Source organism: Vibrio sp. 1F279, assembly GCF_041439815.1.
Lineage (GTDB): Bacteria > Pseudomonadota > Gammaproteobacteria > Enterobacterales > Vibrionaceae > Vibrio > Vibrio tasmaniensis_A.
Map to the genome: position 1 here is coordinate 1 of NZ_JBGOOU010000012.1, position 115,343 is coordinate 115,343.

97 protein-coding genes and 4 pseudogenes (1 of these 101 running past the window's edge) are annotated in these 115,343 nt (G+C 43.9%); 50 read left to right on the plus strand and 51 right to left on the minus strand.

What is annotated here, in order from left to right:
- Positions 1-103 precede the first annotated feature (103 nt).
- The 5 genes and pseudogenes from ACED60_RS10870 to ACED60_RS10890 all read right to left on the minus strand — a co-directional run bounded on the left by ACED60_RS10870 (position 104) and on the right by ACED60_RS10890 (position 4,527).
- Positions 104-1,228 (minus strand): hypothetical protein, encoded by a 1,125-nt coding sequence (locus ACED60_RS10870; RefSeq protein WP_371727511.1) that lies wholly within the window; start codon positions 1,226-1,228, stop codon positions 104-106.
- A 410-nt stretch (positions 1,229-1,638) separates the two neighbouring features.
- Positions 1,639-1,737: pseudogene (locus tag ACED60_RS10875) on the minus strand (antitoxin Xre/MbcA/ParS toxin-binding domain-containing protein); the annotation flags it as partial.
- 494 nt (positions 1,738-2,231) lie between these two features.
- A complete protein-coding gene (locus ACED60_RS10880) occupies positions 2,232-2,519 on the minus strand; it encodes a hypothetical protein (protein WP_102549240.1) in 288 nt (95 codons plus the stop codon).
- Positions 2,520-2,623: 104 nt separating this feature from the next.
- Positions 2,624-4,003, minus strand: a complete 1,380-nt coding sequence (locus ACED60_RS10885) for a DEAD/DEAH box helicase (protein WP_371727512.1) — start codon at positions 4,001-4,003, stop codon at positions 2,624-2,626.
- Positions 3,997-4,527: a hypothetical protein gene (locus ACED60_RS10890; RefSeq protein ID WP_371727547.1), complete on the minus strand. Its 531-nt coding sequence runs from the start codon at positions 4,525-4,527 to the stop codon at positions 3,997-3,999. Before ACED60_RS10890 ends, ACED60_RS10885 begins: the two co-directional genes overlap by 7 nt.
- Before the next feature lie 103 nt (positions 4,528-4,630).
- Between ACED60_RS10890 and ACED60_RS10895 the strand changes: the two genes are divergently transcribed.
- Entirely contained in the window at positions 4,631-4,975 is a 345-nt protein-coding gene (locus ACED60_RS10895) for a helix-turn-helix domain-containing protein (RefSeq protein ID WP_016800146.1), read from the plus strand.
- Between the two features lie 47 nt (positions 4,976-5,022).
- Here ACED60_RS10895 and bcp (ACED60_RS10900) read toward each other — a convergent pair whose 3' ends face one another.
- The 7 genes and pseudogenes from bcp (ACED60_RS10900) to ACED60_RS10930 form a co-directional block, all read right to left on the minus strand.
- The gene (gene bcp, locus ACED60_RS10900) at positions 5,023-5,487 is read right to left on the minus strand and encodes a thioredoxin-dependent thiol peroxidase (protein WP_102336672.1); all 465 of its coding nucleotides are present in this window, start codon (positions 5,485-5,487) and stop codon (positions 5,023-5,025) included.
- Positions 5,488-5,601: 114 nt separating this feature from the next.
- Positions 5,602-6,090 (minus strand): bacterioferritin comigratory protein, encoded by a 489-nt coding sequence (locus tag ACED60_RS10905; protein ID WP_371727513.1) that lies wholly within the window; start codon positions 6,088-6,090, stop codon positions 5,602-5,604.
- Positions 6,087-8,291, minus strand: a complete 2,205-nt coding sequence (locus ACED60_RS10910) for a site-specific integrase (protein ID WP_371727514.1) — start codon at positions 8,289-8,291, stop codon at positions 6,087-6,089. The genes ACED60_RS10905 and ACED60_RS10910 overlap by 4 nt, the downstream gene beginning before the upstream one ends.
- A 13-nt stretch (positions 8,292-8,304) precedes the next feature.
- On the minus strand, positions 8,305-10,662 hold the full coding sequence (locus ACED60_RS10915; protein WP_371727515.1) for a hypothetical protein: 2,358 nt from the start codon (positions 10,660-10,662) through the stop codon (positions 8,305-8,307).
- A gap of 1 nt (position 10,663) precedes the next feature.
- Positions 10,664-12,061 (minus strand): tyrosine-type recombinase/integrase, encoded by a 1,398-nt coding sequence (locus ACED60_RS10920; protein ID WP_371727516.1) that lies wholly within the window; start codon positions 12,059-12,061, stop codon positions 10,664-10,666.
- A gap of 89 nt (positions 12,062-12,150) precedes the next feature.
- Positions 12,151-12,483 (minus strand): annotated as a pseudogene (gene bcp, locus ACED60_RS10925) (thioredoxin-dependent thiol peroxidase); the annotation flags it as partial.
- Between the two features lie 12 nt (positions 12,484-12,495).
- Positions 12,496-13,038 (minus strand): glycine cleavage system protein R, encoded by a 543-nt coding sequence (locus ACED60_RS10930; RefSeq protein ID WP_009847377.1) that lies wholly within the window; start codon positions 13,036-13,038, stop codon positions 12,496-12,498.
- Positions 13,039-13,410: 372 nt separating this feature from the next.
- Here ACED60_RS10930 and dapA point away from each other — a divergent pair, with 372 nt between their 5' ends.
- The gene (dapA, locus tag ACED60_RS10935) at positions 13,411-14,289 is read left to right on the plus strand and encodes a 4-hydroxy-tetrahydrodipicolinate synthase (RefSeq protein WP_135384109.1); all 879 of its coding nucleotides are present in this window, start codon (positions 13,411-13,413) and stop codon (positions 14,287-14,289) included.
- A gap of 49 nt (positions 14,290-14,338) precedes the next feature.
- The gene (bamC, locus tag ACED60_RS10940; RefSeq protein ID WP_371696098.1) at positions 14,339-15,385 is read left to right on the plus strand and encodes an outer membrane protein assembly factor BamC; all 1,047 of its coding nucleotides are present in this window, start codon (positions 14,339-14,341) and stop codon (positions 15,383-15,385) included.
- A 178-nt stretch (positions 15,386-15,563) separates the two neighbouring features.
- Here the strand turns inward: bamC and ACED60_RS10945 are convergent, their stop codons facing one another.
- The 4 genes from ACED60_RS10945 to ACED60_RS10960 form a co-directional block, all read right to left on the minus strand.
- On the minus strand, positions 15,564-15,773 hold the full coding sequence (locus ACED60_RS10945) for a DUF2897 family protein (RefSeq protein ID WP_135384107.1): 210 nt from the start codon (positions 15,771-15,773) through the stop codon (positions 15,564-15,566).
- 8 nt (positions 15,774-15,781) lie between these two features.
- Positions 15,782-16,456, minus strand: coding sequence for a M15 family metallopeptidase (locus tag ACED60_RS10950; RefSeq protein WP_371727517.1), 675 nt, complete (start codon positions 16,454-16,456; stop codon positions 15,782-15,784).
- Between the two features lie 46 nt (positions 16,457-16,502).
- A complete protein-coding gene (gene dapE, locus ACED60_RS10955; protein ID WP_017096838.1) occupies positions 16,503-17,639 on the minus strand; it encodes a succinyl-diaminopimelate desuccinylase in 1,137 nt (378 codons plus the stop codon).
- Between the two features lie 96 nt (positions 17,640-17,735).
- Positions 17,736-18,083: an ArsC family reductase gene (locus ACED60_RS10960; protein WP_371727518.1), complete on the minus strand. Its 348-nt coding sequence runs from the start codon at positions 18,081-18,083 to the stop codon at positions 17,736-17,738.
- Between the two features lie 205 nt (positions 18,084-18,288).
- Here ACED60_RS10960 and ACED60_RS10965 point away from each other — a divergent pair, with 205 nt between their 5' ends.
- Entirely contained in the window at positions 18,289-18,576 is a 288-nt protein-coding gene (locus ACED60_RS10965; RefSeq protein ID WP_004734273.1) for a helix-turn-helix domain-containing protein, read from the plus strand.
- A 56-nt stretch (positions 18,577-18,632) separates the two neighbouring features.
- Here ACED60_RS10965 and ACED60_RS10970 read toward each other — a convergent pair whose 3' ends face one another.
- Both ACED60_RS10970 and ACED60_RS10975 read right to left on the minus strand, forming a co-directional pair.
- Positions 18,633-18,965 carry a DUF4156 domain-containing protein gene (locus tag ACED60_RS10970; protein WP_371727519.1) on the minus strand — a complete coding sequence of 111 codons (333 nt, stop codon included), beginning with the start codon at positions 18,963-18,965 and terminating at the stop codon, positions 18,633-18,635.
- A gap of 12 nt (positions 18,966-18,977) precedes the next feature.
- Positions 18,978-19,322, minus strand: coding sequence for a DUF2956 domain-containing protein (locus tag ACED60_RS10975; protein WP_135381670.1), 345 nt, complete (start codon positions 19,320-19,322; stop codon positions 18,978-18,980).
- Between the two features lie 109 nt (positions 19,323-19,431).
- Here ACED60_RS10975 and ACED60_RS10980 point away from each other — a divergent pair, with 109 nt between their 5' ends.
- From ACED60_RS10980 to ACED60_RS10995, 4 genes are all read left to right on the plus strand, one after another.
- The gene (locus ACED60_RS10980) at positions 19,432-19,893 is read left to right on the plus strand and encodes a DUF2919 domain-containing protein (RefSeq protein WP_032499208.1); all 462 of its coding nucleotides are present in this window, start codon (positions 19,432-19,434) and stop codon (positions 19,891-19,893) included.
- A gap of 65 nt (positions 19,894-19,958) precedes the next feature.
- A complete protein-coding gene (locus tag ACED60_RS10985) occupies positions 19,959-20,882 on the plus strand; it encodes a Dyp-type peroxidase (protein ID WP_371727520.1) in 924 nt (307 codons plus the stop codon).
- Positions 20,883-20,999: 117 nt separating this feature from the next.
- The gene (locus tag ACED60_RS10990; RefSeq protein WP_371727521.1) at positions 21,000-22,133 is read left to right on the plus strand and encodes a flagellin; all 1,134 of its coding nucleotides are present in this window, start codon (positions 21,000-21,002) and stop codon (positions 22,131-22,133) included.
- A gap of 297 nt (positions 22,134-22,430) precedes the next feature.
- Positions 22,431-23,597 (plus strand): flagellin, encoded by a 1,167-nt coding sequence (locus tag ACED60_RS10995; RefSeq protein WP_009847365.1) that lies wholly within the window; start codon positions 22,431-22,433, stop codon positions 23,595-23,597.
- 573 nt (positions 23,598-24,170) lie between these two features.
- On the opposite strand, the gene crr is transcribed toward ACED60_RS10995, so the two are convergent.
- The 5 genes from crr to cysZ all read right to left on the minus strand — a co-directional run bounded on the left by crr (position 24,171) and on the right by cysZ (position 29,189).
- Positions 24,171-24,680, minus strand: coding sequence for a PTS glucose transporter subunit IIA (crr, locus tag ACED60_RS11000; RefSeq protein WP_009847364.1), 510 nt, complete (start codon positions 24,678-24,680; stop codon positions 24,171-24,173).
- A gap of 106 nt (positions 24,681-24,786) precedes the next feature.
- Positions 24,787-26,511: a phosphoenolpyruvate-protein phosphotransferase PtsI gene (gene ptsI, locus ACED60_RS11005; RefSeq protein ID WP_371727522.1), complete on the minus strand. Its 1,725-nt coding sequence runs from the start codon at positions 26,509-26,511 to the stop codon at positions 24,787-24,789.
- A gap of 153 nt (positions 26,512-26,664) precedes the next feature.
- Positions 26,665-26,922, minus strand: a complete 258-nt coding sequence (locus tag ACED60_RS11010; protein WP_004734263.1) for an HPr family phosphocarrier protein — start codon at positions 26,920-26,922, stop codon at positions 26,665-26,667.
- 303 nt (positions 26,923-27,225) lie between these two features.
- Entirely contained in the window at positions 27,226-28,194 is a 969-nt protein-coding gene (gene cysK, locus ACED60_RS11015; RefSeq protein ID WP_012604562.1) for a cysteine synthase A, read from the minus strand.
- 236 nt (positions 28,195-28,430) lie between these two features.
- A complete protein-coding gene (gene cysZ / locus ACED60_RS11020) occupies positions 28,431-29,189 on the minus strand; it encodes a sulfate transporter CysZ (RefSeq protein ID WP_012604561.1) in 759 nt (252 codons plus the stop codon).
- Between the two features lie 229 nt (positions 29,190-29,418).
- Between cysZ and zipA the strand changes: the two genes are divergently transcribed.
- From zipA to cueR, 5 genes are all read left to right on the plus strand, one after another.
- Positions 29,419-30,555: a cell division protein ZipA gene (zipA, locus tag ACED60_RS11025; RefSeq protein WP_065679051.1), complete on the plus strand. Its 1,137-nt coding sequence runs from the start codon at positions 29,419-29,421 to the stop codon at positions 30,553-30,555.
- 92 nt (positions 30,556-30,647) lie between these two features.
- Positions 30,648-32,660, plus strand: coding sequence for an NAD-dependent DNA ligase LigA (ligA, locus tag ACED60_RS11030; protein WP_371727523.1), 2,013 nt, complete (start codon positions 30,648-30,650; stop codon positions 32,658-32,660).
- Between the two features lie 524 nt (positions 32,661-33,184).
- Entirely contained in the window at positions 33,185-34,339 is a 1,155-nt protein-coding gene (locus ACED60_RS11035) for a porin (protein ID WP_009847358.1), read from the plus strand.
- A 125-nt stretch (positions 34,340-34,464) separates the two neighbouring features.
- Positions 34,465-35,289: a DUF2057 domain-containing protein gene (locus tag ACED60_RS11040; protein WP_065679049.1), complete on the plus strand. Its 825-nt coding sequence runs from the start codon at positions 34,465-34,467 to the stop codon at positions 35,287-35,289.
- 538 nt (positions 35,290-35,827) lie between these two features.
- Positions 35,828-36,223 carry a Cu(I)-responsive transcriptional regulator gene (gene cueR / locus ACED60_RS11045; protein WP_009847356.1) on the plus strand — a complete coding sequence of 132 codons (396 nt, stop codon included), beginning with the start codon at positions 35,828-35,830 and terminating at the stop codon, positions 36,221-36,223.
- A 37-nt stretch (positions 36,224-36,260) separates the two neighbouring features.
- Here cueR and ACED60_RS11050 read toward each other — a convergent pair whose 3' ends face one another.
- The 5 genes from ACED60_RS11050 to ACED60_RS11070 form a co-directional block, all read right to left on the minus strand.
- Entirely contained in the window at positions 36,261-36,716 is a 456-nt protein-coding gene (locus ACED60_RS11050; RefSeq protein WP_371727524.1) for an NfeD family protein, read from the minus strand.
- A 3-nt stretch (positions 36,717-36,719) separates the two neighbouring features.
- Complete coding sequence (locus ACED60_RS11055) at positions 36,720-37,649, minus strand: SPFH domain-containing protein (RefSeq protein ID WP_009847354.1); 930 nt, start codon at positions 37,647-37,649, stop codon at positions 36,720-36,722.
- Positions 37,650-37,859: 210 nt separating this feature from the next.
- Positions 37,860-38,714, minus strand: a complete 855-nt coding sequence (locus tag ACED60_RS11060; protein WP_135445381.1) for a co-chaperone YbbN — start codon at positions 38,712-38,714, stop codon at positions 37,860-37,862.
- Positions 38,715-39,109: 395 nt separating this feature from the next.
- A complete protein-coding gene (locus tag ACED60_RS11065) occupies positions 39,110-39,937 on the minus strand; it encodes an SDR family oxidoreductase (protein WP_371727525.1) in 828 nt (275 codons plus the stop codon).
- Between the two features lie 43 nt (positions 39,938-39,980).
- Positions 39,981-40,895 carry a TIGR01777 family oxidoreductase gene (locus ACED60_RS11070; protein WP_371727526.1) on the minus strand — a complete coding sequence of 305 codons (915 nt, stop codon included), beginning with the start codon at positions 40,893-40,895 and terminating at the stop codon, positions 39,981-39,983.
- Between the two features lie 300 nt (positions 40,896-41,195).
- Between ACED60_RS11070 and ACED60_RS11075 the strand changes: the two genes are divergently transcribed.
- Genes ACED60_RS11075 through yfcE form a run of 5 tightly spaced genes read left to right on the plus strand, consistent with a single transcriptional unit; the run spans position 41,196 to position 44,058 of the window.
- Positions 41,196-41,930 carry a DUF1538 domain-containing protein gene (locus ACED60_RS11075; RefSeq protein ID WP_009847350.1) on the plus strand — a complete coding sequence of 245 codons (735 nt, stop codon included), beginning with the start codon at positions 41,196-41,198 and terminating at the stop codon, positions 41,928-41,930.
- Positions 41,927-42,721, plus strand: coding sequence for a DUF1538 domain-containing protein (locus tag ACED60_RS11080; RefSeq protein WP_009847349.1), 795 nt, complete (start codon positions 41,927-41,929; stop codon positions 42,719-42,721). The genes ACED60_RS11075 and ACED60_RS11080 overlap by 4 nt, the downstream gene beginning before the upstream one ends.
- Complete coding sequence (locus ACED60_RS11085; RefSeq protein ID WP_009847348.1) at positions 42,711-43,061, plus strand: P-II family nitrogen regulator; 351 nt, start codon at positions 42,711-42,713, stop codon at positions 43,059-43,061. Before ACED60_RS11080 ends, ACED60_RS11085 begins: the two co-directional genes overlap by 11 nt.
- Positions 43,058-43,465, plus strand: a complete 408-nt coding sequence (locus ACED60_RS11090) for a CBS domain-containing protein (protein WP_009847347.1) — start codon at positions 43,058-43,060, stop codon at positions 43,463-43,465. The genes ACED60_RS11085 and ACED60_RS11090 overlap by 4 nt, the downstream gene beginning before the upstream one ends.
- A gap of 47 nt (positions 43,466-43,512) precedes the next feature.
- Positions 43,513-44,058: a phosphodiesterase gene (gene yfcE / locus ACED60_RS11095; RefSeq protein ID WP_371727527.1), complete on the plus strand. Its 546-nt coding sequence runs from the start codon at positions 43,513-43,515 to the stop codon at positions 44,056-44,058.
- Between the two features lie 30 nt (positions 44,059-44,088).
- Here the strand turns inward: yfcE and ACED60_RS11100 are convergent.
- The 3 genes and pseudogenes from ACED60_RS11100 to ACED60_RS11110 all read right to left on the minus strand — a co-directional run bounded on the left by ACED60_RS11100 (position 44,089) and on the right by ACED60_RS11110 (position 45,980).
- Positions 44,089-44,368: pseudogene (locus ACED60_RS11100) on the minus strand (SelT/SelW/SelH family protein).
- A 183-nt stretch (positions 44,369-44,551) separates the two neighbouring features.
- Positions 44,552-45,067 carry a regulatory protein ToxS gene (locus ACED60_RS11105; RefSeq protein WP_371727528.1) on the minus strand — a complete coding sequence of 172 codons (516 nt, stop codon included), beginning with the start codon at positions 45,065-45,067 and terminating at the stop codon, positions 44,552-44,554.
- Position 45,068: 1 nt separating this feature from the next.
- Positions 45,069-45,980: a transcriptional regulator gene (locus tag ACED60_RS11110; protein WP_009847343.1), complete on the minus strand. Its 912-nt coding sequence runs from the start codon at positions 45,978-45,980 to the stop codon at positions 45,069-45,071.
- A 270-nt stretch (positions 45,981-46,250) separates the two neighbouring features.
- Between ACED60_RS11110 and htpG the strand changes: the two genes are divergently transcribed.
- From htpG to hemH, 3 genes are all read left to right on the plus strand, one after another.
- A complete protein-coding gene (gene htpG / locus ACED60_RS11115; RefSeq protein ID WP_371727529.1) occupies positions 46,251-48,155 on the plus strand; it encodes a molecular chaperone HtpG in 1,905 nt (634 codons plus the stop codon).
- Between the two features lie 388 nt (positions 48,156-48,543).
- Positions 48,544-49,188, plus strand: a complete 645-nt coding sequence (gene adk, locus ACED60_RS11120; protein WP_009847341.1) for an adenylate kinase — start codon at positions 48,544-48,546, stop codon at positions 49,186-49,188.
- A gap of 276 nt (positions 49,189-49,464) precedes the next feature.
- Positions 49,465-50,427, plus strand: a complete 963-nt coding sequence (hemH, locus tag ACED60_RS11125; protein ID WP_009847340.1) for a ferrochelatase — start codon at positions 49,465-49,467, stop codon at positions 50,425-50,427.
- 106 nt (positions 50,428-50,533) lie between these two features.
- Here hemH and ACED60_RS11130 read toward each other — a convergent pair whose 3' ends face one another.
- Positions 50,534-51,919: a peptide MFS transporter gene (locus ACED60_RS11130; RefSeq protein ID WP_012604544.1), complete on the minus strand. Its 1,386-nt coding sequence runs from the start codon at positions 51,917-51,919 to the stop codon at positions 50,534-50,536.
- A gap of 501 nt (positions 51,920-52,420) precedes the next feature.
- Between ACED60_RS11130 and rfaH the strand changes: the two genes are divergently transcribed.
- Positions 52,421-52,927: a transcription/translation regulatory transformer protein RfaH gene (gene rfaH / locus ACED60_RS11135; protein ID WP_012604543.1), complete on the plus strand. Its 507-nt coding sequence runs from the start codon at positions 52,421-52,423 to the stop codon at positions 52,925-52,927.
- Between the two features lie 82 nt (positions 52,928-53,009).
- Here rfaH and asnB read toward each other — a convergent pair whose 3' ends face one another.
- From asnB to nagA, 4 genes are all read right to left on the minus strand, one after another.
- Positions 53,010-54,680 (minus strand): asparagine synthase B, encoded by a 1,671-nt coding sequence (gene asnB / locus ACED60_RS11140; RefSeq protein WP_012604542.1) that lies wholly within the window; start codon positions 54,678-54,680, stop codon positions 53,010-53,012.
- Between the two features lie 233 nt (positions 54,681-54,913).
- Positions 54,914-56,500 carry a cation:proton antiporter family protein gene (locus ACED60_RS11145; protein WP_009847336.1) on the minus strand — a complete coding sequence of 529 codons (1,587 nt, stop codon included), beginning with the start codon at positions 56,498-56,500 and terminating at the stop codon, positions 54,914-54,916.
- A gap of 83 nt (positions 56,501-56,583) precedes the next feature.
- Positions 56,584-57,798: an ROK family protein gene (locus tag ACED60_RS11150; protein ID WP_371727530.1), complete on the minus strand. Its 1,215-nt coding sequence runs from the start codon at positions 57,796-57,798 to the stop codon at positions 56,584-56,586.
- A gap of 2 nt (positions 57,799-57,800) precedes the next feature.
- The gene (gene nagA, locus ACED60_RS11155; protein ID WP_371727531.1) at positions 57,801-58,937 is read right to left on the minus strand and encodes an N-acetylglucosamine-6-phosphate deacetylase; all 1,137 of its coding nucleotides are present in this window, start codon (positions 58,935-58,937) and stop codon (positions 57,801-57,803) included.
- Positions 58,938-59,412: 475 nt separating this feature from the next.
- Here nagA and nagE point away from each other — a divergent pair, with 475 nt between their 5' ends.
- Together nagE and glnS are read left to right on the plus strand one after the other, a co-directional pair.
- Positions 59,413-60,972 (plus strand): N-acetylglucosamine-specific PTS transporter subunit IIBC, encoded by a 1,560-nt coding sequence (gene nagE, locus ACED60_RS11160; RefSeq protein ID WP_029222967.1) that lies wholly within the window; start codon positions 59,413-59,415, stop codon positions 60,970-60,972.
- A gap of 302 nt (positions 60,973-61,274) precedes the next feature.
- Complete coding sequence (glnS, locus tag ACED60_RS11165) at positions 61,275-62,942, plus strand: glutamine--tRNA ligase (protein ID WP_371727532.1); 1,668 nt, start codon at positions 61,275-61,277, stop codon at positions 62,940-62,942.
- A 198-nt stretch (positions 62,943-63,140) separates the two neighbouring features.
- Here the strand turns inward: glnS and fcrX are convergent, their stop codons facing one another.
- Positions 63,141-63,590 (minus strand): ferric iron uptake transcriptional regulator FcrX, encoded by a 450-nt coding sequence (gene fcrX, locus ACED60_RS11170; protein ID WP_004734226.1) that lies wholly within the window; start codon positions 63,588-63,590, stop codon positions 63,141-63,143.
- Between the two features lie 207 nt (positions 63,591-63,797).
- On the opposite strand from fcrX, the gene ACED60_RS11175 reads away from it, so the two are divergent.
- Complete coding sequence (locus ACED60_RS11175; protein ID WP_009847330.1) at positions 63,798-64,304, plus strand: DUF4442 domain-containing protein; 507 nt, start codon at positions 63,798-63,800, stop codon at positions 64,302-64,304.
- Between the two features lie 96 nt (positions 64,305-64,400).
- On the opposite strand, the gene fldA is transcribed toward ACED60_RS11175, so the two are convergent.
- The 3 genes from fldA to ACED60_RS11190 all read right to left on the minus strand — a co-directional run bounded on the left by fldA (position 64,401) and on the right by ACED60_RS11190 (position 66,080).
- A complete protein-coding gene (gene fldA / locus ACED60_RS11180) occupies positions 64,401-64,934 on the minus strand; it encodes a flavodoxin FldA (RefSeq protein ID WP_009847329.1) in 534 nt (177 codons plus the stop codon).
- Between the two features lie 57 nt (positions 64,935-64,991).
- On the minus strand, positions 64,992-65,210 hold the full coding sequence (locus tag ACED60_RS11185; RefSeq protein ID WP_009847328.1) for a DUF2788 domain-containing protein: 219 nt from the start codon (positions 65,208-65,210) through the stop codon (positions 64,992-64,994).
- A gap of 108 nt (positions 65,211-65,318) precedes the next feature.
- Positions 65,319-66,080, minus strand: coding sequence for an alpha/beta fold hydrolase (locus ACED60_RS11190; protein ID WP_371727548.1), 762 nt, complete (start codon positions 66,078-66,080; stop codon positions 65,319-65,321).
- A 93-nt stretch (positions 66,081-66,173) separates the two neighbouring features.
- Here ACED60_RS11190 and seqA point away from each other — a divergent pair, with 93 nt between their 5' ends.
- Together seqA and pgm are read left to right on the plus strand one after the other, a co-directional pair.
- Positions 66,174-66,713 carry a replication initiation negative regulator SeqA gene (gene seqA, locus ACED60_RS11195; protein WP_371727533.1) on the plus strand — a complete coding sequence of 180 codons (540 nt, stop codon included), beginning with the start codon at positions 66,174-66,176 and terminating at the stop codon, positions 66,711-66,713.
- Positions 66,714-66,802: 89 nt separating this feature from the next.
- Complete coding sequence (pgm, locus tag ACED60_RS11200; protein WP_371727534.1) at positions 66,803-68,449, plus strand: phosphoglucomutase (alpha-D-glucose-1,6-bisphosphate-dependent); 1,647 nt, start codon at positions 66,803-66,805, stop codon at positions 68,447-68,449.
- Positions 68,450-68,571: 122 nt separating this feature from the next.
- On the opposite strand, the gene ACED60_RS11205 is transcribed toward pgm, so the two are convergent.
- The gene (locus ACED60_RS11205; protein WP_371727535.1) at positions 68,572-69,330 is read right to left on the minus strand and encodes a DUF1853 family protein; all 759 of its coding nucleotides are present in this window, start codon (positions 69,328-69,330) and stop codon (positions 68,572-68,574) included.
- Positions 69,331-69,420: 90 nt separating this feature from the next.
- Here ACED60_RS11205 and ACED60_RS11210 point away from each other — a divergent pair, with 90 nt between their 5' ends.
- Positions 69,421-70,179: a Nif3-like dinuclear metal center hexameric protein gene (locus ACED60_RS11210; RefSeq protein WP_371727536.1), complete on the plus strand. Its 759-nt coding sequence runs from the start codon at positions 69,421-69,423 to the stop codon at positions 70,177-70,179.
- Between the two features lie 299 nt (positions 70,180-70,478).
- Here ACED60_RS11210 and ACED60_RS11215 read toward each other — a convergent pair whose 3' ends face one another.
- Positions 70,479-71,768: a citrate synthase gene (locus tag ACED60_RS11215; RefSeq protein WP_004734217.1), complete on the minus strand. Its 1,290-nt coding sequence runs from the start codon at positions 71,766-71,768 to the stop codon at positions 70,479-70,481.
- A 414-nt stretch (positions 71,769-72,182) separates the two neighbouring features.
- On the opposite strand from ACED60_RS11215, the gene sdhC reads away from it, so the two are divergent.
- The 8 genes from sdhC (at position 72,183) to sucD (ending at position 81,801) form a co-directional block, all read left to right on the plus strand.
- A complete protein-coding gene (gene sdhC, locus ACED60_RS11220; RefSeq protein WP_371727537.1) occupies positions 72,183-72,575 on the plus strand; it encodes a succinate dehydrogenase cytochrome b556 subunit in 393 nt (130 codons plus the stop codon).
- On the plus strand, positions 72,569-72,916 hold the full coding sequence (sdhD, locus tag ACED60_RS11225; protein ID WP_004734215.1) for a succinate dehydrogenase, hydrophobic membrane anchor protein: 348 nt from the start codon (positions 72,569-72,571) through the stop codon (positions 72,914-72,916). The genes sdhC and sdhD overlap by 7 nt, the downstream gene beginning before the upstream one ends.
- A complete protein-coding gene (gene sdhA, locus ACED60_RS11230; protein ID WP_009847321.1) occupies positions 72,917-74,683 on the plus strand; it encodes a succinate dehydrogenase flavoprotein subunit in 1,767 nt (588 codons plus the stop codon).
- Positions 74,684-74,695: 12 nt separating this feature from the next.
- Positions 74,696-75,409 carry a succinate dehydrogenase iron-sulfur subunit gene (locus ACED60_RS11235; protein WP_009847320.1) on the plus strand — a complete coding sequence of 238 codons (714 nt, stop codon included), beginning with the start codon at positions 74,696-74,698 and terminating at the stop codon, positions 75,407-75,409.
- A 97-nt stretch (positions 75,410-75,506) separates the two neighbouring features.
- On the plus strand, positions 75,507-78,326 hold the full coding sequence (gene sucA, locus ACED60_RS11240) for a 2-oxoglutarate dehydrogenase E1 component (RefSeq protein ID WP_012604529.1): 2,820 nt from the start codon (positions 75,507-75,509) through the stop codon (positions 78,324-78,326).
- A 21-nt stretch (positions 78,327-78,347) separates the two neighbouring features.
- Positions 78,348-79,556 carry a 2-oxoglutarate dehydrogenase complex dihydrolipoyllysine-residue succinyltransferase gene (gene odhB, locus ACED60_RS11245; protein WP_009847318.1) on the plus strand — a complete coding sequence of 403 codons (1,209 nt, stop codon included), beginning with the start codon at positions 78,348-78,350 and terminating at the stop codon, positions 79,554-79,556.
- A 206-nt stretch (positions 79,557-79,762) separates the two neighbouring features.
- On the plus strand, positions 79,763-80,929 hold the full coding sequence (sucC, locus tag ACED60_RS11250; RefSeq protein ID WP_009847317.1) for an ADP-forming succinate--CoA ligase subunit beta: 1,167 nt from the start codon (positions 79,763-79,765) through the stop codon (positions 80,927-80,929).
- Positions 80,929-81,801 (plus strand): succinate--CoA ligase subunit alpha, encoded by an 873-nt coding sequence (sucD, locus tag ACED60_RS11255; RefSeq protein WP_017096870.1) that lies wholly within the window; start codon positions 80,929-80,931, stop codon positions 81,799-81,801. The genes sucC and sucD overlap by 1 nt, the downstream gene beginning before the upstream one ends.
- Before the next feature lie 129 nt (positions 81,802-81,930).
- Here the strand turns inward: sucD and znuB are convergent, their stop codons facing one another.
- Together znuB and znuC are read right to left on the minus strand one after the other, a co-directional pair.
- The gene (znuB, locus tag ACED60_RS11260; protein WP_009847315.1) at positions 81,931-82,716 is read right to left on the minus strand and encodes a zinc ABC transporter permease subunit ZnuB; all 786 of its coding nucleotides are present in this window, start codon (positions 82,714-82,716) and stop codon (positions 81,931-81,933) included.
- A complete protein-coding gene (gene znuC / locus ACED60_RS11265) occupies positions 82,716-83,495 on the minus strand; it encodes a zinc ABC transporter ATP-binding protein ZnuC (protein ID WP_012604527.1) in 780 nt (259 codons plus the stop codon). Before znuC ends, znuB begins: the two co-directional genes overlap by 1 nt.
- An 83-nt stretch (positions 83,496-83,578) precedes the next feature.
- Here znuC and znuA point away from each other — a divergent pair, with 83 nt between their 5' ends.
- The 5 genes from znuA to ACED60_RS11290 all read left to right on the plus strand — a co-directional run bounded on the left by znuA (position 83,579) and on the right by ACED60_RS11290 (position 91,410).
- Entirely contained in the window at positions 83,579-84,463 is an 885-nt protein-coding gene (znuA, locus tag ACED60_RS11270) for a zinc ABC transporter substrate-binding protein ZnuA (protein ID WP_009847313.1), read from the plus strand.
- A 246-nt stretch (positions 84,464-84,709) separates the two neighbouring features.
- Positions 84,710-88,096, plus strand: a complete 3,387-nt coding sequence (locus ACED60_RS11275; protein WP_371727538.1) for a helix-turn-helix domain-containing protein — start codon at positions 84,710-84,712, stop codon at positions 88,094-88,096.
- Positions 88,097-88,687: 591 nt separating this feature from the next.
- Positions 88,688-88,909 carry a FeoA family protein gene (locus ACED60_RS11280; protein WP_004734203.1) on the plus strand — a complete coding sequence of 74 codons (222 nt, stop codon included), beginning with the start codon at positions 88,688-88,690 and terminating at the stop codon, positions 88,907-88,909.
- Entirely contained in the window at positions 88,910-91,183 is a 2,274-nt protein-coding gene (gene feoB / locus ACED60_RS11285) for a Fe(2+) transporter permease subunit FeoB (protein ID WP_371727539.1), read from the plus strand. It abuts the gene before it with no gap.
- Positions 91,180-91,410, plus strand: a complete 231-nt coding sequence (locus ACED60_RS11290; RefSeq protein ID WP_017103228.1) for a FeoC-like transcriptional regulator — start codon at positions 91,180-91,182, stop codon at positions 91,408-91,410. Before feoB ends, ACED60_RS11290 begins: the two co-directional genes overlap by 4 nt.
- Before the next feature lie 138 nt (positions 91,411-91,548).
- On the opposite strand, the gene ACED60_RS11295 is transcribed toward ACED60_RS11290, so the two are convergent.
- Positions 91,549-91,977 (minus strand): HIT family protein, encoded by a 429-nt coding sequence (locus ACED60_RS11295; protein WP_371727540.1) that lies wholly within the window; start codon positions 91,975-91,977, stop codon positions 91,549-91,551.
- A gap of 106 nt (positions 91,978-92,083) precedes the next feature.
- Complete coding sequence (gene argS / locus ACED60_RS11300; RefSeq protein WP_009847308.1) at positions 92,084-93,817, minus strand: arginine--tRNA ligase; 1,734 nt, start codon at positions 93,815-93,817, stop codon at positions 92,084-92,086.
- Between the two features lie 349 nt (positions 93,818-94,166).
- Between argS and ACED60_RS11305 the strand changes: the two genes are divergently transcribed.
- Positions 94,167-94,763, plus strand: a complete 597-nt coding sequence (locus tag ACED60_RS11305) for a VOC family protein (protein ID WP_009847307.1) — start codon at positions 94,167-94,169, stop codon at positions 94,761-94,763.
- A gap of 312 nt (positions 94,764-95,075) precedes the next feature.
- Here the strand turns inward: ACED60_RS11305 and purU are convergent, their stop codons facing one another.
- Positions 95,076-95,909 (minus strand): formyltetrahydrofolate deformylase, encoded by an 834-nt coding sequence (gene purU, locus ACED60_RS11310; RefSeq protein WP_012604522.1) that lies wholly within the window; start codon positions 95,907-95,909, stop codon positions 95,076-95,078.
- A gap of 300 nt (positions 95,910-96,209) precedes the next feature.
- On the opposite strand from purU, the pseudogene ACED60_RS11315 reads away from it, so the two are divergent.
- The 8 genes and pseudogenes from ACED60_RS11315 (at position 96,210) to rnd (ending at position 104,190) form a co-directional block, all read left to right on the plus strand.
- Positions 96,210-96,410 (plus strand): annotated as a pseudogene (locus ACED60_RS11315) (hypothetical protein).
- A 150-nt stretch (positions 96,411-96,560) separates the two neighbouring features.
- On the plus strand, positions 96,561-98,489 hold the full coding sequence (locus ACED60_RS11320) for an ATP-dependent DNA helicase (RefSeq protein WP_371727541.1): 1,929 nt from the start codon (positions 96,561-96,563) through the stop codon (positions 98,487-98,489).
- A 58-nt stretch (positions 98,490-98,547) separates the two neighbouring features.
- Positions 98,548-99,249, plus strand: coding sequence for a tRNA (adenosine(37)-N6)-threonylcarbamoyltransferase complex dimerization subunit type 1 TsaB (gene tsaB, locus ACED60_RS11325; RefSeq protein WP_371709051.1), 702 nt, complete (start codon positions 98,548-98,550; stop codon positions 99,247-99,249).
- A gap of 72 nt (positions 99,250-99,321) precedes the next feature.
- Positions 99,322-99,627, plus strand: a complete 306-nt coding sequence (locus ACED60_RS11330) for a hypothetical protein (RefSeq protein ID WP_009847302.1) — start codon at positions 99,322-99,324, stop codon at positions 99,625-99,627.
- Positions 99,628-99,666: 39 nt separating this feature from the next.
- Entirely contained in the window at positions 99,667-100,227 is a 561-nt protein-coding gene (locus ACED60_RS11335) for a Slp family lipoprotein (protein WP_009847301.1), read from the plus strand.
- A 47-nt stretch (positions 100,228-100,274) separates the two neighbouring features.
- Complete coding sequence (locus ACED60_RS11340) at positions 100,275-101,126, plus strand: alpha/beta fold hydrolase (protein WP_371727542.1); 852 nt, start codon at positions 100,275-100,277, stop codon at positions 101,124-101,126.
- A gap of 106 nt (positions 101,127-101,232) precedes the next feature.
- A complete protein-coding gene (fadD, locus tag ACED60_RS11345) occupies positions 101,233-102,927 on the plus strand; it encodes a long-chain-fatty-acid--CoA ligase FadD (protein ID WP_009847299.1) in 1,695 nt (564 codons plus the stop codon).
- Positions 102,928-103,071: 144 nt separating this feature from the next.
- A complete protein-coding gene (gene rnd, locus ACED60_RS11350; protein ID WP_069591626.1) occupies positions 103,072-104,190 on the plus strand; it encodes a ribonuclease D in 1,119 nt (372 codons plus the stop codon).
- 94 nt (positions 104,191-104,284) lie between these two features.
- Here rnd and pfaD read toward each other — a convergent pair whose 3' ends face one another.
- The 4 genes in view from pfaD to ACED60_RS11370 are tightly spaced (at most 30 nt apart) and all read right to left on the minus strand, a layout consistent with a single transcriptional unit that may run on beyond the window.
- On the minus strand, positions 104,285-105,922 hold the full coding sequence (pfaD, locus tag ACED60_RS11355; RefSeq protein WP_009847297.1) for an eicosapentaenoate synthase subunit PfaD: 1,638 nt from the start codon (positions 105,920-105,922) through the stop codon (positions 104,285-104,287).
- Positions 105,923-105,952: 30 nt separating this feature from the next.
- Positions 105,953-111,925, minus strand: coding sequence for a beta-ketoacyl synthase N-terminal-like domain-containing protein (locus ACED60_RS11360; protein WP_371727544.1), 5,973 nt, complete (start codon positions 111,923-111,925; stop codon positions 105,953-105,955).
- On the minus strand, positions 111,922-113,970 hold the full coding sequence (locus ACED60_RS11365) for a PfaB family protein (protein WP_371727545.1): 2,049 nt from the start codon (positions 113,968-113,970) through the stop codon (positions 111,922-111,924). Before ACED60_RS11365 ends, ACED60_RS11360 begins: the two co-directional genes overlap by 4 nt.
- Positions 113,970-115,343, minus strand: partial view of a phosphopantetheine-binding protein gene (locus tag ACED60_RS11370; RefSeq protein WP_371727546.1) — the 3' end only. It continues 6,465 nt past the right edge of the window; the window shows 1,374 of its 7,839 coding nt (coding positions 6,466-7,839); the start codon falls outside the window, past its right edge; it ends in the stop codon at positions 113,970-113,972. The genes ACED60_RS11365 and ACED60_RS11370 overlap by 1 nt, the downstream gene beginning before the upstream one ends.

Consider the following 115,343-nt stretch of genomic DNA (forward strand, 5'->3'; position numbering starts at 1 on the left):
TGGTTCACACTTGTTGCGGTGAACAGCACTTCATACGACTTCAGGTCGCACGGACAGAAACGTGTCAGCCGATGAGAGGCTACCACGTTGTTGAAAAACTAAGCTACCCTACTCGAGTGTATGTCTTTCCAATAAGAACGCGCTTAATCTGGTCAATGTTTTTTGCACCAATTCGGTCAAAAATTTCTTCAGCAGTATATTCTTTACCTAGCTCCCGTATGGCACGAACTTGCTCAACAGATAATCTATCTTCACGACTACAAATTTGTGCAACAGCCCACTCATTGTCACGCCACTTTTCTGCTACCCAGGGTGCTGGCAGTCCTTTTCTTGGGTGCTCGACAAGCCACTTTCGGATAACTCGAACCCTATCATCTGGCATAGGAATGACAGATTTTTTAAGCAACCCATTCTCCCGAAGATACCTCAATCCTGATTTTCCTCCAGGAATCATATTTAGACGTCGTTCATCACTCCAATGACCTTCAACTAAGAACTCTTCAGCTTCATACAGTTGCTCAAGATCATCAGTAATCCCCATTACTTTATGATGTATGTACGTCACTTTTCCACGCTCGGCTTCCTCTCGAAACTTTCGGTGGAACAGAAGAGGGCTTCCTGTTTCTATTGCGTACTTATGTTCAGTCCACCTCTTCTGCCAACTACGAGTTGTCACCCCAACATAAAAGTATCCATCATTAGGGTATGAGCCACCATTGCCAAAAATATGCTGATACAATACATATGATTTTTTTGGAAAATATTGTGGTGTCAGTAGAAAGTGAGCGGGTATTGAGAAAACAAGGCTAGGTTGTTTTATTTTTGCTTCATCTATAGAAGTTACACCACAACTAGCTGCACTAATAAACAATGGGTCAATGACCAACTCAACTTCAATGATTGGATTAATTACTTTCTCTTCATTTTCAAGTACTTTCCCTGATAAGTAATTAGCATCTCTAGTAACAGTTCGATGACCAGCCTTTAGCTCCTTTAGCGGAGCAACAAATCCAGGCCTGTTTCCCATGAAAGTCATATGGATAACAGGTATTACCTGTCCCACCTTAAGTCTAAACACTCCTTCGGGCTTAAGCGCAACCTTATGCCATTCTTTGCCATAAGGATGAGAGTTTATAAAAGTTATAAGAAGCGATTCAATTTCATTGCGACGAGATATTAGAGGCTTTGGAGCCAAATGTTCCCACCATAACCTGTTTAGCTGGAGCATGTTACGACCTGTTAGAGACTTTCGAGTGGGGAGCAAACCTGCTCCCCTAATCCAGTTCAGTGATAGTTAGAGCGTTAATCAACTAAGCACATAATGAGATATTAGATAAATTAGGTCAACGAACAGGTAATTTGAGCATATAAATAGATTATTCTAACGCGGGAAGGGGCGTTTTCGTGTTTGAAAATGCCGTTTGAGAGGGTTCTAGACGAAGGCGTGTTTCGGAAAATTAAATCTTAGCAACCCATGAATAACTATAAGTATTGGAAATCGCTTATGTAACTGTCTAGTTTTGATGGTGGCCTAATACCCAATGAGTCTTAACGACTGTATTGGAAAAACCTAAAACCGTGGCCAATTCTAGTTGAGCACTACACTTTTGAGCTAGAAAGTGCTTCGGGAAATAAAGTTCACGAAAATGCTCCATGCTCTAAACGGCCGATCAAATTGAGTACAACCTTAGTGTCTTCGGCTGTCGAAAGCATATCAATTGGTCGTTTGTTACCAAGCCCTCGAACTGGGTGTTAGAGCCAGTGATTCGCGGCTTCTTCACTTCCAAGCAGTGTTAACGCAGCCTGAAATACTTTGTCAAAATTCTTTTTGGTTTTTTTATTCACCTTAAACTCCGCCTGAATTTATGTGGTAAGTATTATGCACCATACTTACATCAGGAAAAGTAGGTCAAATAGTGATTAGTGAACTGATAGATAGTAACGGTCTCAATAGGAATGGGGTACTCTTCCCCTTTAGTGTGTTAATCAAAACCATGTGTAACCCTTCTTACAGAAAGCAAGATTCTAGGTGGTTTTAACTTCACATCGCAACCTGCGCATCGCAACTTGCGATGTGGGTGGTCACTTAAGAATTGTCAGCGTGAACGAAAATATTAGCATTTAAAATTAATAGCTTAAATTAAAATAGTAATGATGTTACAGATGGTTAGCCTTCTACTTTTGAGAGTGTCTCGCATAAAAAGCTCTCCATAATAGAGAGCTTTGATGGGTTACCGGTAGTATTGTTTTTGGCGCTTCGAGTTATGCTTCCAACTTTTTGCTAGGCCATACACATACGATGGGTAGTCGTCCCATGGGTTAGCTAATGCTCTTCCTCGTGCAGCGCGCAGCTTAACTGGGTAACCTCTACACTCAACCTTGTGAAGAAAGTAATAGCTCTTCTCCTGCTTGGTAGAAAAGTGCTTATGAGTTCCACTGCGAACGCTTGGATAAAGATCCCAAAGATATTGGCACTGGTATTTTATACGGTTCCGGTACTGCTGTTTTAGCCTTTTCATTTACCCTCCAGGTTTGCATTACCTAGAAGGGGTCCTCTGCAAAGTAATTCATTCCGGCCTCCCCAGTGTGCCTTTAGTGAAATTGTAGCCTAAGTTTTTTTCAACTACATAGAAGAGAAAGCCGAGATCACTCTCTGCTTAAATGCCCCAAGTCGAAGCTCATCAAACGTCCCTAGTGTTCCATAGAGACTATTTGAACTGTCTATACTGCTTTCCCAAGATACTGTTGTTCTCCCGCCTTTTGGGGACTCAAGCGGAAGCGCGACACTTAAGCTATTTCCTCGACCAGAGAACTCTGTTTCGATAGGTTTCCCCATACTTACATAGAGACGAGACTCAGGAATATCCTGTTCAACCCTTTCAGAAAACTCAATCAGACTTTGTTCAGCAAAAGTGAATAACCACGCTTGTTGGTTTATTGTATTATTCACACGAAGTATTCGTCCGAGCACCTGCCTGAAATACAATTCCGTTTTGACCGAACTCATATGGCAACATACTTGAAGGCGCGGAATATCAGTACCCTCACTGATCATACCTACACTAACAATCCATTGTGCGTCGCTTTGTCGATAACGCTCTATTTCTGCTAGCGGTTCTTCATGTCGATAAGTGACGATAGAAACGGTTTGCCCAAACTTTTGAGATAGTATCTCTTTGATTGTTTGCGCATGTTGAACCGACGCTGCAACAATCAGTCCACCGGCATTAGGGGATCTGATACGTACTTGTTCTAACCGCTCACATCCTAAACCGAGTAGATATTCCATCGCCTCTTGGTTGTGAATAACACTCTGGTAGGATGATTTTGTCTGTTTAAGCATCTCTAATATTGATGAAAAGGATTCGACTTTTTCTCGACTACTAACAGACAAGTCTTCATTATCAACCAAGACGATTTTAGGCCTTCTACAAACACCATCAGCTATAGCTTGTTTAAGAGTGTATTGGTAATCGACAAGAAGCTGTCCGTCTGGGTCGCTGTACTCACCCATCACAATGGGTAAAGAATCTGAACGCCACGGTGTACCTGAAAGTGCGAGGGTAAAAGTAGCAAGCCCTTGAATCTTAGTGAGAACTTGCTGCCCCCAAATGTTCGCATTTTCAAGCTCAGAGCCAGAGCAATGGTGTATTTCATCAAAGACAACAAAGACCCTGTGATTCCGCAATGTTTGCCAAAATTCGTCATTGAGGAATTGGATAGATTGGTATGTTAAAGATTGCCCGACAGATCCCATGCCGCCATTAAACGTACACTTAAGTATCGACGAAAAGGTTCTTTTTATACCATCAGAAACCGTCAACGATGGTGAGAAGCACAATACAAGATCTACCATGTCACTTTGTAACAACCTTGACGCAATATTAGCGGCAAGTACTGTCTTACCTGCTCCAGGTGTAGCTTGGCAAAAGAAATGGGAGCAGTTGGATTGATATTTTTCCAACGCTCTGTCAGAGCATTCACTTTGCCACTCCCTTAACACGGTTCATTTCCTTCATAGAGAGTACTAAGAACCTTTGTTAAAACGTTCACTTTACCGAGCAATAAAGCGGCGCGTTCTTTAGCCTCTTGATGCAAAGGAGCCAGTTTATTCTCTAGCTCAGGAAATCGAGATACGATCGACTGATACTCGTCAATCTCCCCAAGTATTATTTCCAATTCACCCTTATATTCGTTACGTTCATTACTCAAAATGGAATAGTTTTGAATAGGTATTTTAGGGTTTATATCCGCTTGGTTGTTCGTGGTTACATTGTTATGTAACTCTTTAAATTGTTCCGTTTGAAAGTAGCGCTTTTTTCGACCTGAGCCCTCACTTCGCAACCAAATTTTCTTTTCAAAGTGAAAAATTGCTCGGTACACCTTTTTGCGAGCTTCGGCAGAATTGGAGTCCACATTATCAAGGGATAGCCACAAATCTCTCGCTTCTAGCACGGTGAATCCATCTAACCCATTTTCTATCAATAACTTGTGCATGACCGCACTAATTCTTCGAGCCCGTTTCATTTCCAAAATTACACCAACCAAAAACTAAGGATTGCTTAGTATACAGAAATCAGTAAAACTAAGAAAATCTTAGTTACCTTGAGATCAGAGACATGAACTATAAGTGTCATTTACTAACCCAATCCCTGAGCGCCTTAAAGAAGCGCGCAAAAAAGCGAAACTCTCCCAAAAAGCTTTGGGAGTGCGTATAGGTATGGATGAAAGCTCCGCAAGCCCGAGAATGAATCAATACGAAAAGGGAAAACATACGCCAGATATCAGTACGTTAAAGTCAATTGCAGATGAACTTGGTGTGCCTTTGAGTTACTTCTTTTGTGAAGATGAGATTTCTGCGGAGTTAGCTGTGAATCTAAATAAGCTCTCTGAAACGGATAAGCAGAAGGTTCTTGAGGTCACAGTGCGGCTTATTGAAGAGTCATTTCAAAATAGTTGTCCTAAAGGGGACTAGCTACGCGAGCCAGCGAAAGGGCACTGGCTCTATTTGTTTTTTAAATACTATTTGCTGTTAAGGTAGTCTAGAACGACTTCATGATGGTCTTTAGTCTTGAACTTATTAAATACATGCTCAAGATTCCCAGATTCATCGATAAGGAAGCTTGTACGAACTACGCCCATATTCTCACGGCCCATGAACTTCTTAAGTTGCCAAACACCGTACTTCTCACAAACTTCGTGCTCTTCATCGGCTAGTAGAGTGAAGTTCAAATCTTGCTTGTTGATAAAGTTGGTCAGCTTTTTCGGGGTGTCTGGGCTTAAACCAAGTACAACAACGTTGTGGGCATCTAGCTCTGCTTTGGTATCGCGTAACCCTTGAGCCTGAACAGTACAGCCTGGCGTTGAAGCGCGAGGGTAGAAGTAGAGTAGTACTTTTTTTCCTTTCAGTTCAGAGAGGGTTACTGGGTTGTTGTCTTGGTCGTTTAATGTGAAATCTGGAGCGATTTGTCCTGCTTCGATAGCCATGGGTTATCCTTACTTTCTTTAATTTACTCTGAATCGAGCTTTCTTATTATTTCAGTGTGTAGTTTTATCTATGCTTGGTGGTGTTGTCTAGTGGTAACTCTAAACTAGGTTTAGTTACTTTCTGAAGTTGCCTTCAACGATGTTATCGGGCCTAGTGTTAACGACTTTATCCATGGATTTCTCACGCTCTGAAGCAGGAAGCATCTCCATTAGTTCTTGAATCATTTTGATGTGATTAGCTGCTTGGGTAGCTAATGCTTTCTCATGGCTCCGTGCGAGGTCGAGGTACTCTTTTTTCTTTTTATTTGCTTGAGTTTTATCTTGCTTTAATTGCTTAATCTCCGCTTGTAAAACATCGGTAGGTGTTTGAGTTGAGTCATCTTGTGTTACCCGAGCTTCGAGAGATTCAGTCTTGATCAGAACTTGAACATCTTCGTGCCTTCGCAGTGCGCCAACAGAGAGACCAGCTTCTCTCTCAACAGTACTATTATTGATTTTTAGTTTACTTTGACGAGCTTTCTTCCTCAGTTCGCGATTTTCGGGTTTTCCTTCTAAGAGCCGCTCTAGGGCTTTTAAAAGCTTGTTTTTAGTCGCTTGTGTCATGATAGAGTTACTCCGAAAGGTATCAAAAGTTCTTTAACTTGTTGTGGTACTTGAACAGGCTCATAGCTGATCTCTAAGTCATTCAGAATGCGCTCAGCAGCCGTAATTTTGATATACGCTTCTGATGCCGTTTGAGGCGTTAGTTCATCATGTTCAATATCCCATAGCATATTGATTTCAGCCTCCTTGCGTTTAGACTCGGCAAAAACAGCATCGACAATGTAGTCATTCTTACAGTCAACACATTCAAGAAGATTTACCTGTGTGCGCATGCTACAGCCTGTTGACGTGCAGTAAACTCCAGGGGCTACGGCATGTATATGACGTTTTTGCTCTCGAATCTGCTTTTTCCAGTAATTGAGCGAAAGCATGTCGTAATCAGTTTTATCCTTAAATAGGTTACGCTCAGTCTTCATCAGATTTTTTGCGAATTCTTTTCCTTTTCCGCCAGCAATACGCTCTTTATTCGCAAGCCTTTTGTAGATATTGAGATAAACTTGGGCTTTTTGAGCAATTCTTTCTTCATCAATTTCGTGGGCTAGGTTTTGTTTTTGCTTTCTGATTTTCTGGAATTTACTGGCATTCTTAGCGTAATGGCGCGTCATTGCCATTGATACATGGCTAAACTGCTGCTTGAGTTGAGGAAACGCGCAAAGCTCATAGCCGATAAGGTAGTAGGCAAACGAACGTCGAAGTTGATGGCCTGTGAATTCATAATTACTACCGATATTAAACGAAAGGGTAGGGTCAGAAACTTTCAAATCAATGACATCATCATTGGTTAGCGCAAGCTTCTCCCCTAATGCACCTTTAAACCAAGCTCTAATATGTTTGCCAGGTTGGTCTTTATTAACCCGATCATTGCCCTTTGTTACTTTATGGAAAAAGGCTTGGCGATCTGGATGGCATTTTCGAAGTGGAGTATGTAGTGCTTGCAGTATCTCATAAGCCTTTTTGCCAATCTCTGTAGTGACAAACTCATCTTGCCTTGACTGAGAGCCTTTGGTTGTTTTTGATAGGTCTGCATGAATAATATAAATGGTTTGTTTGGATATGATTTCTTCTGAGCAGCCATTTGCGGTATGTAGATGAAAAATTTCATCATTCCGCATTCCTGTTCGAGACATTAGCGCCCAAAGGCAGCCACCGTTGAATTCTTTTAACAACGACTGTGCTTCCCTAAGCCCGGTGATTATCTTGGTGCCAATTTTCAATGTCCTATTTGGATAGAATTTGTCAATGTAATCAGTCTTTATTGCAGGTTTATGCTTATGGAGTAACTCAAGGGTCGTGTGTTGTGATGGATTACTGAGTGCGAGAAAAGCAACTTTAAAGGCTATCATTTTTTCTTTATCGCCTTTATTTGAACTCGCTAAATACCAATTAAGTTTGCCATTCTTCCGTTTTGACGCATCGCGAGCAAGGTATTTGGCATATCCTTGATAGGTTTTCTCATCGTAGGTAACAATGTAGTCAGATAGTTTGCTCAGTTCGTCACGAATGGGGTATAGCTTCTTCACTAATACTTCTGACTCTTGAAGTCCTAAGTAAAAGAGTCGCTGCGGAATAACCGTATATTGCTCAGGATTTTTAAAGGTTAAACCAAAATCCGAAGGTGTTAATTTTTTGGTAAGACTTATATTAAACGGTAGGCGTGCTGCTTCAGCATATAGCTTATTGAGAACTGAGTAGGTCCTTTCTCTTTCAAAGTCGATATCGGTGAAATTACTTAACACCCAAGACTCTAGAAGCTCAAAACTTAATAACTCAAGGTTGTTTTGTCCTCCATTCAATAGAGCTGAAGCGAATTTTTTTAACCCAACGATTGTGTTGTAAATGCTCTGAAAAGAATAATCTATAGGTGAGAGCCACATCATGGTCAATACAAGCGCTTTCAATTGATTATTAAGATTGCGCTCCATCACTGTTCCATTAATGGAAAAGTCTAGTGTATACAGTTGGGTGGCTCTAGGCTCAAAGAAAGTGTGAAGTGTTCGCCAAGCGCTGTCGTCCCCAATTTTTCCTAGTGATTGGCCAGTGATACTAAAGCCAATATCTAACGCTTCAAACTTATCCCATGCCCCCGACTCGATGGCTGGTTTTAATATGTCGGTCAAATAATTTGTATAACAGCCAACAGTATTTTGCGCGCTGATAATGGCATCTTGTCGGTTAAGGCTATGCTCCGGTAGCTTTATCATGATTAGCTCCAAATTAACGGTGCAGGGCTAAAATAGCATGCTCCATCGATACTCGAGGATGACGCCCGTTTTGTTTAAATAATGACATAGCCTCGTCGTATACATTCTGGCTCGCGCCATCGAGAGTAAATTCAAAAGCGGTGATTTTCTCATGGACTTCATTATTCGCGTGAGTGTACTGGTCTAAGGCTTCTTTCAGCACATCGATGAAAGAGATAAGTTTGTAGACGGATTGAACCTCATTGACGGCTTTGGCAGACTGGCATTTGTAACATATATCGTATTCAGCACAGGGCAGTGGCAATTTTATTGAGTTATTTGTTTCACGCTGGGTGTTTTTTCCGCCGACGATATATTGCTGTCCATTGCAATGAATGCCATTTGGGTTGGTTTTAGCCCTTTCTTCCTCTTGTTTTTTTTTCCATTCATCATGCGTTAGCATTGGAATACCAAGATTGTTCGCAACCATTGCTTTCACTTGTTCTAGCCCCGTATCTTTATCTAATTGCTCCACGACCTGTATGGCTTGGGAAAGGATGATCTTGTTAAGTCGCGGGTCACCATTTACATAATGCTTGTCAATGGTTGGAAGTAGGTTTTGAAGGAGACTCTGAACACCGCCCGTACCACTATCGGAATACACTTGGTTACTGGTCATTTCTCTCCAGCGGCTTGATTGAAGTGAAATGAAGTATTCGTTGGGTTCAATTGACCAAGTTCTCATTTGATTGGATGAAATAGGGTTAATCCCTTCCCAATCTTTAGGAGCTTGCTTATGGTGACCTCGTTTGAGCAGTAATCGCTCATACTTTTTAGAGTTTTGCTTATCAGCTAATTCTGTGGCGAATTGTTCGATATCTTGAATTAACATCTTATCCGTAGCAGGAATTGAGAAGTGATGCCTCTCACCGTTTCGGTATTTCAGTGAAACACACACGTTGCCATCTTCGTCTTTCTCTGAGTAGGCAAGTGGTAGTAAAACACCTTTTAGTGGAAGGTCTGTGTAACACGATAAAATGCAATAGGCGGCATTTGTTGCGCCATGCGTGGCTCCGGCTTTTGAGCAAGCTCGAATCACTTTACTTACGGTAGCTCTACCAAGTTTATTAGTTCCTTTCTTTAGCTCGATAACATGCTGGTGTCGATAGCTGTAAAATAGCTCTCTGAACCATGGAAGACATGATGATCGGCTGGGGGAGAGTAGATTTAATACTACGCTTAGATTTTTGTTTATTTCTCCTAAATGAAATGAGTTGCTTTTCTCGCCTTGGTTATTGAGAGTGAAAAGTAATTCTGAGTCTGCTTCGCCACCGCCGTATAGTACTGAAAGTTTCTCAAGGGTCTTGATAAATTTTACGCCATCGCGCTTATCTACATTGAAACTTAGGTTGGTAAGAATAGCATCGACCGTTTTGTTTGCCCGCGCTTTAAAGCTCGATACTTTGACCACCTGTAAACTTTTATCCCGTTCATCACTATGAATCGTAAGGGGATGAGCGATGCCTTTTACGTCGCTATCATTCAACGAAGTGAAAAAGCACATTAGGTGGTAAGCAGCCCCCATAATAATGTTAAACGCAGAGGAATACTTTACAGCTGAGTCATTTTTGCTCTGACCATGTGTTTTAGTTTTTAGAGACGTTTGAATTGAAATGGTTTCTTGGTGTCCTCCCAAGTTAATAACAACAGGTAATTCATCAGGCAGTGCGAGGTTTGCTTTTTTTACCGCGATGAACTGTGGGGCTAATATGAAAAATACCTCACTCAATCGAGTGACAAGGATCTTTTCTTCGGTCTCAGAATAACCTTTGTGTGGTGTTTGAACGTAAGAAAAACAGCGATGATGAGTTATCCATGAATCTGTAGGTAATCCGCACCAATAAAGGGCTTTGCGAAGAGATGACGTCTTCATACCGGCAGTACTTTCCTTGATGCCTAATTCATCACCATTACTCATCTCCCATAGTTTTTTTGATGGCTTATACATTTTAATACGATGTCGTAATTCACCGTCATTACCTGCAAACTTTAAATAGCCAACTTTGGAGAAGGGGTTAACGTTTACAGAGTCACAAAATGCAATGAAAGTTCGTAACGCCTCGTAAGTTGATGTGGCAGTTTCTGCTGAATTTCCATTATTAACATAATGATTGGCTTGTTTACAAAAGCTTTTTAAATAGGGAATACGACTTTCCACTTTGGCGTTATCGCTATTTGCACCAAGATGTAATAGGTGTGACACGTCAAACTCAGTAACTGTCCTATGTTTGTTATTCTTATAGGGAATGGTAAGTCGTAACGGAATAATGTTTGTACTATTTCTAACATGCATAACCGTCTTTGAGCTTTTAGCCAGTGGGCTTTTTGCCATGTTACCAACCCCCGTTAATCTTGTTGTTTTTACTCATTGCGACTCTTAACTGGTCATCCTGTTTACTCATGAACTTAATGTACTTTTCCGTCGTTGAGGTGCTTGCATGCCCCATTAGCAAGGCTAACTCGTCCATTAGGTACTCATAAGCAACCTGCCGCCTCCTAGACTCACACCAAAGCCAATGCGTGGCATAAGTTGATCGCAGGTCATGGATTCGATAGTACCAGTCAGGCTCTATTGCCCGGATGTGCTGTCGCAGTTCGCTAAAATGCGCCTCTAGGGTTTTTACTGTGTATGGCCGCCCTTTATTGGAAAGAAAAAGGTAGTCAGTGGTGTCCTGTTCTTCTTTGGACTTAATCAGCTCATTTCGTCGAGTCAGGTTCTTTTGTCGCTGGCTACATTCTTTGTATTGCTCTAATTCCTCATACAGTGCGATAGGAATTTCAACCGTACGGGGCTTTCTACCCTTGGTACGTGTAATGGTCAAGGGCACGACGTCTAGAGCACTGCAATCCTTATCACCAATATCACGAGTAGGAAAGTGGGTGGCTTCATCAATCCTAAGCCCTGCCTCTTCACATAGTCTCAGTATCAGGGAAGCAGCTTTTGGCAATGTATGAATGTGCTGGGAGAACAGTTCTTTATGATCGAACGACATAGGCTTCAATTTTTGATGAGCAGGCGTTTTATCGACTTTGGGGAACTCCTTCATGATGTTTGACATCTCATAGACCCGCTTTGCGCCAGACTTAGTATGGGCAAGCATGTCATGCTGATTAGTGCCGTCTAGGTATGCCTCAAGCTTGGTGAAGTGTGTCAGGACATGCTCATCATTATTTTTGAGATAACCGTGTTTCTGCATCCACTTATAAAACCCAATAACAGCACCCATATAGCTTCTTGCTGAGTTAAGCGAGTACGCTTCGTCACCCGTCGCCTCCTTCCGAGATCGACAGTTTGCCAAAAGGTGCTGTGCAAATTGCCAAGGCGCGCCTTCTTCTTCATGCTTTGTTAGTGTTTTATAGGTTAGGTACTGAGGTGGTATCACATTCCCATCATCATCAACTTGAGGGTAATGGGTAGAGTCTAAATATCGAGTAAAGGCCAATAAGCCTTTGGCCATTGATTTGGTGTCTTGAATTTTTCCTTCACCGCTGAGTTTTGACACGAGGTAAAGAGATTGTGGATAAACAACACGCCCATCTGGTGCAAGGAGAATCTCGGTCTTCTTTAGGCGAGACTGTAAGTTGGATGGGGAAAGGTAGGGTGAGTGGGTCATTTCTCCAGAGTCACTATCGATGATCTCTGAGATTCTCAGTTTAGCTAATGTATCTACCTCTATGGAGAGCAATCGGTAGTCATCATAAACATCGTTTTCTTCATGCTTTTCTATCACAAAACAACCTCAATATGTTACCCACATATTAAAGGTAGACTGTCGTAAAAAATTATCGAAGATTTTTGTCATAAAAAATTTCTAAGGGTGAATTTTTTCTCGCCCCAAACACCAAACTGTTCAGCAACACTGTGGTCTTCATCAGATAGAAGAGTGAAGTTCAGAGATTTCTTCGCAACGAAATTTGGTAGGCGTTTAACTGGGTCAACACTCACACCTAGAACAACCACATTCAGATCATCAAGCTGTGCTTTGATATCACGCAGGCCTTCCGCTTGCACAATACAACCTGGAGTCATTGCTTTTGGGTAAAAATAGAAAAGGACTTTTTTACCTTTGAAGTCACCAAGAGATACGATATTGCCATCTTGATCTGGAAGAGAAAAAGCAGGTGCTGGAACACCAGCCGTTAGCGTATTCATGATATTTCCTTTTTAAAAACTGTTTTTGATAAAGTTGAGCGAGCCTTGTACGGATAGGCTCTGACACAGCGCGTCGAATTCTTCTTGTAGCTGCATCAAATTACATTCTGATTGCACAGAAGCGGTAATAGAGATATGGAATTGGTCGTTGTCGAGCTGAACCTTAGACTTATTGATGGTTCGCGCACTTAACGAATCGAGGCCGATGTTTCGGTCTGCGAAGAACTGGGTAAACTGCTCGGTAAGGCCGATTTTATCGTCTGACTCAACGAACACCTCTACTGTGTAAGAGTTCTCAATAACATCATGAGTTGAGGTTCGCTTCATAATCGTAATCAAGTCGTGCTCTTGTCCAAGCAAGGGCAGGGTGGTTTCAACGCGGGTAATGTTGTTTGCCTTTCCAGACAGTAGCATGATAAGCGTAAATTCTTCGCCAAATTGAGCGATACGGCTATCAATAATGTTACAGCCTGATTGGGTGACTAAATGAACCACTTGGTTGCATACACCTGGGCGATCTGTGCCCACAGCTGTGATTACTAGATGTTGAGTCATAAAATCACGTCTCTTATATTCCATTGATTCATGCATGTTAGCACAGTTAGCTAGAGGAATAAGTGTGTGCTTGGGGCTTTTATGAGGCACTTTGCTTCAAATATGTAACAAGTAATAGGAATATTTAGAGTGTTCAAAATTCAAAGAGTGGTGTGAGAGCATTGCTTACTTGTTACTGACATCGAGTGCTGAGCTATTCGCTAGATTGAGTGTAGGTTACCCAAATTCTAGGTCGAACGCGGTTATAAGTCGTTTTACCTCAAACATACGACAATATTTACTGCAGATGTTGCTGGTAAGCCACTTTAATGTCTTGTGTTTATTGATTGGCTTACAGTAACATGCAAAAAGAATAAATTAAGGGAGATAGACATGTTTTCAGGAAGTATCGTTGCGCTAGTTACACCATTTAATACTGATGGTGAAGTGGATTTCGACAGCCTTAAAAAGTTAGTTGAGCACCATGTTGCAGCAGGTAGTGATGGTCTGGTTGCGGTTGGCACAACTGGTGAGTCTTCAACACTCACTATTGAAGAGCATGTCAAAGTCGTCAATAAGGTCGTTGAATTTGCTGATGGCCGTATTCCTGTTATCGCTGGTACGGGTGCAAACGCAACTCACGAATCTGTACTTTTCAGCCGTTTGCTGAATGGTTCTGGTATTGCTGGTTGCCTGAGCGTAACGCCTTACTACAACAAACCGACTCAAGAAGGTTTGTACCAACATTACAAAGCAATTGCTGAAGTCAGTGACGTTCCACAGATCCTTTACAATGTACCTGGTCGCACTGCGGTAGACTTGTTGCCAGAAACGGTTGCTCGCCTTGCCGAGATCGAAAACATCGTTGCACTTAAAGATGCGACTGGTGATCTCGAAAGAATTGCAATTCACCGTGAACTTTGTGGCGAAGACTTTATCTTACTAAGTGGTGATGACTTAACTGGTCTTGAATTTGTTAAGCGTGGTGGCGATGGCGTGATCTCTGTAACGAACAATGTTGCAGCTGCTGATATGGCGACTATGTTCAAGCTAGCGAAGGAAGGCAAGTTTGAGGAAGCAGAAGCGATCAATGAGCGTTTGATGCCTCTACATAAGAATTTGTTCGTTGAGTCTAACCCTATTCCCGTAAAATGGGCGGTTCACAAAATGGGTCTGATTGCTGAAGGTGGCTTACGTCTACCACTGACTGAACTGTCAAAACCAGCTCAACCTGTTGTTGCTCAAGCAATGACTGAAGCGTGCATTTACTAAAAACGTATAAAGCAATGCCGAAGCGAACCTTCGGCATTTAGGAGTATAAATGAAGTATTCTCACCAGCTAGTGATCGGTTCACTGGCTGTTTTCGTTCTTACAGCATGTTCTGGCAGCCCGACTCAACGTCGCCAAGCCAAAGATGATTTTGAATACTTAGAAACACCTGAGTTTTCACAATGGCAATTGCCTGAAGATGCTCAGCCTCAGTTTTACCCAAACTTTGATATCCCAAGCGGTGAATTCAGTGGTGGTACCGGTCGTCAAGTGGATATTCGTCCTCCTCAACAGGTTCTTGAACTGATCCCAGGTGCTCGTACTGAGCGTCAAAATGGTGAAGTGACGTTATGGCTCCTTCGTGCTGAAGAGGCTGACCGAGTATGGCAAACGGCTGTAGATATGCTGACCCAGCGTAATATCGGCATTCGTGAACAGTCAGAAAATGACATTGAGACTGATTGGGTTACGTGGGTTTCTGAAGATGAAGAAGTCGAGATTGGTAGCCGCTATTCTCTCTCTCGTTTCCAAGCGAACAATCGGCATGGCTTCAAGATTAATCTGATTGATTGGCGTGAAGGTTCTGAAGAGAAACCAGTATCGGCAACCAATAAAGAGCGTTACAACGCGTTCTTAACGAATCTAGTGATGGCGAGATACGATGCAGATCTTCGTGCTGAAGCTGCGTTGAAAGCGCAAGAGTTGGTGAAACGTATTCCTATCTCAATGGGTTCGGACCGCAGTGGTTTCCCTGTGATCATTGCTCGTACGCCATATAACGTATTGTGGCAACGTCTACCTACCTTGCTACCGACGATGGGCTTTGAACTTGAAGAGCGTAATCAGTCTCAAGGTACAGTGAAAGCTAAGTATGCAGCGCCAGATGATGAATTCTGGGAAGAGATTGGCCTACAGCCTATTGACTTAGCGCCAGGTACTTACACTTTCTTGTTTGGTGATCTTGGCAACCGTACATCGATTAACGTAACGGATGCAACAGGTAAGCCTGTAGAAGAAGAGCTACTTAAGTCAATGGTACCGGTATTGGCACACGTTGCAGACCAAACCAAAGACAAGAAAGAAGCAAAATCTGAATAAGCACTGAGCAAATTTAGAAGAAAAAAAAAGAGGACATACAATGTCCTCTTTTTTATGTTTGTTAGTCAGTGTTTTATGTGCGTGTTGTCAATTTATGTTGTCAATTTATGTTGTCATTTCGCTAACAAGAAGTCACACGCGCCTGACTTGTTGGGGCTAGCGCATCAAGGGCGTTAGGCTAAGTATTTTTGCTGTTAGTAGACTCATCTTTTTGAGCTTTCTCTTGGTTCTGTTTATCCAATTGATTGAGCTTGTCTAAGTCTTTTTCTGTTTTGTTACGACCTGTCAGATCCATATTAGCGGTCTGTTTGAGCGCAGCAATATTACCCACCACAACGCTAACTACGATGATGATGATAACCCAAGGGTTTGTAAGCCACTCTAACATAAGCGCTCCTAATGACTGATATTCGCGACGAAGCGCGCATAGATCTCGTCTAGCTGCTCCGCAATAATTTCATACCCTAATATTGGCTTAGATTGGAGTTGCTTGCCAAGTAAAGTGGGAGATAACTGTGATAAACACAACTGTGAAACTTTACGGTGGCTTATATGCCAAGGTTCTATCGCCACGCCACCAAGGTCTTGGCTGTAAGGAAAGAAGAATCCAAACTGAGATGCATTGGCAGAGAGCCATTTGTAAAACACTTGCTGGTGGCCTGTGAGGTATTCCCATGGTTCCAGTTGTAGCTGAGTACCTTCAGGTAAGTGATTACGAGCAAAGACATCAAAGTCACAACCCCAATGGTGACGACTCGCTCCGGGAAGCGCAGACCACCTAAGAATCGCCGACAACTTTTGATGTTCATTGAGTGTTGAAGCATCAAGTGGTTGGCTTTCTGAGTCTAATATCGGTGCTTCACCAGAAAACTTGCGGTTCCAAATCAGAGATTGCCTTTCATAGTCGCGAAAGCCACTGGCAATCTCCATTTTAAAACCAGCGACTTGAGCAGCTTCAATCAAATTGTTTAGGTCATCTTTGACATCACTGTGGACCAAGAAGGTTTTGCTGCCAATGAGGCTAGGTTCTAAATGAGAATCTGATTGTCCGGTTAGCTGCTCTGGTGTCATAACGTGTCTCTCAATAATTAGATGCTATGAATCGCTGATGAAAAAACTACTTAGCGAACAGGTTCACTAATGTTCTTTCGTACATGTCAGTTAGTTTCTCTAAATCAGCCACTTTCACGCACTCGTTAACCTTGTGAATGGTTGCATTAACAGGACCTAGTTCTACCACTTGTCCTTTCATGCGCGCAATAAAGCGTCCGTCAGAAGTACCACCTGTGGTAAGCAGTGCCGGCTTAACATCATTCACGTGACCTACTGCATCGACAATAGCATCAAGCAACGAGCCTGCGTCGGTTAAGAACGGGTCGCCATTGAATGTCCATTTTAAATCGTATTCGAAATCGTACTTGTCGAGTGTATTTGTGATTCTTTCAACGATGATGTCGTTGTTTAACTCTGTGCTAAAGCGAAGGTTAAACTGAACATTAAATTCACCAGGAATCACGTTTGATGCGCCAGTGCCCGCACTTACATTTGGGATCTGGAAGCTGGTTGGTGGGAAATAATCATTACCTTTGTCCCACTCGGTCGTCGCCAATTCATTGATCGCAAGCAGAGAGCTGTGTACCGGGTTGTTCGCAAGGTGAGGGTAGGCAACGTGACCTTGTGTGCCTTTAATCGTTAGGTCGCCAGTGATAGAACCACGACGGCCGTTCTTTACGACATCACCTACGTACTCAGTACTTGATGGTTCGCCAACAATACACATGTCGATGTTCTCACCACGAGCCATCAATGCTTCGACAACGCGCACTGTCCCGTTGATGAACGGGCCTTCTTCATCTGACGTGATAAGGAAACCGATTGAGCCTGTGTGATCAGGGTGCTTAGCAATGAACTGTTCTACAGCCACAACCATTGAAGCCAGAGAACCTTTCATATCTGCCGCGCCGCGACCGTGTAGGAAACCATCTACGATAGTCGGTTCAAATGGCTTAGTGTTCCACTGCTCAATTGGGCCTGCAGGTACAACATCAGTGTGACCAGCAAAAGCAAATAGGGGGGCTTCGGTACCACGGCGAGCCCAGAAGTTCGTCGTATCTTCAAATACCATCACTTCGATTTCAAAACCTAGCGCTTTTAAGCGTTCAATCATCAGGTCTTGGCAGCCTGCATCTTCTGGTGTTACCGATTGACGGCTGATTAGGTCTTTTGCCAGAGCCAAAGTTGGGCTGTCTGTCATCCTTGAGTTCCTTGTTTAAATTAAACGTCTAGTCATTAATTTCAGGCGTTGAACAGGGGAAGTTCAACGCTTTGTTATCTGTTCTAATACAGCTGATTACGCAAAAATAGCAGCGTATTGATCAGCTTTGAAGCCAATATGAAGCTTGCCATCGACTTTCAAGATAGGGCGCTTGATCATTGCTGGTTGTTCAACAAGCAGAATTACGGCTTTTTCTTCCGTTAATGTGTCTTTTTGCTCTTGAGAAAGTTGGCGATAAGTCGTACCACGTTTGTTTAGCACAAGCTCCCCCCCAAGCTCTGAACAGAAGCTTGTTACTAACTCTTCAGTGATGCCTTGTTTGCGATAATCATGAAATTCGAACTCGATACCTTCAGCTTCTAGCCATTTTTTTGCTTTTTTGATGGTGTCGCAATTCGGAATGCCAAACATAGTGATAGTCATTATTCTTCCTTTGGGTGATTTTATTTCGTTGTTATGAGTTGAATCCTATCAGGAAGCGGCAATTCAGACAAAATAGAGTGAGGAATATTTCATAGAGTGAAAAAAAACAGTAAGAAAATGTCACTATTGGAGACTTATTGATCAGCCTCAACATGTTGTCAGCAAAAAAAGAAATAATTGAGTTGCACATATATAGGAGGTGTCAATGGAGTTGAGTCCTGTTTTTGCAAGGCGGCTATATTTAGCATTGTTAGTGGAAAGCCTTGATAGGCCAAATGTGCCTAAACTCATCGAAAAAACGGGGTGGCCTCGTCGTACTATTCAAGATGTACTCAAGGCGTTACCGGGGATCGGTATTGAACTTATGTTTGTTCAAGATGGGCGACGTCATAATGATGGCTATTACCAATTATCCGACTGGGGGCCATTTGACAGTCAATGGGTTATCCAGCGTAAAGGCGATATAGCAACAAGCCTTGGATTTAGTGCATAAGCCAGCGAAAGCTGGCTTTCTTCTTTCTACTCCTTACCGATTAGCGATAAGTCGAATTAGCGACACCGATAAGCGGTGCCCAACATGGTTACGGAAGTCGCAAAATCTTGGGGAAGTGTGAAAATTACGGTGTCCGCACCTAATCCAATAGCATTGGACTTTAGCTCATTCATTGCGCCTTGAATCAGAGTGTCGTTCGGGTAAAACAGATAACTATACCAGTGGCCTTCGCTGCCGGTGACTTCCCCTTTATATTCGCACTCGTTGATATCAATCAGTCCGTGGTAATCCATTTGTACTTGGTCAGATTTGTTATGTGGGACTGTTGTCGGTGTCGTGCACCCGACTAATATGCCTGTCATAGCTAAAGCGACTAATTCCTTTTTCATACATTTATCCTGCTATTTCATCAAATAAATCGCGAAACCTACCCAGCTTGCGATCAATAGTAACCACGGCAATTTGCTGGCGTGATTTGATGTTGTTTCAACAATTGTGTCTACATTGCTCTCTTCGTCTAGATTAGTTTGTTGAGTTTGCTTCTCTTTCTGTACGCGTTTTCTTGCTTTATCGGCTTGGCGGCTGCGTTCTTTTTGCTGTTTCTTGTAAAGTGCGATGCCTTTTTCGATACCTTGAGCAATTAATTTTGTTTGTTCTTTGGTTTGAGCTGGCTTTTGCGTCGCTTTGGCTATCTTCAGTGCTTCTTGTTGAGATTCAACAGACGGTGTATTAGTTTTCTTTTTCATACTGAGTTCGACAATTAAAACGGATTAACCAATAAGATAACGCAAACCTAGTTAAGTATGAATGATTTGCGTTAAAGTGTTGGTTTGAAAACAAGTGAAAGTGAGAGTTGTGCGGTACTCCATAGAACAATACGATAAACACGGCTTTTTGAAAGCCCCAATCTTATTATGGTTAGGTTGGCTGTTTCTTGCGAAAGCTTTGGTCGTTTTCATTGTTGCGGGCGCAAGCCGAGAGTCGGGAACGGATATTCTTGAGACCATCTATCCAGACCACCAGATGTTTTATGTCGGGATTGCGTTGAGTGTCCCTAGTTTGTTATTGATGTGGTTGTTTGGACTAAGATCTCCAGATAGAAAGCGCCTTAACAAAGTCGTGTCATGGGGACGTTGGGTTACCATGATGGCTATCTTGGCACAGGGCTCCCATACAATTTATTTAATCTATTTGGATAACGGATGGTTCCGTTGGTCAAATGCTATCACCCTATTATTGCTCCTCTGGTTAGCGCTTTATTTAACCAATAGCCATGCCGCTAGGGATTGCTTTAAAGTGGTTGAGCACGAAGACTGATTCTCATCAAAACATTTGTACCATTCACAATTATACTTAGAAGCTAAAACTGGAAGGAATAATCTATGCTTAATGTTTCAAATGAGCAGCCTAACGTTCAAAGTGCTATTTTGCCTGAAGCTGGGCCTTTCGCTCTTTACGTTCAACTTAAAGTGAACGCTAATACTGCTAATGTACTAGCAGAAATTAAAAAGCTTCCGACTCTAATCGACGAGCTAAACCAAACTCAACCTGATGCGAACCTAACGGCGTCGGTAGCATTCTCAAAAGCTTTTTGGGATAAGTTTGAGCAAGCTGCTCCCTCTGATCTAATTGATTTTCCTGCGCTTGGTGAAGGTGATATCACAGCACCGAGCACACTGTCTGATGTTCTGATTCACTGTCATTCAAACCGACATGACCTACACTTCTTCATCCTACGTAAATTGCTATCTGAAGTAGCGGCAGACGTTGAAGTCGTAGATGAAACTTACGGTTACCGTTTCCTAGACTCACGTGACATGACTGATTTCGTTGATGGCACTGAAAACCCGAAAGACGCGCAGCGCGCTGAAGTGGCGATTGTGCCTGAAGGTGAATTCGCAGGTGGTAGCTACGTAATGGTGCAACGTTTTGTGCATAACCTGCCAGCTTGGAATAGATTAAACGTATCGGCACAAGAGAAAGTGGTTGGCCGTACCAAGCCAGATTCGATCGAGCTAGACGATGTTCCAGCGGCGTCTCACGTTGGCCGTGTGGATATCAAAGAAGAAGGCAAGGGTCTTAAAATCGTTCGTCATAGCCTGCCTTACGGCACAGCAACGGGCGATCACGGCTTACTGTTCATTGCTTACTGTAACGTTCGTCATAACTTCGATGCGATGTTAGAGAGCATGTACGGCGAAACAGATGGAAAAACAGACCAACTGCTTCGCTTTACTAAAGCCGTTACTGGCGCTTACTACTTTGCTCCTTCAGCTGAGATGTTGAGTGCATTAACGATTAAGTAAGTCGTCTCAAATAGAATAAACAAGGGAGCCTCAAGGCTCCTTTTTTTAAAGTTTTATATAAATAGGTCGATACAAGAGCAATCGTAAGTTTTATCATCTTTTTGTAAGTGTAGGTCTATGGCTATAACTGTTAATACAAATGTTTCAGCATTAGTGGCTCAGAGGAATCTCTCTAATGCCAATAACATGCTGAACCAATCTTTGGAGCGCTTGGCTTCAGGGAGTCGTATTAATAGTGCAAAAGACGATGCTGCTGGCTTACAAATCTCTAATCGATTAGAAACACAGATGAGCGGCATCGATGTTGCGGTTCGAAATGCTAACGACGGTATCTCCATTATGCAGACAGCAGAAGGGGCGATGAATGAAACCACTAATATCATGCAACGCATGCGAGACCTGTCACTGCAAGCGACTAATGGTTCGAATAGCCAATCGGAAAGGACGGCTATTCAAGAAGAAGTAACCGCCTTAAATGATGAGTTAAACCGAATTGCGGAAACCACTTCATTTGGTGGGAAAAAGCTCCTTAACGGCAGTTTTGGTAGTTCGTCATTTCAAATTGGTGGCAGCTCTGGTGAAGCGGTGCAGATAGGTTTGAAAAACATGCGCACCGATGATATCAACATGGGCGGCTTTAGCTATGTTGCCAATGGCATGGCAAGTGACTCGTGGGAAGTTAAATCCAACCAGACAGATATGACGATGGCGTTTACCGATCGTTTTGGTCAGCCTCAAGAGATCAACATTAATGCCAAGGCGGGCGATGACATTGAAGAGCTAGCGACTTATATCAATGGTCAAACGGATCTGGTTTCGGCTTCCGTCAATGATGAAGGGCAGCTTCAGATCTACATGTCAGGCGAAGACACGGCAGGCACGATCTCTTTCTCAGGCTCGTTAGCCAGTGAGCTTTCGATGTCGGCGGGTTATTACGAGTCAGTCGATGATATTAATGTCACTGATGTTGGTGGAGCACAGCGCGCCGTGTCTATTTTGGATACAGCGATGAAGTATGTTGATAGTCACCGTTCTGAACTCGGGGCGATGCAAAACCGCTTTGATCATGCGATTAATAACCTTGAAAATGTTCATGAGAACTTGGGGGCATCAAACAGTCGAATCAAAGATACAGACTACGCCAAAGAAACCACTCAAATGCTCAAACAACAAATACTGCAGCAAGTCAGTACCACTATTTTAGCTCAAGCTAAGCAAGCGCCGAACTTAGCTTTAACGCTGCTAGGCTAATAAATTAGGTCAATTCTTATAAAGGTATTCTCGGTTAACTAAAGTCCTTTGGTTAATTAAAATACAATATTTCCCCCGGCTGACTTTTCGACAACTTTAGCCTTTTTCTCATCTTTTTTTGATAATTTCACTGCCAGTCACGCTTTCTTATCCTTTCTCGCTATTTCTTTAATTTTGTTGCTTTTTTTCTAAAGGTTTCAGCATTCACGCCGTTATTAAAAGTAACTTAGAGATAACTACTTGGTTTTCCGAGACGTCGGAAGCCGCTATACCGGAAAATCAATTGGAGAAATCACCATGGCAGTGAATGTAAATACCAACGTATCAGCAATGACAGCACAACGTTACCTAAACAGTGCAAACAGCGCTCAACAAACATCAATGGAACGTCTATCTTCAGGTTCTAAAATCAACAGCGCAAAAGATGACGCTGCTGGCCTACAAATCTCGAACCGTTTGAACGTTCAGAGCCGCGGTCTTGATGTTGCTGTACGTAACGCGAACGATGGTATCTCTATCGCTCAAACAGCAGAAGGTGCGATGAATGAAACATCAAACATTCTACAACGTATGCGTGATTTGTCTTTGCAATCAACAAACGGTTCAAATACTAAATCTGACCGTGTAGCAATCCAAGAAGAAGTAACGGCGCTTAATGATGAATTAAATCGTATCGCTGAAACAACCTCTTTTGGTGGCAACAAGCTGCTTAACGGTACTCACGGTACTAAGTCATTCCAAATTGGTGCAGACAATGGTGAGGCAGTAATGCTTCAACTGAAAGACATGCGTTCTGATAACGACCAAATGGGCGGCAGCAGCTACCAATTTACAGAAGCTAAAGGTAAAGATTGGGGCGTGAAAGCTGGTGCGAATGACTTAACCATGTCATTAAAAGACAGCTTCGGTGACCAACGAGAAATCAACATCTCTGCTAAAGCTGGCGATGATATTGAAGAGCTAGCGACTTACATTAACGGTCAACAAGACCTAGTAAAAGCATCAATTGATGAAGAAGGTAAACTGCAAATCTTCGCTGGCAACAATAAAGTTGATGGAGAAATTGCATTTTCTGGTGCTTTATCAGATGAATTAGGCATGCAAGCAGGTGCGAAACCTGAGGACCCAAAAACTCTAGAGGGTAAGCAAGTAACGGTTGATACTATCGACGTAACGTCTGTTGGTGGCGCTCAAGAATCTGTAGCTGTTATCGATGCGGCACTTAAATATGTAGATAGCCACCGTTCTGAGCTTGGTGCATTCCAAAACCGTTTCGACCACGCAATTAACAACTTAGATAACATCAACGAGAACGTTAATGCATCTAAGAGCCGTATCAAAGATACCGATTTCGCGAAAGAAACGACTAATATGACTAAGTCTCAGATTCTTTCACAGGCTTCAAGTTCAATTCTTGCGCAAGCGAAACAAGCTCCAAACTCAGCACTTAGCCTACTAGGCTAATCGGTTGAAAGGCCACGTTGACTTTAAGCGTTGTTGATCACAAGCGTCAACGTTAGGCTTCCACAAATTAGCTCGTGGTGAGAGATGAGCGCTAAACAGACCCAGCTTCGGCTGGGTTTTTTATTGCCTGTTATTTAGCGAAGGTATATTTGGAAAAGTGCAGTGCTGGTAAGCAGACGCAAAAGAGAGATTCCCTATCACGCTCGTTCCTCACTGTAGGGAATGACGACTATAGGCGGTATTGATCAATTGTTTACCTGAATCGAAGTCTTTAGTCGTCATCTCAGAATCGAGTAGAACGAGATATCAGAGATCTCTGTTTGTTAAAATTCACAAGTGTAATTTGATGTATAGGCGAAATGCCTTGAATAGCGCTTAACAACGTTTAGTAAAAAGCTAGGTCGGATAGCAGGGGATAAACGGTCAGTGTAGTTGTCATTGATTGAGGGAACTAGGAGAAGGGTTTCGGTGTGATAGTCAGTAATGCCTATCTGAGGTATTGAACAAATATAGCAGGCACAAAAAACGCTACCCTTAGGTAGCGTTTTAATTAAAGCAGATAAGTAATCGGGATTACTTAGTTACTTTAAGAACTGGAGTTTCGCCAACAGTTACAGAACCAGAAAGCTTGTTCAGCTCCTTGATTTCGTCCATGTTAGAGATAACAACTGGAGTAAGCGTAGATTTTGCTTTCTCTTCTAGAAGCGCAAGGTCGAAAGTGATGATTGTGTCACCAGCTTTAACAGATTGACCTTCTTCAGCTACACGAGTGAAGCCTTCGCCTTTAAGTTCAACAGTATCGATACCGAAGTGAACGAAAAGCTCAATACCGTCGTCAGACTCGATAGAGAATGCGTGGTTTGTTTCGAAGATTTTACCGATAGTACCGTTAACTGGAGCTACCATTTTATCGCCAGCTGGTTTGATAGCAATGCCATCACCAACGATTTTTTCAGCGAAAACTACATCTGGCACGTCTTCGATGTTTACGATTTCACCAGAAAGAGGTGCGATGATTTCGATTGCACCAGCATCAGCGCTGTCATCAGATACAAGCTTTTTCAGTTTGTCAAACAGACCCATTGTGTCATGCTCCTAACGTTTAGTTTTATTCTGTAGAATATACTATACCAATCTAACAAATTAGACGACTATTTTTAGCCGTCTAACTTCATTAAGCTCTTGGTGATTACTGAGTTTTCTCAGCGATGAACTTTTCTACACAAGCTTCAATTTCTGCAGCTGTAGGTAGAGATAGTGCTTCGTCAGCCATAGCTTTAACTTCAGCGAAGTTAGAGTTACGGATTACTTTCTTAACTTTAGGGATAGAGATACCGCTCATAGAGAACTCATCTAGACCCATACCAAGAAGAAGTAGAGTTGCACGCTCATCACCTGCTAGTTCGCCACACATACCTGTCCATTTACCTTCTTTGTGAGAAGCATCGATTACTTGCTTGATAACAAGAAGAACCGCTGGAGATAGTGGGTTGTATAGGTGAGAAATCATTTCGTTACCACGGTCTACCGCAAGTGTATATTGCGTTAGGTCGTTAGTACCGATAGAGAAGAAAGATACTTCTTTCGCTAGGTGGTGTGCGATTGCAGCGGCTGCTGGAGTCTCAACCATTACGCCGATTTCGATTTCTTCATCGAAAGCTAGGCCTTCAGCGCGAAGTTCAACTTTGTACTCTTCGATTGCTTTTTTCAGTTCACGGATCTCTTCAACAGAAATGATCATTGGGAACATGATGCGTAGTTTACCGTGTGCAGATGCACGTAGGATACCACGTAGTTGGTCACGTAGAATTTCACGACGATCCAAGCTGATACGTACTGCACGCCAGCCTAGGAAAGGGTTCATCTCTTGTGGAAGATCCATGTATGGTAGGTCTTTATCGCCACCGATATCCATAGTACGGATAATCACTGACTCGCCTTTCATTGCTTCCGCTACTTCTTTGTAAGCAACGTATTGCTCTTCTTCAGTAGGAAGTGCAGTACGGTCCATGAATAGGAATTCAGTACGGTACAGACCAACGCCTTCACCGCCGTTACGCAGAATACCGTCACAGTCTTTTACTGTACCGATGTTGCCACAAACTTCTACACGGTGACCGTCTAGAGTTTCAGCATGTAAATCTTTTAGTTTTGCTAGTTCAACTGCTTCTGCTTCGAAATCAGATTTGATTTTCTTAGCTTCTGCTAATTCAGCGTCAGAAGGGTTGATGATGATCTTGTTGTTCATCGCGTCTAGCACAAGCATGTCGCCGTTTTTAACTTGCTTAGTGATATCGTTAGTACCAACGATAGCTGGAAGCTCAAGTGAACGTGCCATGATTGAAGTATGAGATGTACGACCGCCGATGTCACAAGCAAAACCAAGAACGTAGTCTAGGTTGATTTGTGCCGTTTCAGATGGCGTTAAATCGTAAGCAACTAGGATAACTTCTTCATTGATATCTGCTAGAGATACAATGTTGATGCCTAGTGCATTTTTAACGAAGCGAGTACCGATATCACGGATATCAGTCGCACGTTCTTTTAGGTACTCATCATCAAGCGACTCAAGTGCAACAGCTTGCTCTTCGATCACTGTGTAGATCGCGTTGTCTGCGTGCATTTTGTCTTTCTTGATGAGTGCTAAAATCTCTTCTTCTAGCTCTTCATCTTCAAGCAGCATGATGTGGCCTTCAAAGATTGCTTCTTTTTCTTCGCCAAAAGTTTCAAGTGCTTTTTGCTTTACAACTTCAAGTTGTTGAGAAGATTTGTTACGAGCGTCAAAAAAACGCTGAACTTCTGCTTCAACTTGATCGTCTGAGATAGATTGAGTGTTTAGGACAATTTCATCTTCTTGAAGTAGTAGTGCTTTACCGAAAGCAATACCAGGAGATGCTAGGATGCCTGAAATCATAGCCTTACCTTAGTTGTTCAACTGTAAACGGGAGAATGTGTGACTTTAAGTCGTCGACTAATGTCGCGCTTATTGCTATCTATTTCGAATTGCTATCTATTTCGAACAAAGCCACTTTGCTGTGCAAAATGGCTTTGAAAGAAGGAGACCGTATTAGTGTAGTTGATCCATAAGAGCAACTAGGTGGTCTACAGCTTGCTGAGCTTGAGGGCCTTCAGCTGAAATAGTAACGTTAGTACCTTTTACTAGGCCTAAAGTTTGTAGTTTGAACAGGCTTTTCGCGCTAGCGCTTTTGCCGTTAGAAGTCACTGTGATGTCAGCGTCGAAAGATTTTGCTTCTTTAACAAACTGTGCAGCTGGACGAGTGTGAAGACCGTTTTCTGCTGTGATTTCTACTTGCTTCTCGTACATTTTATATACCCCAATTAATTTATTTTTTGTAAGTTTGTAACCAGATTTAGCTTAACTGCTTTAGCTCAAATGCGCTAGAGGCTAGTACGCCATGTTCGTGTTAGAACTTAGACTGGTTATAAATTTTTATCCAGCCATGGTCGTCTTTTGTTGAGTACTCATGACTTTCAGAATTTGTTTATTGCTTCTTTTATTTTGAAGCGAAAAATAAAACAGACCCGATATTACCAAAGGTGAGGCAGGGATCAACAAAAAAGCCCCTAAATGGGGCTTTTTTGGACGAAAAATTGATTTGACCACATATTATTGTTGGTTCTCTTTTTCCGTAAAGATACCAGCAAATAGGGCCGTACTAAGGTAACGTTCGCCCGAGCTTGGTAGTACAGTAACGATAGTTTTCCCTGCAAATTCAGGCAGTTCCGAAATTCTGTTTGCTGCTACTACTGCTGCACCAGATGAGATGCCCGCTAGGATACCTTCTTCTTTCATTAGGCGTTGAGCCATCTCAATAGCTTCTTCAGAAGTTACCGACTCTACACGGTCAATAATGTCTAAATCTAGGTTGCCAGGAATGAAACCTGCGCCAATACCTTGGATTTTGTGTGGTGCTGGTTTGATTTCTTCACCTGCAAGTGCCTGTGCAATCACTGGAGATTCTGCTGGTTCAACAGCTACAGAAGTGATGGCTTTGCCTTTTTCACCTTTAATGTAACGACTTGTTCCAGTGATAGTGCCACCTGTACCTACACCGGCTACAAACACATCGATCTCACCATCTGTTGCTTCCCAAATTTCAGGGCCAGTTGTCTGCTCGTGAATTTGTGGGTTCGCTGGGTTGTTGAATTGTTGCAGTAGTAGATACTTGTCTGGGTCTGAAGCAACAATCTCTTCAGCTTTAGCAATCGCGCCGTTCATACCTTTTGGTGCTTCAGTTAGCACTAGGTTTGCGCCAAGAGCTTTAAGCAGCTTACGACGTTCTAGGCTCATTGATTCAGGCATTGTTAGTGTTAGCTTGTAACCGCGCGCTGCAGCAACAAATGCAAGAGCAACACCTGTATTACCACTGGTAGGCTCAACAAGCTCGATACCTGGCTTAAGCGTACCTGCTTTTTCTGCTTCCCAGATCATGTTTGAACCGATACGACACTTAACGCTGAAGCTTGGGTTACGAGCTTCGATCTTAGCTAGGACGTTACCTTTGCTTACTTTGTTTAGGCGGACTAGAGGTGTGTTACCAATCGTTAGGGTGTTGTCTTCGTAGATCTTGCTCATGCGATATTCCTTCATTTAATGACAGAACTAAACGTAGTATATCTACCAATTTACCGTCTAGTGTCTTTCGATGTTTGTTTAGCTTGAATTTAGATTAAACAAGTTGAAAAAAAGGTAAAAGGATTAAAAAGTTATATCATATAGAGATGTCGCAGGATTCACGCCTATCTTTATTGAAATCAGAACTTCAAAAAGATAGGCGTTGTTAGAGCAGGCTGTAGAACTATAGGCGATAGCTATAGACGAGAGCGTAGGGCTTGGTCTTTAAACTCTGCAACCCACATTGCAGTAGCGCCGCAGACGGCAACTGGCATCACAATCAGGTTTAAAACTGGAATGGTAGTAAACACAGAAACAAGTGCGCCGAAGCTGTAGCTCTTACCTTGCTTTTGTTTCAAATTATTTCTCATGTCATCGAACTTGATTTTATGGTTGTCGAACGGGTAGTCAGCGTACTGAATAGCTAACATCCATGCAGTGAAAATGAACCATAAAAACGGTGCAACAGTTTGTCCTAGCGCTGGAATTAACAAAAGTAGGAACAAACCGATCGCTTTTGGCAGGATATAGACAAGCTTGCGCCATTCTCTTGCTAAAATACGAGGGGTGTCTTTAAGTACATCCAGTAAACCATCATCATTGACTTTTTTACCACTCAGCAGTTCTTCGACTTTTTCCGCGAGTAATCCGTTGAAAGGTGCGGCAATAAAGTTAGCGAGTGTACTGAAGAAATACGAAAACGTGGCCAAAACGGTTAACACAAGTAGTGGCCATAGGATATATGACAACCACGACAAGAAACTTGGCAATGCACCAATCCAGCCTTCAATCCAAGTGTTTAAGTTGGAGAAAATATAAAATAAAGCACCGCCCACAAGTAACACGTTAGCGATAAGAGGAAGCAGCACAAACTTACGGATACTCGGCGATAAGGCAATTTTTATTCCGAAAATAAAATAGCCAAAGCCAGAGCGAGGAACAGATTCAATAGTCATATTTAAATTGGGTCACATGTGAATTTGGTTAAATAGCAAACATCTCTAGTGTACTCGACCGAAATTAAGAAAAAAAGCGTGGTGAAAATCACACCAAGTAATGAACTAATTGTATTAAGTGGTTCTAAAACAGTGGCTACTTTTGATAGAGTAGTGAGATTAGCCAAATTAACCTAACTTAGTGACAGCGTGTTTATAGCTAGTTGACTAAGAAAGCTGAGAGCGAAAAATGCAGGAATTGCGATTTGTACTCATTATTGTTGGCGCATTAGCTATCGCCGCATTATTGTTCCATGGTCTATGGACGAGTAAGAAAGAAGGGAAAGCAAAGTTTGGAGATAAGCCGCTTGGTAAGCTTGATAACGACAGCTTAGATGAAGCTGAAACGATCCCAAACCGTTCATTCGCTCCTGAGGATGATTTTGAGATAATCCGAAAAGAGCGTAAAGAACCGGATTTTGCTGTCTCACCGTCTGCAACTGATCCGCTGATTGACTCAGACCCATTGTCAGCGCCACAGCAAAAAGAAGCTCACGAAGACGAAATAGAATTGAATGATCTTCCTTCTTTCAGTGTTGAAGACCCGATCGAAGTTAAAGGTGAGCTTGAACAGGTTGAGGAAGAGAAGGTTGTTGAACCTGAAGTTCCGAACTTTGAATTGACTGACGAGCAAAAACAAAATCACGCAGGCTTTAAAGAGCAGTACGGTTCGTTTGAAGAAGCCTCTGATGCGGTCGCTGATCCACTACTTTCTAGCGAAGGCTTAACGCCAAGCGAACCATTTATTGGGAAAGAAGTGGTTGCTGCACAAAGTGTTACTTCGGTTGAAGAAACTAAGTTAGATAAAGATGCTAACTTAGCTGGGGAAGCTCAGTTGGGTAACGAAGTTAATTTAGCTGACGAAAGTAAGTTAGATGAAAAAGCTCACTCAAATGAAGATCTTGGCCTTGAAGTCATTGTTCTTAATGTCCACTGTGCTGGGGAGATCCCGTTTGTGGGTACTGAACTTTTCCGTAGCATGGAGAACAACGGCCTAGCTTATGGTGAAATGTCGATTTATCACTGCTTTGCACAAGCGAGCGATGAGCCAAAAGTTATTTTCAGCGTAGCAAATATGATGCAGCCAGGAACACTAGAACATGACGACCCTGCTGACTTTACCACCAAAGGTATTTCGTTCTTTATGACGCTGCCTTGTTATGGTCAAGCTGATCAAAACTTCAATTTGATGCTGAGTGCTGCACAGAAAATTGCCGACGATATGGGCGGAAACGTATTGGATGAGTCACGTAACTTAATGACGCCAAACCGTTTGTCTGACTACCGCAAGCAAATCCGAGACTTTATGACGGCAGCTAACGCCTAGCCGTATTGTTTAGCCTTGTAAATAATCTATATTTATAGAAAAGGGCTCCTAAGGGAGCCCTTTTTGATATTTCAATCACGACAGAGAATGATATGAAAGAATCGATTCAAGTTACCTTAGAGCAGTTAAGAGAAACTCTGCACTATCATGCCGTTCGTTATTACGTAGAAGATAGCCCTGAGATCCCTGATGTCGAGTACGATCGATTGATGCAACAACTGCTAAAGATCGAAGAAGAGAACCCAGAACTTGTGACGGTAGATTCGCCGAGTCAGCGTGTCGGCGGTCAGCCTCTAGACGGCTTCACTCAAGTGACCCATGAGATCCCGATGCTTTCTTTAGATAATGCTTTCTCTGATGACGATTTAGATGCGTTCAATAAGCGCATGTCTGATCGATCGCCAACAGCGAACCTAAAGATCTTCTGTTGTGAACCTAAGCTTGATGGTTTGGCGGTGAGCCTACTCTATGTAAAAGGCACCTTAGTACAGGCAGCGACGCGTGGTGATGGTGCGACTGGCGAAAATATTACCGAAAACGTGCGTACGATCAGCTCGATTCCGCTTAAGTTACAAGGTGAAGGCTGGCCAGAACGTATTGAAGTCCGTGGCGAAGTGTTTATGCCAAAAGCGGGCTTCGACAAATTGAATGAGATGGCATTGAAGAAGGGTGAGAAGGTCTTTGTGAATCCACGTAATGCCGCCGCAGGTAGCTTACGTCAGCTTGATTCTCGTATTACAGCAAAACGCCCCTTGGCTTTCTACGCATACAGTGTCGGTGTTGTACAAGGCGCTGAGCTTTCAAATAGCCACTATCAACGATTCCTGCAGCTGAAAGCTTGGGGCTTGCCTATGTGCCCAGAGACAAAGCAGCTAAGTTCTCTTGAAGATGTAAAAGCCTATTACCAAGATATCATGACTCGTCGTGACACCTTGGCTTATGAAATTGATGGGGTGGTGATTAAGGTTGATGACATTGCCGCACAAGAAACTCTAGGTTTTGTTGCACGTGCACCTCGCTGGGCTATTGCTTATAAGTTCCCAGCTCAAGAAGAAATTACTCTGCTCAATGATGTTGAGTTTCAGGTTGGTCGTACAGGCGCTATTACGCCGGTTGCTAAGCTTGAACCTATTTTTGTTGGCGGCGTGACGGTGAGTAATGCAACCCTGCACAACGCTGATGAGATCGCTCGTTTAGGTGTGAAGGTCGGAGATAGCGTGATTATCCGCCGCGCTGGTGACGTCATTCCACAAATTGTAGCTGTTGTACAAGATCGTCGTCCTGAGACGGCTAAAGACATTGTGTTCCCGGACGCCTGCCCTGTATGTAATTCTGCAGTGGAGCGCGTAGAGGGCGAAGCTGTAGCGCGTTGTACTGGCGGTTTAGTGTGTCAGGCGCAGCGTAAAGAGGCACTTAAGCACTTTGTGTCTAGAAAGGCGCTGGATGTCGATGGCCTTGGCGTAAAGGTGATAGAACAGCTTGTGGATCGCGAAATGGTCGAAACGCCAGCGGACCTGTTTAAGTTGAGCGCGGGCGTGATTACGGTTCTTGATCGTATGGGACCTAAATCGGCACAGAATGTAGTGAGTGCGCTTAACAAAGCGAAAGACACGACATTGGCACGCTTCCTTTATTCTTTAGGAATTCGAGAAGTCGGTGAAGCGACGGCTATGAACTTAGCTCAGCACTTTAAAACGCTAGAGTTGGTTCAAGCTGCAACTCATGAGCAGTTGGTTGAAGTGTCAGATATTGGTGACATCGTAGCAAGTCACCTCACGAGCTTCTTCTCACAAGAGAAAAACAGAGCAGTAGTCGACCAACTTATCGAGCTTGGAGTTAACTGGCCTGCAATTGAAGCTGTTGCGGATGATCAAGAGCTACCGTTAGAAGGCAAAGTAGTTGTGTTGACTGGCTCACTTTCTAAATTAGGTCGCAGCGAAGCGAAAGCTGCTTTGCAAGCTTTAGGTGCAAAAGTAACCGGTAGCGTGTCTAAGAAAACGGATATCTTATTTGCTGGTGAAGCCGCTGGTTCTAAACTGACTAAAGCACAAGATTTAGGTATCGAAATAAGAACAGAAGAAGATCTAATAGCCCTTATTTCGTAAGTAAATACAGATAAAAAAAGCTCAAAGGCACTCCTTTCAAGGGAGTGCCTTTTTCGTTTCTGATATAAAAGTAATCACTTTTTAATTGTTGAGAAATTTGTTCCTATACGAACTATGAAATCAGGACAGTGATGACGCTCAACATTAATGAAATGTTGTTATAGTTGTTTGCTAAATGCGAGTGATATCTCTTTTTAAGAGGCTGATTTGTCAGTAAGCTTTTGTTTTTTAATGTTTTTACTCTTTGACCCCTCGGTTTTTTCAATTAGTAGATCTGGATCACTAAGTACATGATAAATTTGCACCAACTCATATTTTTTTAGATGAAAATTAAGTTCTCATTGATCTTTTTTGGGGTGAAGTTAGTCTTATTGGCATGGATGCACATTGTGTATAACCAGAAAGGAAATCGAGAATTCGGTGTTTCAGGGTTCTCAAACAAGAAAAGGTATTTCTCTCTACGGCGGCCAACTTTAGGCGGGAAATATTCAAACAGCTATATCCATTTTTAGGAGTTTTATTCCATGGAAAACAAAATTTTCAAACGTACTTTACTTGGTGCTGCAGTTGCGATGATTTCAAGTGGTGCATTCGCATCTGAATCTTCTCAAGTTGGTGTTATCTCAGATTTTAACGTTCAGGCTTACGGTGTAGCAGCAATCTCTGTTGTTAACTACGATTCAGAAAAAACTAAAAACGGCGTAAAAACTGATACAGGTACGGGATACGATTACGAGAATGAATCTCGAATTGGTTTCCGTGCAAGTAAAGACATGTTCGAGAACGTGAACGTATTCATGCAAATTGAATCTGGTTACGTTGGTGAAAACGGTGACGGTGCGACACTAGGTAATCGTGATACGTTCTTAGGCCTGCAAGGTGACTGGGGTAAAGTACGTTTTGGTCGTATGCTGACGCCAATGTATGAAGTAATTGACTGGCCTTATGCTAACCCAGGTTTGGGCGCAGTATGGGACTGGGGCGGCGATGTTAAATACAACCGTGACCGTCATGGTGATATGGCTCGATACGATTCTGCTGACTTGAATGGTTTTACATTCAACCTAGCAACAGGTCGTGGTGACTCAAGTGTTAAAGATAATTACTTCTACGGCGCGGCTGCTCACTACCGTTTAGCTGATACGGTTACTTTCCACGCTGCTGTTGAATCAGAATCAGATCGTCAACTAACAGCTGCAACAGCTGGAACTGCTGCTGGTACATGTTTAGTTGCTACAGGTTGTGATGGTGTAAACTTTGGCGGCGCAACTCCTGCAGTTGCTGCAACTTCTGCTGAAATGGCTGATACATTTGGTTATCTAATCGGTTTTGAAGCGTCACTTCCAGCAGGTTTCGGTATTTCTGCAGCCTACAAAGCGGGTGAGTCAGATGTTCAAGGCGGCGCTAAATCAGAACAGGCTTCATACTCTGTAATCGGTCAGTACTGGAACGGCCCTTGGGGCTTCAAACTAGGCTACGCGGCTAACCTAGAGTCTGAAACTGATGGTGTTAAAAACGCTGATGAAGATAGCGTAATCTCAGGTCAGCTAATGTACGTTCATAACGGCTTTGTTCCTTACATCCGTATTGCACAGCGTGATATCAAAGCTGACGATAAAGGTTCTATTGCTAACACAGATACGTTCGTTACACGTATTGGTTTAGAGTACGGCTTCTAATTGAAACCATGCTTTAAGTAAAGAGATGCGCTGGCTTGTTAGTCGGCGCATATTCATTTCTGGTCCAGCCTAAGAAAGAAAAGGCATCGAAATAATATTATGGGGAAACCCTCGAGGTAGTTAATATGAAAAAAATAGTTTTAGCATCGATTCCTTTATTCTTAATTGGATGTACAACATTAGATTCTAATAGTGATTTTACAGATTCCGTTAAAAGAATAGAGAGTAAGCAAAATTATCAAATCGTCGTTGGTGAGTCGTTGTCTCCTGATGTGCTTGAAGTCAGACAAGGTCAGCTAGTTAACTCGTCTTTAGAGCTAAATTACGTTACCCCAAACAGTACTGTAACGGTACCTGATTCATACATAACGATGGAGCTTCAGTACTTTAAAAATTACAACGAGTATCGCTCTGTCTTAGTTCAAGGTTCTGAAGGTAAAGTGCCATTAAAACCTTATGCGGCTTCAGCTGAAACATGCAGCGATATATGTACTCAAACACAGTATGTGAAATTTCCTGTATCTAATGAAATCTTCAACGAAGCACCTTTTAAAGATCTAATTTTTGATGTCCAGGTTTCAAATGCGAACAGCATTTCGTTTTCTATTCCTGCTGGCTATATCGAAGCAATCGTAAATACGGGTGATAAAAACGCAACAGCTAAGCCAGTGATAGTAGCAGCACCTGTAGCCGCAGCCGCACCTGTAGCTGCAGTTCCCGCGCTTCAGCAAGAGCCGGTAAGCCAAGCTCAAGAGATGTCAAAATATTGGTTTGAACAAATTCCGACGGAACAAAGAGACTCTGTTATTAACTGGTCTGTAGCAAATCGAAATGGTGTTGTTGATTCTTTAGGTGATAATGTCAAAGAGATTGAAATGTTCGAATATTGGTTTAACAAAGCTTCCAAAGAAGAACGTAAAGCGATAATCAAACAATTAATCGAGTTTTAAAGGAAAGGAGCCTAGGCTCCTTTTTTGTTAGTGTAGAACCTTACCATTACTATGCTTGCATATAACGATAGGCATATATTCTACAACACTACTTCCTAAGTCACATTTTATGATCGGCCCAGATGCAGTGCTTCCTACATTTTGGGCGGATACAGAGAAGCTTAAAATTAAGCTAAAAATTAACGCTAGATAACATTTCATAATGACACCTCACTAAAAATCTCTTCAAACAAGAGATATTCATTAGTATGTGAGGTATTTCTCAAAAATCAAAAAAATCAAAAAATTTCCTATGAAAAATAACCAATGCCTATTTTGCTATTTCAATCAGTAACTTGTTGATAGTTGGTGTTTGGGTTTGTTGGAAAATCTAAGCTACTCTCATCATTTGATGTAAAATAGCCATAAACAGCAGACTTTATTTTCGAATATTATATTGCTTCAATGTTTTTGTTTCGGTAGTTAGCATTCCTAGATGTTTGAATAATGGTCTTAGGTTTCTAAATAGTTTTTATGCGATATTTACTTGAGTAATATTATGAACATAAGCGAAGTTGCAAGCCTCACGCAGTTATCACCTAAGTCTATTCGTTTGTATGAAGACAAAGGGGTGATATCTGCACCGTTACGTTCTGAAAATGGTTATCGGTCTTATGGTGAGAAGCAGATCAAGGAACTCGGAATCGTAGCGAAAGCGAGAAGCGCTGGTTTTTCGCTTGATGAGTGTCGTGCGCTTGTTGAATTAGCCGACAACCCATGTCGAGAAAGTGCCGATGTTAAAGCAAAAGCGCTAAGTAAATTGGAAGAAGTGAATAAAAAAATTGAAGACTTATTGATCATTCAGAAGACATTGAAAGAGTGGGTTGAACAATGCCCTGGTGACTCAAATAGCCATTGCCCAATTATCGATTCACTTGTAGAGAAAAAGCCATAAGTTGGTTACTTATGGCTTTGAAGGAGGGTTTTCTTGATTATTGTTTAGTAGGGCTTATAGTGAGAACAATGCCATCGACAGCAGTAATCACGACTTCCTCTCCCGCATCAATATCATGTGTACTCATCGCAGACCATGAGCTACCCCCTAGCTTTATCCTGCAGTTACCTTTTTGTACCGGCTCTAAGAGGCGAGTCTTTCTTCCAATCAGTTGCTTCTCTCGCTGATTAAGGTCTCGAGTAGAGTCAGATTGCTTGTCACTAGACAGCTGTCTTCTCCACCACAGCCAAGTGGTGATAAGCGAGAAGCTCGCAAAGGATAGCCATTGCATCTGCCAACCGATTGGTAGTGCGCCTAATAGGGCCCCGACTAGCATGGCAGATATGCCTATCCATAAAAAGTAACCAGCGGTTCCAATTAGCTCAAGTGCTAACAATGCTAGACCAAACGCTAACCAATGCCAGTAGTTTACTTGTTCGAGTAATTCGACCATAAGTTAGTCCTTACTACCCTTGTCATTCTTATGTGCAAACATCTCTGCAATACCCGCAACAGAACCCATTAGTCCAGTCGCTTCGAGCGGTAGCATAATGATCTTACCGTTTTCTGCTTGGCCAATAGACTTCAGTGCGTCGGTGTAACCTTGTGCAATAAAGTAATTGACTGCTTGCATGTCACCTTGAGCAATCGCTGTTGATACCATTTCTGTCGCTTTAGCCTCAGCTTCGGCTGCCCGTTCACGAGCTTCAGCTTGAAGTATCGCGGCTTGCTTTTGGCCTTCTGCTTTTAAGATCTCTGATTGCTTGTGACCTTCTGCTTTCAATATCTCAGCTTGTCGTACACCCTCTGCCTCTAGGATATCTGCACGTTTGTTACGCTCGGCTTTCATCTGAGCATTCATCGCAGCGGTAAGGTCTGCTGGTGGCTGTACGTCTTTGATTTCGATACGCGTAACTTTGACACCCCAAGGGTTTGTCGCTTCATCAACGATATTCAATAATTTGGTGTTAATCATGTCTCGCTGGCTGAGCATTTCATCCAGTTCCATCGAGCCCAGTACAGTACGGATATTGGTGAGAGTTAAATTACGAATCGCGTGCTCAAGATCATTCACCTCATAAGCCGCTTTAGGCGCGTCGATCACTTGAACGAAACACACCGCATCAATAACCACATTTGCATTATCTTTGGAGATGACTTCTTGTGCCGGGATGTCGAGAACACGTTCCATCATACTGATGCGTTGTCCGATTTTATCGATAAATGGAATGATCAGGTTCAGACCTGGTTGGAGGGTTTGTGTATAACGGCCGAAGCGTTCTACGGTCCAGTTATTGCCTTGCGGAACCGTTTTTACTCCGGCGAAAATAAACAATATTGCGACGGCAGTAAAGACGCCGATAGTAATCAATGTATCAATAGCCATACAAAATCCTTTGCAAGTTTAAGTTTTTGATAGTTCAGTATTGATACTGGCTCATATTTAAATTCTGAGCAAATTTATAAATGAGAAATGGGCCATAAAATATTGATTTTATGGCCCATTTTACATTCTATTATTCGATAAACTAATTGATTGAATTGTCAATTTTCGATGAGATATACGATGCTTATCTTTAGTACTTTTAGGGTTTAGTTAGTAGAGCAGAGAGTACAGCTGTCGGCGGTACTTACTGGCAACTGGGTTACCTTGTCCAAGCGCACTTAAGATATCCATGAACTCTTTTTTCATATCGCCATTGCAAGCATTTAGATCTTTTGCAAGGAAAGACCACAACAGTTCCATCGCTTCTTCGTTGCGATTCACTTGGTGATATTGCAATGCTAATTCAGATGCTGTCTTAGCGTCATATGGGTCTTGCTGAAGAGCGGTTTCTAATGCTTGTATTTCAGGGCTGTCTGCTGCTTGCTTGTGAAGCTCAAGCTTTGCGACTAAGCCTTTATAGTAATTATCTTGGTACTCTAGAGGAATGGTGGCTAGCTGAGTTTCAGCTAGATCAAACTGTTGCGTTTCTAGTAAACATTCTGCGATTGCCAGTTTTACCTCGCCTTTGCTCGTCAGCTCTATTGGCAATTGTTGCATTGCTGCGAGCGCTTGTGCGTGCTCGCCTGCTTGCATTTGCTCGAGAGCCTGACGCAGTGCGAGCTCGTCTTGGCTAGGAAGGTGTTTTCCTAACATTTCAACAATCGCTTGTATGCTTTGTGGGCCACCCAAACCATCAACAGGCTGACCGTTAACAAACAGTGCAATAGTAGGGAGTGCTTGTACGCCAAATTGGCTAGCAATTGCCTGCTCTTGTTCACAATTCAACAGAGCTAAAGTAAAAGCGCCGTTGTATTGCTGAGTTAATGTTTGCAGTTCAGGGATCACCTGAGCACTTTCTTGGCTCATTGGTGCCCAAAAGTGGATGAGTACAGGCGTCTGCATTGAGGTTTCTAATACTTGACGAAAGTTCTGCTCATTAAGTTCAACAATATGCGGAGATTGCATTTACGTTCCTTGAGGTGTGTTTTGTGGGTACGTTGCAAATATGGGGGGAGATGCTGGTAACTTCAAGATCTAACTTGGTTATCTCAAATAAAAAGAGCCAAAATAGAAAAACGCTATGCTTCTATGTTGATAGAGTGGTTATCTCAACAGGGAAGGCATAGCGTTATCATTGAGGTGGTCAGTGAGGCATAGCGTAAGATACTCAAAACAGAATAAACAACGTAATCGCCAGACTCACACCGACCCAATTAAGGCGGTTTAAAGTCATGAAATATCCAGATTAGGTTCATCAATTGGGAATAATTGATGAGATAGGACAATCATGACATCTTATTGTTACGGAAAAATTACATCGTTACATTAAAGTTTGCGACTGTTGATGCAAAGTTAGTAATTTATGCAGCTTTTCTCAAAATAGGGTCTAGCAAGCGACTTGGTAGAATTCTTTTCAATACCGCGAAGACTTTAGTTGGGGTCGTCACTCGGTATCTGAGTTTGGGTTTATCGGCGGTGAGTGCGTGATAAACCGGTTCAATACAACTTTCAGGCGGAAGAACAAAAGCGTTGTTCGATGATTCTTTTTCGAGTCGGTCTTTTTGTTGTTGATAAGCTTCTTGATGAGCGCTGCCAGCAATGGTGATCCATTTATTGAAAGCTTTCAGGGCATTATTTCTAAATTGGGTTTCTATTGGACCTGGCTGCAATAACGAGATATGAATACCACTACCATGCAGTTCTAAACGTAACGTATCTGTCCAGCCTTCTAGAGCGAACTTTGAAGCGTTGTAAGCGCCACGATATTTCATGGCCGCAAAGCCTAATACGGAACTGTTTTGTACGATTCGACCTTCGCCGCGTTCGCGCATGTGCGGAAGTATCTGACAAACAAGATGATGCCAGCCAAAGAAGTTGGTTTCGAATTGCTCTTTGAGACCTTGGGTTGGTAAGTCTTCTAGCGCGCCAGCTTGACCATAAGCGCCGTTATTGAATAAACCATATAATCCGTTAGGCGCTAGCTCAATAGCAAGTTGTGCAGCTTGTTCAATGCTTTCTTGGTTAGAAAGGTCGAGCTGTATGCAGGTCAGTCCCTCATCTTGCAGACGCTGTACATCTTGCGGATGACGACACGATGCAATGACGTGGAAACCACGCTTTTGTAGTGCATGCGCACATGTATAGCCAATACCCGTTGAGCAACCGGTGATCAGAATCGACTTGTTCACGCTTAATCCTTCATTAGAGTCTTTATCGCTCTAGGGTAAAGAATTAATCTTGATGTTGTAACAAGTTTTTTAAGGCTGGTTCTATTCTTGAGTAACTAAAGATAAATCCCATTTCAGTGAGTTTCTTTGGTTTGGAACGAATGCTGTCAAAGAGCAGACAAGAAGATTCACCCATCAGAAGCGACATTGCCCATTTCGGAGTGAATAAGAAATGAGGTCGGCGTAGTTGCTTGGCGAGTGTACTGCTGAACAGTTTGTTGGTGACAGGGTGCGGGGCACACATATTAAATTCCCCTTGAGCGTGAGGAGTTGACAATAAGTGGTTGATGGCTCTCACCATATCAAGCATGTGAATCCAAGGCATGTACTGTTCGCCTGAACCAAGTGGTCCGCCTACTCCGAGTTTGTAGGGCATTAGCATCTTCTTTAGAGCACCACCATTTTCACCTAACACAATCCCCGTTCTTAGTAGTATCACACGCGTCTCATCGGACTGGGCTCTCTTGGCGATCTCTTCCCAGTGCGCGCAGACTTTGTGAGGAAAACTTTCGTCTTCTACTCGTAGTGATTCATCAAATGGGTGTTGCTGTTGATCGCCATAGTAACCCACGGCTGAGCCGCTAATGAAATCCTGCGGTGGGTTGCTACTGGCATGAATTAACTCGACCAGTTTTTCAGTAATGTGCCAACGACTGTTACAGATCCTCTCTTTTTGCTCCGTACTCCAACGCTTGTCAGCGATCGGTTCGCCAGCAAGATTGACCACGACATCGAAGTCATTGAGATCGCTGAGTTCATCAAGAGATTGAATGTAATGAAGGTTATTCTGGTTCAGGTGATTTAGGTTTTGCTTCGCTTTTTCGGGGCTCCGTGTCAACAATGTCACATCGTCAGTATTCCAACTTTTGACCAATTCAGAACCAATAAATCCCGTACCACCAGTTAACAATATCTTCATACCAATCTCCCTATTAAACATAATTATAGACATGGCTTGTTTTTGAACGCCAATCAATACGAAAAAATCACTATAACGATCAGTTGGTTTCAATTGTGTGATACCCAAATTACGCCGTATCAATTTACGAAAGAATGAAATTAAATTAATCAGGTTAGGATGTATACCGCTATCACACTTATGCATTTTACTCCGATATGTTACCAACTGCGTAATATTTGTCACATAAGGAATGATAAGGATTTGCCATGATTATTAGTAATTAATAACCAGACACAATTTCAATGACTAGGAGTTGCGATGACGGCAGTGCTTGCTTTGTTTCGAGCCATGTTAGGTAGCCTAAGGGATCTCTTGCCGATCGTGGCGGTGATTGCTTTCTTCCAGCTTGCTGTTTTGCAAGAACCACTCCCTCATCTGTTGTCTATTCTAACTGGCTTAGTGCTGGTGGTTTTTGGACTGACTTTTTTTATCTTTGGCCTTGAGATGGGTCTGTTCCCAATCGGCGAGTCGATGGCTCAAGCTTTTGCTCGTAAGGGGAGCGTGTTTTGGTTATTGACCTTCGCTTTCTGTTTAGGGTTTGGTACCACCATTGCGGAACCCGCATTAACCGCAGTGGCCGCCGAAGCAGCAGAAGTGGCCGCTGAAGGTGGTGTTATTCCCAACTCTCTAGACGAAATGGAACAGTACGCCGATGGCTTGCGTTTCACCGTAGCATTGTCGGTGGGGATCGCCATCTTACTTGGGGTGCTGCGAATCTTAAAAGGTTGGCCAATTCAGTACATGATCATCGGAGGTTATATTGGAGTTGTGGTGCTCACTGCATTTGCCCCTGAAAACATCATTGGGATTGCGTACGACTCTGGCGGAGTGACTACATCGACCATTACCGTTCCGTTAGTGACCGCATTGGGCGTGGGTTTAGCCTCTGCGATTAAAGGGAGAAATCCGATGATTGATGGCTTTGGATTGATCGCCTTTGCTTCACTGCTGCCGATGATGTTTGTCATGGTCTACGGGATGGTGGTGACATGATCAGTGCTCAGCAATTTATCGACACCTTTCTTGGTACTGTCATGGATGTGATTCCGATTGCGGTGATCATCTTCGGTTTCCAATTAGCGGTGCTGCGCAAGCCAGTTAATAACTTAGGCAAAGTGCTGATAGGTTTCTTTTACGTCATTCTTGGGTTGTCGCTCTTTTTGATGGGGTTAGAGCTCGCGCTGTTTCCTTTAGGGGAGACTATGGCAATGCAACTCACCGAACCAAGTTTTTTGACTGAGTTCAAGGTCAGTTCAGGCCTTGCCTTAGTTTGGTTTGACTATTACTGGGTTTACCTTTTCGCGTTTTGTATTGGTTTCAGTACCACGATAGCCGAGCCCTCTTTGATCGCCGTTGCTATTAAGGCAAACCAAGTTTCCGGTGGCAGTATCAGTGTTAACGGGCTGAGGATCTCCGTGGCGTTAGGTGTAGCGATTGGCATATCGCTAGGTAGTTATCGCATCGTGGCTGGCGACCCTATTCATTACTACATCATTGCTGGCTATGTCATTGTGGTTATTCAGACCTTTTATGCGCCCAAATTGATTATTCCGTTAGCTTACGATTCTGGTGGGGTTACGACATCAACGGTGACGGTACCTTTAGTGACGGCACTTGGGTTGGGACTCGCGTCAACGGTGCCAGGAAGAAATCCGGTAATTGATGGCTTTGGGTTGATTGCTTTCGCGAGCTTATTTCCAATTATATCCGTGATGGGGTATGCCCAAATAACGCAATGGCTAAACCGATCACAATCCTCTAAGGAGAGCAAAGATGCGCTTTAAACTTATCTTAGCGTTTGTAGAAGAAAGCAAGACCGATATCGTGCTCGACGCCGCGCGTGATGCGGGTGCAACAGGGGCAACCGTGATTAACAATGCCAGAGGGCAGGGGCTAAACCAAAAGCGCACCTTCTTTGGGTTAACGTTAGAGGTGCAAAAAGATGTGCTGCTGTTTGTCGTCGAGGAGCACCTAGCTAGGCATATTCTAGAAACTATCGGTGAAGTCGGGGAGTTTGACCAAGAGTCAGGGCAAGGGATAGCAGTGCAGATCGATGTCGAAGATGCAGTCGGGGTCGCGCACCAAGTTGAAACATTAACTAAGGTTGTGGAGGACGAGTTATGAGTGGCAGTGAAAAAATCCGAGTAAGCGATGTAATGGCTAATACGTATGTGATTATCGATGGGCTAACCACTGTGTTGGAAGCGATAGAGATGGCTAAGAAGCATAAAGTGAAAGCCATCATTGTCGATAAGCGCCACGAAGATGACGAATACGGCATCGTATTGATGAATGATATTGCTAAGAAAGTACTGGCTAAGAACCGTTCTCCGAAGCGAACCAATGTTTATGAGATCATGACCAAGCCAGCGCTAAGCGTGTCTGCCGATATGAATGTGAAGTACTGTGCACGCTTGTTTGAGCGTTTTGGTATCAGTCGTGCCCCTGTGGTCAGTGACCATAAAATAGTCGGTATGGTTAGTTACAATAATATCGTGATCAACGGTATGGCGAGAGATGACGTGTAGCTGTTAGATACGTACAATAGGCTCATAAATTTTATGGAGAAGTACGTGTGAAATTATTTTTTGCTTCAGACCTACACGGTTCGCTGCCAGCAACAGAAAGGGTATTAGAACTCTACCAAGCGTCTGGTGCGCAATATTTAGTGCTATTGGGTGACATTCTGAATCATGGTCCAAGAAACCCGATCCCTGAAGGATACAATCCGCCGGCGGTTGCAGAGAAGTTGAATGCGTTTTCTCAAGAGATCATTGCTGTTCGTGGTAACTGCGATAGCGAAGTGGATCAGGTGTTGTTGTCTTTTCCAATGATGATGGATTACTCGTGGGTACTATTAGAATCAGGCCAACGTATTTTTCTAACTCATGGTCATTTGTACAACACCAATAAACGCCCCGAGCTAAAGGCGGGTGATATTATTGCCCATGGTCATACCCATATTCCTGTTGCTGAATACCAAGATGACATCTTTATCTTTAATCCTAGCTCGGTGACATTCCCACGAGATGGCCACGCAGCGAGCTATGGCATCTATGAAAATAATATCTTTAAAGTCATTAGCCTTGAAGGTGATGTTCTCGTGAGTGGCGAGCTTTAAATAAACTCAATCGGCGGCGTTAGAAAAGGCTCACTTTGAGTCTACGTGGCCGAGGTCTCTGTCTGGAGCAATGATGTTTCGTACTCTTTGCTTCAGAACTTTAGCCTCAGGAAAACCGTCGTCCGCTTTTCTTTCCCAAATCTGTATTCCATTACAAAAAAACCTCAAATCGACCTCCGGTATCAGGGTGTAAACTCACTTGCTCTATCTCTTCACTGAAAGTATGCAGTAACTCTTGGCATAACCAACTAGAACGAAGCATCCAATTGCATTGACGACAATAGTGTATTGCGATGGTTGCCTTGGTGATTGATGCACTTACCGAGCTTGGTTCTGTATTCATAGATACCCCTAAAAATTCTAAAACAGTAGTTTGATGTCAACAGTTAATAAAAAAGGGGCATCATGCCCCTTTCTATTGGTATATCGTTTAATGATATACAGTAAATCACTGTTGAGTTTTAGCTTAATCTGATTTTAGTTTGAGACAGTATTAGTTTGAGAATAACACCGTAGAACCATGATTTAGGCTAGTGAGCAGCAGTGCTTTCTGATTAATAATATCAATGCGTCGGCTTTGTTCTGCATCCATTTTAATCACTTGAGTGATCAGCTTGAGTTGCTCCTCTGAAAAGTCTTGTCGCTCAGCAGAAGTGACATCTTTAAACTCCGTTGGTGAAATCAGTAAGTAATTATCGTTAATATCCCACTGACCGGTTTCGGAAATATTGATGACGTTTGCGGGTGCAGTCTGAGTGCCATACAGTTTAACTACAGCCATTCTCAGATACGTACCGTTTGGCAAATACTTCGCATTCGATGATAGCTCAACCTTACGCAGTGGCCCGATTGAATCCTCTTGCTTGATATCGCTAATCAGAGTCACCATTTTCGATTGCCATTCGTGTTGCGTAAGCAAGCGTTCTATCTTTGCATCGCTACCCCAGTATAACCAGCCGCTCAAGAAAGCAGAGATAACCAGTAAAATAATGGATAATTTTAATTTCATGTTACTGACCACCGTTACAAATGTCGTGTACATCCGACTGGTTTGCGTAAATTCTTAGAGTTACATTCTCGCTCGAGTAATCTTGAGGGTGAATATAGTTTAGAGCTAGATTGTTACCTTGTCCGCCTGTTGCAATCACCTCAGTTGGCTTTAGCATGCCAGTGTGGCTGGTGTTGTAACGCAATACACATTTCTCTATCGCTGGCAGCCAACTAGTCAGAGTTGGATGGTTGATTGGGGTTTGAACTTTGACACCATTAACCTCTGCTAATGTTCGAAACTCTGACTCTGCTGGGTTCTTTAACGTTAAAACGAGTATTGGCATAATGAAAGCGACAAGTAACATTCCAAACGTTAACCATTTATTCGAACTTTCATCTTTAGGTTTAACCTGATTGGTTACTGGCTCGACTTCGACATGATTTTCTTGAGCCTTTGCAGTTGGCTCTGGATCAATAGTTTCAGTGATGACCTCATCAGCTAATGTGGTATTAGCAAATGTTAAAATAGGCTCTACGTCACTTTCTGCAATTTCAGCTGTTGTTGGCTGATCGTTTGATGACAGTGGTGCTGAGCGCTCAACAGTCGCGATAAATTGATAACCACGTTTAGGAACGGTTTTTACAAATGCTGGAGATTTGGTTGAGTCTTTTAGCATTTTTCTGAGTGTCGATACCGCTTGCGTTAAGCTGGAGTCGTCCACCTCAAAGCCTTGGTCTCGCCAAACATATTCGTGTAATTCGTTACGAGTGATAACTTCATTGGGTCTTTCTGACAGCATCAGGAGAATGCGGCTTTCATTGCTGCCAAGACGTACGACTTCACCGTCGCTCATCTGATCAACAAGTGAGTTGCTATTTGGGTCAAATACGAACCGCTGTGCGAGAATAAACTTTGTGCCGATATTGCTCATTGAACTCTTCTATTTTGGATGATTTGGGGTGCGAAATAGACAAATCTCAGGTGAAGTTCTGTTAATTCTTCACCAAATCATGGCTTCTTTTATGTTCTTTTATATTTATAACACTCAAGGATAATAAAAACAGATCAAAAAAACAGTGTTTTTATGCTTTTTGACCTTGAATTTACATTTGTCATCCTCATGTTAATGAACATAAGAGAGGCATAATGTGCAACGCCCCTATGATTATTCAACATAAAGTATAGATGTTTTGGAGTAAAAATGAGCGAAACGGCAACGCAAAATAAAGAGACTCGTGGCTTTCAATCTGAAGTAAAACAACTACTTCACCTAATGATTCACTCACTGTATTCAAATAAAGAAATCTTCCTACGTGAGCTGATCTCTAACGCATCTGACGCGGCTGATAAGCTTCGTTTTCAAGCGCTATCAAATGGCGACCTTTACCAAGGCGATGCTGATTTAGGTGTGAAACTTTCGTGCAACGCTGAAGCAAATACTTTAACGATCTCTGATAACGGCATAGGTATGAGCCGCGACAACGTTATTGAGCATTTAGGTACTATTGCTAAGTCAGGCACAGCTGACTTTTTCTCAAAGCTGTCTGAAGACCAAAGCAAAGACTCTCAGCTTATTGGCCAATTTGGTGTTGGTTTCTATTCTGCATTTATCGTTGCAGACGCAGTGACTGTTCGCACTCGAGCAGCTGGACTTGCTAATGACCAAGCCGTGCAATGGCACTCTGCGGGTGAAGGTGATTACACTATCGAAGACATCACGAAAGAATCTCGTGGTACAGACATCATTCTTCATATGCGTGAAGACGGCAAAGAGTTCTTAAATGAATGGCGTCTGCGTGAAGTGATTGGTAAGTATTCTGATCACATCGGTATCCCTGTCTCTATCTTCACAGCGGTGAAAGATGACGAAGGTAAAGACACCGAAGAGAAGCATTGGGAGCAGATTAACAAGGCTCAAGCGCTTTGGACTCGTAACAAGTCTGATATCGAGAAAGAAGAGTACCAAGAGTTTTACAAGCACGTATCTCACGACTTTGCTGATCCACTAACGTGGAGCCATAACAAAGTTGAAGGTAAGAACGACTACACAAGCCTACTTTACATCCCAGCTAAAGCACCTTGGGATATGATGAATCGTGACCATAAGAGCGGCCTTAAGCTTTATGTACAGCGCGTATTCATCATGGATGATGCAGAGCAGTTCATGCCATCTTACATGCGTTTCGTTCGCGGCTTGATTGATTCAAACGATTTACCACTGAACGTGTCTCGTGAAATCCTGCAAGATAATAAGGTAACTCAGTCTCTTCGTGGCGCATGTACCAAGCGTGTACTCACTATGCTTGAGCGCATGGCGAAGAATGACAACGACAAGTACTTGGAGTTTTGGAAAGAGTTCGGCCTAGTACTGAAAGAAGGCCCTGCTGAAGACATGGCGAACAAAGAAAAAATCGCAGGTCTACTTCGTTTCTCATCAACGGAAGAGGATTCTGTTGAGCAAACCATCAGCCTCGCTTCTTACGTTGAACGTATGAAAGAAGGCCAAGACAAGATTTATTACCTAACGGCAGACAGCTATGCCGCGGCTAAGAACAGCCCACACTTGGAGCAGTTCAAAGCAAAAGGCATTGAAGTGGTTCTAATGTACGATCGTATCGATGAGTATGTGATGAATTACCTAACTGACTTCGACGGTAAGCAGTTCCAGTCGATCACAAAAGCAGGCTTAGATCTAAGCAAGTTTGAAGGTGAAGAAGAGAAAGAGAAGCAAAAAGAGACGGAAGAAGAGTTCAAGTCTGTTGTTGATCGCACTCAAGCTTACCTTGGTGATCGTGTTAAAGAGGTTCGCACGACATTCAAGTTAGCAACTACACCTGCTGTTGTTGTGACCGATGATTTCGAGATGGGCACTCAAATGGCTAAGCTTCTTGAAGCTGCGGGTCAAGCTGCACCTGAAGTTAAGTACATCTTTGAGATTAACCCTGAGCACGCACTTGTGAAACAGATGGCTGATGAAGCGGACGAACAAGCGTTTGGCCGTTGGGTTGAGCTACTACTTGGTCAAGCTATGCTGGCTGAAAAGGGCTCAATGGAAGATCCGTCACAATTCTTAGGTGCAATCAACGAACTACTGACAAAACGTTAGTCTTTCGACTTTGGGCTAAGCTCATAATTATAATTAAAAGCTCGCTAATGCGGGCTTTTTTTATGAACGTCGCTTAACTTCATCGAAATGTCGCTAAAGTTGCTAACAAGACGAACGCAAACGCTGTCGATACATTCTTTAGTCTTAATTTAAGCAAAATTGAATATTAATGTGATAGAATGCTCGACCTAATCAGCTGGTACTATGAACCTATCATCTCCAGTTGTATGATTTTTAAACGTTATACCGAAACTTACCGTTTTGCTTCTGTTTACAGTTGTGCTTAGCCTCAGTTGTTACCTAATCTCTCTTGTTCGACTTAAATTGAACCAGAAAGGCGGGATAGTGAGCTTCGGTATAAATCATAATTTTTATAAGAGGATTAAACATGCGCATCATTCTTCTAGGTGCTCCTGGCGCGGGTAAAGGTACTCAAGCTAACTTCATCATGAACAAATTTGGTATCCCTCAAATTTCAACTGGTGACATGCTACGTGCTGCTATCAAAGCGGGTACTGAGCTTGGTAAGCAAGCAAAATCAGTAATCGACGCTGGTCAGCTAGTTTCTGATGAAATTATCCTTGGTCTAATCAAAGAGCGTATCGCTCAAGATGACTGTGAGAAAGGTTTCCTACTAGACGGTTTCCCACGCACAATCCCTCAAGCTGATGGCCTAAAAGAAATGGGTATCGCAGTAGACTACGTTGTTGAATTCGACGTAGCTGACGATGTGATTGTTGAGCGTATGGCTGGTCGTCGTGCTCACCTTCCTTCTGGCCGTACATACCACAATGTGTACAACCCGCCTAAAGAAGAAGGTAAAGATGACATCACTGGCGAAGAGCTAGTGGTTCGTGATGACGACAAAGAAGAAACAGTTCGTGCACGTCTAGGTGTATACCACGATCAAACAGCTCCGCTTATCTCTTACTACGGTAAAGAAGCTGAAGCAGGTAACACTAAGTACCTTAAGTTCGACGGTACTAAGCAAGTTGCTGAAGTTAGTGCAGAACTTGAGAAAGCACTAGCATAATTGGCTAACAGCCAGTTTTAGAATTTGATATATTGGAAGCGACCTTAAGGTCGCTTTTTTTGTTTCAATTTTTAGTCATATACCAATCTAGATAAACTCGATTGTGCACTGTTTCCGTGGTACGGCTTAGATTCGCGCGGCTAACGATCAATGTGATGTTGTGATCACCTAGGTTAAGAACGATTATTCTTAAATTTAGTAGCACAACAATGATCTTAAACTTATGTAGATTAGTATATTACGTTCCAGAAAATCACATATTGGTCTCAGGTATCTATGGAAAATAATAAAAAGCAGGGCGTTTTACTGGTGAACTTAGGAACACCAGACTCAGCGACCCCAGCTGGCGTTCGTCGATTTTTGAGTGAATTCTTACACGACAAGCGAGTCGTAAACTTAACGCGTTGGTTGTGGTGTCCTATTTTACATGGGGTGATCTTACCGATTAGAGCACCGAAAGTGGCTAAGCTGTATCAGTCTGTTTGGATGGATGAAGGCTCACCACTGCTTGTGTACTCTCAAAGACAAGCCGAAAAGCTCCAGAAAAAATTACAGATACCCGTAGCGCTGGGTATGACCTATGGTAACCCAAGCCTTAAAACGGGCGTTGAGCAATTAATGGGTCAGGGCGTTGAAGACATCATCGTATTGCCTTTATATCCTCAATACTCAGGCACAACCACAGCGGCCGTATCTGATGGCTTAACCAAGGCCTTTAAGCAGATGCCAGTGATTCCGAGCTATCGCTTTATTCGCGACTACTACGCGCACCCAAGCTACGCAAAAGCATTGGCTGAAAGCGTGCGTAGCCATTGGGATAAAAATGGTAGAGCCGATCATTTAGTTTGTTCTTTCCACGGTATTCCGAAACGATTGGCTGATGAAGGCGACATCTACCCACAGCATTGTGAAGCGACAACAAAGCTCCTTGCTGCTGAGTTAGGCTTATCAGCGGACGATATCACCATGACATACCAATCTCGATTTGGTCGAGAAGAGTGGTTGAAGCCATACACTGACGAGACACTTGAATCATTGCCAAGCAAAGGCATCAAAAAAATCGATATTATGGCGCCTGCATTTTCTGTGGATTGTTTAGAAACGTTAGAAGAGATTTCGGATCAGTGTAAAGAGACCTTCATTGACGCTGGTGGCTCAGACTTTAGCTACATTACGTGTCTGAATGATAGAGACTCGCACATCGATATGATGGCGGAGTTAGTGGCGCTGTATCGTTAAATACGACTTCGCCTAAACTGTCATGCACATCTAAAAATAACAAAAGGGCTGCTCATTGAGCAGCCCTTTTTGATCTGGATGTTTCTTCTTGAAATCGATCTAGATATTAAGCAACCGAAGTTTCTGCTTTTGGCTCTGCTTCAAGCATCATGTTGCTTTCTACGCCATGCATCCATGATACAAGCTTGCCAGCACAAAGAAGAAGTAAGACGCCACTTATTGTCGCTGTAATTGCGATACCACCGAAGATAGACATTGCGCCAAGCTCACCAACGTGAGAACCCACAAGGCCAGCTACGTAGTTTGCGACAGCGTTGAAGCCAAACCATGCACCCATCATTAGCGATGCGAGACGAAGCGGAGCTAACTTAGTGACCAACGACAGGCCAATAGGAGATAGACAAAGTTCGCCAAGGGTATGGAAGAAGAAAGCACCTACTAGCCACAGCATTGATGTTTTCACTGTTAGGTCGCCACCTTGCTCCATTACAGCGCCCATCATGCACACAAAACCAAGAGCTAGGAAGAACAAAGCCATTGCAAATTTCACTGGAGAATTTGGTTCACGCTTACCAAGCTTAACCCAAAATGCAGCAATGATTGGTGCAAGTGTAATGATGAAGAATGGGTTCAGAGATTGGAACCACGCCGCTGGGACTTCAAAGCCACCAATCATGCGGTCAGTATATTGTTGAGTATAGATATTCATCAGACCGCCAGCTTGTTCAAAGCCCGCCCAGAAAACTATGACGAATAGACCCATAACCAGAATAACTTTTAATCGATCGAACTCTTCTTTGGTTAGTGGCGTTTTTTCTTTTGATTTGTTTAGTGCTTTTGCTCGCGCAGCTGCGGGCACTGAACCAATGTTACCTAACCAAGATTGAGCCATTGTCATTTGCATGATTAAGCTAATAACCATACCAATACCAGCGGCTAAGAAACCTGCTTTCCAGCCGAAAGAGTCGACAGCAGCGCCTGAAATCAAGCCACCTAATAATGCACCTAAGTTGATGCCCATGTAGAAAATGGTGAATGCACCGTCACGGCGGTTATCGCCTTCTTGGTATAGGTCGCCAACCATGGTCGAGATGTTTGGCTTAAACATACCGTTACCACTGATAAGTAGTGCTAAACCTAGATAAAGAGCATTTACTTGGTCTAAGCCAATAGCGCCGTTAGGAAGAGCGAGTGTAAACTGGCCGAGTGCCATTAATACACCACCCACTAGGATCGATTTACGTTGTCCTAAGTAGTTATCGGCAATCCAGCCACCGATCAATGGCGTGATGTAGACTAAGCCAGTGTAAATACCGTAGAGATCAAGTGCGTCTTTCGTTGACCAACCAAGTCCACCGTTGAGGGTCGTGTCAGTCAAAAATAAAACAAGGATGGCACGCATCGCGTAGTAGGAGAAACGTTCCCATAGCTCTGTGCTAAATAATAAAAATAGGCCTCTAGGGTGGCCAAAGATGTTGTGATTGCTTGGCATAAGTTTTACTAATTTTAGGTATTAAAAGATTTTATAGTCATTCATGTATACACAGTAGGGTAAAAGTCTGCAATAGGCGTATTTTGTGGTCACGATAACTTGGTTTTACTAAGGTGTTGATATTAAATAAATTTACTTTTAATGTGGCCCATTCCACTTGTGCTGCAAACTAATTTTCCATATTTGACCTGGTTGGTTAGTAACCTTTTTTAAAACCCTATCCAATAAAAATGTTTAGATCTATTGCCCTAGCCTATCGTTATGATCTTATAGGGAATGTTATTCATATTATCTGCGATATACATATGCTTACAGCAATGAGTCTTTTGATCTCTAAATGTTCCTTGTACAATGACTGACCAAATTTTTTACCTATGACTTTTTGGTTGATAAGTCTTTCTGTTCCGCGTAATTTCTCGCTTATCAGGACTCATTTATTAACGGCGACTAAATTGTTTTAGGCTGTGGTTAAATGTCCAAAGAACGAAGATGGCGAGTTAAATGAAACGTTGGTATTTACTTTACTGTAAGCGTGGTGATCAAAAACGCGCTCAACAGCACCTAGAAAATCAGGGGGTAGAGTGCTTTTACCCTCAAATAGAAGTCGAAAAGGTAGTGAGAGGGAAAGAGAAGCTGGTCCAAGAACCGCTGTTCCCATCCTATATCTTTGTCCGTTTTGATTATGAGCAAGGCCCAAGCTTTACTACCGTTCGTTCAACTCGTGGTGTTGTCGACTTTATTAAGTTCGGTGCAAGGCCGTATGAAGTCCAAGGTGATTTGGTTTTTGAGCTAAAAGAGTTCGAGAAGTGTTGCAGTAGCGAAGTTGAAGATTGCTGTGTTGAATTTGAGACAGGGCAAGTTGTCAAAATTAATAGTGGCCAGTTTGCGGGTGTTGAAGCTATTTACCATCAGAAAGATGGCGAAGCTCGATCCATTATGCTCGTAAAAATGATCAGCCAAGTGGTTCCGATCAGTATTGAAAACGAAGCACTACAAGCTCACGTATAAGTGAAATATTAAAAAGTAAAAACTAGGCTTAAAACAAAAAGGCGCATAATGCGCCTTTTTTAGTATTTGATTTTTCAAACGCTTAAGCGTTATAGGCGTCGTTGTGAACGGCTTGTACCGCACGGCCTGATGGGTCTACACAGTTTTTGAATGACTCATCCCACTCGATCGCTTTTGCTGATGAACAGGCAACTGAAGGGCCGCCAGGTACACACTCTGCCGCCGATTCTAGAGGGAATAGCTCCTCAAAGATTTCACGGTAAGCGTAACCTTCTTTGGTTGTTGGTGTGTTGTAAGGGAAACGGAACTGAGCAGCTTCCATTTGTTGATCCGTTACTTTTTCTTCAGCCGTTGCTTTCAATGTATCAATCCAGTCGTAGCCAACACCATCAGAGAACTGTTCTTTTTGGCGCCATGCGATTGAATCTGGTAAGTAGTCTTCAAAACACTCACGTAGGATGTGTTTCTCCATTTTACCGTTACCGCACATTTTGTCTTCAGGGTTTAAACGCATAGCCACATCGATGAACTCTTTATCCAAGAATGGTACACGACCTTCGACTCCCCATGCTGCAAGTGATTTGTTTGCACGGGCACAGTCAAACATGCTTAGAGCAAGAAGTTTACGTACCGTCTCTTCGTGGAACTCTTTTGCGTTTGGCGCTTTATGGAAGTACAGGTAGCCGCCAAAGATTTCATCAGCACCTTCACCAGAAAGTACCATTTTGATACCCATTGCTTTGATCTTACGAGCAAGCAAGTACATTGGCGTCGATGCACGAATGGTCGTTACATCGTAAGTTTCGATGTGGTAGATAACATCACGGATGGCATCTAAGCCTTCCTGAATGGTGTAGGTCATCTCATGGTGTACAGTACCGATTTTGTCCGCAACTTCACGTGCAGCAATCAGGTCGGGAGCATTTTCTAGGCCAACAGCAAATGAGTGTAGTTGTGGCCACCAAGCTTCTGATTGCTCGTCATCTTCGATACGCATTGCTGCAAAACGCTTAGCGACTGCAGAAGTGATTGATGAATCAAGGCCACCAGATAGAAGTACACCGTAAGGAACGTCAGTCATTAGTTGACGCTTAACAGCAGCTTCTAGCGCTTCAGTTAGCTCTTCTTTGCTTGTGCTGTTACCTTGAACGGCTGCGTATTCGTTCCAATCGCGGATGTAGTAGCGTTGAGGTTCTGCATCTTTAGAAGAGTAGAAGCTACCAGGAGGGAACTCACTGATCGTCTTACAAACTGGAACCAGTGCTTTCATCTCTGAAGCAACGTAATAGTTGCCGTGCTCATCGTAGCCTTGGTAAAGCGGGATGATGCCAATATGGTCACGGCCGACTAGGTATTCGTCTTTCTCTTCGTCATATAAAACGAAAGCGAAAATACCGTTAAGTTCTTCTAAAAGGTCGGCACCCATCTCTTGGTAAAGCGCAAGAATGACTTCACAATCAGAGTCAGTTTGGAACTGGTATTTATCTTCGTAGCGAGCGCGAAGTTCTTTGTGGTTATAGATTTCGCCATTAACTGCAAGAATGTGCTTTTTGTCTTGGCTGTATAGTGGTTGAGCACCACTGTTTAAGCCGACGATAGCTAGACGCTCGTGAGCAAGGATCGCTTTTTCACCGGCATAGATACCAGACCAGTCTGGGCCACGGTGACGAAGCTTTTTAGACATTTCTAAAGCAATAGGGCGAAGTGCTGCGGCATCACTTTTAATGTCGAGAATGCCAAATACTGAACACATAGAACTTCCTTTTAAATAATTTCTAAATCAACTGCATTCAATTTGCCATTCTGGCTAAAAAAAGCAACCGAATGTGAGCAAAAAAATAATATAAAGGGGTTTATGTTAGAAAATATCTACTTTTAAGGTGGTTTTGGTGAGTGGCGTCTAATTGCGGTTGGTTTTTTGAACAAAAACCTCTCAAAAGTGCAAAAAATCGCAATTTTGAGAGGTTAAATGGAATATGTTGAATATCATATTTTATTGATGTTCGGATTCAATTGTTCACAAACATGTCTGGCAAAACCGCTACCAGCTTCGCTGTAAATGTTAAATGCCGCATCGACGCCATTCTCTTTCAGTGTTTCGAGCTGATCTGGATATTCGGCAATTGCCGCTATTTGACCTTTAAAGTTTCGTGATTTTAATTGTTCTAAGGCGGTTTGATTACCTTGGTGGTGAGGCATAGCCAAGATCACCAGTTTTACGTTTGCTGTGTCTAAGATTCGTTCCCAGAAATCCGGGTCAGTTGCGTCACCAGAAATAACGTTTCTGCCATGGCTTCTGTGGTTATGTGCCGCGTCTTCACGAACTTCTACACCTAAACTCACTTTGCCGTAGCGTGAGCGTAATTCGTCGTAGGCACCAGTACCAATGCGTCCCATACCAAGAATTAGAACTTGAGCCCGACCTGGGTCAATTCGTTTGTCACGTTGGTGGAGCTTCTCAGCAGCGTGCTCTTTTAACCAGCGACCTGATTGTTGATAAAGTTTGTGACCCGCTTTGTTGAGAGGTGCAGCGATTAAGAACGACAATGAAACGGCTATAGCCACTGCCACCAAGATGTCGCCAGACATCCAGCCCATCTTAAAAGCAAGGCCACCGACGATGAGGCCAAATTCACTGTAGTTAAACAGTGACAAAGAAGTGAGTAGGGAGGTTCGAACACGGAACTTGAATCGGTTTAGTACCAAGAAGTACAGAACGCCTTTCACTGGCAGTAACAATAAGAACAATACTGCAAGCATAAAACCCTGAATAGTTGGCTGTTCTGACAAGCCAATATTCAAGAAGAAGCAGACGAGGAAAAGCTCTTTAAGGTTAAACAGCGACTTCGATAGCTCTGAAGCTTTTGGGTGACCGGCTAACAGCATACCTAGGATAAGGGCACCTAAGTCTGGTTTTACTCCTACAAACTGGAACAAGCCAGCACCAACAACTAATGCGAAGAAGATACCGAATAGCACCAACATTTCACCGTGCCCAACCCAATCGAGGACTTTGTAGAACAATGGGCGAAAGAAAGGCAAAGCGAACAGTGCGATGGCATACCATTCTGGAATCTTGCCTGTCGATGCCGTTAAGAAGACCACGGCAAAGATATCCTGCATGACCAGAATGCCAATTGCTAACGTTCCGTAGGTTGCATTCATTTCCCCTTTCTCTTGTAGAGACTTGACCGCAAATACAGTACTAGAAAATGAAAGAGCAAAACCGAGTAGAACGATCTGTTCTATTGACATGGCTGCTAGAGATGAAATACCTAGAAACTTAAAACCAAATAGAGCGGCTGCAAAAAACAGAGTGGATAAAAGATTGTGGATTGTTGCGCCAGCCCAGATCTCTTTAGAGAGTAGGGTTTTGATGTCCAGCTTTAAGCCAATAGTAAATAAGAGAAGGGTGACACCAAGGTCAGCCAAAGTAATGATGGTGTCATTGGTTTCAAAGCCAAGGGCATAAAGCCCGAAACCTGCAACCAAAAAACCAACTAATGGGGGGAGGTGGCATTTTAAAGCAATAAATCCTGCGATAAACGCAGTGGATATTAATATAAGTTCCATAACTTGTTGTTGTAGTTCCCTAGCTTAAAAAAACGGGCCGTGTTTATACAAACACGGCCCGCGGAAAATCAGAATTGTTTTCTTTAGTCTTCAAGAAGCTTTTGCAGTAACACACCGTTGAGCATGGCGCGCTTAATCATGGCAAAGGCTCCCATCGTAGGATGTTTATCGATCTGTGATGCTACAATAGGCAGGCCGCTATGGAAAGTCGTTAACGACTGATTCTCTACATTGCGCTTAATTGCAGGGAAAACAATCTCTTGTGCCTTAGTAATATCACCAGCAATGATTACTTTCTGAGGGTTAAACAGGTTAATCGTCATCGCGATAGCCTTACCTAACTGGTTTCCTACTCGGACTAAGCTTTGCTTCGCGAGTTCATCGCCATTGATTGCGTGGTCACAAACATCTTGAATCGTAATATGTTCAAGTTCCGTTAAAGAAGATTCATAGCCTTGCTTAATGAGCTTCTGCACTCGATCAACGATGGCAGGGTTTGCCGCTACGGTTTCAAGACAACCGAAGTTACCACACTGGCATTGTTCCCCTAGCGGATCAATTTGGATATGACCAATTTCACCCACGTTACGGTTATGGCCTAAGAAAACCTGTCCATTAACGATAATACCAGCACCCGTACCACGGTGCACACTGACCAAAATAGAATCTTGACTGTCTTTACTTGCACCGAAGTAGTGCTCAGCAAGCGCCATTCCTCTAACGTCATTACCAACAAAACAAGCCACATGGAAAGTGTCGCGAATAATGTCGCTCAATGCGAGGTTATCGATGTCCGTATTTGGCATGTACTCAACAACACCGGTTGTTGGGTTAACCAAGCCTGGAAGGGTGACACCAATGGCAATTAGTTGGTCGATCTTTGGCTGATGCTCAGCAATGAAACCCTTGAGGTTATTGACCAAGCCTTGTGTAAGGTCTGATTGGTCTGAATAATCTAGGTCTTGTTGTTGGAAAGCCAACTCACGACCGCCAAGGTCATGAAGGCTTATTTGAATATAGTCCCTACCTAAGCGTACAGCGACAGAATGAAAAGGGTCGACTTCTGTGGTTAGGGAGATCGCGCGTCTACCGCCAGTAGACGCTTGTTGCGCAACCTCTTTAATGAGGCCGCGCTCCAAAAGTTGGCGGGTAATTTTTGTAACACTTGCCGGTGCGAGTTGGCTTACATCAGCCACTTGTATACGACTGATAGGCCCTTGCTGGTCTATTAGTCGGTATACCGCCGCACTGTTTAGTTGTTTAACTAAGTCTACGTTACCTATTTGTCCGCCATTCATACTTAATTGTGCTCGTATTGTCCATTAACAACAGTCGCTTTAACGTTAAAGTCTCGGTCAAATACAGCTAGGTTTGCAACCATGCCTTTTTTGATTCGACCTAGCTTGCTTTCTACACCGATAGCCGTAGCTGGGTATAGCGTAGCCATGCGAAGAGCTTCGTCTAAAGCGATACCAGCGTGCTCAACTGTATTCTGAACTGCTTCAATCATAGTCAGAGCTGAGCCGCCCAGTGTGCCGTTTTCATCAACACACTTACCATCTCGGTAATATACTTTCTTACCGACAAAAATAAAGTATTCCATGTCAGCACCTGCAGGAGCTGTGGCATCCGTCACTAATACTAGCTTTTCTCCCTTGATTTTGTGCGCAATTCTGATGTTTGCGTAATCAACGTGGAAGCCGTCGGCGATGATACCAGCATAAACTTCTGACGTGTCGTAAATCGCGCCAACAACGCCAGGTTCACGACCGACCATAGGGGTCATCGCATTGAATAGGTGAGTAGCGAAAGTGATACCAGATTCGAAACTTTGTCGAGCTTCTGCGTAAGTCGCGTTTGTATGGCCGATTGAAACGACAACGCCAGCTTTGTGTAGGCGCTCGATATGTTCGGGATCATTAAGCTCTGGTGCCAATGTTACTTTTGCAACTAGGTCGCTGTTCTCACAAATCAGTTCAATCATTTCGCTGTCTGATTTACGAATGTGATCGACGCTATGAATGCCTTTTTTTGCAACGTTTAGGTATGGACCTTCAAGGTGCAGACCTAGTGATTGGTTTTGGTACTGGTTGTGATATTCACGAGCTGCAGTAATAACTGCACGCATATCTTCGTCTGAAGAGGTGATGAGCGTAGGCAAGAAGCTAGTACAGCCTGATTTAAGGTTTGCTTCGTGCATGATCTGCATTGTTTCTGCCGTGATCTCATCGTTAAGCATTACACCGCCACAACCATTCAGCTGTAAGTCAATGAAACCTGGGCTTAGGTTTGCTCCGTTTAGATCGCGAACCTCGATTCCTTCTGGCAATTCAGAGATAGGACAGACTTTTTTGATCAGTTCATTTTCTATTACGACGGCATGATCGGTTAGAACATCACTACCAGTGTAAATTTTACAGTTACTTAGCGCGTACATAGTCAGCTAATCCTTATTTCGTGAGATCTTTTAAATTTGTTCGTTACCTAAATGTGGACTTAGTTTGCGAGCATCATTTACGTAACGATTTATCTTTTATGGGCGAACGGCTTCAAAATGGGAAGCTATTTAAGTTGTTGAAAAAAATATGAATAATTGATCTTTATTATACATTTAGGTTCATTGTTAATGATTGTTCATAGGGTAATCTAAAGTTAGGAGTATCATGTTTTTACCTAATGATTAGATTTGAATTTTATCTATAAACGCTCATTTTTTTGAATGATAAAATAAGTTTTATGATCTCGCTAGCAAAAACCTCTGGATTTGGTAAAAACTGGTGATTAGGATCACAAATGGTAAGGTTTTAATTTGCGGGACAAAATTAATTGAATACACTGAATAGGACTAAATTGAGCGACTAAAATAAGTTTCTCAAATGAATTCTAAAAAATCCTATAGGGGGAAACAACTGGTGAATATTCTAGGATATGCACAGAAGCTAGGTAAGGCATTAATGCTACCTATCGCAACACTTCCGATTGCGGCGCTTCTACTACGTTTAGGTCAAGGCGATTTACTTGATATTCCATTCATGGCAGAAGCTGGTGGGGCTATCTTCGGTAACCTACCATTGCTATTTGGTCTAGGTATCGCGATTGGTCTTTCTAAAGACGGTAACGGCGCAGCAGGTCTTGCTGGTGCAGTTGCTTACTTCGTACTAACAGCGACAGCAACAACAATTAACGCTGACGTAAACATGTCATTCTTCGGCGGTATCTTCGCTGGTATCATCGCAGGTCACTCTTACAACGCTTTCCATGCAACACGTCTTCCTGAGTGGCTGGCTTTCTTTGCGGGTAAACGTTTAGTACCTATCATGGCTGGTCTATTTGCACTTGTTGCAGGTGCTGTGTCTGGTGTGGTTTGGCCTGGTGTTCAATCTGGTCTAGACGCACTGGCTCACGCAGTATCAACGTCTGGCGCTATTGGTCAATTCGTTTACGGTACTCTTAACCGTGCACTTATCCCTGTAGGTTTACACCACGTATTGAACTCATACTTCTGGTTCGGTATGGGTACATGTCAAGAAATCATCGTTGCTGGTCAAGGCGCATTCGCTAACATCACTCAACTTTGTGTTGACCCATCACTAGCTAAAACTCTAGTTGTTGGCCAAGAGCACACATTCACATTCGCTAACTCCGTAACTCCAGAAATCACTACTGTAGTTAAAGAAGTGACTGAAACTGTTAAATCTGGCGACCTACACCGTTTCTTCGGTGGCGATAAAGGCGCTGGCGTGTTCATGAACGGTTTCTTCCCAGTAATGATGTTCGGTCTACCAGGTGCTGCACTTGCAATGTACCTAGCTGCTCCTGCTGAAAAACGCAGCCAAGTAGGTGGCGCATTGTTCTCAGTTGCATTCTGTTCATTCCTAACAGGTATCACAGAGCCGCTAGAATTCATGTTCGTATTCCTAGCTCCTGCTCTATACGCAATGCACGCTGTATTTACAGGTCTGTCTCTAGTAGTTGCAAACATGTTTGGTACTCTGCACGGTTTCGGTTTCTCTGCTGGTCTTATTGACTTCGTATTGAACTGGGGTCTAGCAACTAAACCATTCGTACTACTACTAATCGGTCTTGGTTTCGGTGCTCTATACTTCTTCACTTTCTCTTTCGCAATCCGCGCTTTCAACTTGAAATCGCCAGGTCGTGAAGATGATGACGAAGCTGTAGCAGCTCCTGCTGGCGACGCACCAAAAGGTGAAGTTGCACGTCAATACCTGAAAGCTCTAGGTGGTCACGACAACCTAACTTCAATCGACGCTTGTATCACTCGTCTACGTCTAACTCTTAAAGACCGCTCTATCGCAGATGAAGCTGTTCTTAAAAAGCTTGGCGCTAAAGGTGTGGTTAAACTAGGTGAGAACAACCTACAGGTTATCCTAGGCCCACTAGCTGAAATCGTAGCTGGCGAAATGAAAGCTATCGGTGCAGGCGAAGACCTATCTGATGTAAAACTTCCATAGTGACGGAAGTACTTAATTAAGAAGTAAAGTTACTCTTAAGTAAGTTTCAAATTGAAAGCCTCCCAAACGGGAGGCTTTTTTGTGCCTACTGTTTAAGGTCAATGAACCCGGTTCGTTCTATTCTTCATCGAATAGCAGAAATAATCGCAATTAACGGACGGTTCTTATTGTGCAAAGGCGAAGAATTGTGGATGATTAGCAACAATGATCTTTCTATCTTTGACAGGCGCTGTAAGCGACCATTTTCATTGGTACAAAAGATAACTTTCTCTGACAATACTAAATACATAGAGGTGCTATAGATGAGTGAAGCTGAGGCTCGTCCATCGAATTTCATTCGCCAAATTATCGATAAAGATTTAGCGGATGGTACACACAGTAGCGTGCATACTCGTTTCCCGCCGGAGCCAAATGGCTACCTGCACATTGGTCACGCTAAATCTATTTGCTTGAACTTTGGTATTGCTCAGGACTACCAGGGACAATGTAATCTTCGTTTCGATGATACAAACCCTGAAAAAGAAGACGTTGAATACGTTGAGTCAATTAAGAATGATGTAAGCTGGTTAGGCTTTGAATGGTCTGGTGATATTTGTTACTCATCAAACTACTTCGATACGCTTTACGCTTATGCTGTGGAATTAATTAATAAAGGCTTAGCGTACGTTGACGAGCTAAGTCCTGATCAAATCCGTGAGTACCGTGGCACGCTAAAAGAGCCAGGTAAAGCGAGCCCATACCGTGATCGCAGCCCTGAAGAGAACTTAGCGTTGTTCGAAAAAATGCGTGACGGTGGCTTTGAAGAAGGTAAAGCGTGTCTACGTGCTAAGATCGACATGAGCTCTTCATTCATGGTTATGCGCGATCCTGTTATCTACCGTGTTCGTTTTGCTCACCACCATCAAACTGCTGATAAGTGGTGCATTTACCCAATGTACGACTTTACTCACTGTATCTCTGATGCGCTAGAGGGCATTACGCACTCTATCTGTACGCTTGAATTCCAAGATAACCGTCGTTTGTATGACTGGGTTCTAGACAACATCACGATTGATTGCCAACCTCGTCAGTACGAGTTTAGTCGTCTGAATCTTGAATACACGGTAATGTCGAAGCGTAAGCTGAACCAACTTGTGGTTGAAAACCTAGTTGAAGGTTGGGACGATCCACGTATGCCAACTATTTCTGGTTTGCGTCGTCGTGGCTTCACTTCAAGCTCGATTCGTGAATTCTGTAAACGTATTGGTGTGACTAAGCAAGAGAACATGATTGAGTTCGGTTCACTTGAATCTTGTATCCGTGATGACCTGAACGAAAATGCACCCCGTGCAATGGCTGTTCTTGATCCGATCAAGGTCGTGATTGAAAACTACGACGCTGATACAGTAGAAACATTAACGGTAGCAAACCACCCGAACAAGCCAGAAATGGGTACTCGTGAAGTACCATTTACACGAGAAGTTTGGATTGAGCGTGATGACTTCCGTGAAGAAGCAAACAAAAAGTACAAGCGTTTGGTTCTAGGTAAAGAAGTTCGTCTACGTGGTGCTTACGTGATCAAAGCTGAACGTATCGAAAAAGATGCAGAAGGCAACATTACGACTATCTTCTGTTCTTACGACAATGAAACATTGGGTAAGAACCCTACAGATGGGCGTAAAGTGAAAGGCGTTATTCACTGGGTATCTGCTGATAAAGCGTTGCCTGCTGAGATTCGTTTGTACGATCGTCTATTCACCGTGCCAAACCCTGCTGCTGCAGATGATTTCGCTGCAACGCTAAACCCTGAATCACTTGTTACGCTAAACGGTTTTGTTGAACCTAGCCTAGCAGAAGGTGTGGCAGAGCAAGCGTATCAGTTTGAACGTACAGGTTATTTCTGTGTAGATTCGAAAGACTCTAAAGCAGACGCACTAGTATTCAACCGCACGGTTGGTCTACGTGACACTTGGGGTAAAACTGAGGCTTAATGGCTTTGTTTTTCTCTACTCTATTTTTCCAAGCTCTGTTTCTCGGAGCTTAGTTTCTCAAGAGACGCTTAATAAAAAACCGGCTTAGAGCCGGTTTTTTTGTATCTGAGAAATAACCAAATTGTGGGCCAAGCTACTGTGATTCTTAATACAATATCAGCCCAAATAAAAAACGCCGGCCTAAGCCAGCGTTCTGTGTTACTTCTTCGCTTTATGTGCGTCTGGGTTGCCTTTGCAATCCCCAGTGATGCTTTTACCATACAGATACAAACTGTGGTTAGTTAGCTGTACATTGTAGCGTTGAGCGATTTCTTTTTGTCTTTCTTCGATAAGATCATCAGAGAACTCGATAACTTCACCGCAGTCTAAACATACTAGGTGATCGTGGTGATGCTGTGTTGAAAGTTCGAATACAGACTTACCACCTTCAAAGTGGTGACGAGTTACAATGCCTGCATCATCGAATTGGTTTAGTACGCGATAAACGGTCGCAAGACCAATCTCTTCACCTAAGTCGATCAGCTTTTTATATAAATCTTCAGCACTAATATGTTGGCAGTCTGGTTGTTGTAATACTTCTAAAATTTTGAGCCGTGGGAGGGTCACTTTAAGACCAGCATCTTTTAGCGCTTGATTATTGTCTGACATATACTTTCCTGTTGATGATCTGCAGCAATTAACAGAATTCAATATTAATACCATTATAGTTTAGTCAGGCATAACAATAAACCACGAACTTCAAAGGGTTACTCACTGACATCACAATCTGTTTTGTAAATTGGAAGTATCTCACTTATAGTGGAGGTACGACCAGTCAGGTGACGGTGTTTTTTGATATGAACATGGATTGTTGTTATGAATAAGCAACTCGCAAAAATATATAAACCCAATATTGTAAAATTTGCACTCAATATTTGGCCTCCCTTTTGGGGCTCGGGAATTCGAATAGCTCACATTAGCGCTGACTTTAGGGTTGTTAAGACTGTGCTCAAGTTGCGGTGGTGGAATAAGAACGCTAATCGGACTCAATATGGAGGCAGTATCTTTTCTCTTACCGATCCCGTTTACTCGTTAATGTTAATGGGGATTTTAGGTGAGCGATATTATGTTTGGGATAAAGAGGCGAGTATTAACTTTATCAAGCCTGGTCAATCCGACTTGTATGCAGACTTTGAGATAAGCCAAGGGCAACTTGAGGATATCTATCGTCAGACACAACTTGGTGAGAAGTGTTTCCCCGAATTTATCATCCACGTTAAAGATAAGCAGGGAAGTGTGGTTTCGGAAATTCAGCGAACTCTCTATGTGAGAAAGAAGCCACAATTTAGAGAGGATGACGAAGCATTAGAAGCTGAGTGTTGATTGATAAACATTGAATAGAAAAAAACCTCCCATAAGGAGGTTTTTTCATATCTACATAACGGTCATTAATTGTAACAATTAACAACCGCTAATGAATTAGTCTTCTAGCTCTGCTAGGCACATCTCTTCGTGGATTTGTTTAACCCAGTTAGATACGCGCTCATCAGTCAGCTCAGGTTGACGGTCTTCGTCAATACATAGACCAACGAATTGGCTGTCATCGCCTTCAACTAAACCTTTCGATGCTTCGAATTCGTAGCCTTCAGTTGACGTGTGACCTAGGATAGTACCGCCTTTTGCTTCAACGATATCACGGATAGTACCCATAGCATCGCAGAAGTATTCTGCGTAATCTTCTTGGTCGCCACAACCAAAAATCGCAACAAGCTTAGTTGAGAAATCAATAGCTTCTAGCTCAGGGAAAAAGTCATCCCAATCACATTGTGCTTCGCCGTAGTACCACGTAGGGATACCAAGCAGCAGCAGATCGAAGTTATCGATATCTTCTTTGCTGCTTTTTGCAATGTCTTGAACTTGAACGAGCTGCTTGCCCAATTGCTTTTGAATCATCTTAGCAACAGCTTCAGTGTTACCTGTATCGCTACCAAAGAAGAGACCTACACTTGCCATAGAATCATTACCTTTCATTTTGTCTGTTGTCGGTGTAATAAAGTTCGGAGGAAATCGTTAGATTCCAGTTCCTTCCCAGCTTAGTTGGATTATCCCTTTTGCGATAAAGCCTGCGCAGCCAAGGAAAAGTACTAACCATACGATACGACGACCAAATGCAGGAACATTTCCCTGCTTTAGAACGTCTTTAATTGCCATTCCGATTAGAAAGAAAATCGCGGCAAACAGAAGATCTAAACCAACAGATTCAATGATGTTCATGTAGTCGTAAAGCATGGGAACCTTATATACCAAATTTGCTTGGGCGCACTATATCACTGTTGTGAGATAAAGTTAATCTGCTGTGATTACACAGCTCTCATTTATATCGACTAATCAACCTATCTAAGTGATGAATTTCCTTATTGCACGGAGCATTTCAGCGGGCTTTTCCGCGTGTAGCCAATGTCCAGTATTGGCGATAACATGTGCCTTTGCGTTGGAAAACTGCTGTTGAACGGCGGTTTGATGTTCAGCCGTCAGGTAATCTGAGTCACCACCCTTGATTAGCAAGGTTTTGACCGAGGTTTTGTCAATCGGTTCCCAACCAATAATCTGTGGGTAGTTGTTTAATAGCGAGGCAACATTGAAACGCCATTCCATGATGCCTTGTTCTGATTTGAACAAAGATTTCGTTAAGAACTGGCGAACCCCATCAATTTCGATATGTTTTGCGAGGACCTTAAGCGCCTCTGAGCGTGATGTCGGTTTTTCTTCTATCACAGCTTGTAGGCCTGCGAATACGTTGTCGTGACGACTTTGGGTGTAGGCGACTGGTGCCATATCTAAGACAATCAATTTACGCAGCGCCAGATGTTGTGTCAGTGCCATCGCTACCTTGCCACCCATCGAGTGACCAATCACAATGACATCTTCTAGCTCAAGAACATTCAGCAGTTGAGCCACATCTTGTGCCATAGCTTGATAATTATGAGTGTCATTATGGAAAGATTGGCCGTGGTTACGTAGATCGATGCTAAGTACCTGATGATCGGCTTTTAGATCCCTAGCGAGCAAGCCAAGGTTGTCCAAATTTCCGAATAATCCATGGATCAAAACAATGGTGTGACCCTCACCTTCAATTTTATAGTTGAGCTGTACTGACATTTTTATCTTATTCATGGTGGGTTTGACGTAGAGTATCCGCGCGGATCTCGCTATAATCCCTCAGAGTTTAAACATTGAGATTGTGAAAAGCGAATGAAAACAATTGAGGTTGATGAGGACCTATACCGTTTTATTGCGGGTCAGACAGAACGTATTGGCGAAAGCGCTTCAGATATTCTGCGCCGCTTGTTACTGGTTGATAACCAAGGCGCGGTTCCGATCGAAGAGATCGTTGAGCCAAAAGGTATCGTTGTTAGCAAAGAGGTAGGCTTTACTCCAGAGAAGTTCGATGGCGTTAAAGAAATGCGCTCACTACTAATATCAGATGAGTTTGCATCACTAAAGAAAGCCATTGATCGTTTCATGCTTGTGTTATCAACACTGCATAAAATCGACCCTTTAAGCTTTTCAGAAGCAACTCAAGTAAAAGGCCGTAAGCGTGTTTACTTTGCAGACAATGAAGCGACGTTGTTAGCAAACGGCAACACAACTAAGCCTAAAGCTATTCCACAAAGTCCTTTTTGGGTTATTACGAATAACAATACAAGCCGAAAAAGACAGATGGTTGAACAGCTTATGAGCCGCATGAGTTTCCAAGCAGAATTGATAGAAAAAGTAACAGGTTCAATTTAACGAAATCTGATTTAAACCTCATAATATCCATGGCTAAGAAGATATTATGAGGTTTTTTTGTTTTTAAATTTTATATAAGGATGTCGATAATGGCTATGCACCCTCGTGCCGGGCAGAAAGCTCTGCAGGAAGATCTTCATAATATCCCGGCTTTAGTTGCAAACTATTTCTTACAGCAACCGGATGCTACTAACCCAGATCATAAAGTACTGTTCGGTACTTCAGGTCACCGCGGTACAGCAGACAAATCAACATTTAATGAAAACCACATTCTAGCGATCGCACAAGCGGTTGCTGAAGTTCGTGCCGATCAAGGTACCACTGGTCCACTTTTTCTAGGTAAAGATACTCACGCTCTATCTGAGCCTGCTTTTTCTACGGTTATTGAAGTGCTAGTTGCAAACGGTGTTGAAGTTATCGTTCAAGAAAACAATGGCTTTACTCCAACTCCAGGTATCTCGCACGCGATTCTTACGCACAATCTAGTGAATGATAAAAAAGCCGACGGCATTGTTATCACGCCTTCACATAACCCACCTCAAGACGGGGGCATTAAATACAACCCGACACACGGTGGCCCTGCTGAAGCTGAACTGACTCAAGCGATTGAAGATCGAGCGAATGTGATCATTGCTGAGCAAATGCAAGGCGTTAAGCGTACTCCTATCGCACAGGCTAAACAGTCTGAGCTGATGAAAGAAGTTGATTTAGTTGCTCCTTACGTTGCTGACTTGGTTAACGTGGTTGATATGGAAGCAATCCAGAAAGCAAACATCAAGATTGGTGTTGATCCACTGGGTGGTAGCGGTATTGATTACTGGCGTCAAATTGGCAAAGCGTACAACCTAGACCTTACTCTGGTCAGTGAAGCGGTTGATCCTTCGTTCCAATTTATGTCTCTAGACAAAGATGGTGTGGTTCGTATGGACTGCTCTTCTCCATACGCGATGGCAGGCTTACTGGCACTTAAAGACGACTATCAATTAGCGTTTGGTAACGACCCAGACTACGATCGCCACGGCATTGTTACGCCAAAAGGCTTGATGAATCCAAACCACTTCCTAGCGGTGTGTGTTGACTACTTATACCGCAACCGTGAAGGTTGGGGTAAAGACGTTGCAGTGGGTAAAACACTGGTATCAAGTGCTCTGATTGACCGCGTTGTTGCTGACTTAGGTCGCGAGCTTTGCGAAGTGCCAGTGGGATTCAAATGGTTCGTTGATGGCCTATATAACGGTCAGTTTGGTTTCGGTGGTGAAGAGAGTGCGGGCGCATCTTTCTTACGTAAAGACGGTACACCTTGGTCAACAGATAAAGATGGCCTGATTCTTTGCCTACTTGCAGCCGAGATCACAGCAGTAACGGGTAAGAACCCACAAGAATACTACGAAGAACTTGCCGCTAAACACGGTGAGTCTAAGTACAACCGTATTCAAGCAGTAGCTAACGGCGCACAAAAAGACGTGCTTAAGAAGCTATCTCCAGAGATGGTTTCAGCTGAGACGCTTGCTGGTGATGCAATTACTGCACGCCTAACGCACGCTCCAGGTAATGGCGCTGCGATTGGCGGCCTAAAAGTGACAACTGAGAACGGTTGGTTTGCCGCTCGTCCATCAGGTACTGAAGACATCTACAAGATCTACTGTGAAAGCTTTAAAGGTGAAGAGCACCTAAAAGCAATCGAAGCAGAAGCTCAAGAGATTGTTAATCAAGTATTTGCAGCCGCTGGCCTATAATCGAATACAGATTAGTAGAGTCATAAGGTAAATAGTGAAAGGGTTGATGTGAAAGCATCAGCCCTTTTTTATCAGTTTGTGGATAAAGCGGCTAGGACTAAGTGGTTGAATAACTGAATAGATTATCCGTGTGGCCAACTTTGCGGCATCACAAACCAAAACTGCCCTGATTTGGTTTGCCCATGAACGAAGCGATCACCAAACTCGGTGATGGGTTTACCGCTGAAATCATCTGTCCCAGCTGCCCATTGTTCTTTGGTGAGAGGGTAGAGTGCTTCAGTAATTAAATGAGCCTGATTTTGGTAGCACCAATAACCGTTTACTTGGCTAGGGTTAATATCGTAACTCAAACATTCAGTCGGTACGTTTTGCTCCAAGAATGGGTTGGTATAAAGGCGACCTTGCATGAGGAGATGTTTTGAGTCGACATCAATCTCTGGATACTGTTCAATAAAGGCGGCTGAAGATGACATACCAAGCTGGTGGTTGAGCATCCTATCGAGCTTCTTATCTAATTGGTCGTGAGAGTTAGGCCCAAACCATGTCTGTTCATGGAGTAGGTAAAACTTAATCGCCACTTCCCAATGTTGCAGATTTTGGCTGCTCTCCTCTTCAAGAATAAAGTCGATTGCACCTAGCGTTCTGCCATCCACATTAATCTGAATTTCATCGTACTTGATCGAATAATCAGGTGAAGCTTCGATGACTTGTTCACATAGGTGCTGGTAGAGGAAACCTAACCTAGGATTACCATTGTATGTATGTGATGCATCGATGGTATGAGGGCTTGAGAAGGCTCTGAGACCAGAAACGGGTGGTTTGATTTCTAGTAACGGTGGTGAGTCGATAACCCATTGGTAAAAACGTTGCAGTGCTGTCATCTGTTCCTCATAAACTCATCGTGGGGCTTTCGACATTCTACCCGTAAATTGATATAACGACGTTATTATAAAGGTAAGCTGGAAAGAAAAATGAATAACTTACAATTAGAAAAGCTACTTAACGAAAAACTGCAGCCACAGCAAATTAAAGATTACTGTCCTAATGGTCTTCAAGTTGAAGGCGTAACAGAAGTGAAGCGAATCGTCACTGGTGTGACAGCTTCTCAAGCCTTGATTGATAAAGCGGTCGAACTGAACGCAGACGCTTTGTTAGTCCATCACGGCTTTTTCTGGAAAGGCGAGTCAGAAGCAATTCGTGGCATGAAGGGTAAGCGCATTCGTACCCTGATTAAAAATGACATCAACCTTTTAGGATACCATCTCCCTCTTGATATCCACCCTGAGCTTGGTAACAACGCCAAGCTTGCAGAGTTGCTTGATATCGAAGTCGAAGGCGGTTTAGAAGGGCACCCACAATCGGTTGCGATGTTTGGCAAGTTGAGTGCGCCAATGACGGGTGCTGAGTTGGCTGCAAAAATTGACCAAGTTCTAAATCGTAAACCACTGCATATTGCTCCAGAAAACCAAGACAAAATGATTACGACTGTCGGTTGGTGCACCGGTGGTGGTCAAGACTACATTGAGTTAGCGGCTTCTCAAGGCATTGATGCGTTTATCTCTGGTGAGATCTCAGAGCGCACTACTTACTCTGCACGTGAGCAATATATCCATTACTTTGCGGCAGGCCACCACGCAACAGAACGTTATGGTGTGAAGGCATTAGGTGAGTGGCTAGCGAAAGAGCATGGCTTAGCTGTTGAGTTTATCGATATCGACAACCCGGTATAAAAAGAAAATATGGGATGTAGGATACGAGTCACTATAAATTTGTACCCGTCGATGAGACTGGCTAGTTAGAACTCTAATGGATTTTATTTCGAGAGATCTCAAGTAATTCGTCATTCTCTAGACTGACGAAGGAAGGAGTAGGGAATCTCTAAAAGCTTGTCGATACAATTAGTGAGATCCCCAACTCGCTCGTCCCTCACTCTTGAGGATGACGGAGTTGATAGCATATAAAAGAAAAGGGTTGATGTTAATACATCAACCCTTTCTGATCTTAATCGATTAGAAAAGTCTAAACTTTACTATTCGCGCTCGTGTAGAGCTTGGAAATCACGCTGTTCTTCACCAGTGTACAATTGACGAGGACGACCGATGCGGTTCGTCGGATCGCTGTGCATTTCGTTCCAGTGTGCAATCCAACCGATAGTACGAGACATCGCGAAGATTACTGTGAACATTGATACCGGAATACCGATCGCTTTCAGAATGATACCTGAGTAGAAATCTACGTTCGGGTATAGTTTCTTCGATACAAAGTACTCATCAGAAAGAGCGATGCGCTCAAGTTCCATTGCAACGTCAAGTAGTGGATCTTGAATGTTCAGCTCTTTAAGTACTTCGTGGCACGCTTCGCGCATTACCGTTGCGCGTGGATCGTAGTTCTTGTAAACACGGTGACCGAAGCCCATTAAACGGAACGGGTCATCTTTGTCTTTTGCTTTTGCTACGTACTCTTCAATGTTGTCTACGCTACCGATCTCTTCAAGCATCATTAGACAAGCTTCGTTAGCACCGCCGTGAGCCGGGCCCCACAAAGAAGCGATACCAGCAGCAATACAAGCAAATGGGTTTGCGCCCGAAGAACCTGCTAAACGAACCGTTGACGTTGAAGCATTTTGTTCGTGATCTGCATGTAACGTAAAGATTTTGTCCATTGCGCGAGCAACAACAGGGTTCACTTCATATTCTTCACATGGATTTGCATACATCATGTGCAGGAAGTTTTCTGCGTAGCCTAGGTCATTGCGTGGGTAGATAAACGGTTGACCGATAGAATATTTGTAACACATTGCAGCCAGTGTTGGCATTTTTGAAATTAGGCGATATGCCGCAATTTCACGGTGTGTGTCGTTATTAACATCTAATGAATCATGATAGAACGCAGCAAGCGCACCTACCACACCACACATAACAGCCATTGGGTGAGCATCACGGCGGAAGCCGTGGAAGAAACTAGCAATTTGCTCATGAACCATGGTGTGACGCGTGACAGTCGTCTTGAACTCTTCGTATTGAGCTCGAGAAGGAGCTTCGCCGTATAAAAGAATGTAACAAACTTCTAAGTAATCAGCGTTATTGGCCAGTTGATCAATTGGATAACCACGGTGTAGAAGGATACCTTTTCCACCGTCAATATAAGTGATTTGCGATTCACAAGATGCAGTGGCAAGAAAACCAGGATCAAAAGTGAAAAAACCATTAGAACCCAGTGTACGAACGTCGATGACTGGAGTACCAAGTACACCTTCTGTAATCGGCAATTCGATCGGCGCTTGACCTTCAATATGAAGGGTAGCTTTCTTATCCGCCATAACAATCTCCTTTGTTATTATTAATCCGTCCAGGATGTTTATGTGCCATTTTTTTACTGGTCTTACGTCAGAAAGTCAATTTTTCTGCAGCTTTGTGTGCACTTGTTAGTGTTTTTTACATTAAATTCGTTAAAAGTCTGTGCTGTGTAGCATTATTTGTTGCATCAATTGTATTAGAATGTTGCCAGCCGTATAGTGGCGCTGAAAAGTTTGGTTAAAACCTTATAAATGCAAGGCTAAGAAGAAATGTGAGGTGTCTTCGTAAGCCTGTTTGTTAACAATTACTTTACAATTATCTAAGGCTCAACTTACGTTATTTGTTAAGTTAATGTTAAATTTTGAGGGTTTGCAATCAAATTTTGTCCATAACAATACATAAGGTTATTTAATGACCATCATGCTCAATGGAGCTGAGTGAGCGAGCCCGTGAAAGAAAGAAAGATAAGACCTGTTAATTTAGATTTACAGACCATCCACTTTCCTATCACAGCAATAGCTTCCATCCTACACCGTGTGTCTGGGGTGATTACTTTTGTTGCGATCGGAATTCTGCTTTGGTTACTATCCATTTCCCTCTCTTCCCCTGTAGGCTTTATGGAAGCTAGCGACATTGTCGACGGTTTCTTCGTGAAGTTTATTCTGTGGGGCATTTTAACCGCTTTGGCTTACCACATTGCTGGTGGTATTCGTCACCTTCTTATGGACCTTGGTCACTTTGAAGAGCTGGAATCTGGCGCTAAGAGCGCGAAGGTTGCATTCGCAGCAACAGCGGTATTGTCTCTACTAGCGGGGATCTTAGTATGGTAAACAACGTTTCTACTTTTGGTCGTAATGGTGTGCATGATTATCTATTGATTCGTGCAACAGCCATTATTATGACGCTTTACACTATCTACCTAGTGAGCTTCTGTGCTTTCTCAGGTGATATTTCTTACGCATCTTGGACGCAATTCTTTGGTGGTACTTTCACTAAAGTCTTCACCATGTTAGCGCTTACTTCAATTTTGGTTCACGCGTGGATCGGCTTGTGGCAAGTACTAACTGACTACATCAAATGTGCAAAATTGCGCGTTGGTCTTCAAGTCGGTGTTGTTGCGGTTCTTCTAGGATATTTCTTCTCTGGTCTGTTTATTTTGTGGGGTGCGTAAGTGACTATTCCTGTTCGTGAGTTTGATGCTGTAGTAATTGGCGCTGGTGGTGCTGGTATGCGCGCCGCGCTACAAATTTCTGAGCAAGGCCTATCTTGTGCGTTGCTTTCTAAAGTTTTCCCAACTCGTTCTCATACTGTATCTGCGCAAGGTGGTATCACCGTTGCTCTTGGTAATGCGCATGAAGATCACTGGGAACAACACATGTACGATACGGTAAAAGGTTCCGATTACATCGGCGACCAAGATGCTATCGAATACATGTGTAAAAATGGTCCTGAGTCGGTTATCGAACTAGAAAAAATGGGTCTTCCATTTTCTCGTTTTGATAACGGCAGTATTTACCAACGTCCGTTTGGTGGCCAATCTAAGAATTTTGGTGGTGAGCAAGCGGCTCGTACCGCAGCGGCAGCCGACCGTACTGGTCACGCACTGTTACACACGCTTTACCAACAAAACATTAAACACAAAACGACGGTTTTCTCTGAGTGGTATGCACTGGATCTTGTTAAAAACGAAGATGGTGCAATCTTAGGTACTACCGCGCTTTGTATGGAGACGGGTGAGGTTTGCTACTTCAAAGCGAAGGCAACAATCCTTGCTACTGGTGGTGCTGGTCGTATTTACGCATCAACAACCAATGCTCACATTAACACTGGTGACGGTGTTGGCATGGCGATTCGTGCTGGCGTTCCAATGCAAGACATCGAAATGTGGCAGTTCCACCCAACGGGTATCGCTGGCGCAGGTGTTTTGGTAACAGAAGGTTGTCGTGGTGAAGGTGGTTACCTTCTCAATAAAGACGGCGAGCGCTTCATGGAACGTTATGCTCCGAATGCTAAAGATTTAGCAGGTCGTGATGTTGTAGCTCGTTCGATGATGGTTGAGATTCGTGAAGGTCGTGGTTGTGATGGTCCATGGGGTCCACACATCAAGCTGAAACTCGATCACCTAGGTAAAGAGACACTTGAATCTCGTCTACCGGGTGTATGTGAGCTTTCTCGTACGTTCGCTCACGTTGATCCTGTTAAAGAACCAATTCCTGTAATCCCAACGTGTCACTACATGATGGGTGGTGTTCCTACACAGGTTTCTGGTCAAGCAATTAAACAAACTGAAGACGGTACAGACGTTGAAATTCAAGGTCTATTCGCTTGTGGCGAAATCGCTTCAGTATCAGTACACGGTGCAAACCGTCTAGGTGGCAACTCGCTACTTGATTTGGTTGTATTCGGTCGTGCGACAGGTCTTCACCTTGGTGAGACTTTGAACAAGCAAGCTGAAGCAAAACCTGCAACTGAAGCCGACATTGAACGTTCACTAGAGCGCTACAATCGTTGGGAAAACAGTACTGACGGTGAAGACCCTGCGGTAATTCGTAAAGATCTTCAGCAATGTATGCAGAACAACTTCTCTGTATTCCGTGAAGGTAAAGCGATGGCTGACGGCTTAGAAGAGCTGAAAGTGATTCGTGAGCGTCTTAAAAATGCACACCTTTCAGACAAGTCGACTGAGTTCAACACGCAACGTATTGAGTGTTTAGAGCTTGAAAACTTGATGGAAACGGCATTCGCAACCGCGGTTGCAGCAAACTTCCGTACAGAGAGTCGTGGAGCGCATGCTCGTTTCGACTTCCCAGATCGTGATGATGAGCAATGGCTATGCCATTCTCTGTACAACCCTGAATCAGAAAGTATGACTAAGCGTGGCGTGAACATGGAACCTATCCATCGTGAAGCATTCCCGCCGAAAGCACGTACGTACTAAGGAGATATGACCATGAAACTGAATTTCTCTTTATACCGTTACAACCCAGATGTGGACCAGAAACCTTACATGAAAGAGTACACCCTAGAGGTGGAAGAAGGTTCTGACATGATGCTTTTGGACGCGCTTATTCTTTTGAAAGAGCAAGATCCAACGATTTCATTCCGTCGCTCATGCCGTGAAGGTGTATGTGGTTCTGATGGTTTGAACATGAATGGTAAAAATGGATTGGCGTGTATCACGCCACTGTCTGCACTTTCTGGCCAAGATAAGATCGTAATTCGCCCACTTCCAGGCTTGCCTGTTGTGCGTGACTTAATCGTAGACATGACTCAGTTCTACGATAACTACGAAAAAGTTAAGCCGTTCTTAGTGTCTGATGGCAATGTGCCACCGGCTCGTGAAAACCTACAAAGCCCTGATGAGCGTGCTCATTTAGATGGTTTGTATGAATGTATTATGTGTGCATGTTGTACGACTTCATGCCCATCATTCTGGTGGAATCCAGATAAGTTCATCGGACCAGCTGGCCTACTTGCAGCATACCGTTGGCTAATAGATAGCCGAGATACGGCGACAGACGAACGTCTGTCCGATCTTGATGATGCATTTAGCGTTTTTCGTTGCCATGGCATAATGAATTGTGTAAGTGTTTGTCCTAAGGGATTAAATCCGACGAAAGCGATTGGTCACATTAAGACCATGCTAGTGAATCGTTCGGTTTAAGTTATATAAAAATTGCCGCCCTAGAAGTTTTGGGGCGGCCTTTTAATAGCTCGGCATAGACCGCAGCAAACGTGAAAACTACTGGTTAAGGGAAAATATGCACAACGGCGTGATGAAGGCATGGCTCGAGTCTTCACACTTGGCTGGCGCCAATGCAACGTACGTAGAAGAACTCTATGAACTGTATCTTAGTGACCCCGATTCGGTAAGTGACGAATGGAGAAGCGTTTTTGAAGAACTGCCTGTGCAAGCTTCAGAAGCGGTGGAACAACCACACTCTCGTGTTCGTGAATACTTCCGTCGACTCGCTCAAGAAACAAAGCATTACAGTGTCCAAGTTAGTGATCCAGATGTCGATGCGAAACAAGTAAAGGTTCTGCAACTTATTAATGCCTATCGATTCCGAGGGCATCAATCAGCAAATCTAGACCCCCTAGGTTTATGGGAAAGAGATACAGTCGCTGAACTGGACCCTTCTTTCCACACTCTTACCGAAGAAGACCTCAACGAGACGTTTAACGTCGGCTCTTACGCCATTGGCCAAGAGACGATGGTGCTTAAAGATCTCTACAAATCTCTAAAGCAAACGTATTGTGGTTCTATTGGTGCTGAATACATGCACATGACTAATACAGAACAAAAGCGTTGGATCCAACAACGTTTAGAGTCTGTATCTGGTCAACCGTCTTTCAATAAAGAAGAAAAGCAAGCTTTCCTAGAAGAGCTAACGGCTGCTGAAGGTCTTGAGCGCTATCTTGGTGCGAAATTCCCTGGTGCAAAACGCTTCTCTTTGGAAGGTGGTGATGCTCTTATCCCAATGACGAAAGAAATCATTCGTCATGCCGGTGGACAAGGCATGCGTGAAGTTGTTGTTGGTATGGCTCACCGTGGTCGTCTAAACATGCTGGTCAATGTGCTTGGTAAAAAGCCACAAGACCTGTTTGACGAATTTGCGGGCAAGCACAGCGATGATTCATGGGGTACTGGTGATGTGAAATATCACCAAGGTTTCTCTGCGGATTTCGCAACCCCAGGCGGCAACGTTCACTTAGCACTTGCATTTAACCCATCTCACTTAGAAATCGTAAACCCGGTAGTTATCGGTTCAGTACGTGCTCGACAAGATCGTCTAGACGATAAAGACGGCAGCCGTGTACTTCCAATTACTATCCACGGTGATTCAGCTATCGCTGGTCAGGGTGTAGTGCAAGAGACGTTTAACATGTCTCAAGCGCGTGGTTTCTGTGTAGGTGGTACGGTTCGTATCGTTGTAAACAACCAAGTTGGTTTTACGACGTCTAACCCTCGCGATACACGTTCTACGATGTACTGTACAGATATCGCGAAGATGGTTCAGGCTCCGATTTTCCACGTTAATTCTGATGATCCAGAAGCGGTTGCGTTCGTAGCGCGTCTTGCATTGGATTACCGTAATACCTTTAAGCGTGATGTTGTTATTGATTTGGTTTGTTACCGTCGCCACGGTCACAATGAAGCCGATGAGCCGAATGCAACACAGCCTTTGATGTACCAAAAAATCAAGAAGCATCCAACACCACGTAAGCTTTATGCTGATGTGTTAATGGAGCGCGGTGAGTTTGGTATTGATACGGCAACTCAACTGGTTAACGAATATCGTGATGCACTTGATCACGGTGAAGTTGTGGTTAAAGAGTGGCGCCCAATGGCACTTCACTCTGTGGATTGGTCTCCTTACCTAGGTCACGACTGGAACATTGAGTGGGACAATAAGATTGATATCGAGCGCCTGAAAGAGCTTGGTACTAAACTTTGCCAATACCCAGACAGCCACAAGCTGCAAAGCCGAGTAAATAAGCTGTACAACGATCGAACTGCCATGGTGAATGGTGAGAAACAAGTCGATTGGGGTATGGCTGAAACACTGGCTTACGCAACACTTGTTGACGACGGTAAGCGTATTCGTATCTCTGGCCAAGATTCAGGTCGTGGTACGTTCTTCCACCGTCACTCAGTACTGCACAATCAATCAGATGCAAGCACGTATGTTCCTCTTGCGAACATTCATGATAAACAAGGGCCATTCCAAGTGTTTGACTCTGTGTTATCTGAAGAAGCGGTACTCGCATTTGAGTATGGCTATGCGACAGCAGAGCCAAGCGGTCTCACCCTTTGGGAAGCACAATTTGGTGATTTCGCAAACGGTGCACAAGTTGTTATCGACCAATTCATTTCATCAGGTGAGCAAAAGTGGGCACGTCTATGTGGTCTAACTATGTTGCTTCCTCACGGTTATGAAGGCCAAGGCCCTGAGCACTCTTCTGCGCGTCTTGAGCGTTACCTTCAGTTGTGTGCTGAACAAAACATGCAGGTTGTTGTTCCTTCAACGCCAGCTCAGGTTTATCACATGATTCGCCGTCAGGTTGTTCGACCAATGCGTCGTCCACTGATTGTAATGTCACCTAAGTCATTGCTTCGTCACCCTTTGTGTACATCTTCTCTTGAAGATTTGGCAGAAGGCACGTTCCAACCAGCTATCGCAGAAATTGATGATCTGGCTCCTGAGAACGTAAAACGCGTCGTGTTCTGTTCAGGTAAGGTTTACTTTGACCTGCTTGACCAAAGACGTAAGAACGAGCAAGACGATGTCGCTATTGTACGTATTGAGCAACTTTACCCGTTCCCTTATGAGGACGTGAGAGCTGCAATCGCACAATACACAAATGTAGTCGATTACGTTTGGTGTCAAGAAGAGCCACAAAACCAAGGTGCTTGGTACAGTAGCCAACATAATTTCCGAGCTGCTATCCCAGTAGGTGCTGATATTCAATACGCAGGTCGTCCTGCATCAGCGTCACCAGCTGTTGGCTATATGTCGGTACACTTGAAACAACAAAAAGCGTTAGTAGACGACGCTTTGACCCTACTTAAGAACTAGAAGTAAAAGGAAAATACAGACATGACAATTGAAATTCTGGTTCCAGATTTACCTGAATCTGTGGCTGACGCAACAGTAGCGACTTGGCACAAAAAACCAGGCGAAGCCGTTGCACGTGATGAAGTCATTGTAGACATCGAAACAGATAAAGTAGTTCTAGAAGTACCGGCTCCTGAAGCGGGTGTTCTGGAAGCTATCATCGAAGAAGAGGGTGCTACGGTACTTTCTAAGCAGCTTCTGGCTAAAATTAAGCCTGGTGCTGTCGCTGGTGAACCAACGAAAGACACCACTGAAGATACAGAAGCTTCTCCTGACAAACGCCACAAAGCGGCGCTAACAGAAGAAAGCAACGATGCACTAAGCCCTGCTGTTCGTCGTCTTCTTGCAGAGCACAACCTACAACCAGCTGACGTTAAAGGCACTGGTGTTGGTGGTCGTATTACTCGTGAAGACATTGACGCACACCTAGCAGCAGCGAAAGCGGCTCCGGCAGCAGCATCTGCACCAGCAGTTGAAGCGCCAGCAGCGGCTCGCAGCCAAAAACGCGTGCCTATGACTCGCCTACGTAAGACAGTTGCAAACCGTCTTCTAGAAGCGAAGAACAGCACTGCAATGCTGACTACTTTCAACGAAGTGAACATGAAGCCAATCATGGACCTTCGTAAGCAGTACAAAGACCAATTCGAGAAGCGTCATGATACGCGTCTTGGTTTCATGTCTTTCTACGTGAAAGCAGTAACAGAAGCACTGAAGCGTTTCCCAGAAGTTAACGCTTCTATCGATGGTACAGATATCGTTTACCACAACTACTTCGACATCAGCATGGCGGTATCTACGCCACGTGGTTTAGTGACTCCAGTACTGAAAGACTGTGACACACTAGGTTTCGCAGATATTGAAAAAGGCATCAAAGAGCTAGCAATCAAAGGCCGTGACGGCAAGCTAACTGTTGATGAGTTGATGGGCGGTAACTTTACTATCACGAACGGTGGTGTATTTGGCTCTCTAATGTCTACGCCAATCATCAACCCGCCTCAAGCGGCAATTTTGGGTATGCACAAAATCCAAGATCGTCCAATGGCTGTTGATGGCAAGGTTGAGATCTTACCAATGATGTACCTAGCGCTTTCTTACGATCACCGCCTAATCGACGGCCGTGAATCAGTTGGCTTCCTAGTGACCATCAAAGAGCTTCTAGAAGATCCTGCACGTCTGCTATTAGACGTTTAGTATCTCTAAAACGTCTAGTTAACCCGGTTAGCTAGACGTAAAAAGTTTCAAAGGCTAGGCTGCTCAACGTCTGGCCTTCACTTGAACTGTAAAGCCATTAGAAAATGGACAGCAGTTGATTTGAGAAGACCCTACAGACGTACCACAGGAAACTGTGTCGTTATGGAAATAATAATCCCTTAAGGGAAAATAAACGGAATATCAAAATGAATTTGCATGAATACCAAGCCAAACAGCTGTTTGCAGAATTCGGTTTGCCTGTACCAGAAGGTTTCGCATGTGATACTGCACAAGAAGCTTTCGAAGCTGCAGGTCGTATCAGTACAGCCAAGAAAGTCGTTAAGTGTCAAGTACACGCTGGTGGTCGCGGTAAAGCGGGCGGCGTAGAGCTACATGACACCAAAGAAGGCGTTAAAGAGTTTGCACAAAAGTGGCTAGGTAAAAACCTAGTGACTTACCAAACAGACGCTAATGGTCAACCTGTAACAAAGATCCTAGTTGAAGAAGCATCGAACATTGCTAACGAACTTTACCTAGGTGCTGTTGTTGACCGTGCAACGCGCAAAATTGTATTCATGGCGTCAACTGAAGGCGGCGTGGACATTGAGAAAATCGCTGAAGAAACTCCAGAGTTGATTCACCAATCAGCGATCGATCCTCTAGTGGGCCCTCAAGCTTACCAAGGCCGTGAACTTGCGTTCAAACTTGGTCTAGTTGGCGATCAAATTAAACAGTTCGTTAAGATCTTCATGGGTCTTGGCCAAATGTTCTCTCAGTACGACCTAGCTCTACTAGAAATCAACCCGCTTGTAATTACTGGCGAAGGCAACCTGCTTTGTCTAGACGGCAAGATCAACATTGACTCAAACGCAATGTACCGTCAGCCAAAGCTTCGTGAAATGCACGATCCTTCACAAGAAGACGAGCGTGAAGCGCACGCTGCTCAGTGGGAACTGAACTACGTAGCACTTGATGGCAACGTTGGCTGTATGGTTAACGGTGCAGGCCTTGCGATGGGTACGATGGATATCGTAAACCTACACGGCGGCAAGCCAGCAAACTTCCTTGATGTAGGCGGCGGCGCGACAAAAGAGCGTGTAGCTGAAGCATTCAAGATCATCCTTTCTGATGACAATGTTAAAGCAGTACTCGTAAACATTTTCGGTGGCATCGTTCGTTGTGACATGATCGCTGAAGGTATTATCGGTGCAGTTAAAGAAGTAGGCGTAACAGTTCCAGTAGTTGTTCGTCTAGAAGGTACAAACGCAGACCTAGGTCGCGAAGTACTTGCTAATTCTGATGTTGATATCATTGCTGCTGTATCTCTAACAGATGCTGCTCAGAAAGTTGTTGCTGCTGCGGAGGCTAAATAATGTCTGTATTAATTAACAAAGACACTAAAGTAATCTGTCAGGGTTTCACTGGCGGTCAAGGTACATTCCACTCAGACCAAGCTATCGCATACGGTACGCAAATGGTTGGTGGTGTTTCACCTGGTAAAGGTGGTCAAACTCACCTAGGCCTTCCAGTATTCAACACAGTACGTGAAGCAGTAGAAGCGACTGGCGCAACAGCAACAGTTATCTACGTACCAGCACCTTTCTGTAAAGATGCAATCCTAGAAGCGATTGATGCAGGTATCGAACTGATCGTAACAATCACTGAAGGTATCCCTACTACAGACATGATCGACGTTAAAGTGAAGCTAGAAGAAACTGGCGTTCGCATGATCGGTCCTAACTGTCCAGGTCTTATCACTCCAGACGAGTGTAAGATTGGTATCATGCCTGGCCATATCCACAAGAAGGGTAAAGTAGGTATCGTATCTCGTTCAGGAACTCTGACGTACGAAGCAGTTAAACAAACAACAGATGAAGGCTTTGGTCAGTCTACATGTGTTGGTATCGGTGGTGACCCTATTCCAGGTTCAAACTTCATTGATATCCTAAAACTTTTCCAAGAAGACCCAGAGACTGAAGCAATCGTAATGATTGGTGAGATCGGTGGTACTGCGGAAGAAGAAGCGGCTGAGTTCATCAAAGCAAACGTAACTAAGCCAGTTGTATCTTACATCGCTGGTGTTACGGCTCCTCCGGGTAAACGTATGGGCCACGCAGGCGCAATCATCTCTGGTGGTAAAGGTACTGCTGAAGATAAATTCGCAGCACTGGAAGCAGCAGGCGTTAAGACTGTTAAGTCTCTTGCTGACATCGGTAAAGGCCTACGTGAAATCACGGGTTGGTAATCAGCTGGATTTTATCTAATGAGATAGAAGTTAACTGAACGATATTAAAAAGGCTTGGTCACTGACCAAGCCTTTTTTGTATGTTTTCAATGATACGAGATACGAGATACGAGATCGTACTGATAAGTGCTAAGCTCGGCTTCTAACCATTTGAGATAACATAAACATTGCCGCAGCACTGATAACAACAGAAGGGCCGGCCGGTGTGTCATAGAACCAAGACAAGCTCAATCCTCCGAACACAGCGATAGAACCAATTACCGATGCAAGGAATGCCATTTGTTCGGGTGTATTGGCGAATTTTCTTGCCGTTGCTGCCGGAATGATAAGTAGTGAGGTCATGATTAACGCACCAACAAACTTCATACCTACCGCAATCACGATCCCAACCAATAGCATCAAAATAAGACGCATTAAATCAATGTTGATGCCATCAACCGCTGCGAGATCTTCGTTAACGGTCGTCGACAATAGTGGTCGCCAAAAGATAGCAAGTACCACTCCAATCACGGCAGCACCCGCATAGATGAATACCAAATCTGTCGGAGACACTGCAAGCAAGTCACCAAATAGGTAGCTCATTAGGTCAACGCGAACGTTATCTAAGAAACTCACGGCGACAAGACCCAAAGACAGAGCGCTGTGCGCCAAAATACCGAGTAGGGTATCGGTCGCGACCAGCTTTTGTTTTTGTAAAGTCACTAGCAACACAGCTAGCATCAAACAACAAATCAGCAGCGCGAAATACAAGTTAATGTTGAACAGAAAGCCAAGTGCTAAGCCCATCAAAGAAGCGTGAGCAAGCGTGTCACCAAAGTAAGCCATCTTGCGCCACACCACGAATGAACCTAGTGGCCCCGCGATTAGAGCAATGCCCAAGCCAGCTAAAATAGAGGGAAGAAGAAACTCAAGCATTAGTGGTGTCCGTGTTTATGGTTTGAACATTCATGCACGTCGCCTTCGACAGGCTGTCCTGCGAGATCATGATGGTGATGTTCGTGTTGGTGGTGATAAAAGGCTAAGGTCTCTTGGGTCGCGGTGCCAAAAAGTGCGATATAAGAGGGGTGGTGTTTGATGTCTGCCGGTGCGCCTGAACAGCAGATATGGTGATGCAAACAGATAACATCGTCTGTTTTTGCCATCACTAAATGCAGATCGTGTGAAACCATAAATACGGCACAACCAAAACGGTGGCGAATGGTATCGATCAGGTCGTACAGGTCTATTTGGCCTTGTACATCAACACCTTGTGCGGGTTCATCAAGAACCAGTAGATCGGGTCTTCTTAGCAATGAACGAGCAATTAGCACACGTTGGTTTTCACCGCCAGATAGTTGGTGCATGTTGCTCTTTTGTAGATGTTCAGCACCAACGAGCTTCAATGCTTCAAGGATCTCTTGCTGACTGAACTTACCAGTGAGCTTTAGAAAACGTTCTACATTGAGCGGTAGTGAATCATTGAGCTTTAATTTTTGTGGTACATAGCCAATTTTCAGTTTTTTAGCTTTTGTTATTGTGCCTGAAAATTTGGTCTGTAAACCTAATACCACTTTTACTAATGTCGACTTTCCTGCACCGTTTGGCCCAATCAGGGTGGTGATTCTGCCGCGCTCTAAATTTAGAGAGATGTTATCTAGAACTTTTCGACCGTCAAATTCGACGCTCACAGAATCTAGTTGGATTAAATTATCCATGAATAGAACTCATTTGCAATTCGCTAATGTTATAATGTAACATTTACCTCAAGCCTAAGCTACTTTTCTATTAACGAGGAATTATGTCACGTTCATCTTTTATACTTGCTACTTTGCTTTTAGCGCCAAGTGTTGCAAGTGCCAATACTATTCTAACAAGCTTCAAACCAATTCAAATGATTGTGACAGAATTAACGCAGGGCGTTAGTGAACCTGATGTGTTGATGAACAGCAATGCTTCGCCGCACGATTATGCGCTTAAGCCATCGGATGTCAAAAAAGTTCATAGTGCCGATATGGTGATCTGGTTTGGCCCTGACCTAGAAGCTTTTTTGACCAAGGTGATTGGTTCTAAAGAAAACGTTATCAAGATCAGTGAGATTCCGGGGATTAACTTGAGAGAGTTTGGACATGAAGACCACGATGCTCATGAAGGGCACAACCATGGTAGTCATGACCCGCATTTTTGGTTGGGTATCGATCAAGTCGAGGTCGCGGCAAAGTATATCTCAGCTAAGCTAATTGAGTCAGACTCTGATAACGCCATGGCGTATCAAGAGAATCTAGATTCATTCTTGATTGCTTTGAAAGAGAAACAGCAGGCGATTCATGAACAACTCGCGCCAGTGAAAGACAAAGGCTACTACGTATTCCATGACGCGTATGGCTACTTCGAACAAGAATTTAAGTTGAATAATCTAGGTCACTTTACGGTTAGCCCTGAGCGTAAACCTGGCGCAAAAAGTCTGATAGCTATCAAGAAGACTTTGGTGCGTGAAAATGTTCAATGCGTATTTTCAGAGCCTCAATTTACACCAGCGGTGATTGAATCGGTGACTCGTGGAAGTAACGCTAAACAAGGACAACTTGATCCTGTCGGTTCGCAGGTTGAAGTGAAGAGTGGAAGCTATTTTGATTTTCTTCAGCAGCTTACAGATAGTTACACAAGTTGCTTGAGTGGAATGTAATCAATATCGAGTATTCTTTACGACACTTTGTTCTCGTTAATTGATGAATCATGCCGCTTTTTGCGGCATTTTCGTGACCGCTAAGATAAAACCTTCCAACAAATATCAAACCTCCTTTCTCCTTTGTCAATTTCAGCTAAAATAGAAAGATAATAATAAGCACAAAAAAACTCACTTTTTGGTTAATCAGCAACAAGCGTTGTGAGAACCAATATTTCATGTGTTGTTGCTGTTCAGGATTAAAAGTTGTATCGAATTATTTTCAAAATGTTCATCTTAATGAGCATTTCATTTAGCGTTCTTGCGGTAAATACATCACCCTCCGTTTTCTACCCTTTGCCCGTTCAAGCACAAGGGAACTTCCTTGCGGCAAAAAATCTGTACTTAGGTGAAGGTGGCGGACTCTGGGTTCATGATGTGCATGGAAAAATACTTTTTTATGATGGCAGAACCCTATTCCCTCGAAAAGGTAGCCTTTTGCAATTTTCTTCAGAGAAAGTCGCGTTTCTTAACGATGAGTTTTGGACTTTCTTTGATAATGAGGTGTACCGACATAGCCCAGGAATCGGCAACGCACTTGCATTTAGTTTAAGCCCAGGGGCTGAGATCGCGAATATCGGTGCTTCCGGTGATTATATTTGGGTTACAGATGGCAGTAATTTCTATACGTACAATACTCAATCTTTAGAATTTAGCACTTACTCGCTTCTAAAATTGTATCGGCATAACAATAGCAGCGATATTGCGATTAACGATGCTGAGCGGGTGCTGTCAAAATGGGTGCTTGCGACCAGTTCCGGAGTGTACCTTTCTGATAGCCAAGAATTTACTCATATCGGTGCATCAGAAAAAAATCATATAGAGACGCTGTATTTTTCGATGGCAAGACGTGAGTTAGTCATTGGTACATTGAATGGTGCAGTGATTATAGATCTTGCAAATCCTAAGAAAGAAAGGTGGGTGCGTGGTTCGCATGTTCTTTCTCTCGCTGAAACAACCGATCAATACTGGATTGGGACTGAGCATGGTCTTATCAGCTACAACTTTATTACAGGGAAAATTACACGATTTGAACAAGCCGATAATCAAGACTTTTCGTTACCGGGTGAAAAAATATATTCGTTAATTAACGACCATGCTGGTGGAATGTGGGTCGCGACCAATAACGGAATTCGATACTTTTCACTGTTCAGCAGGACATTCTCAAGAACGCCATTAACGGGAATGGGGATGCATTCGAGTAGTGTGGTGATAAACAAAGTACAGCTTGTTCGCGATCAACTGTCTTGGGTTGCTTCTTCCAGGGGGCTCTATTTGGTTGATTCTCAAAGTGAAGATAACCCCGTTCGTGTTTACTCTAACCCAGTACAGGATTTTGAGATCTTTGGTTCTTCAATTTGGTTGGCGACTGCAGAAGGTATTCTTAGTTTCAATACTGATACGTTAGAGGCTGAAAAGGTCGATCTACCAAGAGCGATTGAAGGTGTACCCGTTGAAAACTTTGCATTTGAAGCGGATAACATGCTTTGGATGACCTCGGGACAAAACCTTTATTCGTTATCTATCGAAACCAATAAGTTGACCAGTTATGGCACCGACTGGTTAGTTGATAAATTTTTGCCAGCAAAGATCACCGCTCTCAATATAGGTTTACAAGGTCGTATTTATGTTGGTACTGATCACGGATTCTACTCTTTTCTTGATGAGAGAATTAGCTTTAGTCATTCAAGCGAGCGGCTTGGCAAAGTGGTCGATATTGAAAAAGCAAAAGATGGATCCCAGTGGTTTGCGAGTAGCTATGGTGTGTATCGAATCCCTAATAACAGTTCTATTATTCAAGAGGTCACTCTTGTTGAGGAAAATATCAGTCCTAAATGTTTAATTAGCGATGATAATGGGATGTGGTTAGGCTCTTCGAAAGGTATTAGCTATTACGGATTGGATGGGCAACTGCATAAACATATCGGCTCACCATTTGGCTTGATCACCAATGAATTGGCTGCAGGTGCGTGTGCTCTGTTTTACAGCGAAGGTAGCCAGTCTACTAGGCTTATCTTCGGCTCAAGATATGGCGTGGTGAGTGCATTAGCTAATGAGCTATTGGTATCAACAACACCTCATAGCCGTGCATTGCTGAGCAAGATAAGTGTCGACCATCAGATAGTATCACTTGGTGGCAAGACGGCTGATTTAGATGAAATTCCTTATGGCTCATCAATCGGTTTTAAGATTGGAATTTTACCAGCGACATACACGCCTGCAATGGAGTATCGACTAAGCGACAATGAACCTTGGAGTGAGTTTGAAGGGGGGGTACTAACACTCGATCACCTTCTTCCTGGGGACTATACGTTGGAAGTGAAACCCGTTAAGGACTCCCATTATCGCTTTACGTCAACGAACCAAAGCTTCTCTATTGCGGAACCTTGGTATCTGAGTAATTGGGCAGCAGCAAGCTCTCTTATATTACTTATCTGTGTAGTGACTGCTTTGGTTTTTTGGCGATCACGTTACGTCACTTTCGCCAACAGGCACTTAAAGGCGCAAGTTGCATTAAAGACAGATCAACTGAGGCATCAAAGCCGAATACTACTAACGACTAATCAACAGCTTAAAAAACAGTTGTCAGTTAAGAGTGCTCTTGTCACACATACTGCTAATGAACTCTCTTCTGAAGTTAATCATATCGCAGCTATGATCCCAAATTGGAATGATGAACAAGGTAAGTCGCCAATATTGACATTGAAAAATGGCTTGGCTCAGTTGAGTAACACGCCACAAGGGAAGGGAAAGGTTTGTTACGATATAATTTTAATCTTAGAAGCTGTACTCAAAGCTTGGCAGGACGATTTAGCCAAAGCTGGTATTGAACTGGATATTAAAGTTGACACTAAACAACGACACGTCTCCTTGCTGTATTTTAATCTTGATATTATTTTCAACAGTCTAGTCGCTAGCATCATTAAGAGAAATTTTAAGTCACAGAGTATGGTGGTATTGGTTGAAGAGGTTAAAGGGCACCTTGTTGTGACGATCCGAGACCATGGAATGCCTTTCCCTAAATTGACTTCAAGCATTAATGACAATACTGGAAAATCGACCGACCTAAACATCGAAAAGTTGCCATTATTGATGAACCAGAGCGGTGGTGAACTGAATGCTTTTGTCTCGGACTCTCAAAATAAGGTGCAGCTTTCGTGGCCGATTGAATATCAAGTGTTAGATAATTTGGAAGCTAGCACAATTGAACAGATCGAGACCATTAAACTTACAGTTTCAGCGACGGAGCAACAAAGGTTAAGTGCTGAGCAAGAGTGGAAAAACAGAGTGTCACAGCTTGTAAGTGAAAACTACGCCGATGCAGAGTTCAGTACTGCAAATGCTGCTAAGTACTTGTTCATGTCAGAGAGAAGCTTACAGAGACGTTTTAAATCGGCTTACAACAAGACCTTTAAAGAGCATTTGAATGAAGTGCGTTTAGAGCATGCGTGCGAGCGGCTACTTGCGGGAGAAAGGATTTCAGACGTCGCGTTTGATTCTGGTTTCAATGACCCTTCCTATTTCAGTCAAAGGTTTAAACATCACTTTGGCATGTCGCCATCTAAGTTTGCTGAAAACAACGAAGATCAGTGAACTAGGGACGTCCAGTTACAACATAGATAAAGATACTTTGAGCCTCGACATTCGTGTTGGGGCTTTTTTATGCATCTACGACATACGACATACGACATACGAGATATAACGATAGTTGGGGAATTTAAAAAGGTTTGTGGGTTAAAACAAAAGGAAGAAAAAAAATATCGTGGTATAGCCGGGGGGACTATACCACGGGTGCCAATGACACCTTCGCTTGCTGCCGGAGTGATATGGCTAGCCACATCACCTCTGGAATAAAATTAAAGAGAAAGAGTTTCTCTTCGATGGAGTAACTATACGGGTAGCGACTTGTTTTGCTTATAAAATTAACGACAGATGACTGTGAGAAAACCGACATTATTATAAGTTGTTGATTATTATTGCCTTATTGTTTTCTGGTTGACGCGTACTAGTGAGGTAGTCCCCACTAATTGTTGAAAGTGACGTTTTTGACGTAAACGTTTTTAACGAAATTTACGAGAGTGTATTTTCGAAAACATTGATTTCACACAATATAATTGTGGGTATGTGCGTGTATTATGTCGGTAATAACAATCTTTCTCATTATCAATCTCGAACTGGGTACTTATGAAACTCTCACAACTAGAGCAAGGAAAAGCGGCTTCTATTGTTGCACTTACAGGTTTAACACCAGACGTTAGAAAAAAACTAATGGTTATGGGCATGTTGCCAAAAACCGAGGTGACACTTATCCGTCGTGCACCTATGGGTGATCCGCTTCAAGTTGAAGTGAGAGGTGTTTCTATAGCCATTCGTGAAAGCATTGCAGAACAAATCGAGGTTATCTAAATGGATTATCAAGTTCTTACTGTTGGTAACCCTAATAGTGGTAAAACAACATTATTTAACGCATTAACTGGCGCAAAACAGCACGTTGGTAACTGGGTTGGTGTGACCGTAGAAAAGAAAACCGGTTTATATTCGCACGCTGGTGATCAATTTCAGTTAACGGATTTACCTGGCATTTATGCACTAGACAGTGGCAATGATGCAAACAGTATCGATGAGTCTATTGCATCACGTGCCGTGCTTACTCACCCAGCGGACGTGATCATCAATGTTGTTGATGCTAGCTGTTTGGAAAGAAGCTTATACATGACATTACAATTGCGAGAGTTGGGTCGCCCAATGATCGTTGTATTGAACAAAATGGATGTATTAAAGCGTGAGCGTCAGGTGATTAATCTTAAGGCTTTAGAAAAAGAGCTAGGTTGCCCGGTTCTAAGCTTGTCAGCAAACGATAAAGGACAAGTGGTTCGTTTTAAAGAGCGTTTGCATAAGCTTCTGGTTCAAGGTGTGAGTCTTGATCCTATCTCGATTGATTACGATGCCGCGTTAGAAGCTCTTATTCCTTCTGTTGAGTCACAATTTGATGATGCTGACGTATCTCACCGAGCGCTAGCGATTCGTGCTTTAGAAAATGATTACTTGGTATTGAATGGTTTGGCCCCACAAACTCGCACTCAAATTGATAGTGTGCGTCTTGGTGCCGATTTCGATATTGATCTTGCTGTTGCTGACGCTAAATACACTTTCTTACATGAACTTTGTAAACGAGTTCGTCGCAGCGAAGGCAAACTGAGCCGTAATTTCACAGAGAAAGCCGATCAATTCATTTTGAATAAATGGGTCGGGATTCCTTTCTTCTTCGTCATCATGTACCTAATGTTTATGTTCTCTATCAATATTGGTAGCGCGTTTATCGACTTCTTCGATATTGGTGTTGGCGCAATATTAGTTGATGGCGGACATCACTTATTAGATGGTCACTTACCGGTTTGGCTAGTCACCGTTCTTGCTGATGGTATTGGTGGTGGTATCCAAACGGTTGCGACCTTTATTCCGGTTATTGCCGCGCTTTACTTATTCTTAGCGGTACTAGAAAGTTCAGGCTACATGGCCCGCGCTGCATTTGTACTGGATAAAGTGATGCAGAAGATTGGCTTACCGGGCAAAGCATTTGTACCACTTGTTCTGGGTTTTGGCTGTAACGTACCTTCTATCATGGCAACTCGTACTCTTGACCAAGAGCGCGAACGTAAACTCGCCGCATCAATGGCACCCTTTATGTCATGTGGTGCTCGTCTACCTGTATACGCACTGTTTGCTGCTGCATTCTTTCCTGGTGCTGGACAAAACGTTGTGTTCGCTCTGTACATCATGGGTATTCTGGCTTCTGTATTTACGGGCTTGTTCCTTAAAAATACTATCTATCCTGGTAGCAGCGATAGCTTGGTTATGGAAATGCCGGATTACGAATTGCCGACCGTGCAAAACGTGATGCTGAAAACTTGGCAGAAGCTGAAACGTTTCGTGCTTGGCGCAGGTAAAACCATTGTAATGGTTGTGGCAATTCTGAGTTTCTTGAATTCATTAGGTATGGACGGCAGTTTTGGTAACGAAGACAGTGAAAGTTCTGTGCTATCTAAAGCGGCTCAAGTTGTAACTCCAGTGTTCCAACCGATTGGTATTACTGAAGAGAACTGGCCTGCAACGGTTGGTATCATTACCGGTATTTTTGCGAAAGAAGCCGTGGTTGGTACGCTAAATAGCTTATACACCACACCTTCTGATGAAGAAGCGGCTGAGTTTGATCTAGCGGCAAGTTTAGAAGAAGCCGTAATGACCATTCCTGAAAACCTTGCTGGTTTGAGCTATTCCGATCCATTAGGCATTGAAGTTGGTGACTTGTCTGACTCTAGTTCTGTGGCTGCTGATCAAGAGGTTGATACTTCGATCTTTGGTAACTTGAAAGATAAGTTTGTATCAGGCCACGCTGCGTTTGCTTACTTAATCCTAATCTTGCTTTACACACCTTGTGTGGCAGCGATGGGTGCTTATGTTCGTGAATTTGGTCAGACGTTTGCCCGCTTCATCGCAGTTTGGACAATGGCACTTGGTTACTTCGGTGCGACCTTCTATTACCAAGCAGCAAACTTCTCTGTACACCCAGTAAGTAGTGCTGTGTGGATGGTGGCAATTGCTGGTGGTTTTGTGGTGACGTATCGCATCTTCAAGAAAATCGGCAGTAAGCAAAAAGCACTTGAGGTGCAAGTAGTATGATTTTAACTGAACTTCATCGATACATTGATAACGAAGGTGTCGCTGCACGTAGTGAGCTTGCATCTAAGTTTGGGGTAAGTGAAGACGGTATCGATGCGATGCTGGGAGTGTGGGTCAAGAAAGGCAAGATATCTCGCTTGGTCGACACCAATAAGCATGGTCACACAACACGTATTCGCTACACCATCAGCAAACAAGATGGTTTGTCTCTGAATGTGATGATGTAGTTCAGGCCTTCATACTCTCGTTGAAAGCGACGAGATTAGACAATAAAAAAAGCCGCTCACCTATTTTAGGTGAGCGGTTTTTTGTTATGTATCTTTTCTGAACTGTCTTGTTTTAAAGCTCAATGAGACTAACTCAAATTACGCTTTCTTGAAGATAGAACTCAGCGACAAAACGTTTTGGATACGAGTATGGATTGCGGCTTGTTCTTCTTCACTACGTTGTTCACCTTTGGTATTTCCCCATACCTGGCCTGGCCATGCGATGTCATCTTTGAAACGTGCAATATGGTGAATGTGCAGTTGTGGCACCATGTTACCTAGCGCGCCTAGGTTTAATTTGTCTGGTTGGAATGTCGCTTCTAATGCTTGGCTTACCGCTTGAGACTCAAGTAAGAACTGCTGTTGTTCTTTCATTGGTAGATGGTGCAACTCTTTTAGGTTGGCGCGTTTGGGTACCAAGATAACCCAAGGCACTGCACTGTCTTTGCTTAGCAGCGCCAAGCTTAGTGGAAATTCGCCGATAAGCGTGGTGTCTTTTGCTAACTGTGGGTGAAGTTCAAAGCTCATTATTATTATCCATTTCGATTTCTTGAATTCAGTATACGTTAGATAAAACAAAAGGTTGATGCTCTCACATCAACCTTTGTATTTATTCATTGTAACCCGAAGGGAATTACATACGCTCTAGAGTTTCGATGCCTAGAAGCGACAGGCCTTGCTTGATAGTCTTAGCTGTCAGTGCAGCAAGCTTCAGGCGGCTCTGTTTAACGGTTTCATCTTCAGCCACAAGGATAGGGCATGCTTCGTAGAAGCTAGAGAATTGACCAGCAAGTTCGAACAGGTAGCTACACATGATGTGTGGTTGACCTTCACGAGCAACAGACTGTACCGCTTCTTCAAATTGTAGAAGTTTCGCGATAAGGGCTTTCTCTTTCTCTTCAGTGATTTTGATTTCACCTTCTAGAGAGTCCATAGAAATGCCTGCTTTAGCAAAGATTGAAGCGACACGAGTGTATGCGTACTGCATGTACGGTGCTGTGTTGCCTTCAAATGCCAGCATGTTTTCCCAGTCGAACACGTAATCAGTGGTACGGTGCTTAGAAAGGTCTGCGTATTTAACTGCTGCCATTGCTACTGTGTTCGCAATGGTTTTCTTCTCGTCTTCTGCTAGCTCAGGGTTTTTAGATTCAATCAGCTGAGTTGCACGTACTTCTGCTTCGTCCAGAAGGTCAGCAAGACGCACTGTACCGCCAGCACGAGTTTTAAATGGCTTACCATCTTTACCTAGCATCATGCCGAACGCGTGGTGCTCAAGAGATACAGACTCAGGAACATAACCCGCTTTACGAACGATAGTCCAAGCTTGCATTAGGTGTTGGTGCTGACGAGAGTCGATGAAGTAAAGTACGCGATCTGCGCCCAGTTCTTCAAAACGATATTTAGCACATGCAATATCGGTGGTGGTGTATAGGAAGCCACCGTCACGTTTTTGCACGATAACGCCCATAGGGTCGCCATCTTTGTTTTTGTATTCGTCTAGGAATACAACTTGTGCGCCGTCAGACTCTTTTGCTAGACCTTGTGTTTGTAGGTCAGAAACGATGTTTGAAAGCATATGGTTGTACATACTTTCACCCATCACATCATCACGTGTTAGTGATACGTTCAGGCGATCGTAGTTACGTTGGTTTTGAACCATGGTTACGTCAACAAGCTTTTTCCACATTTCAGCACAGTATGCGTCGCCACCTTGCAGTTTCACTACGTAGCCACGAGCTTTCACAGCGAATTCTTCGTCTTCGTCGTAAAGCTTTTTAGATTCACGGTAGAACTGCTCAAGATCTGACAGTTCCATTGAAACTTCACCAGTTTCAGCTTGGATGCGCTCAAGGTTTGCTATAAGCATACCGAATTGAGTACCCCAGTCACCAATGTGGTTAGCACGGATAACTTTGTGACCTAAGAACTCAAGTGTACGAACAACAGCATCACCGATGATCGTTGAACGTAAGTGGCCTACGTGCATTTCTTTTGCAACGTTTGGAGCTGAGTAGTCAGCAACAATCGTTTGTGCTTCTGCGGCTGAAACACCAAGGCGAGAGTCAGCAAGCGCTGCGTCTGCTTGTTGTGCCAGGAACGTTTCATCTAGGAAGATGTTTAGGAAACCTGGACCTGCGATTTCAACTTTAGAAGCGATACCGTCTAGGTTTAGAACGTCCAATACTTTTTGAGCAAATTCTCGAGGGTTAGTGCCTAGTCGTTTAGCAACACCCATAATGCCGTTTGCTTGGTAGTCACCAAATTGTGGTTTTGCAGATTGACGGACAGCCGCAGGAGAGCCTGCAGGTGCGCCAGCGGCTTCTAGAGCCTGAGATACTTTGTCATTAATCAGTGCTTGGATATTCACACGCGTTTCCTTCAATTCAAGGATGAATAAGAGTAGCCGTTATTTCGTGGGCATTAAATTTGGCTAATTATGCTTCTAGTTAACGATTTAATGCTGAAATGAACAACAGACTCTGTTTAAGTTCACAAAAATGGCGTTAATCATACCAATTTTGTGGGCTTTCTTATAGGTCGAATTGATAGAAAATTAACATTTCCTGAGGGGTTTTTGACAATCAACTTTGACCAAGCCAAGTTTGTCTATTTAGGAAAGTAAGACACGGTACTTTTTGAGTGTTTTTTGTCAAAGCAGCGCTTGTTGCTGGAAGTAAAACTGATACCATGCTGCCATTATTTGGAGAACATAGACAATGACGATGAGCCTGAAGCAAGCAGAACTAGAACCACAACAAATGATTGCACGCCTTGATACGTTTATGACGAAAATTGAGAACCTCGGAAATGTGCTGGGTTTGGATTTAAGCTTTGCTCAAGCGGATCATATTGCATTAAGAATCAATGAAACTGAGCTTGCGAAATCAGCACATCAAGCATGGTCTGAATACGGCTCTACGATTTCAGAAGCGATGATCAATGGTCGTCCCATTGTGGTGTTGGCTTTCGATAAACCATTGCAAAGCCTTGGTTGGAAGATTGAATGTTTAGAGCTTCCATACCCAGCTGAAGGCAAGATTTACCCGAGCCAAGATTGGGAGCATGTAGAGTTTGTGATTCCTTCTCACGCACAAACGGCCGATGAGTATCTAGCAGACCTTAAAGAGACTTACCCGCAGTTCGCTGCTAAGTTTGAAAATTTGGCAGATCAAGGCATTAAGATAAAACTCTCTAGCCCGAAAGGTGAGGGGGAACGTTTGAATAATCCAACGGTTGCATTCAAGCATCAAGGGATTTGCATTAAGCTGCATCCACACTCTTTGAAGAAGATTGTTGAGTCAGAACAGGCCTAATTTGATTGGATAGTTGCTGGGAATAGATTCCTGAACTCACCAAGGCTCGTCGGAATTACGGGGTGTTTGATGGTGTTTGCCAGGTCTATCTTTAGATGCTGACAGTCTGAGCGTTCGAGGGCGTATGTCAGAGTCTACGGTTAGAAGGTTCTTACCGAATTCGTCATTCCCGATAGCGACGAAGGAGCGTAGTCGGGAATCTCATAAAGCTAGTCAGATCATCAGATACAAAAAACGCGCAATGGATTAACCCTATTGCGCGTTTTTTATTGGGTTCTAACTGGAAGTCTTACCTGAAATCGAACCTCCGATCTACAGAATCACGGTCTTGTTGCCGTAAACAAACACGTGATCATTGATCACTTTGTTTAAAGCCTTACTCAACACGTTCTTCTCTACGTCACGACCCGCTTGTGCCATGTCTTTCGCGCTGAAGTTGTGATCCACTGGGATAACATCTTGCTTGATGATTGGACCTTCATCGAGATCGTTTGTCACAAAGTGTGCCGTTGCACCAATGATCTTCACACCGCGCTCGTAAGCTTGCTGGTATGGCTTAGCACCAATGAATGCAGGCAAGAAACTGTGGTGAATGTTGATGATTTTGTGGTTGTACTTCTCAACAAACCCCGGCGTCAGCACTCGCATGTATTTAGCAAGCACTAGATAGTCCGCCTCATACTGGTCAATGACTTCCAACATCTTCTTCTCATGCTCTTCACGGTTTAATCCTTCGTGAGAAACATGGTGGTAAGGGATATCAAAACGCTCGGTTAGGCTTTGCAGTGTATCGTAGTTACCAACTACTGCCGCAATATCAACATCTAAACTGCCATCGAAGTTCTTCATCAGAATATCGCCAAGGCAGTGTGCTTCTTTAGTTACCAGAATCACAACACGCTTACGAGATGAATCAACCAGCTTACGTTTTGTGTTTTCTGGCAGGGCTTGGTCTAAATCGGCGAGTAAGGTTTCGTCATTGAAGTAGCCCTCTAGCTCTGTGCGCATAAAGAAGTGGCCACTTGTGTTATCAACGAACTCATTATTGTGAATAATATTGAGTTGGTGCTTATAACAAATGTTGGTGATCTTTGAGATGAGGCCAGGGGCGTCAGTACAATGTGTTAATAAAGTTTTTCTTTCCATTTGCATCTTACTTCCATGAATGTTGCACTTATTATATGAAATCGGGATTCTTCAAAATTTAACGCAGGCCGTCGAACGGTGAACTGAGCCGCAGTATCACCGTTATAATTAATCTATTATCAAGTTGGTTTCAACAAATTCTGCTGCTCATTTATCGCATCGATAAATTGTTTTATATAGAAATATCAGTTTTTCGATAGAAAAAAAGGCAGAAGCTTCATTTTTCAAGTTTTGACCGTAGTACGCATTTGAACTTCAACCGAGGCATTGACGCTTTGGCCAAAAATAGAGGTGATACTTATGGATAAAGAGTTACTAGCAAAAAAACTGTACTGCAAACGAGTGAATTCATTAGCGTGAAGTACAGAGTTAGATGGTAATGTTCTAGATGAAATGTGGGAAAGTAAAACCTCACCAACCGATGCAGTGAAAGCCATGCAGCCTTGCGATAATCATTTTGAAGGTGCCCCTTGGTTGTCGCGTTATCTCAGCCGAAAATAATAACGATTCTTTGATTTTTATTTCTTCAATTCTTACCTTCTAGGTAGCTTAACCCGAACCAAACACCTCCGGTGCGAAGTCATTCTTGATTCGCGCCGGCTCACTAAACCTGCCATAATTCTCCTTCTATTTTTCTAAACTTCGTACTCTATGATATCTAAAACGTTTTCTTCTGATGGTGCTTTGGGTAAAGCGATCCCTGGGTTCCAACCTCGACAAGCTCAGCTAGACATGGCTGAAGCGGTTTCACAGGCTATTGAACAACAGAGCCAATTGGTCGTTGAAGCGGGAACGGGAACAGGTAAGACGTTTGCTTATCTAGTGCCAGCACTGCTGAGTGGTAAGAAAACGATCATCAGTACGGGGTCTAAAAACCTTCAAGAACAGCTGTTTCACCGAGATTTACCATTGATGGTCGATGCGCTTGGTTTTTATGGTCAGGTTGCGTTACTCAAAGGCCGTTCAAACTATTTGTGCTTGGATAGGCTCAGTCGTCAAATGATCGAGAGCCATGGCACTCACACCGATCCAACGCTGTTAGCTCAGTTGGTGAAAGTGCGCAGCTGGTCGTCAGCGACTCAAACTGGCGATTTAGGTGACTGTGATGATATTGCTGAAGATAGCCCGGTCATTCCAACCATTACCTCGACTAACGACAACTGCTTAGGCAAAGAGTGCCCAAGCTACACCGATTGCTTTGTGCTGAAGGCGCGTAAAAAAGCGATGGATTCTGATGTTGTTGTAGTGAACCACCACTTGTTCCTCGCGGATTTAGCGATCAAAGAAACCGGGTTTGGTGAGCTGATACCTGAAGCCGATGTATTTATCTTCGATGAAGCGCACCAACTTCCCGATATCGTTAGCCAATACTTCGGACAATCGGTTTCCAGCCGACAGATCCAAGAGCTAGCCAAGGACATTGAAATCGCTTACCGAACTGAAGCCAAAGACATGCGCCAACTGCAGAAAGTAGGGGATAGGCTCGTTCAATCGTCAGCCGATCTACGCATTGTGCTTGGCGATACGGGCTTTCGCGGTAACTGGCGTGAAGCATTGAAGTCAGAGTCGATTGCGAGAGAGCTAGTTCGCTTACAAGATGCGTTGCAACTGGCCGTTGATGTATTGAAATTAGCATTGGGTCGAAGCCAGTTGTTAGACACGGCTTTTGAACGCGCCACTATGATCAAGTCGCGCATTGAACGTGTATGTGACGTGTCGATTACTGGTTATTCGTATTGGTATGACACCACGCCACGACACTTTGCTTTGCACATCACGCCACTCTCAGTCGCCGACAAATTCCATGAGCAGATTGAGCTAAAACCGGGTGCTTGGGTGTTTACCTCTGCAACTTTGGCGGTGTCGGACGATTTCGATCATTTTACTTCTCGATTAGGACTAAAGCCGTCGGCACAGTTTTCACTACCGAGCCCGTTTGATTACCCAAATCAGGCGCGTTTGTGTGTGCCTCGCTATCTACCAGAGCCGAATAGCCCGGGCTTAGCGGACAAGCTAGTAAGAATGCTGACCCCTGTGATTGAGCAAAACCAAGGTCGCTGTTTCTTTTTATGTACCTCACACAGCATGATGAAAGAATTGGGTGAACGGTTCCGCGAAACGCTCTCGGTTCCCGTTCTGCTGCAAGGTGAGACAAGTAAGCAAAAAACCTTAGCAGAATTCATGGAATTAGGTAATGCATTGCTGGTGGCCACGGGGGCTTTCTGGGAAGGTATAGATGTTAGGGGCGATGCATTAAGCTGTGTTATCATCGATAAATTGCCCTTTACAGCCCCTGATGACCCTTTGCTTAAGGCTCGAATTGAAGACTGTAAGTTGAAAGGGGGTGATCCTTTTGCACAAGTACAATTGCCAGACGCAGTGATTACCTTGAAACAAGGTGTCGGTCGATTGATACGTGATAAGCGCGATAATGGCGCTTTGATTATCTGCGACAACCGATTGGTGACTCGCGATTACGGTGGCATATTTTTGGCGAGTTTACCGCCTATCCCACGTACTCGTGACTTAGGGGTCATTAAAGAATTCTTAGCTAAAGACCATTCAACCGCTGCTGAGTAATTGGCATTGTTGAGCTTAGCCATTATTTTAGATTAGATAACGAATATTTGAGACACAAATGAGCGCGAAAATTCTTGCAGTAGATACCGCAACTGAAAACTGTTCAGTTGCACTAGTAATTGGTGACCAGGTGTTCGCACGTAGCGAAGAGGCACCTCGAGACCATACGAAAAAAATTCTACCTATGGTTGATGAAGTACTGAAAGAAGCGAATGTTGCTTTAACCGATATCGACGCGATCGCGTTTGGCCAAGGCCCGGGCAGTTTCACGGGTGTACGTATTGGCATTGGTATTGCTCAAGGCTTAGCTTTTGGTGCTGATTTGCCGATGATCGGTGTGTCTACACTGGCAGCGATGGCGCAAGGCAGCTACCGTAAATTTGGCGAAACTCATGTTGCAACAGCAATTGATGCTCGCATGAGTGAAGTTTACTGGGCTCGTTACAGCCGTGAAGATGATGGTCGTTGGACTGCGGTCGATGCGGAATGTGTGACGCCTCCAAGCGAATTGGCTGAACAGCTTGAAGCGGATTCTGAGACATGGGCAAAAGTCGGCACAGGTTGGGAAGCGTATGCAGAGCACATGGACACACTAGCGATCAACACCAAAGTGTGTGAAGTGCTATTCCCAGAAGCTCAAGACATGGCGTTCCTTGCTCAATTTGCTTATGCTGAAGGCAAAGCGGTTGCAGCTGAAGAGTCTGAGCCGGTTTACTTACGTGATAAAGTGACTTGGAAAAAACTGCCTGGTCGCGAGTAAATACGTATTACTTTGGCTCTGCAGTTTATTTTGTAGAGCCGTTATTAAAATTAGGTAATAAATTCTTTAAGCATGGTTTCAATCAACGGCTTACCTCCTTCTTCGATAGGCAATACATCTAAAACCAATCGAACCAACAAAAAGAATGAGGTAAAAAAAGGTGATGCAAAGACCTCTGTTGGTCAGCCAACAAAGGTCGCGAATGCTGTCTCGCATTCTATTCGCCAGGTCAAAGAATCTGAAATTCACAAGGCTCAGATTCAATATGATCTTCCAGAAGGGCGCGGACGACGTGCGATGGAGGAGTATATGGATGTGATGAATCAAGCTAAAAAAGAGGAACTTGCAAAGCTAATTGGGGTCGATATTTATATCTAGCTTTGTGTTTTCATTTATCCTGCTCTAAGGAGCTGCATTATGTATTCTCTCATATCTAAATCTCGCTTATTTTTCCTTGTCGCTTTCTCTACGATGGTGATGGGGTGCTCCTCTTTACCTAAAGAACTTAATGCAAACTCAGAACAGGTGGTAACTGACTACCAAGAGTGGGTAAACACACTACCGGATGCCGGTGATGTTCGTTTGGGTGGCGTGATTGCTAAAGTCACTAATCTGAAAGATAAAACGCGTGTTGAAGTGGTGAACTTACCTATCTCTAGTAGTGGTAAGCCTGATATTGATGCCGAACCAAAAGGACGTTTTGTTGGTTACATTGACGGCTATGTTGAACCATTGAGCTTTGCTGAGGGTCGTTTAGTTACTTTAGTTGGCACATCAAATAGCACTGAAGACGGTATGGTTGGTGAATACCCTTACACTTTCCCAGTCATGAATGTCTACAATCAACGTTTATGGCAGATCACTGAAAGAGTGGTTATTAATGACTTTGCGCCAACTTACTACTCTTGCCGCAGTTTACATTGTCGCAGCTTTCAAACCATGCCTAAGTCAGGGCGTGTGATTCAAGATGTGCAATAGTCGAACCTTAACTCGACATACCCAATGACAGGGACACCATACTATCAATGATTGAACAGTCATATTCCCTTGCGAGCGGGAAACTTGCAACACAACAGATTGGCAACCCACAAACGACCGTAACGACGGTCGTTTTTATTCATGGCTGGCTAGACAATTCCGCAAGTTTTACTCAGGTCATGCAGCAAGTCTCTAAGCTTTCTCCAGATACTCACTTGGTTGCGATCGATCTTTTGGGGCACGGTTTCTCGTCGCATAAGTCGGGGAGTTACTACCCATTTCACGACTATATTGATGATTTGCACCAGCTAGTGACCAAATTATCGCCAAACAGACTGGTGCTGGTAGGACATTCACTTGGTGCATTGATAGCAAGTTGCTATAGTGCCGCCTTTCCTGAAAATGTGTCAGGATTAATTCAAATTGAAGGTCACGGACCTCTTTCTGAAGCTCCCCACGAAACAGTCTCTCGCTTGAGGGATGGGGTACTTAGTCGTCTTCGACAGCGAAGAAAGCCTTCACGTCCTCTGGCAAGTCTTGAGGATGCTATTAAGCTGAGAGCTCACGCCAACCAAATTAATGCTGAATTAATCGCTCCTATTGTTGAGCGAGGTATTGTCGAGTTTGAGAACTCTTGGCAATGGCGATGCGACCCTAATCTAAAATGTGACTCGTTATATCGAATGTCACAGGCGCACGCTGAAGCGATTATGGCGGCTATTGAATGCCCTCAATTAATAATCCTAGGGAATGATGGATACCGACATTTGCAGCATAATCGCTACAAATCAGCGCATAGTCCTCTGAATATAGAGACGATTCCTGGCGGACATCATTGTCATTTAGAGAGCCCAGAGCTAGTTTCAGAGCTAATTCTTGGTGTAGTTAACAAAATTTAAACAAGTGTTTGAGCCTTTTAGTGCTCATGCACTAAAGCTGTGCTGTAATACCGCAATGATAAAAAGCGGCGAAGCAGTCGTCAGCTGATAAACGAGGAGTAACATCGTGGATAAACCTTGGCTTTCACGTTATCCAAGTGACGTACCAGAAACGATCAACCCAGATCAGTACCAATCTCTCATTGAAATGTTTGAACAGTCGGTACAGAAGTTCGCCGACCAACCTGCATTCGAGAACATGGGATCGATTATGACATTCCGTAAGCTTGAAGAGCGCAGTCGTGCTTTTGCTGCTTACTTGCAGAATGATCTAAAACTGAAGAAAGGCGATCGTGTCGCGCTGATGATGCCAAACTTGCTGCAATACCCAATTGCACTGTTTGGTGTACTGCGTGCAGGTATGATTGCTGTGAACGTCAACCCACTGTACACGCCTCGCGAACTTGAACACCAACTGAATGACTCTGGCGCAAAGGCGATTGTTATCGTTTCTAACTTTGCGAGCACACTAGAGAAAGTCGTTGATAAAACTCCGGTTAAACACGTTGTACTCACTAGCCTTGGGCAAATGTTGCCACGAGCGAAAGGTACGATTGTCGACTTCGTAGTGAAATACGTAAAAGGTATGGTGCCTAAGTACGATCTACCGGGTGCCATTTCATTCAGAAAGGCACTTTACAAAGGCCGTCGTCTTCAATATGTGAAGCCGTTTATGGCGGGTGATGACATCGCATTCCTACAGTACACAGGTGGTACAACGGGTGTAGCGAAGGGCGCAATTCTAACGCACCGCAATATGATTGCGAACGTACTTCAAGCTAAAGGGGCATACAGCCCTGTGCTACAAGAAGGCCGTGAATTGGTGGTAACGGCATTGCCGCTTTACCACGTATTTGCATTGACAGTGAACTGCTTACTGTTTGTTGAGATGGGTGGTCGTAACCTTTTGATTACTAACCCTCGTGACATTCCTGGCTTTATTAAAGAACTACAAAAAGTTCCGTTTACCGCGATTACTGGCGTAAACACCTTGTTCAATGCGCTAGTGAATAACGAAGATTTCCACGAGTTGGATTTCAGTAACATGCGTTTATCTGTTGGCGGCGGTATGGCGGTTCAACGCGCTGTTGCTGAGCAATGGAAGAAAGCGACAGGTGTCCACCTACTTGAAGGCTATGGTTTAACTGAATGTGCTCCTTTGGTCACAGGTAACCCATACGATTTGAAAGACTATACGGGTGCAATCGGCCTGCCAGTACCATCAACAGAAGTTCGTATTGTTGATGATGAAGGTAAAGTGGTTGGCAATGACCAAGTGGGTGAATTGCAGGTCCGTGGTCCTCAAGTGATGCAAGGTTACTGGCAGCGTCCAGAAGCGACCAAAGAAGTGATCGATCAAGACGGTTGGCTATCGACAGGTGACATCGTTAAGTTTGATGATGAAGGCTTGTTGTACATCGTTGACCGTAAGAAAGACATGATTCTAGTGTCGGGCTTCAACGTTTACCCGAACGAGATTGAAGATGTTGTGGCTCTGCATGGCAAAGTGTTAGAAGTTGCGGCTATCGGTCAACCTCATGAAGTGTCAGGTGAGTTGGTTAAGATTTACGTTGTGAAACGTGACCCGAGCCTAACCAAAGAAGACATTATCGCGCACTGTCGTGAACACCTAACGGGCTACAAGATCCCTAAATTGATTGAGTTCCGTGAAGAACTACCAAAAACCAATGTAGGCAAAATCTTGCGCCGAGTGCTTCGTGAAGAGAACGATGCTGAGCTTGCTAAACGCGCAAGCGAGTAACGAGCTCATTTACGAGAAGATGATGCACCATAAGCCATAGCAGCGCTTAATCTAAGCGAGCGCTGAAAAATGGTGTTAGAATGCCGACAGTTAATGTCGGCATTTTTGTATCCGGCGATCAAAGTAAAATCAGTGAGAGTTTTTGTGGATTATCAAATCATTACCCAAGTGAAAGACCTTGAGCGAGTTTGCCAACAAGCACGTGAAGCCGATGTTGTTATGCTTGATACAGAGTTCGTTCGTACAAGAACCTATTACCCTCAATTAGGCTTAATTCAGTTATTTGATGGTGAAACGCTGTCACTGATTGATCCTATTGCTCTTGATGAAATGACCCCGTTTGTTGGGTTATTGAAAGACACTTCAGTACTGAAAGTTTTGCACGCGTGTGGCGAAGATCTAGAAGTGTTCCAGAACGCATTTGGCTGTACGCCAACGCCAATGGTTGATACGCAGATCATGGCAGCCTTCTTAGGTCATGGTCTTTCAACTGGCTTTGCAGCTCTCGTTTCAGAGTTTGTAGGCGTTGACCTAGATAAGAGTGAATCTCGCACCGACTGGCTAGCGCGTCCGCTTTCTCAAAAGCAACTCGACTACGCAGCAGCAGACGTTCACTACTTGATGCCAATGTACAACAAGCTTCTAGAAAAAGTGATGGAAGCGGGCTGGTGGGAAGCGGCGCAGCAAGAGTCTGATTTACAAGTGGCTAAGCGCATCCGTAAAGCAAACCCAGATAACGCTTACCTTGATATTAAAGGCGCGTGGCAGCTAAAGCCTCAACAGTTAGCGATCTTACGACCTTTAGCAACTTGGCGTCTAAAAGAAGCAATCAAGCGCGATTTAGCGCTGAACTTTGTCTTTAAAGAGCAAGACTTATGGGCAGTAGCGCGTTTCGCGATGAAAGATCCTAAACATATGGAGCAAGAAGGTTTTGATTACCGCTCTGTACGTCGCCATGGCGCTAAAATCAGTTCAATCGTTAAGTTAGCTGAGCATACGCCAGAAGAAGAATACCCAGCGCCAGTAGAACGTCTAATGGACTACCCAGGTTACAAACAACTCTTCAAAGTGTTGAAAGATGAAGTGAAAACAGCTTCGCAACACAGTGGTTTAGCGACTGAATTTTTGGCGTCGAAGAAGCAACTTAACCAAGTGTTAAGCTGGATATGGAAGCACGATCGTAATCCTGAAAAGCTGCCAGATGTTATGCAAGGTTGGCGTTTAGATGTGGTTGGCGAGAAGCTAAATAAAGCGATCAAATAACCAACGACTGCAATGACATTTCGATGATTCAAAGAAAAGCGACCTAATTAAGGTCGCTTTTTTATTTGGTAAAATTTAGCTAGCTACTCGGCACTTAAGCCATTCTTTGCGTCGGCTTCCAGCGTGCTAGTTCCGGATCAAGCTTGATACCTTGTGAGGTCAGCAGGTTAACACGAGCTAAGTAAGCTGCACCGTGCATCAGATGCTTAGCAAGATCAACGGCATTACGCTGCTGGTAATCATCTAGATAGCTGTCTTTTGCCCATGCGTTGAATGCGCCAAGTGCAGGACCTGCCCATACTTGGTAATCCATCTCACGGCCTTGTTCACCTGTGTTTGACCAACGACTTGAAAGACCCAAGTACCAACGGAAAATCAACGCCATTTTACGTTTCGGGTTACCTTCAGCACGCTCGATCTGTTTAGGATCGCGCTCGTTAAAGTGCGCCACAGTCCCCGCCCAAATGTCATCCAGTGTTGAACGGAATACTTGCTTCTCAAGCTTCAGACGCTCTTCTACTGGAATCGCTTCAATTGAGTCGTAGCGAGTGTAAAGTTCATACAACTTGTTCGCACGCATTGGGAATAAAGTGCCGCGCTTAACCACTTGCAGTTTCACGCCCATTTCGAACATGTCTGCTGCCGGAGCCATAGTCACGTCAGCCATTTCAGTTGTCGAAAGCAGCTTACGTGTGTGTTCGCTCGCGCCAGCCTCAACACACGCTTGGTTGATTGAACCGGTAACAATGTAAGCAGCACCCATGTTAAACGTCGCTAGAGCCGCGTCAGGCGTGCCTACGCCACCACCACAACCGACACGTAGCGGAGTTTTGAATTGGTACTGTGCTTGGGTTTGTTCTTTCAGTGCAAGAATCGTTGGCAGCAGGGTAACCAGTGGACGGTTATCGGTATGACCACCAGAATCGGCTTCTGCGGTAATGTCATCAGCCATAGGAACCAGCTGTGCCAGTTCCATCTGTTCTGCTGTGATTCGACCTTCATCAACCAAAGCTTGCAGCATTTTAACTGGAGCTGGTTGCATGAACTTACTTGCAACTTCAGTACGGCTTACCTTAGCAATAACCTTGTTGCCAATCTGAATCTCACCTTGTGCATCGCGGCTAAGGCCCGCGGCACGGTAGTGAACGATCTGCGGTGTTAGGCCTAAGAAGGCAGAAGCCTCAACCGTTTTTACTTTGTGTTTCAAAAATAGCTCTACACTGCCGCGCTCTAGAGCGGGTTCGCTTGGGCTGTGAATCAGGTTAAACGCATAAGGACCGTTTGGCAGTGCTGCTTGAATACGGTTGATCGCTTGCTCAACGCGAGACGGGATTAAGCCCGCCGCGCCAAATGAACAAAGAATGCCAGCTTGGCCAAGCGCAATCACTAACTCTTCAGATGAAATGCCGTTTGCCATTGCGCCCGCATAGTAAGCGTATTTCACGCCGTGACAGCGACGAAAATCTTCGTCGCCTAGGCTTTGTGTACCAAGTGCAGGAGCAAAGGCGCTAACAGGTTGGCTGTTCGCTGAGCTTGCTGAATCGCCCGATGCAATCTCTGCTTGTTGGCTAACACCTAACCCTTTTTCTGGGTGGTTCACGACGTAACAAGCAAGGCTTAAGTCTTTCAATATTGTCGACATTGCTGCGTTATCAAAGCGAGTTGTGCTCTCTTCGATCTGCCAAGGCCACGGAGATAGCTTTTCGTTATTGATTGTAGTTTGAGTTGTCATACTAAATTCTTTCCTAGTTCTCTGTCAGGCTTATGCTTCTTCGATACAAATCGCGATGTCTTTCACTTCGTAAATACGTAGACCATCTTTGCTCAGGTTTGCGTCGCCAACGATGATGCGTTTGCCGTCTTCGTCTTTGATTGCAGTGATGTGTACATCCAGTGACATCTGTTTGTTCAGAGGGTTAATCTGACCACGGTATTTCCATTTCACTTCAGATTGGATTTGACCAAACTTAGGATTGCGGAAGCCAGCACCAAGATCTTTATTTAGCGCATAGGTTTGCATCAGTTCGATGATCGCTTCGACACCTAGAGAACCTGGCATTACCGGATCTTGATGGAAGTGGAACTGGAAGAACCAATCGCTTGGGTCAATCGTACGCTCAGCGTATAGGTAACCCAGACCGTCTTTACCACCATCGCTGGTGATCTGCACCGTATCGATAAAGTTCAAGCGACCGCCAGCCAGTTGGTAGTGCTCTTGCACTTCACCAGTAGCAGAAACAGGTGCATTGAAGTAACGAGTCGTTTTGTCTAGTAGGTTGATGTTTACATCCGGCGTGCGGTTGTTATCAACATGCCAAGGGTGAGTCACTTTACCGTTGTCCAAACCAAGCTGGTCTTTCAGTGCTGCGCCCTTGAAGTAACCGAATACCGCTGTACCTTGGTAGAACGGCACGCCGTCAGTGCTCAGTTCGAAGCTGAAGCTCTGAACGATGTTGGTGCCCATCATTACTGTTGAAAGCAGACGAGAATCGTTGGTGATCGTTTTGCCGCGCAAGTCGACGTTACGCAACATTTTGCCGCTGCCATCTAGGTTGCGGAAAAACAGTTCTTCACCTGGGAAACCCAGTGTTGTTCCCATGTAGCCAGAGATGAAGCCGTTTGGCTGCAGTGAAATCTCCATCAATACCGAGTAAGGCATTAGGGTCTGGTGGCTGTTTTCATCAAAGTACCATGCATTTTCTGGCACTTCGTACTCTGCGATACACGATGAAGGCTTCTTGAAGTCGCCACGCTTACCGTCGATCTCAACCACACGAGTGGTTAGCTGCAAGTCGCCACACGGAGTACGTGGTGGAATCATTCCACGGTAGATAGAGAAATCAGGACCGAAACACTTCTCGATATCGCCAGTCGCGAATTCGAACATGTGGTAAGGCGTGAATGGAACCGTATCGGGTGTGCGGTTCGGGTAATCAGGCGTTGCCGGAGCTTCAACGTGTTGAAGAGGAACCACACCTTTGTTTGGTGCAGTTTCTAGGTCTTCAATTTGAGCCATCAATGGCGCATTCGCTGAAGCCTGTTGGTTCACTGCTGGTGTATGGCCCAAGCTTTTATGGTCCAAGCTTTCGATAACAGGGGTCGCGACAGCTGATTCTAAAGAAGGCAGATAACGAGTACATTCGTCGTCTTCTTTGATCATCACACCCAAGTTTTGGAAATCAACAATCACTTTGCCATTCAGCAAAATATCGATGTTAGCTTTCGCGTATGGGCGAGGGCTTAGACCAATCTCAGTCACTTCCATGCGGTAAGTCAGTTCTGCCGATTGTGGTAGAACTTGACCACGGCAACGTACTTGTTGAGGCGCATTTTCAAGCGGTTGGAAACGACCATTTTGAACAAGCGTGTGCATGCCAAGGTGCATCATGAAGAACTGAAGCAGTTGACCACAACCTTCTGCCATCAAAGAACCAGCCATTACCGAGTCATCTTTGAAGTGACAAGGGAAGTACCAATGCTCAGGCTCTAGCTGCTTATGACCTTCAATCAGACCAAGTCCCCATGTGCCACCTTGTGGTTCAACACGACTAACCTTTTCGATCATCATGAACTTCTCTGAGCTGAAGCATAAAGAAGGCTGGTGGCTATTGGATTGGTGAGTTGGACCAAAACATTCTGCAATGTTGGCAGTCAGTAGATGACGCAATTCTTGGTGGTTAAACTGAGTTTTAGGGCAGTGCAACATAGGATCGAAGCGTTGCTTAGTTGCAAGCTTACGAGCCTTGATTTCATCTTCAGTGTGAATCACACCCTTGCCATCTGCCAACTCTTCATCGGTGAAGAAGCCCGCACAGCCGTTATCCATTTTCAGGATCATCTTGTCGCCAACGAAACATTCGTACGAGAAGAAGAACAGCAGCGTGTCGCCATTGCGAGCAAAGTTGTTGATTGAGATGTCGTAACGCAGTGTATCGCCACCACGAGGCAAGTCGCCAAGGAAGGTCAGCGTGCAATCAAGCAGGCGATAAACACGCTCACCTTTGTTTTCGAAATCAATACCTAAGTAGCTGATTAGCATTAGGTCACACTGACCAGATTCAACTGCAACAGCCCAAGGGATCTGACCATCAACAAGATACGGCGCATCAACTGGGATGTCGTATTCTGTGGTCATTGTGCTTGGCTTGTACTCGTTAACGGTCGCGTTTAGCTTGGTTACACGAGATACCAGTAGGTAGTCCGTGGTTGGCAAGCGAACGCGACGCGAGTAGCTATCGATGATCGCGTAATCAGGGCCAAATACGTTCGCAATATCGCCTTCAGCGTATTCAACCAGATCATCGTAATCCCAGATACATGGCTTACGGATAGGTTTTACTGGTGCTGGCGTCGCAAGTACGTTGACTGGCGTTGACGAAACCTGAGCCGGTTGAGCTTGAACAGGCTGAGCTGGCGTTTGTTGACCAGTCGTTTGTTGACTATTTGTTTGTTGACTATTTGTTTGTTGGCTGGTCGTTTGTTGAATCAGGGCATTGCTATCTAAACCAGATGTCACTGCGTTTAGCTGTGCTTTTAATAACGCATCAGCCATCTGCATGCCTTGGGCACGTGTGTGCAGGAATGCTTTGTGTACCTGTTGAGCCGCTTGCTGGTTTTGAGCAAAAGCTTGGTTTTGGCTTAGATTTTGCGGCTGCTGTGAAGCTGCGTCGATTTGAGACGCGCCATTTTTAGCGGATAGGACATGAGTCATATTGCTGTGGTTACCTGTTAGCTGACTGTGGCGAGTTGGCGCCAGAGTAGGGGATACTGATGTAGGAGTTTCGATGACTGGCTCTATCGCGTTTTGCGCTAATGCATTCTTCTCTAACTCTTTTTGTGCAAGGGCTGCTTGAATGCTTGCTGTCGTTGGAACCGACGCCACTCTTGCTGCTTGTTTACCAGAAGCTTTCTGTTGAATCGTTGCCAAGTTGGTCACTGGGGTTTGGGCAATATGTTGATAGATATCACGACCACCAAGAGTCACTTGCTTAACTAATTGACGTTTAGCATCGCTCGCCAGTTCATTGCTTAAACGAACGGAAAGTGATTGAGATTCAACACTCGATTGGCTTAGTAGCAGCTGTGAACATTGTCCTTCGCTGATGTTGGCAACAATCGCGCTCTTAGAACTGACATTCGGATTCAGAGGTGCAAGGTTCAGGTTGAGCAGACCGTGTAGCAGGCTTGCCATACCAGAAGCAGCAGAGCAATGACCCACACGTTGACTTGCTTGAGTAGTCTTTGTGTTCCCTAAACTTAGAGACGAAAACTGATGAGATGAAGATTCTGGTGCATGGTTAAGCTCAAGCAGAGAAACATCGTTCGAGCTCATACCGACTTGAGTCAGTAACTCATCAACAACGGCGTTGTTATTCTCGCTTGAACCAAAAGCTAAGGCGTTGATGCTGCCGTAAGCCGCATCTTGGTTGCTCGCTACTTGGTTTTCTTCAACAAGAACAATCGCACCTGCACCTTCACCGACATTCCAACTGCCATCTTGCAGCTGTCCGAATTTTGGAGCTAGCGTCACTGGGCTTACGCTGTTCTTCAGAATCACATGTTCTGCACTGCCGCTTAGGTCGACGGCTGCAATCACAACGGCATCCATCGATTCTTGTGACATCAAGTTTTGTGCAACATCAATACAACGAGCAACCGACTGTTCAGCAGCTGAAATCGTAAAGGCAGGGCCATTAAAGTCCCACAATGAAGAGATACGCGAAGCCATGATATTGCCGATGAAACTGGTGTATTGGTTCAGCTTGGCTGCGTCCATCACACTGTCCATCGCGATGGTTTCTAGCGCTTGGTATTCGTCTTGAGTTAGTTCGATACCCATGTTGGCAAAGCTGTCAGCCAATTGGCTATGCAGGTTTACGCGTCCACGGAATTGGTGCATCTCAAGCTCTGTTTCCATCGCAACTAAAACCGCAACCTTTTGGCCTGCAACAAGCTTGGCATCTTTGATGGCTTCGTCTGCAACTTTCATCAGTAGCAACTGCTGAGAGATCAAACGGTCATCTTCATTTGGCGGCACTTTGAAGCGCAGGAAATCGAGATCGAATTGATCGATGTACGCGCCATTTGGAATACCGTGTAAACCAAACTGATTCAGTAGTTCTGGATGTTGGTCTAAGCCTTTCCAGCGCTTCTTAGGCAAGGCAATGAAAGCATCGTTGTTGGTCTCAATCGCAGTGCTTAGCGCGTTGATGCTCTGCAGAGAACCAAAGTGAGACGCTAGACCAGTAATGCTTAAATTAGATGGTTGTAGGCTTGGAGACGCTGACTCTTGAGTCGGGTTTACATGACTGGTGTCTGAATACGCTTCAAGCAGTAAGTGAGCGTTACAGCCACCGAAACCAAAGACAGAAACACCCGCACAGCGCTCTGAGTTGCCCGCTTTACTTGGCCAAGATTGAACCTGCGTTGGCAGAGTCTGTGAGCCAAATAAACCTTCTGGCGACGATAGTGGCTTATCCAAGTTAATACTTGGCGGAAGCACACCTTCTTTCATCGCAAAGATCATTTTCATGATCCCTGGCATACCCGCCGCAGTCAGCAAGTGACCGAGGTTGGACTTAGCAGAGCCAATCAATGGCGGGTTCGAACCATTCAATTTGTCAGCAAAGAAACGCTCCATTGAGGTTAACTCAACCTTGTCACCTAATGGTGTACCGGTTGCGTGACACTCAATCACTTCAATGCTGTCTGGTGATAAGTTCGAAGCCTCGTAAGCGCGTTCAAAGGCTTGGACTTGTCCTTTGCTGTTTGGGCTTAATACGAACTGGCCTCGGCCATCGTTCGACAAGCCAATACCGCTGACGACTGCGTAAATATTGTCGCCATCACGCTCTGCATCAGCTAAGCGTTTTAGGACTAAAACCCCCGCACCTTCGCCAGCAAACAGACCTTTACTGTTGCTATCAAACGGAACCGACACACCGTGATCAGGGTAAGCGTGGAAGATCGAAAAACCCATATTGATAAAGAATGGGTCAGCACCGGATACCGCGCCTGCCAACATCATGTCGGCTTTGCCTGTATTCAAGTAATCACACGCTAACTTCAATGAATACACAGAGCTTGCACATGCGGCATCTAGACTCAGTTGTACGTTACCTAAACCCAATGCATCAGCCACTAACTTAGAGGCGTTGTGTGCCGCTGCACCATTGATAGGGTTGAGGTCTTGCGCGGTTTCATTGGTTGGTAGCAATGAAAATTGGTCATTAGCTAATTTATCTTTAAATGCTTTCTCGACCACCGAGTGATAAATCGGTAGAAACAGGTCGTTTGAACGTGTGGTTGGGAACGAAAGGGCACCCATGATCACGCCTGTGCGCTCTAAAACATCGGCATTCAGATCAATGCCAGCGTCGACTAACGCCTTACGACTGGTATCCAAAGCCCATAGGAAACTTTGGTCAACACCGTTGAACGATTCTGCTGTTAAGCGGTAGCCATTGCTATCGAAATTGAAGTTTTCGATGTAACCGCCTTTGTCACAGTAAAAGCGGTCTGACTCACCTTGCACGCCCTGATAGTTTTCAGGTTTAGCTCCTAACTTTTCAGCGCTTAATGTGGTTCGAGAATCTTTTTTATCCAGCAAGTTTTGCCAAAAGTCTTTTGGCGTATCAGCTTCTGGGTATTGGTTTGCAATACCAACAATCGCGATCTTATTGCACTTTACTTGTTGTTTGTTCTGAGCCTGATACTGGTTCGATTGAGAACTCATACTAGCTCTCCTTGATGATTCACTGCGCTGCCTTGAGACACACCACTTAATTGCTTAGCGGTGGTGATCTGTTGTTTTAGCCCTTGAATAAGTGGCTCGACAGACAGTGGAATTTGATGAGTAATGAGCTGACCAATGCATTTGATGAGCGTGACAACATCGTCACCGCCTTTGGCATTGGAAGCGATTGTGCAGTACTGGTCTGCTACGTTGTCGCTACGATTGATCTTGTCGATCAATGTGCTGGTTTGACGATCGGCACCTACTTCTACAAACAGACGAGCACCTTGTTGACGCGCACTCTGGATCAACGCGGTGAAATCCAGCGTTGAACAGAAAGTGTCGGCAATCGAAAGGGCGATGCTGTCACTGTCGATATTGATTGGTGCGCCAGTCGGTAGACCTGCTGCGCTGATAAAGCGGATATGCTTTGGCAACTCGTCGAACAGTGGTTGTGTGTAAAAATCGCGTACTTGGCTATGCTGGCTTAGTGCTGGTGTGGTGTGCATTGCAGTAACACGGTTAGCGGCAATGCCACGTTTACCCAGTTTCTTGAGCAGAGCACGACATGTGCTTTCACAACCGGCCAGTACGCAAGTATCACCTTGGATGATAGCGAGATAAGCGCGCGGAAACTCTGGTAACAGTGCCTCAATCGCTTGTGCATCGCTGCGAACCACAAAGCTGTTCCATTGGATGATTTCGTCGCTGTTCAGCTGCCAATCTTGACGCACTGCTGTCAGTTCGCCAGAAATAGCCGTGGTGAAGATAGGACTGGTTTGAGTCATCTCAATCAGCGCATGCGGATTTTTCCAAACATTCAAGCTCGCCCACATCGAGGCTTCACCTTTGGAGTAACCCAAAGCGAAATCTGGCTGCACTTTGAATTCATCACACAAGAGCTGCGTTAGTAAATAACTACTGCCGACACCTGCAATGGCCAATTCACTGAGCGACATTTCTTGCGAGTTTTCTGCGTAGGTTTTGTCAGCCTGCAGCATCTCTTTCAAGTTACCTTCACGTTCTAAACGAGCAAATAACTGTGGGAAATGGTGGTGAAACTCGCGCAACATGCTGGGATAAACCGTGCCAACACCAGGGTAAACAAATGCAACGCCACCTTTGCTTTGAGGCTTCGGTGAGAAACAACTGCCCGCTGGCGTTTTGTAGTGGCTATTGTCACCCATTACTTTTGGCAACGCATTTTCTATCGCGGTGATCTCTTGTAGTGCAGCCTCAATTGAAGCCGCCTGAATCACGATGTTTGCGCCAAGGTCAACATTGTGTTGAACGCTTTGAAAGTGGCTTAGGTTTGAATGCATCAAGGTGGCGATAGCAAGTTCGCTGTCCGTTGAATCACTAACGCATTTTAGCTCTTCTCTTAACGAGGTTAGCTGAGAAACCAATTCAGTTTGCTCGCAGCCAAAAACCACAAACATCAAACGTTCGCTGGATAGCAAGGGTTTTGGTTCGTGCAAACCGGTCGCTTGAGTCAATATCAGGCTGGTGGCTTTTGGGCTATCGTCACTGAAAGTTAACGCAGCAACACGTGCTTTGTTTGGCTCAGTGAACCAGTAATGGTTAGGTAATGAATGGCTCGGTAATGAACGGCTCGATATCGCATTAACTATATTCAACAATTCATCAAACTGCTGCGAAGCCGATAAGTCAGAGTGTTGTTGTTGATGACTTAAATCTGAAGCGGGGCGGCGTGCAATATCCAGAGCTAGCTGAATGCTATTTCCGGTAGCTGTATCTACAAAGCTCGCCAAATTCGCGTGTGGGTGAATCTTATTCTGAGCAGCATTCAGCGCACTTAACATCAACAATGATGGTGAGTGATGATCCAAACAGAGCTTAACGACATTACCTTGATTGACTGTCTCGATGGCGTGAGCAAGTGCTTGATTAAAATTGCCATCAACCACAACAGTTATCATCTCTGGGAACGAGGGAAATAAGTCGGCAGAAAGCTCAGCCGCGTTTGCTGGCTGAGCTAAAAGAGCGATGCGCAATGGCATCGCTTTATTAGTAGGAACAGTCACTATGACAATTGCTCCTTTTCTGGGTTCTTAGTAGTCTCTTTCTTCGACACTGCTGAGCTAGACTTCGGCAAAAATGCGTCGTTTAAGCTTTTGCTGATGGTGACTTTTGCACCTTTCATTACCGCGCTTAAACGACCATCTTGGTGGTAAAGCGAGATATCAGCTTGAAGCGAACGAGTCGTACTTTTTATCACGCTCAGATCTAGCCAACCTTGGTCACCATCGTGCATCGGTGCGTAACAAATAAACTCACCGATTGCAGACGGTAGGCTTGCCGCGCCGTATTTCAATCGAGCCCATACCAACATGGCTTGCAATAGATAATCTTCAGCAAATGGCTGGCTATCACCAAAACCTTGCTTCGGAATAAATGATCCGCAGTCGCTGTTTTCAATCTGAGGTAGTTGGCACTGAGCCAATAAACCTAAGTCGTCAAAGCATTCGACTGAGGTAATACCTTGCAATCTTGGTCCATGAAACAGAGTGCCGTCACTGTATAGAGCTTGTGCCGTTGTTACAGGAGCTGAAGTGTTGGCTTCAAAGCGCTTTGTCGACGCTTGTTGAACATCTTCAGAAACTTGCACAGAGGCAACTTGCAACTGAGCTTGATACTGTGGTCGTCCTTGGCAACTGATCACTGCTTTTAGCTGACCTTTTGATTTAGCATCAGAGGAAAGAACCAGTCTTAGCTCTTGCACTTCATCAGTATCAAAAATCACACCTTTCAGCAGTTTGTAGTTGTGAACGCTAACGTTCACCCCTAACAGTTGCTCAGCGATTTCACGCATCCATTGGATGGCACACACTGTCGGTAACACTGGGTTACCGGCAATACAGTGATCTTGAATGAAAGGCAATGCCTTAGGATCAAGATGACGTGTCACAGTAATGCTTGTATTCAGCGGACTCTCTGCAAGATGCACAGACTCCGCATTAAGCTTTTTTACAGCAGCTTCCTTGTTGTCAGAACCTTGCATGCTCGTGCCAACCAGCAGTTGAATGCCAGTTTCGTTCAGTAGTTGAGAGCTAAATAGCTCTGCACCCGCTTGAAGAGGAATTACGTACACACCGCGCTCTGTAAACATACGCTTCAGCGCTGCGTTTACCATGCCGCCGTCCCACGGTCCCCAGTTGAAGCTCATCACTTTCGCTTGAGGGTTACGCGCAGACAGTTGCAGAGCCGCTTTGTTTAGGATCTCGTTAGACATCGAGTAGTCGCTTTGGCCTGTGTTTCCGTAGAAACCCGCTGCCGAAGAGAACATCGCAATCAGTTTTAGCTTGCTGCTATCAAGACCACCAAGAACGGCTTCTAATCCGCCTACTTTCGTGCCGTAAACCATGTTTAGTTCATCAAGCGTTTTGTCTTGAATGTG

Coding starts and splice junctions, on each gene's coding strand:
- znuC (WP_012604527.1), bottom strand. CDS start 83,495: ATGGATAATTTAATCCAACTAGATTCTGTGAGCGTCGAATTTGACGGT.
- ACED60_RS11055 (WP_009847354.1), bottom strand. CDS start 37,649: ATGGCTATTGATACATTGATTACTATCGGCGTCTTTACTGCCGTCGCA.
- ACED60_RS10965 (WP_004734273.1), top strand. CDS start 18,289: ATGGAGTTGAGTCCTGTTTTTGCAAGGCGGCTATATTTAGCATTGTTA.
- ACED60_RS11130 (WP_012604544.1), bottom strand. CDS start 51,919: ATGCCAAGCAATCACAACATCTTTGGCCACCCTAGAGGCCTATTTTTA.
- ACED60_RS10930 (WP_009847377.1), bottom strand. CDS start 13,038: ATGACTCAACATCTAGTAATCACAGCTGTGGGCACAGATCGCCCAGGT.
- ACED60_RS11075 (WP_009847350.1), top strand. CDS start 41,196: ATGACGGCAGTGCTTGCTTTGTTTCGAGCCATGTTAGGTAGCCTAAGG.
- ACED60_RS10910 (WP_371727514.1), bottom strand. CDS start 8,291: ATGATAAAGCTACCGGAGCATAGCCTTAACCGACAAGATGCCATTATC.
- ACED60_RS11340 (WP_371727542.1), top strand. CDS start 100,275: ATGATTGAACAGTCATATTCCCTTGCGAGCGGGAAACTTGCAACACAA.
- ACED60_RS11290 (WP_017103228.1), top strand. CDS start 91,180: ATGATTTTAACTGAACTTCATCGATACATTGATAACGAAGGTGTCGCT.
- cueR (WP_009847356.1), top strand. CDS start 35,828: ATGAACATAAGCGAAGTTGCAAGCCTCACGCAGTTATCACCTAAGTCT.
- ACED60_RS10970 (WP_371727519.1), bottom strand. CDS start 18,965: ATGAAAAAGGAATTAGTCGCTTTAGCTATGACAGGCATATTAGTCGGG.
- ACED60_RS10890 (WP_371727547.1), bottom strand. CDS start 4,527: ATGAAACGGGCTCGAAGAATTAGTGCGGTCATGCACAAGTTATTGATA.
- ACED60_RS10945 (WP_135384107.1), bottom strand. CDS start 15,773: ATGTTAGAGTGGCTTACAAACCCTTGGGTTATCATCATCATCGTAGTT.
- ACED60_RS11010 (WP_004734263.1), bottom strand. CDS start 26,922: ATGTACGAGAAGCAAGTAGAAATCACAGCAGAAAACGGTCTTCACACT.
- ACED60_RS11145 (WP_009847336.1), bottom strand. CDS start 56,500: ATGGAACTTATATTAATATCCACTGCGTTTATCGCAGGATTTATTGCT.
- ACED60_RS10950 (WP_371727517.1), bottom strand. CDS start 16,456: ATGACACCAGAGCAGCTAACCGGACAATCAGATTCTCATTTAGAACCT.
- znuA (WP_009847313.1), top strand. CDS start 83,579: ATGTCACGTTCATCTTTTATACTTGCTACTTTGCTTTTAGCGCCAAGT.
- htpG (WP_371727529.1), top strand. CDS start 46,251: ATGAGCGAAACGGCAACGCAAAATAAAGAGACTCGTGGCTTTCAATCT.
- ACED60_RS11215 (WP_004734217.1), bottom strand. CDS start 71,768: ATGGCGGATAAGAAAGCTACCCTTCATATTGAAGGTCAAGCGCCGATC.
- ACED60_RS11235 (WP_009847320.1), top strand. CDS start 74,696: ATGAAACTGAATTTCTCTTTATACCGTTACAACCCAGATGTGGACCAG.
- znuB (WP_009847315.1), bottom strand. CDS start 82,716: ATGCTTGAGTTTCTTCTTCCCTCTATTTTAGCTGGCTTGGGCATTGCT.
- sucD (WP_017096870.1), top strand. CDS start 80,929: ATGTCTGTATTAATTAACAAAGACACTAAAGTAATCTGTCAGGGTTTC.
- ACED60_RS10905 (WP_371727513.1), bottom strand. CDS start 6,090: ATGACACAAGCGACTAAAAACAAGCTTTTAAAAGCCCTAGAGCGGCTC.
- ACED60_RS10870 (WP_371727511.1), bottom strand. CDS start 1,228: ATGCTCCAGCTAAACAGGTTATGGTGGGAACATTTGGCTCCAAAGCCT.
- ACED60_RS11070 (WP_371727526.1), bottom strand. CDS start 40,895: ATGAAGATATTGTTAACTGGTGGTACGGGATTTATTGGTTCTGAATTG.
- ACED60_RS11295 (WP_371727540.1), bottom strand. CDS start 91,977: ATGAGCTTTGAACTTCACCCACAGTTAGCAAAAGACACCACGCTTATC.
- ACED60_RS11205 (WP_371727535.1), bottom strand. CDS start 69,330: ATGACAGCACTGCAACGTTTTTACCAATGGGTTATCGACTCACCACCG.
- ACED60_RS11150 (WP_371727530.1), bottom strand. CDS start 57,798: ATGAATGGCGGACAAATAGGTAACGTAGACTTAGTTAAACAACTAAAC.
- dapE (WP_017096838.1), bottom strand. CDS start 17,639: ATGACAGACAGCCCAACTTTGGCTCTGGCAAAAGACCTAATCAGCCGT.
- zipA (WP_065679051.1), top strand. CDS start 29,419: ATGCAGGAATTGCGATTTGTACTCATTATTGTTGGCGCATTAGCTATC.
- ACED60_RS11210 (WP_371727536.1), top strand. CDS start 69,421: ATGAATAACTTACAATTAGAAAAGCTACTTAACGAAAAACTGCAGCCA.
- crr (WP_009847364.1), bottom strand. CDS start 24,680: ATGGGTCTGTTTGACAAACTGAAAAAGCTTGTATCTGATGACAGCGCT.
- ligA (WP_371727523.1), top strand. CDS start 30,648: ATGAAAGAATCGATTCAAGTTACCTTAGAGCAGTTAAGAGAAACTCTG.
- cysZ (WP_012604561.1), bottom strand. CDS start 29,189: ATGACTATTGAATCTGTTCCTCGCTCTGGCTTTGGCTATTTTATTTTC.
- bcp (WP_102336672.1), bottom strand. CDS start 5,487: ATGGCTATCGAAGCAGGACAAATCGCTCCAGATTTCACATTAAACGAC.
- glnS (WP_371727532.1), top strand. CDS start 61,275: ATGAGTGAAGCTGAGGCTCGTCCATCGAATTTCATTCGCCAAATTATC.
- ACED60_RS11090 (WP_009847347.1), top strand. CDS start 43,058: ATGAGTGGCAGTGAAAAAATCCGAGTAAGCGATGTAATGGCTAATACG.
- sucC (WP_009847317.1), top strand. CDS start 79,763: ATGAATTTGCATGAATACCAAGCCAAACAGCTGTTTGCAGAATTCGGT.
- ACED60_RS11110 (WP_009847343.1), bottom strand. CDS start 45,980: ATGAGCAATATCGGCACAAAGTTTATTCTCGCACAGCGGTTCGTATTT.
- bamC (WP_371696098.1), top strand. CDS start 14,339: ATGAAGTATTCTCACCAGCTAGTGATCGGTTCACTGGCTGTTTTCGTT.
- ACED60_RS11360 (WP_371727544.1), bottom strand. CDS start 111,925: ATGAGTTCTCAATCGAACCAGTATCAGGCTCAGAACAAACAACAAGTA.
- asnB (WP_012604542.1), bottom strand. CDS start 54,680: ATGTGTTCAGTATTTGGCATTCTCGACATTAAAAGTGATGCCGCAGCA.
- rfaH (WP_012604543.1), top strand. CDS start 52,421: ATGAAACGTTGGTATTTACTTTACTGTAAGCGTGGTGATCAAAAACGC.
- odhB (WP_009847318.1), top strand. CDS start 78,348: ATGACAATTGAAATTCTGGTTCCAGATTTACCTGAATCTGTGGCTGAC.
- ACED60_RS11050 (WP_371727524.1), bottom strand. CDS start 36,716: ATGGTCGAATTACTCGAACAAGTAAACTACTGGCATTGGTTAGCGTTT.
- ACED60_RS11190 (WP_371727548.1), bottom strand. CDS start 66,080: ATGTCAGTACAGCTCAACTATAAAATTGAAGGTGAGGGTCACACCATT.
- tsaB (WP_371709051.1), top strand. CDS start 98,548: ATGAGCGCGAAAATTCTTGCAGTAGATACCGCAACTGAAAACTGTTCA.
- dapA (WP_135384109.1), top strand. CDS start 13,411: ATGTTTTCAGGAAGTATCGTTGCGCTAGTTACACCATTTAATACTGAT.
- ACED60_RS11185 (WP_009847328.1), bottom strand. CDS start 65,210: ATGCTTTACGACTACATGAACATCATTGAATCTGTTGGTTTAGATCTT.
- ACED60_RS10975 (WP_135381670.1), bottom strand. CDS start 19,322: ATGAAAAAGAAAACTAATACACCGTCTGTTGAATCTCAACAAGAAGCA.
- fcrX (WP_004734226.1), bottom strand. CDS start 63,590: ATGTCAGACAATAATCAAGCGCTAAAAGATGCTGGTCTTAAAGTGACC.
- ACED60_RS11040 (WP_065679049.1), top strand. CDS start 34,465: ATGAAAAAAATAGTTTTAGCATCGATTCCTTTATTCTTAATTGGATGT.
- ACED60_RS10990 (WP_371727521.1), top strand. CDS start 21,000: ATGGCTATAACTGTTAATACAAATGTTTCAGCATTAGTGGCTCAGAGG.
- fldA (WP_009847329.1), bottom strand. CDS start 64,934: ATGGCAAGTGTAGGTCTCTTCTTTGGTAGCGATACAGGTAACACTGAA.
- nagA (WP_371727531.1), bottom strand. CDS start 58,937: ATGTACGCGCTAAGTAACTGTAAAATTTACACTGGTAGTGATGTTCTA.
- ptsI (WP_371727522.1), bottom strand. CDS start 26,511: ATGATTTCAGGCATCCTAGCATCTCCTGGTATTGCTTTCGGTAAAGCA.
- cysK (WP_012604562.1), bottom strand. CDS start 28,194: ATGAGCAAGATCTACGAAGACAACACCCTAACGATTGGTAACACACCT.
- ACED60_RS10960 (WP_371727518.1), bottom strand. CDS start 18,083: ATGACTATCACTATGTTTGGCATTCCGAATTGCGACACCATCAAAAAA.
- ACED60_RS10880 (WP_102549240.1), bottom strand. CDS start 2,519: ATGAAAAGGCTAAAACAGCAGTACCGGAACCGTATAAAATACCAGTGC.
- ACED60_RS11335 (WP_009847301.1), top strand. CDS start 99,667: ATGTATTCTCTCATATCTAAATCTCGCTTATTTTTCCTTGTCGCTTTC.
- ACED60_RS11060 (WP_135445381.1), bottom strand. CDS start 38,714: ATGCAATCTCCGCATATTGTTGAACTTAATGAGCAGAACTTTCGTCAA.
- ACED60_RS11105 (WP_371727528.1), bottom strand. CDS start 45,067: ATGAAATTAAAATTATCCATTATTTTACTGGTTATCTCTGCTTTCTTG.
- feoB (WP_371727539.1), top strand. CDS start 88,910: ATGGATTATCAAGTTCTTACTGTTGGTAACCCTAATAGTGGTAAAACA.
- ACED60_RS11085 (WP_009847348.1), top strand. CDS start 42,711: ATGCGCTTTAAACTTATCTTAGCGTTTGTAGAAGAAAGCAAGACCGAT.
- pfaD (WP_009847297.1), bottom strand. CDS start 105,922: ATGACAACTCAAACTACAATCAATAACGAAAAGCTATCTCCGTGGCCT.
- purU (WP_012604522.1), bottom strand. CDS start 95,909: ATGGAAAGAAAAACTTTATTAACACATTGTACTGACGCCCCTGGCCTC.
- ACED60_RS11320 (WP_371727541.1), top strand. CDS start 96,561: ATGATATCTAAAACGTTTTCTTCTGATGGTGCTTTGGGTAAAGCGATC.
- ACED60_RS11035 (WP_009847358.1), top strand. CDS start 33,185: ATGGAAAACAAAATTTTCAAACGTACTTTACTTGGTGCTGCAGTTGCG.
- ACED60_RS10995 (WP_009847365.1), top strand. CDS start 22,431: ATGGCAGTGAATGTAAATACCAACGTATCAGCAATGACAGCACAACGT.
- ACED60_RS11280 (WP_004734203.1), top strand. CDS start 88,688: ATGAAACTCTCACAACTAGAGCAAGGAAAAGCGGCTTCTATTGTTGCA.
- ACED60_RS11080 (WP_009847349.1), top strand. CDS start 41,927: ATGATCAGTGCTCAGCAATTTATCGACACCTTTCTTGGTACTGTCATG.
- ACED60_RS10985 (WP_371727520.1), top strand. CDS start 19,959: ATGCTTAATGTTTCAAATGAGCAGCCTAACGTTCAAAGTGCTATTTTG.
- pgm (WP_371727534.1), top strand. CDS start 66,803: ATGGCTATGCACCCTCGTGCCGGGCAGAAAGCTCTGCAGGAAGATCTT.
- ACED60_RS10915 (WP_371727515.1), bottom strand. CDS start 10,662: ATGGCAAAAAGCCCACTGGCTAAAAGCTCAAAGACGGTTATGCATGTT.
- adk (WP_009847341.1), top strand. CDS start 48,544: ATGCGCATCATTCTTCTAGGTGCTCCTGGCGCGGGTAAAGGTACTCAA.
- hemH (WP_009847340.1), top strand. CDS start 49,465: ATGGAAAATAATAAAAAGCAGGGCGTTTTACTGGTGAACTTAGGAACA.
- ACED60_RS11305 (WP_009847307.1), top strand. CDS start 94,167: ATGACGATGAGCCTGAAGCAAGCAGAACTAGAACCACAACAAATGATT.
- sdhD (WP_004734215.1), top strand. CDS start 72,569: ATGGTAAACAACGTTTCTACTTTTGGTCGTAATGGTGTGCATGATTAT.
- sucA (WP_012604529.1), top strand. CDS start 75,507: ATGCACAACGGCGTGATGAAGGCATGGCTCGAGTCTTCACACTTGGCT.
- seqA (WP_371727533.1), top strand. CDS start 66,174: ATGAAAACAATTGAGGTTGATGAGGACCTATACCGTTTTATTGCGGGT.
- ACED60_RS11175 (WP_009847330.1), top strand. CDS start 63,798: ATGAATAAGCAACTCGCAAAAATATATAAACCCAATATTGTAAAATTT.
- ACED60_RS11330 (WP_009847302.1), top strand. CDS start 99,322: ATGGTTTCAATCAACGGCTTACCTCCTTCTTCGATAGGCAATACATCT.